The sequence below is a fragment of the Parabacteroides goldsteinii DSM 19448 = WAL 12034 genome (assembly GCF_000969835.1).
Taxonomy (GTDB): domain Bacteria; phylum Bacteroidota; class Bacteroidia; order Bacteroidales; family Tannerellaceae; genus Parabacteroides; species Parabacteroides goldsteinii.
In genome coordinates this window covers 3,137,759-3,253,101 of record NZ_KQ033912.1, presented here as the reverse complement: position 1 = coordinate 3,253,101, position 115,343 = coordinate 3,137,759, and the positions used below count along the sequence as shown (strand labels likewise).

General features: G+C 44.2%; 80 protein-coding genes and 1 tRNA gene (2 of these 81 running past the window's edge). 50 read left to right on the top strand and 31 right to left on the bottom strand.

All coding sequences use genetic code 11. The features are described 5' to 3' along the window. The 6 genes from purL to HMPREF1535_RS11870 form a co-directional block, all read right to left on the bottom strand. Positions 1-1,700: the beginning of a phosphoribosylformylglycinamidine synthase gene (purL, locus tag HMPREF1535_RS11895; RefSeq protein ID WP_046146232.1), read on the bottom strand. 1,990 nt of this gene lie to the left of the window's left edge; 1,700 of the gene's 3,690 nt are visible here — the first part of the coding sequence; its start codon is at positions 1,698-1,700; the stop codon falls past the left edge of the window. Between the two features lie 160 nt (positions 1,701-1,860). Further along, a complete protein-coding gene (locus HMPREF1535_RS11890) occupies positions 1,861-2,961 on the bottom strand; it encodes a 6-bladed beta-propeller (RefSeq protein ID WP_046146231.1) in 1,101 nt (366 codons plus the stop codon). 266 nt (positions 2,962-3,227) lie between these two features. Beyond that, positions 3,228-4,796: a S41 family peptidase gene (locus HMPREF1535_RS11885; RefSeq protein ID WP_208856839.1), complete on the bottom strand. Its 1,569-nt coding sequence runs from the start codon at positions 4,794-4,796 to the stop codon at positions 3,228-3,230. Positions 4,797-5,090: 294 nt separating this feature from the next. Further along, entirely contained in the window at positions 5,091-6,254 is a 1,164-nt protein-coding gene (locus HMPREF1535_RS11880) for a 6-bladed beta-propeller (protein WP_046146535.1), read from the bottom strand. Between the two features lie 235 nt (positions 6,255-6,489). Continuing rightward, positions 6,490-6,924, bottom strand: coding sequence for a DUF6078 family protein (locus HMPREF1535_RS11875; protein ID WP_009859770.1), 435 nt, complete (start codon positions 6,922-6,924; stop codon positions 6,490-6,492). Between the two features lie 110 nt (positions 6,925-7,034). After that, a complete protein-coding gene (locus HMPREF1535_RS11870; RefSeq protein ID WP_052716697.1) occupies positions 7,035-7,634 on the bottom strand; it encodes an RNA polymerase sigma-70 factor in 600 nt (199 codons plus the stop codon). 136 nt (positions 7,635-7,770) lie between these two features. Between HMPREF1535_RS11870 and HMPREF1535_RS11865 the strand changes: the two genes are divergently transcribed. The 16 genes from HMPREF1535_RS11865 to HMPREF1535_RS25080 all read left to right on the top strand — a co-directional run bounded on the left by HMPREF1535_RS11865 (position 7,771) and on the right by HMPREF1535_RS25080 (position 32,395). Beyond that, complete coding sequence (locus HMPREF1535_RS11865) at positions 7,771-8,772, top strand: FecR family protein (RefSeq protein WP_046146229.1); 1,002 nt, start codon at positions 7,771-7,773, stop codon at positions 8,770-8,772. Positions 8,773-8,933: 161 nt separating this feature from the next. Beyond that, positions 8,934-12,371 (top strand): TonB-dependent receptor, encoded by a 3,438-nt coding sequence (locus tag HMPREF1535_RS11860; RefSeq protein WP_046146533.1) that lies wholly within the window; start codon positions 8,934-8,936, stop codon positions 12,369-12,371. A gap of 16 nt (positions 12,372-12,387) precedes the next feature. Continuing rightward, on the top strand, positions 12,388-14,223 hold the full coding sequence (locus HMPREF1535_RS11855) for a RagB/SusD family nutrient uptake outer membrane protein (protein WP_046146532.1): 1,836 nt from the start codon (positions 12,388-12,390) through the stop codon (positions 14,221-14,223). 103 nt (positions 14,224-14,326) lie between these two features. Continuing rightward, positions 14,327-15,775, top strand: coding sequence for a beta-N-acetylhexosaminidase (locus tag HMPREF1535_RS11850; RefSeq protein WP_046146228.1), 1,449 nt, complete (start codon positions 14,327-14,329; stop codon positions 15,773-15,775). A 15-nt stretch (positions 15,776-15,790) separates the two neighbouring features. Further along, entirely contained in the window at positions 15,791-17,305 is a 1,515-nt protein-coding gene (locus tag HMPREF1535_RS11845) for an arylsulfatase (protein WP_046146227.1), read from the top strand. A 96-nt stretch (positions 17,306-17,401) separates the two neighbouring features. Beyond that, positions 17,402-17,968 carry an RNA polymerase sigma-70 factor gene (locus tag HMPREF1535_RS11840; RefSeq protein WP_046146226.1) on the top strand — a complete coding sequence of 189 codons (567 nt, stop codon included), beginning with the start codon at positions 17,402-17,404 and terminating at the stop codon, positions 17,966-17,968. A gap of 72 nt (positions 17,969-18,040) precedes the next feature. Continuing rightward, positions 18,041-19,045, top strand: coding sequence for a FecR family protein (locus HMPREF1535_RS11835; RefSeq protein ID WP_046146225.1), 1,005 nt, complete (start codon positions 18,041-18,043; stop codon positions 19,043-19,045). 117 nt (positions 19,046-19,162) lie between these two features. Continuing rightward, positions 19,163-22,567, top strand: a complete 3,405-nt coding sequence (locus tag HMPREF1535_RS11830) for a TonB-dependent receptor (protein ID WP_235438338.1) — start codon at positions 19,163-19,165, stop codon at positions 22,565-22,567. Positions 22,568-22,572: 5 nt separating this feature from the next. Further along, positions 22,573-24,192 carry a RagB/SusD family nutrient uptake outer membrane protein gene (locus HMPREF1535_RS11825; protein WP_046146223.1) on the top strand — a complete coding sequence of 540 codons (1,620 nt, stop codon included), beginning with the start codon at positions 22,573-22,575 and terminating at the stop codon, positions 24,190-24,192. 101 nt (positions 24,193-24,293) lie between these two features. Then, positions 24,294-25,799: a sulfatase-like hydrolase/transferase gene (locus HMPREF1535_RS11820; RefSeq protein WP_052716695.1), complete on the top strand. Its 1,506-nt coding sequence runs from the start codon at positions 24,294-24,296 to the stop codon at positions 25,797-25,799. A gap of 106 nt (positions 25,800-25,905) precedes the next feature. Next, positions 25,906-27,456: a sulfatase family protein gene (locus HMPREF1535_RS11815; RefSeq protein WP_009859782.1), complete on the top strand. Its 1,551-nt coding sequence runs from the start codon at positions 25,906-25,908 to the stop codon at positions 27,454-27,456. A 132-nt stretch (positions 27,457-27,588) separates the two neighbouring features. Beyond that, the gene (locus HMPREF1535_RS11810; protein ID WP_009859783.1) at positions 27,589-28,248 is read left to right on the top strand and encodes a LysE family translocator; all 660 of its coding nucleotides are present in this window, start codon (positions 27,589-27,591) and stop codon (positions 28,246-28,248) included. Between the two features lies 1 nt (position 28,249). After that, the gene (locus HMPREF1535_RS11805) at positions 28,250-28,891 is read left to right on the top strand and encodes a carbohydrate-binding family 9-like protein (protein WP_046146222.1); all 642 of its coding nucleotides are present in this window, start codon (positions 28,250-28,252) and stop codon (positions 28,889-28,891) included. A 61-nt stretch (positions 28,892-28,952) separates the two neighbouring features. Further along, on the top strand, positions 28,953-29,714 hold the full coding sequence (locus tag HMPREF1535_RS11800) for a LytR/AlgR family response regulator transcription factor (RefSeq protein WP_046146221.1): 762 nt from the start codon (positions 28,953-28,955) through the stop codon (positions 29,712-29,714). A gap of 115 nt (positions 29,715-29,829) precedes the next feature. Further along, entirely contained in the window at positions 29,830-31,257 is a 1,428-nt protein-coding gene (locus HMPREF1535_RS11795) for a TlpA family protein disulfide reductase (RefSeq protein ID WP_046146220.1), read from the top strand. Between the two features lie 313 nt (positions 31,258-31,570). Then, positions 31,571-32,395, top strand: a complete 825-nt coding sequence (locus HMPREF1535_RS25080; protein WP_208856838.1) for a sensor histidine kinase — start codon at positions 31,571-31,573, stop codon at positions 32,393-32,395. Here the strand turns inward: HMPREF1535_RS25080 and HMPREF1535_RS11785 are convergent. Together HMPREF1535_RS11785 and HMPREF1535_RS11780 are read right to left on the bottom strand one after the other, a co-directional pair. Beyond that, the gene (locus HMPREF1535_RS11785) at positions 32,367-34,010 is read right to left on the bottom strand and encodes a peroxiredoxin family protein (RefSeq protein WP_046146219.1); all 1,644 of its coding nucleotides are present in this window, start codon (positions 34,008-34,010) and stop codon (positions 32,367-32,369) included. The two genes, HMPREF1535_RS25080 and HMPREF1535_RS11785, sit on opposite strands and share 29 nt — an antisense overlap. A gap of 115 nt (positions 34,011-34,125) precedes the next feature. Next, entirely contained in the window at positions 34,126-34,530 is a 405-nt protein-coding gene (locus HMPREF1535_RS11780) for a DUF6249 domain-containing protein (RefSeq protein WP_046146218.1), read from the bottom strand. A 595-nt stretch (positions 34,531-35,125) separates the two neighbouring features. On the opposite strand from HMPREF1535_RS11780, the gene HMPREF1535_RS11775 reads away from it, so the two are divergent. Beyond that, positions 35,126-36,067, top strand: coding sequence for a hypothetical protein (locus HMPREF1535_RS11775; protein WP_046146217.1), 942 nt, complete (start codon positions 35,126-35,128; stop codon positions 36,065-36,067). Positions 36,068-36,736: 669 nt separating this feature from the next. Here the strand turns inward: HMPREF1535_RS11775 and HMPREF1535_RS11770 are convergent. After that, on the bottom strand, positions 36,737-37,612 hold the full coding sequence (locus tag HMPREF1535_RS11770) for an Rpn family recombination-promoting nuclease/putative transposase (RefSeq protein ID WP_046146216.1): 876 nt from the start codon (positions 37,610-37,612) through the stop codon (positions 36,737-36,739). A gap of 647 nt (positions 37,613-38,259) precedes the next feature. On the opposite strand from HMPREF1535_RS11770, the gene HMPREF1535_RS11765 reads away from it, so the two are divergent. Beyond that, on the top strand, positions 38,260-38,817 hold the full coding sequence (locus HMPREF1535_RS11765; RefSeq protein WP_046146215.1) for an RNA polymerase sigma factor: 558 nt from the start codon (positions 38,260-38,262) through the stop codon (positions 38,815-38,817). Between the two features lie 2 nt (positions 38,818-38,819). Then, entirely contained in the window at positions 38,820-39,185 is a 366-nt protein-coding gene (locus tag HMPREF1535_RS25395; protein WP_048317512.1) for a hypothetical protein, read from the top strand. Here the strand turns inward: HMPREF1535_RS25395 and HMPREF1535_RS11760 are convergent. The 3 genes from HMPREF1535_RS11760 to HMPREF1535_RS11750 form a co-directional block, all read right to left on the bottom strand. Next, positions 39,097-41,241 (bottom strand): tetratricopeptide repeat-containing sensor histidine kinase, encoded by a 2,145-nt coding sequence (locus tag HMPREF1535_RS11760; protein WP_087880784.1) that lies wholly within the window; start codon positions 41,239-41,241, stop codon positions 39,097-39,099. The two genes, HMPREF1535_RS25395 and HMPREF1535_RS11760, sit on opposite strands and share 89 nt — an antisense overlap. A gap of 34 nt (positions 41,242-41,275) precedes the next feature. Then, entirely contained in the window at positions 41,276-43,372 is a 2,097-nt protein-coding gene (locus tag HMPREF1535_RS26240; protein WP_235438480.1) for a tetratricopeptide repeat-containing sensor histidine kinase, read from the bottom strand. Positions 43,373-43,513: 141 nt separating this feature from the next. Continuing rightward, a complete protein-coding gene (locus HMPREF1535_RS11750) occupies positions 43,514-45,589 on the bottom strand; it encodes a tetratricopeptide repeat-containing sensor histidine kinase (protein ID WP_052716693.1) in 2,076 nt (691 codons plus the stop codon). A 277-nt stretch (positions 45,590-45,866) separates the two neighbouring features. Between HMPREF1535_RS11750 and rpsA the strand changes: the two genes are divergently transcribed. Both rpsA and HMPREF1535_RS11740 read left to right on the top strand, forming a co-directional pair. Continuing rightward, complete coding sequence (gene rpsA, locus HMPREF1535_RS11745) at positions 45,867-47,666, top strand: 30S ribosomal protein S1 (RefSeq protein WP_009859790.1); 1,800 nt, start codon at positions 45,867-45,869, stop codon at positions 47,664-47,666. 191 nt (positions 47,667-47,857) lie between these two features. Continuing rightward, complete coding sequence (locus HMPREF1535_RS11740) at positions 47,858-48,253, top strand: response regulator (RefSeq protein ID WP_009859791.1); 396 nt, start codon at positions 47,858-47,860, stop codon at positions 48,251-48,253. A gap of 75 nt (positions 48,254-48,328) precedes the next feature. Here HMPREF1535_RS11740 and HMPREF1535_RS11735 read toward each other — a convergent pair whose 3' ends face one another. Beyond that, positions 48,329-48,598, bottom strand: a complete 270-nt coding sequence (locus HMPREF1535_RS11735) for a hypothetical protein (RefSeq protein WP_009859792.1) — start codon at positions 48,596-48,598, stop codon at positions 48,329-48,331. Positions 48,599-49,032: 434 nt separating this feature from the next. On the opposite strand from HMPREF1535_RS11735, the gene HMPREF1535_RS11730 reads away from it, so the two are divergent. The 10 genes from HMPREF1535_RS11730 to HMPREF1535_RS11685 all read left to right on the top strand — a co-directional run bounded on the left by HMPREF1535_RS11730 (position 49,033) and on the right by HMPREF1535_RS11685 (position 59,996). Next, positions 49,033-49,923, top strand: coding sequence for a helix-turn-helix domain-containing protein (locus tag HMPREF1535_RS11730; RefSeq protein WP_046146213.1), 891 nt, complete (start codon positions 49,033-49,035; stop codon positions 49,921-49,923). A gap of 38 nt (positions 49,924-49,961) precedes the next feature. Next, positions 49,962-50,240, top strand: coding sequence for an HU family DNA-binding protein (locus HMPREF1535_RS11725; RefSeq protein ID WP_009859795.1), 279 nt, complete (start codon positions 49,962-49,964; stop codon positions 50,238-50,240). A 108-nt stretch (positions 50,241-50,348) separates the two neighbouring features. Continuing rightward, positions 50,349-50,918 (top strand): RNA polymerase sigma-70 factor, encoded by a 570-nt coding sequence (locus HMPREF1535_RS11720; protein WP_046146212.1) that lies wholly within the window; start codon positions 50,349-50,351, stop codon positions 50,916-50,918. A 93-nt stretch (positions 50,919-51,011) separates the two neighbouring features. Further along, positions 51,012-51,887 (top strand): FecR family protein, encoded by an 876-nt coding sequence (locus HMPREF1535_RS11715; protein ID WP_010800710.1) that lies wholly within the window; start codon positions 51,012-51,014, stop codon positions 51,885-51,887. A gap of 6 nt (positions 51,888-51,893) precedes the next feature. Then, on the top strand, positions 51,894-54,602 hold the full coding sequence (locus tag HMPREF1535_RS11710) for a TonB-dependent receptor (RefSeq protein ID WP_046146211.1): 2,709 nt from the start codon (positions 51,894-51,896) through the stop codon (positions 54,600-54,602). Between the two features lie 13 nt (positions 54,603-54,615). After that, positions 54,616-55,617: a DUF4249 domain-containing protein gene (locus tag HMPREF1535_RS11705; RefSeq protein WP_009859799.1), complete on the top strand. Its 1,002-nt coding sequence runs from the start codon at positions 54,616-54,618 to the stop codon at positions 55,615-55,617. A 152-nt stretch (positions 55,618-55,769) separates the two neighbouring features. After that, positions 55,770-56,291: a hypothetical protein gene (locus tag HMPREF1535_RS11700; RefSeq protein ID WP_009859800.1), complete on the top strand. Its 522-nt coding sequence runs from the start codon at positions 55,770-55,772 to the stop codon at positions 56,289-56,291. A 23-nt stretch (positions 56,292-56,314) separates the two neighbouring features. Beyond that, positions 56,315-56,833 carry an RNA polymerase sigma factor gene (locus tag HMPREF1535_RS11695; RefSeq protein WP_010800712.1) on the top strand — a complete coding sequence of 173 codons (519 nt, stop codon included), beginning with the start codon at positions 56,315-56,317 and terminating at the stop codon, positions 56,831-56,833. Continuing rightward, a complete protein-coding gene (locus HMPREF1535_RS11690) occupies positions 56,814-57,593 on the top strand; it encodes a FecR family protein (protein ID WP_009859802.1) in 780 nt (259 codons plus the stop codon). Before HMPREF1535_RS11695 ends, HMPREF1535_RS11690 begins: the two co-directional genes overlap by 20 nt. Next, entirely contained in the window at positions 57,594-59,996 is a 2,403-nt protein-coding gene (locus tag HMPREF1535_RS11685) for a TonB-dependent receptor plug domain-containing protein (RefSeq protein WP_082150469.1), read from the top strand. A gap of 11 nt (positions 59,997-60,007) precedes the next feature. Here the strand turns inward: HMPREF1535_RS11685 and HMPREF1535_RS11680 are convergent, their stop codons facing one another. Next, a complete protein-coding gene (locus HMPREF1535_RS11680; RefSeq protein WP_046146210.1) occupies positions 60,008-62,296 on the bottom strand; it encodes an outer membrane beta-barrel family protein in 2,289 nt (762 codons plus the stop codon). Positions 62,297-62,412: 116 nt separating this feature from the next. On the opposite strand from HMPREF1535_RS11680, the gene HMPREF1535_RS11675 reads away from it, so the two are divergent. Then, positions 62,413-63,765 (top strand): sensor histidine kinase, encoded by a 1,353-nt coding sequence (locus tag HMPREF1535_RS11675; RefSeq protein WP_046146209.1) that lies wholly within the window; start codon positions 62,413-62,415, stop codon positions 63,763-63,765. Beyond that, positions 63,762-64,460: a response regulator transcription factor gene (locus HMPREF1535_RS11670; RefSeq protein WP_046146208.1), complete on the top strand. Its 699-nt coding sequence runs from the start codon at positions 63,762-63,764 to the stop codon at positions 64,458-64,460. The genes HMPREF1535_RS11675 and HMPREF1535_RS11670 overlap by 4 nt, the downstream gene beginning before the upstream one ends. A gap of 60 nt (positions 64,461-64,520) precedes the next feature. Here the strand turns inward: HMPREF1535_RS11670 and HMPREF1535_RS11665 are convergent. The 3 genes from HMPREF1535_RS11665 to HMPREF1535_RS11655 form a co-directional block, all read right to left on the bottom strand. Next, positions 64,521-64,594 (bottom strand) — tRNA-Pro (locus HMPREF1535_RS11665). A gap of 35 nt (positions 64,595-64,629) precedes the next feature. Next, positions 64,630-65,694, bottom strand: a complete 1,065-nt coding sequence (gene aroB, locus HMPREF1535_RS11660; protein WP_010800717.1) for a 3-dehydroquinate synthase — start codon at positions 65,692-65,694, stop codon at positions 64,630-64,632. A gap of 122 nt (positions 65,695-65,816) precedes the next feature. Then, on the bottom strand, positions 65,817-66,416 hold the full coding sequence (locus HMPREF1535_RS11655) for a DUF3267 domain-containing protein (RefSeq protein ID WP_010800718.1): 600 nt from the start codon (positions 66,414-66,416) through the stop codon (positions 65,817-65,819). 151 nt (positions 66,417-66,567) lie between these two features. On the opposite strand from HMPREF1535_RS11655, the gene HMPREF1535_RS11650 reads away from it, so the two are divergent. The 3 genes from HMPREF1535_RS11650 to HMPREF1535_RS11640 all read left to right on the top strand — a co-directional run bounded on the left by HMPREF1535_RS11650 (position 66,568) and on the right by HMPREF1535_RS11640 (position 70,186). Further along, positions 66,568-67,776: a sensor histidine kinase gene (locus HMPREF1535_RS11650; protein WP_046146207.1), complete on the top strand. Its 1,209-nt coding sequence runs from the start codon at positions 66,568-66,570 to the stop codon at positions 67,774-67,776. Beyond that, positions 67,773-68,468: a response regulator transcription factor gene (locus HMPREF1535_RS11645; protein ID WP_009859810.1), complete on the top strand. Its 696-nt coding sequence runs from the start codon at positions 67,773-67,775 to the stop codon at positions 68,466-68,468. Before HMPREF1535_RS11650 ends, HMPREF1535_RS11645 begins: the two co-directional genes overlap by 4 nt. A 149-nt stretch (positions 68,469-68,617) precedes the next feature. Next, positions 68,618-70,186, top strand: coding sequence for a M81 family metallopeptidase (locus tag HMPREF1535_RS11640; protein WP_010800722.1), 1,569 nt, complete (start codon positions 68,618-68,620; stop codon positions 70,184-70,186). Positions 70,187-70,258: 72 nt separating this feature from the next. Here the strand turns inward: HMPREF1535_RS11640 and HMPREF1535_RS11635 are convergent, their stop codons facing one another. From HMPREF1535_RS11635 to alaS, 5 genes are all read right to left on the bottom strand, one after another. Beyond that, positions 70,259-73,726 carry an InlB B-repeat-containing protein gene (locus HMPREF1535_RS11635; protein ID WP_046146206.1) on the bottom strand — a complete coding sequence of 1,156 codons (3,468 nt, stop codon included), beginning with the start codon at positions 73,724-73,726 and terminating at the stop codon, positions 70,259-70,261. A 74-nt stretch (positions 73,727-73,800) separates the two neighbouring features. Beyond that, complete coding sequence (locus HMPREF1535_RS11630; RefSeq protein ID WP_046146205.1) at positions 73,801-78,996, bottom strand: hypothetical protein; 5,196 nt, start codon at positions 78,994-78,996, stop codon at positions 73,801-73,803. 158 nt (positions 78,997-79,154) lie between these two features. Beyond that, on the bottom strand, positions 79,155-79,919 hold the full coding sequence (locus HMPREF1535_RS11625) for a DNA-binding domain-containing protein (RefSeq protein WP_009859814.1): 765 nt from the start codon (positions 79,917-79,919) through the stop codon (positions 79,155-79,157). A 554-nt stretch (positions 79,920-80,473) separates the two neighbouring features. Further along, the gene (locus HMPREF1535_RS11620; RefSeq protein ID WP_046146204.1) at positions 80,474-84,100 is read right to left on the bottom strand and encodes a glycosyl hydrolase 2 galactose-binding domain-containing protein; all 3,627 of its coding nucleotides are present in this window, start codon (positions 84,098-84,100) and stop codon (positions 80,474-80,476) included. A gap of 293 nt (positions 84,101-84,393) precedes the next feature. After that, complete coding sequence (alaS, locus tag HMPREF1535_RS11615; RefSeq protein ID WP_046146203.1) at positions 84,394-87,021, bottom strand: alanine--tRNA ligase; 2,628 nt, start codon at positions 87,019-87,021, stop codon at positions 84,394-84,396. A gap of 96 nt (positions 87,022-87,117) precedes the next feature. Between alaS and HMPREF1535_RS11610 the strand changes: the two genes are divergently transcribed. The 4 genes from HMPREF1535_RS11610 (at position 87,118) to HMPREF1535_RS11595 (ending at position 89,905) form a co-directional block, all read left to right on the top strand. Next, entirely contained in the window at positions 87,118-88,101 is a 984-nt protein-coding gene (locus HMPREF1535_RS11610) for a M23 family metallopeptidase (protein ID WP_010800728.1), read from the top strand. A gap of 14 nt (positions 88,102-88,115) precedes the next feature. Then, positions 88,116-88,493: a MerR family transcriptional regulator gene (locus tag HMPREF1535_RS11605; RefSeq protein ID WP_009859819.1), complete on the top strand. Its 378-nt coding sequence runs from the start codon at positions 88,116-88,118 to the stop codon at positions 88,491-88,493. Positions 88,494-88,559: 66 nt separating this feature from the next. Then, positions 88,560-88,955, top strand: a complete 396-nt coding sequence (locus tag HMPREF1535_RS11600) for a DUF3127 domain-containing protein (RefSeq protein ID WP_009859820.1) — start codon at positions 88,560-88,562, stop codon at positions 88,953-88,955. After that, positions 88,955-89,905: a calcium/sodium antiporter gene (locus HMPREF1535_RS11595; RefSeq protein WP_010800729.1), complete on the top strand. Its 951-nt coding sequence runs from the start codon at positions 88,955-88,957 to the stop codon at positions 89,903-89,905. The genes HMPREF1535_RS11600 and HMPREF1535_RS11595 overlap by 1 nt, the downstream gene beginning before the upstream one ends. A 6-nt stretch (positions 89,906-89,911) precedes the next feature. Here the strand turns inward: HMPREF1535_RS11595 and HMPREF1535_RS11590 are convergent, their stop codons facing one another. Then, on the bottom strand, positions 89,912-90,697 hold the full coding sequence (locus tag HMPREF1535_RS11590; protein ID WP_010800730.1) for an inositol monophosphatase family protein: 786 nt from the start codon (positions 90,695-90,697) through the stop codon (positions 89,912-89,914). 92 nt (positions 90,698-90,789) lie between these two features. On the opposite strand from HMPREF1535_RS11590, the gene HMPREF1535_RS11585 reads away from it, so the two are divergent. Then, the gene (locus tag HMPREF1535_RS11585; RefSeq protein WP_244275601.1) at positions 90,790-92,415 is read left to right on the top strand and encodes a MutS-related protein; all 1,626 of its coding nucleotides are present in this window, start codon (positions 90,790-90,792) and stop codon (positions 92,413-92,415) included. On the opposite strand, the gene HMPREF1535_RS25390 is transcribed toward HMPREF1535_RS11585, so the two are convergent. Both HMPREF1535_RS25390 and HMPREF1535_RS11575 read right to left on the bottom strand, forming a co-directional pair. Next, positions 92,299-92,889, bottom strand: coding sequence for a DUF4373 domain-containing protein (locus HMPREF1535_RS25390; protein ID WP_082207520.1), 591 nt, complete (start codon positions 92,887-92,889; stop codon positions 92,299-92,301). The two genes, HMPREF1535_RS11585 and HMPREF1535_RS25390, sit on opposite strands and share 117 nt — an antisense overlap. 17 nt (positions 92,890-92,906) lie before the next feature. Next, positions 92,907-93,335, bottom strand: coding sequence for an endonuclease domain-containing protein (locus HMPREF1535_RS11575; protein WP_244275599.1), 429 nt, complete (start codon positions 93,333-93,335; stop codon positions 92,907-92,909). Positions 93,336-93,805: 470 nt separating this feature from the next. Between HMPREF1535_RS11575 and HMPREF1535_RS11570 the strand changes: the two genes are divergently transcribed. The 6 genes from HMPREF1535_RS11570 (at position 93,806) to HMPREF1535_RS11545 (ending at position 106,794) form a co-directional block, all read left to right on the top strand. Next, a complete protein-coding gene (locus HMPREF1535_RS11570; RefSeq protein ID WP_046146202.1) occupies positions 93,806-98,410 on the top strand; it encodes a translocation/assembly module TamB domain-containing protein in 4,605 nt (1,534 codons plus the stop codon). Beyond that, on the top strand, positions 98,410-100,749 hold the full coding sequence (gene tamL / locus HMPREF1535_RS11565; RefSeq protein WP_046146523.1) for a translocation and assembly module lipoprotein TamL: 2,340 nt from the start codon (positions 98,410-98,412) through the stop codon (positions 100,747-100,749). The genes HMPREF1535_RS11570 and tamL overlap by 1 nt, the downstream gene beginning before the upstream one ends. A 254-nt stretch (positions 100,750-101,003) precedes the next feature. Continuing rightward, complete coding sequence (locus tag HMPREF1535_RS11560) at positions 101,004-103,301, top strand: TonB-dependent receptor (protein WP_087880820.1); 2,298 nt, start codon at positions 101,004-101,006, stop codon at positions 103,299-103,301. Between the two features lie 46 nt (positions 103,302-103,347). Continuing rightward, a complete protein-coding gene (locus tag HMPREF1535_RS11555) occupies positions 103,348-104,760 on the top strand; it encodes a DUF4374 domain-containing protein (protein ID WP_046146200.1) in 1,413 nt (470 codons plus the stop codon). A 16-nt stretch (positions 104,761-104,776) separates the two neighbouring features. Beyond that, complete coding sequence (locus HMPREF1535_RS11550) at positions 104,777-105,607, top strand: alpha/beta hydrolase (RefSeq protein ID WP_046146199.1); 831 nt, start codon at positions 104,777-104,779, stop codon at positions 105,605-105,607. Further along, the gene (locus tag HMPREF1535_RS11545; protein ID WP_046146198.1) at positions 105,604-106,794 is read left to right on the top strand and encodes a PepSY-associated TM helix domain-containing protein; all 1,191 of its coding nucleotides are present in this window, start codon (positions 105,604-105,606) and stop codon (positions 106,792-106,794) included. Before HMPREF1535_RS11550 ends, HMPREF1535_RS11545 begins: the two co-directional genes overlap by 4 nt. A gap of 63 nt (positions 106,795-106,857) precedes the next feature. Here the strand turns inward: HMPREF1535_RS11545 and HMPREF1535_RS11540 are convergent, their stop codons facing one another. Both HMPREF1535_RS11540 and HMPREF1535_RS11535 read right to left on the bottom strand, forming a co-directional pair. Next, positions 106,858-107,622 (bottom strand): DUF6599 family protein, encoded by a 765-nt coding sequence (locus HMPREF1535_RS11540; protein WP_046146197.1) that lies wholly within the window; start codon positions 107,620-107,622, stop codon positions 106,858-106,860. Beyond that, the gene (locus tag HMPREF1535_RS11535; protein WP_046146196.1) at positions 107,619-108,773 is read right to left on the bottom strand and encodes a DUF362 domain-containing protein; all 1,155 of its coding nucleotides are present in this window, start codon (positions 108,771-108,773) and stop codon (positions 107,619-107,621) included. The genes HMPREF1535_RS11540 and HMPREF1535_RS11535 overlap by 4 nt, the downstream gene beginning before the upstream one ends. Before the next feature lie 253 nt (positions 108,774-109,026). Between HMPREF1535_RS11535 and HMPREF1535_RS11530 the strand changes: the two genes are divergently transcribed. From HMPREF1535_RS11530 to HMPREF1535_RS11520, 3 genes are all read left to right on the top strand, one after another. After that, the gene (locus HMPREF1535_RS11530) at positions 109,027-109,755 is read left to right on the top strand and encodes a nitroreductase family protein (protein ID WP_046146195.1); all 729 of its coding nucleotides are present in this window, start codon (positions 109,027-109,029) and stop codon (positions 109,753-109,755) included. Positions 109,756-109,874: 119 nt separating this feature from the next. After that, complete coding sequence (locus tag HMPREF1535_RS11525) at positions 109,875-110,225, top strand: hypothetical protein (protein WP_009859835.1); 351 nt, start codon at positions 109,875-109,877, stop codon at positions 110,223-110,225. An 82-nt stretch (positions 110,226-110,307) separates the two neighbouring features. Beyond that, positions 110,308-112,620 (top strand): TonB-dependent receptor, encoded by a 2,313-nt coding sequence (locus HMPREF1535_RS11520; RefSeq protein ID WP_046146194.1) that lies wholly within the window; start codon positions 110,308-110,310, stop codon positions 112,618-112,620. Here HMPREF1535_RS11520 and HMPREF1535_RS25805 read toward each other — a convergent pair. From HMPREF1535_RS25805 to HMPREF1535_RS11505, 4 genes are all read right to left on the bottom strand, one after another. Next, the gene (locus HMPREF1535_RS25805) at positions 112,617-112,784 is read right to left on the bottom strand and encodes a hypothetical protein (RefSeq protein ID WP_154670873.1); all 168 of its coding nucleotides are present in this window, start codon (positions 112,782-112,784) and stop codon (positions 112,617-112,619) included. The genes HMPREF1535_RS11520 and HMPREF1535_RS25805 overlap by 4 nt on opposite strands. Before the next feature lie 145 nt (positions 112,785-112,929). Continuing rightward, positions 112,930-113,316 carry a DUF2023 family protein gene (locus HMPREF1535_RS11515; protein ID WP_009859837.1) on the bottom strand — a complete coding sequence of 129 codons (387 nt, stop codon included), beginning with the start codon at positions 113,314-113,316 and terminating at the stop codon, positions 112,930-112,932. Between the two features lie 40 nt (positions 113,317-113,356). After that, positions 113,357-113,869, bottom strand: a complete 513-nt coding sequence (gene fldA, locus HMPREF1535_RS11510) for a flavodoxin FldA (RefSeq protein WP_009859838.1) — start codon at positions 113,867-113,869, stop codon at positions 113,357-113,359. A gap of 99 nt (positions 113,870-113,968) precedes the next feature. Then, positions 113,969-115,343 carry the 3' portion of a RelA/SpoT family protein gene (locus HMPREF1535_RS11505; protein WP_010800746.1) on the bottom strand. Its footprint extends 914 nt past the window's final position, so the window shows 1,375 of its 2,289 coding nt (coding positions 915-2,289); its start codon lies beyond the right edge, outside the window; it ends in the stop codon at positions 113,969-113,971.

Below are 115,343 nucleotides of genomic sequence, written 5' to 3'. Positions count from 1 at the left end.
GTTTCTTCCACCGTATGATCCTTCATGATCGTTCTGGGCGGTTTACCGAACATATATTCCAACTTGATATCGATAGGCTTCACACCGTCAGCCTGCTCGAATACAAATTTCATATCGTTAGTCGTTTCACCAACCACATACATCGGAGAACGTTCACGGTCAGCGATACGTCTTACGCGGGCCACATCTTCTTCTTTCATCAGCAAGCCCATACGTTCCTGGCTTTCGTTACCTACGATTTCTTTAGCAGAAAGCGTCGGGTCACCGACAGGCAACTGGCTCATATCGATATGTCCGCCTGTAGCTTCCACCAATTCCGACAGACAGTTCAGGTGACCGCCTGCACCATGGTCATGGATAGAAACAACCGGGTTATTATCCGATTCGGCAATGGCACGAATCACATTCGATACACGTTTCTGCATTTCCGGATTAGCACGCTGCACGGCATTCAGTTCGATACCGCTGGTGTACTGCCCCGTGTTTACAGAAGAAACAGCACCACCGCCCATACCGATACGATAGTTGTCACCACCCAGCAACACCACCTTTTCGCCGGGCTGCGGATCACCCTTTAGCGCATCACGCATATTAGCATAACCGACACCGCCTGCCAACATGATTACCTTATCGTAAGCATATTTCTTATTGTTTTCTTCATGCTCGAAAGTCAGCACCGAACCGCAGATCAGCGGCTGACCGAACTTATTTCCGAAATCGGAAGCACCGTTTGAAGCCTTGATCAGAATCTGTTCCGGCGTCTGATACAACCAGGGACGCGGATCAAGCACCTTTTCCCATTCACGGGCACCTTCCGTACGCGGATAAGCAGTCATGTAAACGGCTGTACCGGCAATAGGCAAAGAAGACTTACCTCCGCCCAGACGGTCACGGATCTCACCACCGGATCCGGTTGCTGCCCCGTTGAACGGTTCAACCGTTGTCGGGAAGTTGTGTGTTTCAGCTTTCAGCGAGATAACCGATTTGATTTCTTTTACCTCATAAAAGTCAGGTTTGTCACCGCTTGCCGGAGCAAACTGTTCGATCATCGGACCTTCATTGAAAGCCACATTATCTTTATAAGCAGAAACCAGCTTGTTCGGATTTTCTGCCGAAGTTTTCTTAATCAGATTAAAAAGAGAACTTTCTTTCTCTTCTCCGTCGATAACGAATGTACCGCCGAAGATTTTATGACGGCAGTGTTCCGAGTTTACCTGTGCAAAACCGTACACTTCGCTGTCGGTCAGCTTACGTTCCAGCTTCTGGCTTACTTCATTGAGGTAAGAAACCTCTTCGTCGCTCAAAGCCAATCCTTCTTTTTTGTTGTAAGCTGCAATATCCTCGATATAAACAATCGGATCCGGTTGTTTACTGATTGTGAAGATATCCTGGTTCAGGCCGTTGTAGATACGTTGCAACATCGGGTCGTGATCAGCTTCACCGGAAGAAACTGGGAAGTATTCTTCGATACGTGAGATACCGCTCAAGCCCATGTTCTGAGTGATTTCCACAGCATTGGTACTCCACGGGGTAATCATTTCCCGGCGCGGACCAACATACCATCCATCCAATGTTTCGGATTGGAGTGGAGCGGCTTCACTAAACAACCAAACGAGCTTTTGAACATCTTCAGGAGAGAAAGCATGTGCCGCCTCAACAGCCAGCACCGTCTTTGTTGGAGATTGAAAGAATAGAATCATATCGTCGATTTATTAAGATATTCCAATAACAGACTGCAAAGATAGTAAATATGTAGCAGATAAGAATATCCATCTTTACATTTTAGATTTAAAGTCCTTCTCATTTATTAACTCTACAACCTTTTCTAACACCTCATCTCTACCTTCCTGAATTTCTTTTTTAGTTCTCCATAAACACCACCACCGGATTGTCATCCGGTGAAATCGATTTCAGGAAATTGAGATTCGGATTGGAAGATATTCCACTTTTATCTATATAATCGCAAATATCTCCAGCATTCAAAACTCCCAGACAAGTTCCATCATCACAAATCGTAGATATCCAAACAGGCATAAAATCGTTGATATCATCAATCGGGCCATTTTCACATAAATAGTAAGAACTTTCTCCTGCTTGCTTATCATAAACACATAGTTGTCCTACTCCATTCATATGATAACGAAAAGCTATATTTACATCATTTTCATATATAAAATAAGGTGATATCGCTTCCTTATGTCTGTCATAACGTTCTTTATAAGGTACAGAACGGGATGTTATATTTAAAACATATTCAGCCTTCAACTGATTTTGACTAACTTGATAAACCGTATCTATAAACATTTCTTTAAAATAAAGATTATCTTTATATCTATACGTAAGCCCATCACCCGTATCAAGAATATACCTTTTTGTTTCTACGAAATGATGATTAGGAAACTCTTTTTTTACATTTCCGTTATGATCAAATAAAACTATTCTTTTTTTCTCCCGTCCACTTCTATTCGCAAAAAAAGCACAAAAAGTCGTTAAGTCCAATGGTACTACAAATTGAGGAGAGACACCAGTCGATAAAGGGACTTTCATTTTACCAACATATTTACCATCCAGTCCGTACTTAACCCGAATCCCTTCAACACCCTGAAAATAGAGGAGCCCATCATACGGATTATAGAAATTCTCATAAAATGAAAAGACAGCTTCCGGATCATCGCCTTTATGCCCTATTCTCCGTATAAATTTTCCATCTTTAGCACTAAACAAACAACAGCTATCGTAATCCCAGGCCAATATATAATCTTGTATCTTCTGCACATGGATATAAGAAAGTAAACAATCATCTGTCGTTTCCAGAGGAACATACCTTACTTTACGGAACAATTTACTCATTTGCGCAGTCTGTTTAGGAGTGTGTGCAGGTAAATCGATCTTGGGTATTTTTTCATTACTAAATGAACAAAGTACCACAACTGTCAACAAAAAGAGTTTCACGTATTTCATAATTAATCAAGATTTAAGCGACAGAAACGTGTTGTTTCAAAGTTTCGGGTACAATTTACTGATTAATTTTATCTTAACAAGAAATAGCGTCCAAGAAATTATAATATTTTACTTCCACAACACGCACAAAAACAGCAACACTATCTCAAACATCACATTCATAACAAATTAACTCAATCACACCTTTATAAACTCCCACAAAGGAATAAAGTCACCTTTGTGATCAATTTTCCAGATCAATTACTGTTAAGTTGGGGATGATTTCTTCATTCAATTTCATTTATTAACTCTATTGCCTTTTCTAACACCTCATCTCTACCTTCCCGAATCCCTTTTATTGTTGGCTCCATCCAAATATCAGGGACTATTCCTATACGTTGAGTTTCTCTTCCGTCAGGATAGTATACACCTTGAATCCCTACCGGAACATAAATTCCACCAGGCAAGGCCAACCTAACAACTCCTCCATCAGCTCCTGCTGTTGTACTACCTAATATGATAGAGTTTGGGGCACATCTGTATCGCATTGCCATATATTCACCATGACTTTGTGTCCCTTCATCTACCAATATGATTACAAGTCCTTTATAACTATTCTCATTCTTCTTCCCGACCACGGTTGTATAAGAATACGTAAACAATCCAGGCCAAGTAGAACTTCCATATGTAAATAAAACACTCTCTTTTGATTCATTATATAAATGATAAAACTCCAAATATTCCTTGATATTCTTTTGATTCGGATAGTCACGAAGATCAATAATCAAGCCTTTAGTATTAATTTGATCCGGAATCTTACCACTGAACAAACTTCCCGGGTAGACATAAGCAACATCCTCATCTATATATTCAAACAAAGGTTTATAACGTCTCCTATTGCCATTATTTTTTATAGACTTATAATAGTACGTTTCAACACTATCAGATAACAGTTGATTATTTCTTAAATACTCTATATGCAATTTTTCTTTATCAGTAAATAACAATTGAAGAGAAATTCCCCTCATCAAAACAGCGTTATTTGAAGCGGATATATACATCTTTTTTTCCTCTATTATATTCTGCACACATCTCCCATCAATTTTCAATATAACGTCTCCTATTTCAAGAGGTACTTTTTTGTAATATTTATCATATACTCCAGTTACAACAAAGCTATTTTCAACAAATTCAACATTAACTAAAGCTTTTCTATTTCCAATCCAATTCTGTATATCTTCATCCCATAAATTCATATGTGTATCTTCAACTTCTGTCAAAACCATTAATATCAGAAGTTTATACTCCAATAGACTTTTTACGGAAGCAAACTTATGTATATACTCAAAAAGTACATCATCCCATTTTTTATCAATCAAATATTTATATGGATAATAGTACTGAATAACATTCCAAATCCGAAATAATGCCAACAATGAATATTTATTTTTAATTTCTTTCAATTCCTTGTAATCATTCTCATTTTTAAAAAATACTTTTTTTTCATCTTCTGAAAACTCCAAATAACAATAATCTTTATACAAATCTCCTCCAACACTTAATCCGACACAATTCCTTTCTAAGTATTTCATATTCAACAACAAATCAGATACTTCGCCTAATTCTTCTTTATTTTCTATCCATGATATATCCGGGTAAGTTTTAACATTCGGCATCTGAGTATCTGATAATGATTTATTACATGAAGTAGGGATATCATATTTATTAATCCATTTACTCAATACTCGATTTCTTTCTTTTTTACTCTTAATATTTACAACACGAGGCATTATTTCAAATAATTCATTATCCCAATCATACATTCCATTGGCTATATCTGGGTGATAATATTTCATAAATCCCCATACCTTACATAACAAGTGTAAATTGCTAATTTGGATTGTATCACATTCTTCAACGGGCAAATTAGACATATCTCTCCTACCTTCATAATTACAGGAAATACAAAGAATAAAAAATATCACATATATTTTCCACATAATATAAAAATAGAATTTCGGTATAACCTTAATACAATCTAAGACCTTTTATTGTGTAAACATCATTATACCCGATGAGTTTGCTCGTCCATAATTATCGACAAGCAAACTTATCCGTAAAAAAAGACAAACCAAACAGTTATAAAGACTCTATTGTTTCTTATGTTTTATCAACATAATCACAGGATTAGCCTCTTCATCCAATGTTGCTGCAATTTCTTTCAACTGTCCTTTCAGTTCTCCTTTCTCATTAGCTTCTACAAGCTGGTAGGCTTCTATTCTACGCCATGATTCGATTTCCTGATTTACATGCCTTAAATCATTCATATAAAACTCCTTGGAAGTTGAATAGTCACCATTATAAACAGTATACTCATAAAAACTCTTATCCTGCCTGTCATACATAAAAAACGTTCGAGGGAATCCACTATCGTTACCAAAGTCCCACACATTCTTCACTGTTTCCATGAAATAATAACGATCGGAAAGCATTCTTAAAATCAAAAAGACCTCAGGATTCATAGATCGAATAGGCGGATTTCTTACGAGAAGCGGATGCAGGTTGTAATCCGGCGAAAGAGAATATACCGTATCGGTAGAAAGTTCTAAAAGAACAAAGTTGCCTTCGTGAGGAATTATATTGGAATAAGGACCGGGAGTGACAGAATAAGTCATTTCCCCATCTTGTTTCTTTTGCATTAATAACTTAGCCTCTTTAAACGGCATTGTTATTTTCCGGACAATACTCCCATCCTGTTTGGATATCAGAACAAAAGCTTTCTCCTTATTATATTCATCATAACAAATCAGATGATCTTTGTCATAATTGATTATATTCGTATAAAATCCATCCTTAGTTTGTTCTCTGTAATTCAGGCTTCTTTTAAAACTCCCGTCTAAATCGTACACCTGAATTTTCCTTATATAATGGTCGTGGACATACATTTCATTTTTGTCCTCATCCAAGGCAATGCCTAAGATATATGAATATTCTTCACCACCTTGCCCTTTATGATTTATCTTTCGTAAAGCCTTCCCGCTCCTGTCGTAAACAAAAATATTCCCGTCAGCGCTTCGATTCTTTACTAATATGTATTTCTTACCTATAGCCTGAACAAATCCCTGATTAACAAACTCATCATTCGTTTCCAATGCAATGTATTCCACATCCATAAAATCCTGAAGGATCAGTTCTTTTTTGGGATAACTAGCTGTTACATCCACGGTGATAAGATCTTCTGCCGATTGCTTACTGTCTCCACATCCTGTCATTAACAAGAAGAGAACTACTAAAAGACTGCCTATTCTTTTCATATTCATTGAGATTTTAAGTGAAACAAAATATAGAGACAATATTAGAAACGATAGTATAACTTTCAAAGTTTCGGGTACAATATATCAATAAAGTTCCATATCCGCAAGAGATGTGTCACTTTTCCGGTAACCGGTACATACTGATAAACAAGTGTTTCTCCCTAATGAAACACTTGTTCCATTACATAGAAACAACTGTTTCATTAGGGAGAAACAAAATACGGCTTATATCCTTTTACCATTCATATTGCTCTACATATTCATCGAATACGGGAGCTTCCTGAAGACCTCTTTCAAGGAACAATTGCCGGACATACTCCTGTTGCTCGGGACTAAAAAGACGCTCCTTACGCCAAAGCCGATAAAAATGCGTTCGTCCGAAATAGGTCAACATCTGTCGTTTGATAGCAATTGCATCATTATGTGGAATATACGCCAGTAAATGCGTCATTCCCAAGGCAAATTGCTGCAACTGGTCAGCCTTAAAGTAGGGACAATCTTCATTGGCAGGATTTGTATGCGCAGGATTAACAAAGGTAACGGTCTTACGTTCGATCGGTATATGCTGAGCCGCCCTGCTACGAAGGCACTTATCAGCTTGTTTGCATTGTCCGTTCATACAATGAGCAAATTTATACGGCAGTAAATTGTAATCAAAGTCTTTATTCATAATATATATCGTTTTAACAAAAATACGCTTTATTATTTAAATACAAGACAATTGCATCACAAATGTGGCATTTAACCTGAATAATAAAGCTTCCCTACGGTGGGATACAATCAGTGTTGGTTCAGCAAGAAACAAATCAGGCCGGACATCAGGCCGGTTTCTGTCAGGTGGGTACGGATATCGGATAAGGCTTTGGTTATATGCTTTTCTACCGCCTTCTCACTGATATTCAGACGAAGCGCGATTTCTTTGTTCTTTAGATTTTCTTCACGGCTCAACAGAAAAACTCTTTTACGCTGTTCGGGAAGCGTACCGACAAAAGAGGTGATCTCCTCTTCTATCTCTTTCAGTAACAGATTGTCATGCTGGTTATACGACAGTATCTCCCGGTCGATCAGTTCATCCAGCATATCGGCATGATCTACACGTCGCTGAACCGACACGGAATTAAGGTAGTTTATCGATCTGTTATAGGTAGCCCGATACAAGTAGGGTTTTATCGGTTCCTCAAAATCAATTTTATCCCGGTTGATCCAAAGAGCCATAAACACATCCTGTACAATATCTTCACCCACCGACCAGTCGTTCACATACTGGTACGAGTACGTGACCAAAGAGCGAAAATAATCCTCAAAAAGCTTCTGAAATAAAACAAATTCACCCAATCTACTACCCCTTTCGTTAAACTTATTATCACTGATGGTTATCATTACTGTATCTCCGGTTCACAAAATATTTGCGTAAAAATAATCTTTTTTTTCTCATTGAGGTAGGGTTAAACGGTTTTGTTTTGTGATAAGTATAGAAGAGTAACCGAATAATTACCGAAAGGGATACAAAATAAGGATGAACGACATCATATTAAAATATTTACAAAGAACAGCCGGCAAGGAGGAAAAAGAACGTCTTCTAGCCTGGTTACGGGAAAGCGATGCGAATAAAAAGACATTCATCGACTTACGGGATATCTGGCTGGCATCCGGAAAGACTCCGGTGCATGCGCCGGGTTACACAGAAAAAGCTTTCCGGATATTTGAAGAGAGCGTCCGCCGTAACGAACAAAACAGCCGTTCGTCTAAACGTTCTATACGCCCGTTTTTACGTATTGCCGCCTCCATTGCCATTCTCCTGATTTGTTCGATCGGAGGATATTATATAGGTAGAAACACTCCAGATATCGTTTACATAGAGAAAGAAGCTGTCATTATGAACCAGGCCATCATGGGCAAGGGAAGCAAAGGTTACGTTACACTGCCCGACGGAAGCGTCGCTTGGCTGAATACGAACAGTAAGCTGACTTATCCGGAAAAATTTTCCGACAAATACAGAAAAGTCAAACTGGAAGGAGAAGGTTATTTCGAAGTAAGGAAGAACGAACAGGCACCGTTTTTCGTCGAGACTAATCAAATGACAGTCAATGTACTGGGCACAAGCTTCGACGTAAAGGATTACTCGGATAAAATGAACAGCGAAACCACCCTGCTCACCGGAAAGGTTGAAATACAACTACCGAATAATCCGAACAGCATCCTCTTGAAACCCAACCAACGAATCATCCTGGATAAAGAGACCGGCGTTCATGAAATAAGGCAGGTCGATGCCTCCGAATATATATTATGGATCAACGAAAAACTGGTATGCAACAACGAAAAACTGTCCGTCATCTTACACAAGATTAAACTATGGTACGGCATGGAACTCGTCTGCCAACCGGGAACTCCTGTCGACCAGCGCCTGTCGCTGACGATCCGGAAAGAATCGCCCGACGAAATATTCAAGTTGCTGGAAATGATCGCACCTATTCGTTATTCGATCAAAGATGATGTAATCTATGTGAAACCTAAATAATACGAACCATAAAAAACAGAATGCCTATGAGATAAGAAACCGGAGAGTCTAAAAACAATCCAGGCAAATGCTGGTAACATTTGCCCGGTAATGCGAAACAAACTGTTCTCAAAAAGCTAGAAGATGAGAACAATAAGTTAAATTTAAAACAGTACAAATGTATGAAAAAAATTTCCACGGAAAGGAATGCTATTTCCTTTCTTAACATTAATTCATTCAGAAAAATGAAGCTAATACTATTATTTATAGGCTTTTGCTTTTTTCAGCTTTACGCAATAAACGGTTATGCACAAAATACGAAAATAAGCTTGGAATTAACCCATGTGAAACTGAGTGAAGCAATCAAAGTGATCGAAGAGAAAACTCCTTTTGTCTTTTTCCTCAACAACTCAGAGATCGACATGAACAGACAGGTCAGTCTGAATCTCAAAGAGGCCAGCATCAAAGAGGTGTTAAATCAGTTGCTTGCGCCTGGCAGTTACCGGATAGAGAATTATAAGATCGTCCTGCTGGCCGATAAAATGCCGCAGGAAGGAAAAATCACCGGTAAAGTGATCGACGAAACAGGAATGCCTGTCATCGGAGCTAACGTGATCGACAAGAAAACGAACAACGGAACGATCACAGACCTGAACGGACAATTTATCCTGGACGCTACCCAGGATGCTACCCTGACAGTATCTTTCATCGGATACATTTCGCAAGACATTCATCTGAAGGGACAAAAAGACATTACCGTCACTTTAAAAGAAGACACTCAGTTATTGGACGAAGTCGTAGTGGTCGGTTTCGGAACCCAGAAGAAAGTCAACCTGACCGGAGCCGTTGCTTCCGTCAATTTATCGGAAACATTGGGAGACCGTCCGGTCCCTAACATAGCACAGGCTTTGCAAGGGACGACACCCGGATTACAGATCGGATCGGAAACCGGTACGCCAGGTGACGCAATGAGTTATAATATCCGTGGTACGACATCTATCAATGGAGGTACGCCTCTCGTACTGGTGAACAACGTTCCGATGGATATCAATATGATCGATCCACAGGAAATCGAATCGGTCTCCATATTAAAAGATGCCGCTTCGGCAGCCATCTACGGGGCAAGAGCCGCCTTCGGTGTTATCCTGATCACCACGAAGCAGGGAAAGAAAGATTCCGCTCCGAAATTCAATTACAACAATAATATATCGTTCTCCAAGCCGCTGGAGTTACCTCAGAAAGCCAATCCGCTGGAATCAATCCTGGCCTACAAAGAAATGGGGTGGCCTAACAACACCTATGTAGATGGCACAAATATCACCCAGTGGGAAGGATATATCCGTGATTACCAGAGCAACCCGGGAAAATATCCGAACGGATATATCTTTGACGAAAACGGCAATCTATTTCTGATGAAAGAACGGAATATGTTCGACGATATGACAGATAATTTCGGATTCATGCAGAACCACAGCATGTCGGTTTCCGGCGGTAGTGAGAAGACAGTCTATCGCATCGGCGTCGGTTATACCGGAGAAGACGGTATCCTGATTACGGATAAAGACAGCTATGACCGACTCAACCTCTCTACATTTATGGGAGTAGATGTCAATTCCTGGCTGACAACCCAACTCGACTTGAAATATGGTAATTCCAAACAGAAAAAAGTAGAGGCAGGAGGACGTAATACTGTATGGGTAGCCGCCATGAATTTGCCATCTTATCAGAATAATGAAGATTATGAGGAAAACGGGACAGTCTATCCGGCTGAGTCTCCCGCCACTTATATCCGTTACGGCGATCCCCGGAGAATCAAAAGAAATGACCTAAGAGCATTGGGACGAATCATCCTGAGCCCGCTGAAAGGTCTTAAGATAACCGGAGAATACACTTACAACCGGACAACCGAACAAAATAAATTTTATAAGAACAAATATCAGTATATAGGAATGAACTTTACCGGGGTACTGAACAGCACGGAGAACTCCAGCTATGCGGTCACTTCCAAATATACGGATTATAACGCCGTCAACTTATTCGCCAATTACGATATAACGTTCGGTAAACATGATATTTCGGTGATGGGAGGATACAACCAGGAGTCGAGCCATACCGAATCCCAATATTCTTATCGTACAGATGTAGTGGTCAGTTCACTGCCTTCGTTATCCTTATCGACAGGTACTCCGATTACGAATGACGCGTTCGAGGAATTTGCCATCCGCGGATTATTCTATCGTGTGAATTACAGCTATGCCGGCAAATACCTGCTGGAAGCCAACGGACGTTACGACGGCACTTCCCGTTTCCCCAAAAACAGCCGGTTCGGTTTCTTCCCCTCTTTCTCCGCCGGCTGGCGTATTTCGGAAGAAAATTTCATGAAAGCGACAAACGAATGGCTCTCCAACCTGAAGCTCAGGGCATCCTGGGGTTCCATCGGGAACCAGGTCATATTGAAATCCGACAATACCCCCGATAACTATCCTTATATCCCGGATATGAACGTTTACCTCTCCAATTGGTTGGTGGACGGGCAAAAGGTTACGACACTGGGAGCTCCGGCCATGGTCAGCAGCAGCTTTGGATGGGAAAAAGTCTATACACTAGACTTCGGTTTCGACCTGGATCTGTTCAACAACAAGCTGAATACCACATTCGACTGGTACCGCCGTGATACCAAAGGTATGCTGGCTCCGGGAATGGAATTGCCGGGAGTAGTCGGTGCCAGTGCTGCAAAACAAAATGCCGCAGACCTGAAAACATACGGCTGGGAACTGAAGATCAACTGGCATGACCGGATAGGAGATGTAGGCTACCGGGTAGGTTTCAACCTGTATGACTCGCAATCTGAAATCACCAAATACGACAATGAAGCCGGCCTGTTCGGAAAAGACCTTTACCGGAAAGGCATGAAGCTGGGTGAAATATGGGGATACGTAACCGACCGTTTCTATACGACGGACGATTTCAATGCAGACGGAACCCTGAAACCGGGTATCCCGATGTTCAAGGGAGCAGGAACCGTATATCCGGGTGATATTCTTTACAAGAACTTCGACGATGACACCGAATTTATTTTCGAAGGCGACAACACCATTCACAATCCGGGCGACCAGCGCATCATAGGCAACAATACTCCCCGTTACCAATACGGTATCACAGCCGGAGTCAGTTACAAAGGTTTCGACCTGTCTATCTTTTTACGCGGGATAGGAAAACGCGACTACTGGCGCACCGACCAGATGGCATGGCCGAACGGAAGCTGGGGTAGTTTATTCAAGGAAACACTCGACTTCTGGACTCCAGATAATCCGGATGCCTTCTATCCGAGAGTGTATCCGCAGAATGAAACGAATACGAAATTCAACCAGAAAGTGCAAACCAAATATCTGGCAAATGCCGCTTACCTGAAAATACAGAACATTACTCTGTCTTATTCATTACCCAAGAATATCTGTCAAAAGATCTATATGGATAATATCCGGGTATTTGTCAGTGGTGAAAATCTGCATACCTGGGACCATCTGCCAGAAGGAATGGAATCGGATATGCTTTCAAAAGGAGCCTGGGAATATCCTTTCATGAAAAAATATTCACTGGGTATAAATGTTACTTTCTAAATTAAAACATACGATCATGAAGACATTCAAAATATTATTCGGACTACTCGTCATTTTCGGATTTTCCGGCTGCATGAATAACGATTTCCTGGAAAGATACCCGCTGGGCAGTCCCACTGCTGAAACCGTATTCAAATCATACGACAATTTTAAAACATATGCATGGGGTTTGTATGAAACATTCCCGGCACTCGGTTACGGAGAAACCAACACAGACAATATCTCCTATAACTCCACGCGGGGGTCAGGCGAAACCGATTGGATCAGGGGAATTGTCGTTCCCCCGTCAAAAACAGACAATACACCATGGGCACAATATTCATTCATCCGCCGGACAAACCTCATGCTCGACCATATCGAGACGTCGGATATGACTGAAACGGAAAGAAACCACTGGCGCAGTGTCGGTTACTTCTTCCGTTCCTACCGATATCTGACCTTACTTTCCGCTTACGGCGGTGTTCCCTGGATCGACCATGTACTGGCAGACGATGAAACGGATATCATTTATGGGGAAAGAGACTCCAGAGATGTCATTGCCAATCATATCCTGGAAGACCTTCAGTATGCAGAACAGAACATCAATCAGGATGGCGATGGAGCCAACACAATCAACCGCGTGGTGGTACAGACATTACTCTCCCGTTTCTGTCTGTTTGAAGGAACCTGGAGAAAATATCACGGACTACAGGATGCTGAAAAGTTCCTGCGGGAATGTAAGCGGGCTTCCGAAGAAGTATTAAAGGTATATCCGAACGTTCACAGCAACTACGACGACCTGTTCAATTCATTGTCGTTAAATGGTATGACCGGAATCATCCTTTACAAAGCGTATGCCAATGATGCCAATGTTGTACATGCTACCAGCATCGGTGGAACCACGGCTCAGTCATTCTATAATGTAACCCGCGACATGGTGGATAGCTATTTATGTTCGGACGGCAAACCGCGCTGGACAAGTCAGATATTCCTGGGCGACAAGGACATGTACGACGAATTCAGCAACAGGGACCACCGTTTATGGCTGCACGTTACTCCGCCTTATGTAGTCGACCGTTCGGAATCGACAACGGCCTGGGATAACAAATGGAAGTTTACGGACAATCCGAAAGACCGTAGTTTTATTGACAGTATCAATCTGATCGTTCCGGCCGAACGTCAGAAAACACTGCCGTTCAGACAAGGATACGATGGCGGTATCTTAGGAGAAAATCCCCACTACGATTTCTTCCTGAACGGGCAACCCTGGTACAAATCGGCATTCGGATATAATAACTGGAAATATTTCAATACTTATCTGAGCATGGGTTCTCAACGGAATGAAGAGACCGACATGCCGATATTCAGGGTAGAAGAAGTGATGCTGAATTATGCCGAAGCAATGGTTGAACTGGGAGAATTCAGCCAGTCCGTTGCTGACATGACCATCAACAAAATACGTTCACGGGCAAATGTTCCTTCGATGATTGTATCGCAGATCAATGAAAGTTTTGATCCGAAGCGGGATTTGGGTGATTCGAGATATGCAGGCGATTATGCCGTATCTCCTCTCTTATGGGAAGTACGCAGGGAAAGACGTATCGAACTGTTTTCAGAGAATTTCCGTTTCGACGATCTCAGAAGATGGAAGAAGTGCCATTATGCCATGAAGAAAAAACTCGGGCAATATGTCCGAAAATCAGACTTCCCGGCAGGTACGGCTGTGACCATCGACGGAGGTGCGGATGAAGGTTATCTGGAATTCCATCCGGATCCGAATAAATTATGGCCGGATTATTATTATCTTTACCCGATACCATTGAATCAGATGGTATTAAATCCGAATATCAAACAGAATCCGGGTTGGGAATAGTTTAATTAATCACAAACAAAGAGGATGTATCAAGAATCGAGACTTGTCCTCCATGACAAAACGAACTTTTGATGCATCTTCTTTATTTTAGCTCGTATATATCATGAAATATGTAAGTATTATTATTCTCTTGCTTTCTTCTTTTTTCCTGACAGCACAAACAGTAATCCCTGCACCGGAAACAGTCGTGCAAGGTAACGGAGAATTTCGCACAAAAAACCTACAAGCCGATATCCGCCAGACTACGAATACGGCATTACCTTCTGAAGCATACCGGCTACAGGTAACAGAAAACGGTATCGAAATAGAAGCATCCGGCGATGCGGGTTTCTTTTATGCCCGGCAGACATTAAAGCAATTGACCTCCGATCAGAACGGGACATGGATCATCCCCTGCCTGAAAATAGAAGACAGGCCTCGTGTCGGTTTCAGAAGTTTCCTGCTCGACTCCGGCCGCCAATATCAGAAAGTTTCGACCATAAAGAAATATATCGACATGGCAGCCCTGCTAAAAATGAACTATTTCCACTGGCATCTGACGGAGGGCCTCGGATGGCGCATTGAAATCAAACAATATCCGCGCCTTACCGAAGTGGGCGCTTTTGTCGGCAAAGGCCCGGAACAACAGGGTTTCTATTCACAGGAAGAGATCAAAGAGATTGTCAGATATGCCGCCGAACGTTGTATCACGGTTATCCCGGAAATCGATATGCCGGGACATGCGGAAGCCGCTCTGGTCGCTTACCCGGAACTAGGTTGTTTCGGCGACACCATACAGGTTCCCGAAAACGGCTTTACACAAAATATCTTCTGTGCCGGCAAAACACATACACTGGATTTTCTGAAGAATGTACTCGATGAAGTCTGCGAACTGTTCCCCTCCGAATATATTCATCTGGGAGGAGATGAAGCCCCCAAAGGGAACTGGGATACATGCCCCGATTGCGGGCAATGTATCAAAGAACACGGTTTGAAAGACAGCCACGATCTTCAGCTCTGGTTCTCAGCACAGATGGCCAACTATCTGAAAAATAAAGGAAGAAAAGCAATCTTTTGGGGAGATGTCGTTTATCAGGATGGTTATGCGTTACCTGATAACGTAGTGATCCACTGGTGGAACTGGCGGGGACATAAAGACACCGCATTCAAAGAAGCACTCAAAAGAAATCTTCCCGTTATCTGCGGAACCAATTATTATACCTACCTGAATTTCCCTGTCACTCCCTGGAAAGGATATGAGGCGGCGCGTACATTCGATATCAAAGATGTATATACCGACAACCCGTCTTATAGAAAAGAAGATTCGCCTCTCTTGTTAGGAATGAGTTGTGCCCTCTGGACCGATTACAGGGTAACAGAAAATATGATCGACCGGAGGCTGTTTCCCCGCATTCTGGCTATCGCCGAACAAATGTGGAGCCGGAGCGAACCGGAGAGTTTCGAACTGTTTTACCAAAAGGTAAAAGACAAAAAAGAATGGTTTGAAAAACAAGGATATATGTTCGGACCAGGATTAAAAAGCGAAGTAACCGACGATTTCAGTTGGGACTAATTAAAGTACAAAAAGATGAAAAAAACGAATTTGTTAGTAGGGCTTTTCTGTATTGCAGGTCTGTCTTCCTGCCAGAAAGAAAAGAGCAAACCTAACATTATATATATACTGATGGACGATATGGGCTATGGCGACCTGCAATGTTACGGCCAGCAAAAAATAGAAACCCCGAATATCGATCGCCTGAGAAACAACGGAATCAAACTGACCCAACATTATACCGGATCGCCCGTTTCCGCTCCGGCCCGCTGTGTACTGTTGACCGGATTACATTCCGGACACACGCAGATCAGGGCGAATGATGAAATAGCCTCACGGGGAGCGATCAACAGCCACGACTCGATGTACGTCCATCCGGAATTGGAAGGGCAATATCCGTTAAAATCCGGTACCATGACAATCGGCCGGATGATGCAGAATGCCGGATATACGACCGGTTGTTTCGGAAAATGGGGATTAGGTTATCCCGGTTCGGAAGGTGTCCCCGGCAAACAGGGTTTCGACCAGTTTTACGGATATAACTGCCAGAGGCAGGCACATAACTATTACCCTCCGTTCTTATGGAAAAACGATCAACGCGTATATCTCGATAACAAAATACGGGACCCCCATCTGACCAAACTGGATGAAGGAGCGGATCCGTACGATGAAGCCAGTTACCGGAAATTTACCCAGAATGAATATGCCAACGACCTCATCTTCGACGAAATGATTCATTTTGTCGACCAGAATAAGGAACAACCGTTCTTCCTGCTTTGGACAACGCCTCTTCCGCATGTATCCTTACAGGCTCCGGAACGCTGGGTCAACTATTATGTCGATAAATTCGGAGATGAAGAGCCCTATACCGGCAACAAAGGGTATATGCCATGCCGTTATCCGCACGCTACCTATGCAGCAATGATCAGTTATTTTGACGAACAGGTCGGAAAACTGGTCGACAAATTGAAACAGGAAGGATTGTATGAAAATACCCTGATCATTTTCACTTCCGACAACGGACCGACGTTCAACGGCGGCAGCGACTCCCCCTGGTTCAACAGCGGCGGATTATTCAAATCGGAATACGGATGGGGGAAATGTTTCGTCCACGAAGGAGGAATACGCGTACCGGCTATCGTCTCCTGGCCTGGAAAGATCAAAGCCGGAACAGAATCCGACCATATCTGTGCATTTCAGGATGTAATGCCGACACTGGCAGATATCGTTTCCATCGAATGTCCTCCAACCGACGGAATCAGTTTCCTGCCGGCACTACTCGGAGAAAAAGACAAACAGAAACAGCATGCATATCTTTACTGGGAATATCCTGACCCACAAATAGGGAATAAAGCGATCCGCATGGGGAACTGGAAAGGGATCATTACAGATATCCGCAAAGGAAATACGAGAATGGAGCTGTATGACCTGGAAAACGACATTCAGGAATTACACGATGTAGCAGACAAACACCCGGATATTGTTGAGAAATTTAATCAATTGATGTCGGAATCCAGTACACCACCGGAAAACCCGAAGTTTGCTTTCTAAACTCAAAAGATAGTAGTTTTATACTTTTTTTTCTTTTTAATGGCAAACGATCTTTATCTTTGTATCCACATAAAGAGACAATAAATCTACCTATTAATGGATTTCGCCACCGAAAAGGGATACATAGAGGCAGTCAGCAGGGGCGATGAACAGGCATTCGAGTCATTGTTCCTGCATTATTTTCCACGTATTAAAGGATTCATAAGCGGTATCCTGCAAAACGAGGAAGAAGCGGAAGATATTTCCCAGGATATATTCGTATCCATGTGGCAGAACAGGGATAGATTGAAAGAAATCGAGAATCTGAACGCCTACCTGTATCGTATTGCCAAAAATACGGTATTCCGGCATATCGAGCGTTCCCTGTTATTCAGTGACTACCAGGAACAACAAACCAACAATGCTTCATTTAGCTCCACAGACAACGACAGCATAGAAGAAGAGTTATATGCCAAAGAACTGGAATTTCTTATTTCTGTCGCCGTTGAAAAGATGCCGCCCCAACGAAAACAAATCTACCGGATGAGCCGTGTGGACGGATTATCCAATGATGAGATTGCTGCACGCATGTCTATCAGTAAACGGACTGTCGAAAATCACCTGACGCTGGCACTGGCAGACATCCGAAAAATAATCGGATTCTTTATTCTTGCATTTTTTTAAAAAAAGTTCATTTTTGACTGTGTGTACTTCCTGACTCACGTATCATATATACAAAACAGGAAATATATACGCATGTCAAAAGCATCTAAAATACTATATAATCTGGTCAACCATACATTTGATCCGGCACTCCGGACCAAAGTATGGCAATGGCTGGTTCACCCTTCCAATCAGAAAGAAAAAGAAGAGGCTCTTCTTTCCATATGGAACGAATATCCGACAGGAGCAAATGCAGAGACTTATCATTCACTGAAAACAACACAGAGAAAGATCAGAGAAAATCAATCTCCGTCCAAGCAATATAACCTTGTTCATAAATTATTGCGAATCGCTGCGATATTGATCATTCCTTTGCTATCAATAGCCGGTTCCTATCTGTATATCAAACAGAACACATATAATCCCGAATTGATACAATGTTTCGTTCCGGAAGGAGAAAATCAGGAAGTAATCCTGCCCGACGGTTCCACAGTAAACATCAACTCCGGAAGTATTCTGATCTATCCTAAAAAATTCAAAGGAGATACCCGCACACTCTATCTGACGGGAGAGGCCAACTTCACCGTAAAAAAAGATAAGGAACATCCTTTTATCGTCAGCACAAGTTATCTGAAAGTCCAGGCTCTGGGCACAAAATTCAACGTGCAAGCCTATTCCGAAAGTGATAAAATTACGACAACACTGGAAAACGGGGCTGTCAAAGTGGATAAAATAGCAGGAGGTGAAGACTCTTTCATTCTATCCCCAAACGAACAACTGGAATACAATCATAAAACAGGGGTATTCGAAAAGCGGAAAATCAATGCAGCAAACTACTCTGGCTGGACGAAGGGAGAACTCAACTTTATCAACCAACCGCTCAAAGAGATACTGGCTACAATTCAACGAAAATATGTTGTTGACTTTGTTATAAATCCGCGTCTGTTTACTTCGGATTTATACACTATAAAATTCCGGCAACATGCCGACATAAACACGATCATGAAAGTTCTTACAATGACTGTCAGCGGATTGGCTTATGAGATAGACGGCAACACAATCACCATTTATTCACTTAATAAGAAAGGAGTAAAATAAAAAGAAAAAAGGGACCGGAGAAAATTGCGACACCTTTTCCGGACCCCCGAAATCAATAATCCATTAAAAAACATAGAGATCTTAAATTTAGTAATCATTGATTTAATGTACAAAAGTATGAAATTAAACTACCATAAGAGCACACACTCGCTCTTAAAATTACGTAAATTATTAATATTTACATTATTAAGTTTATTCACGATAAACATAGCCTGGGGACAAAGCCAGCGAATATCAATAGCAGCCAAAAATAAAACATTGTTAAGCGTATTCGAAGAAATTGAAAAACAAACGGGCCTCAGTATCGCTTATAATCAGACGAAATTAAATATCAATAAAGTTATCAATCAGGATTTTAATGATAAAATCCTGTCCTCTGTTATAACAGAGTTGCTCAAAGACAGCGGATTCTCCTATCGTCTTGAAGGAAAACATATCATAATTGTTCCGGAAAAGAAACAACAACAAAAACAACAAGAAAACAAAAAAGTCAATGGTATCATAACAGATGCTACCGGACAACCCGTTATCGGGGCGAATGTTGTTGAACAAGGAACAACAAATGGTACAATCACAGACCTGGACGGTAAATTTTCTCTGGAGGTTCCTAAAGGCAGTACTTTGCAGATTTCTTATATCGGATACTTGTCCAAGGATATTCCCGTAGATGAAAAAACAAACTATGCCATACAATTAATCGAAGACTCACAAGCTCTTGACGAAGTCGTTGTCGTAGGATATGGTACAGCAAAAAAAGTAAATGTTATCGGTTCTATTGCCTCAGTCGATTCCAAACAATTGGAAAACAGAGCGACTTCATCAGTAGTATCAGCCCTGACCGGTCAGATGCCGGGAGTTACGATCACGCAACCAGGAGGACGCCCAGGAGAAAATACAGGAACAATTCGTGTACGCGGTGTAGGTTCATTCAGTAGTGATAATAACGCAGACAAAGCAAATGCACTGATATTGATCGACGGGATACCAGGCAATATGACAGATATCAATCCTAATGATATCGAGAGCATCTCCATATTAAAAGATGCATCCACTGCTGCCATCTATGGGTCCCGTGCTGCCAATGGGGTTGTTTTGGTTACAACCAAAATGGGTAAAGAGTCCAAAGTATCCGTGTCCTACAACGGTTATGTAGGATTCAACCGGGCTACAGCATTGCCTAAATATGTAGACAGTTGGGATTATGCACGTCTATTGAATCAGGCAGATGGTATTACACGTTTCACGGATGAAGAAATTCAGGCGATGCGCACAGGCAGTCAGCCGGATGTATGGGCCAACGAGAAGTTCGTCGATGATATTTTTTCAGGTAACGGACTACAGACCGGACACGATTTGTCTTTAAACGGTGGTAACGACCGGAGTCAATATTTTGCCTCTTTCGGTTATCTTAATCAGAACGGAATTGTGCCGGGTAACAATTACTCACGCTATACGGCACGTGTCAACCTGACTTCCAATTTATCAGATAAATTGAAACTGACAATCCGTTTGAGAGGTGACAATGCTAAAACGAAAGAACCGGGAACCGCCGGTGCTATTGACGGCGATTATGGAATGATGTCACTGATCAGCCAGGGGCTACGCTTCCCCGGATTCCGTCCTTCAGTATTAAGTGACGGTACATGGGGACCGGGCGTAAAAAATTTCGGAACCCCCAAAGCCTGGTTAGCATCCGAATCGTTCCAGGAAAAACCGACTTTACGTATCAATTCAAATGTGCGTCTCGATTACAAACCGATCGAAGGACTTACCCTCTCTGCTATCGGTGCCTATAATTTCACAAATGCACAAGATAAAAAATTCCGTGCCTCCCTGCCGGTTACCATTAACGGCGCTACAAAAGTATTAGGTCCTTCTTACTTAAAAGAAAAGAATACCAATACAAATTATAAATCATTCCAGGCAACAGTCGATTACTCAAAGACATTTAACAATGTACATAATATAGGTATTTTGGCCGGTTATTCATGGGAAGAAGAATCTGCACGCGACCTGGAAGGCCGTCGAGACAATCTCCCAAGTAATGAATATCCCTATCTGACAGTCGGTTCACCCGATAACCAGACAAATGCAGGCGGAGGTTACGACTGGGTCATCCAATCATTCTTCGGACGTGCACAGTACAATTATGCAGAACGCTATCTGGGTGAAGTAACCATGCGTTACGACGGTTCATCACGTTTCCCATCCAGTTCACGTTATGCTTTTTTCCCCTCCGCCGCTATCGGTTGGAGAATTTCTGAAGAGAGCTTCTTTAAAGAGAACGACAAATTAAGCTTTATCAACAATTTGAAACTGAAAGCATCTGCCGGTATCTTAGGTAATAATAACATCGGTAATTATGCTTACCAGTCAGTCTATGAATTAGGTAACGATTTTAACTACCCGTTAGGAGGAACCATTCAACAGGGAGCAGCCCTGAAAACGTATACAGATCCGCGACTGAAATGGGAAACAACCCGTACTATAGACGGAGGCTTCGAGTCCGTACTTTGGAACGGTTTACTGACAGCCAATATCTCTTACTTCTATAGATATACGTATGACATCCTGTTTAAACCCAACGCCAGTGCCTCTTCCGCTTTTGGATTACAAATGAGCGAAGTAAATACCGGAGAAGCGTCTAACCGCGGCTGGGAATTTGAAGTTGGGCACAGAAATACCATCGGTGAATTCAGTTACAGCATCAACGGAAACTTTTCCATCATCAAAAATAAAGTAGAAACACTCGGATTGGGGAATGTGGAACAAGCAAACGGAATGGTAGGTAACGGTTCTAATCTTTTCATCGGTTACCCGATCGATATGTACTACGGATATAAAACAGACGGTGTATTTTTGAATCAACAGGATATCGATGACTACTTTGCCCATACTGACCAGTCAGCAATGGGAGCCAATAAAGCCAACACCAAACCGGGAGATATCAGATACCAAGATATTTCAGGACCGGATGGCGTACCCGACGGAAAAGTAGACGCCACTTACGACCGTGTTTACCTGGGATCAAAAATTCCGAAATACACATTCGGCCTTTCTCTGAACGCAGCCTACAAAGGTTTCGACCTGAATATTTTCCTACAGGGAGTAGCAGGTGTCAACGGACTGCTAAACGGTTTTTCAGGCTGGGCTTTATGGAGCGAAGGGAATATCCAAAAGTGGCAAATGAAAGAAGCATTCGATCCGGAAAACCCGACGCGTTATCCGAAATATCCACGTATAGCAAATCTGGGAAATGCTACCGGAGTTAATACGCAACAGTCTGATTTTTGGATACGTAACGCCTCTTACCTGCGTGTAAAAAATATTCAGTTAGGATATACTTTACCAAAGTCTATTCTAAAGAATACCTTTATCCAGAATGTCCGCTTCTATGCAGCAACGGAAAACCCGTTCACATTCCACAGTTATCCGGAAGGCTGGGACCCGGAAATCAATGCCGACGACCGTTTCTATCCGGTATTAACGAACTACACATTTGGTTTGAATCTTAAATTCTAAAAAGCATGAAATCAATTATAAAGAAATCAATAATGGCCTTTGTTGCTCTTGCGACTTTAGCATCCTGTGAACTGGACCGTTATCCGCTGACAAACTTCAGCGAAGATACATTCTTCGACAAAGAAGAAAATACAAAACTTGCCCTCATCGGTTTATACCGTGGCGGTATCACCTATGGAGTGGACTACGGCGCTTCCGATTGGTGGGCATACAGCGCAAAAATATTAATAGACGGAGTCAGTGACATAGGATACGACCGCCGCGGATTCAACAATAATCTGGGAAAACTGACATCCGGGCAAATAGATGAAAGCAACGGATGGGTTAATGACCTGTATCAGAAACCTTACCGGCGCATCAGTGCCTGTGCCCGGTTTATTGAAGGAATCGACAAGCTAGGATCCGATAATCCGGAAATGGAACGGATGAAAGCAGAAGCCCGTTTCATTCGCGCGGTACAGTATTTTTATCTGGCATCCTATTATTATGATGTTCCGCTGATCAAAACAGTATTAACCCTGGAAGAAGCTAATACAGTGACCAAATCCTCTCGTGCAGAAGTTCTTCAATATGCAATAGACGAATTAACCGAAATTGCAGACATTCTTCCGCATCATAAGGACCTTCCGGCATCAGAACGCGGACGTGCAACAGCACAGGCCGCACTGGTTTATCTGGCCCGTACACACCTGATTGCCAAAAATTACAAAGAAGCAGCGGCTGCATGTAAAAAGATCATCGATTGGGGAGACAATAAATTAGATCCTGATTATCAGAAGCTATTCTACCCAGGGGCGATTAACAGTTCCGAACATATTTACGCAACACAGTTTGTAGATGACCTGGCAGGACATGGGTTACCTCAGCATGCCTATCCGATAAAAGACGGAGGATGGTGTTTGGTAAATGCTTCCAGTACGTTATTCGAGGCTTATGATTTTCTAGACGGAACGCCATTCAGTTATGATGACCCACGTTTCAATAAAAATAATTTCGGAGAAAACAGGGACCCACGTCTGGACTATACAATCTACTATGACGGAGCAACCTTCAGGGGAACCATCTACAATTGTAATCCGGAAACAACTGCCGCTGATAAAATCGGTCCGGGACAGACAACCCAGACTGGTTTCCTTCTACGCAAATATTTCGACGAAAGCTGGAATGGCGATATAACCAAATACGGAAATAATGTTCCTCTTGCCCGCTATGCAGATGTACTGATGATGTATCTGGAAGCAGAGATGGAAGCAGGCACACCGATCACACAAACTCTTTTGGATCAGACGATAAATGCAGTACGAGGACGCGTAGGCATGCCTGGCATTACAGAAACCAATCCGGATAAATTACGTAAAATCATACAAAAAGAACGTATGATCGAATTTGCTTTTGAAGGACTTCGCCTCTGGGATTTATACCGCTGGGGAATTGCCGAAGAACGTCTGAATCTGGATATTTACGGATCGCCATTCTATATTTCGAATCAGGAACTAATGAAAAAGAAAGATGGACAGCCTGATCCGTATAATCGTTGGTATGTTGACAAACGTAATTTCAAAACCGGACAAGAACGTTGGCCTATTCCACTATCTGAAAAGAATATCAATCCAAATTTAAGATAGTCGGTTTAATAACACAACAGAGATACCGGTTGCTTACAATACTTTCGGTATCTCTGTTTTTATTTCTGCTTTTGATTAAACATTACCTGAACAACGATATCATGAAACATAAAATAAATAAAGTAATCTTACCTGCATCCTTATTATCTGTTATCGTTTCCGGAGGTTTTTCCCAAACACAACAACCCAATATTGTTATCATCCATACCGACGAGCACAATTTCCGTACGCTGGGATGTTACCGGGAATGCCTGCAAAATGAGCAAGCTTTCCCCTGGGGAAAAGAAGCTGTCGTTGAAACACCCCATATCGATCGTCTGGCACATCAGGGGGTATTATTTACGCGATGTTATGCAACGTCTCCGGTCAGTTCCCCCAGCCGGGCATCTTTCATGAGCGGACTTTATCCGCAGAATAACGGGGTATGGACAAACGACATGGTACTGTCTGATGCAGCCGTAACATTCGGAGAATCACTGCGACAGAACGGTTATGCTACCGGATACATCGGTAAATTACATCTCAATGGCAAAGGACGCCCCGAATGGCATCCCAGGCGGGACTTCGGTTTTTCAGACAACCGTTATATGTATAACCGCGGTCACTGGAAAAAAATAGAGGAAACAGCCGAAGGACCGACATTCAGAACGGATGCAGATGTGAAAAGCACGGACGAACAGACATTCCCTACCGACTATTTCACCACACAGGCTATTGAGTTCATCAACCGGCATAAGGAAGGACCGTTCTGCTGCATGCTCTGTTTCCCGGACCCGCATAGCGCCAATCTGGTAAGGCCACCATATGACACCATGTATAGCCGGATCAGATTTAAAGAACCGGCAACAGCACTAACGGATACGACAGGACGCCCCGCCTGGTCACACGGAAATAACCTGAAAGCAGACCAACCCGAGGATATGGCTCAATATTTCGGAATGATTAAATGTATCGACGATAATGTAGGGCGCATCCTGGATGCGTTGAAAGGTGCCGGTATCCTGGACAATACAATCATTATCTTCACCTCCGACCACGGAGACATGTGCCGCCAGCACGGACTGATCAATAAAGGCGTTCCGCTTGATGATTCCTCACGGGTACCGTTTATCATCAGTTACCCGGCCGGTATGCGTCAAGGGATCAGGATAGAGAATGTCATGTCTGTAACCGATTTCACTCCTTCCCTGCTGAGCTTCTGTAATATACGACCTACTACACAGTATGATGGCCGTGATTTATCGCTTCTATGGAAAGGAGAGAAACTTCCGGAAAAATACAAAGACATAGTCTTTATGCGGGCAATTACTCCTAAAATAAAAAGCGATTGGGATGAATCGACTACAGCGATGCGAACGAAATGGATATCAGCAGTAACTCCGGAATATAAACTGACCTATTCCGAATATGCATCTGATGTTCCCTGGCTCACCGATCTGAAAAAAGATCCGGATGAACTAGTCAACTGCTATCGGGACCCAGCCTACAAGGAAATCGTTTCCCGGTTAGCTGCTGACTTGAAAGAATATGGGGAACAATACAACGACCCAAGGATTAAGCATCCTAAGATACAACAGGAAATTCTATCTGCAATCTTGAAAAAGTAGACAATATCCGTTAAAAATACAGCGTACAGCAAGGCGGATATAGAAAAAATGCAGACCTTTAGTTCCTAAACAAAAATATCATAAACTTATATATACTTTAAATATTATGAAATCAAACGTATTGATCGGTCTCGGACTGGGAGCTTTCTTATTCTCCCCCTCCACCTCTCATGCCCAAAAGGCGAAAGAGGCAAAGACCCCGAATGTCATTTTTATCTATGCCGACGACCTCGGTTATGGTGACCTGGAATGCTATGGAGCAACCCGCGTACAAACGCCAAATGTAAACAAACTGGCAGACAGTGGTATCCGCTTTACCAACACACATGCAACAGCAGCCACCAGTACCCCATCCCGTTATTCCCTGCTTACCGGAGAATATGCCTGGCGCAGACCCGGTACGGACATCGCTGCCGGTAATGCCGGAATGATTATCCGCCCGGAACGCTATACCATTGCCGATATGTTCAAAAATGCAGGCTATACAACAGCTGCCCTGGGTAAATGGCATCTGGGACTGGGTGACAAGACTGCCGAACAGGACTGGAACGCTCCTCTGCCTGCCGCATTAGGTGATTTAGGATTCGACTATTCCTATATCATGGCAGCGACAGCCGACCGTGTTCCCTGTGTATTCATCGAAAACGGAAAAGTGGCCAACTACGACCCGTCCGCTCCTATCGAAGTAAGTTATCAGAAACCTTTCGAAGGCGAACCTTTAGGAAAAGATCATCCGGAACTTCTATATAACCTGAAACACAGCCACGGTCATGATATGGCTATCGTAAACGGTATCGGACGTATCGGTTATATGAAAGGCGGCGGCAAGGCTTTATGGAAAGATGAAAACCTGGCAGATTCCATCACAACACATGCCCTCGATTTCATCAAAGCAAACAAGGATAAACCCTTCTTCATGTATTTCGCGACAAACGACGTACATGTTCCCCGCTTCCCGCACGACCGCTTCAGAGGCAAGAACCCGATGGGATTGAGAGGTGACGCTATCGTGCAGTTTGACTGGAGTGTCGGACAAATCCTCGACGAACTCGACAGGCTGGGACTGAGAGAAAACACCTTGATCATCCTTTCCAGCGACAACGGTCCTGTTGTGGATGACGGTTATGCAGATCAGGCAGAAGAACTGCTGGGCGATCATAAGCCGGGCGGTCCGTTACGCGGCGGTAAATACAGTGCATTTGAAGCCGGAACCCGTATCCCTGCTATTGCAAGCTGGCCGAAAGAAATAAAAAAAGGCCAAGTATCGGACGCATTAATGTCGCAGGTTGACTGGTTCGCTTCACTGGCAGCACTGACAGGTTCCGTTCTTCCCAAGGGAGCAGCCCCCGACAGTTACAATTATCTGGGTACCTTGTTAGGAACAGACAATGCCGACCGTCCCTGGGTGATCGAACAGGCATCCGACCATACGTTATCTGTCCGCACAAAAGACTGGAAATATATTGAAACCAGCAACGGACCGAAAATAGTTCCCTGGGGACCGAAGATCGAGACCGGTTATTCCAAAACTCCTCAACTGTACGATATGACACAGGTAGGCGAACAGGAAAACCTCGCTGAAAAACGTCCGGAAGTCGTTTATCAGTTACAGGAAATTCTGAAAGGTGTACGTAACAATACAGTCAAACCTAAATAATCAGATTTTATCTGTTTAGACTATAAATCAATGGTCCGAAGCGAAAGTTCCGGGCCATTTTTATGTTTTTACCTTTTTTTATCAGGGAATAGGCATTATCTTTGTGGCAATTTGGCAGAAAATAAAAGGATAATGCTGGGACTTATTAGTAAAGGAATTGTGATAGGCGTACTTGTATCAGCCCCTATGGGCCCGATAGGTATGTTGTGTATACAAAGAACATTGAACAAAGGACGTTGGCACGGTTTCGTTACCGGCCTGGGAGCAGCCTTATCGGATGTCATCTATGCGGCACTGACCTGCCTGGGAATGGGAGTTGTCGTCAACTTCGTGGAAGCCAACCAGGCACCGCTCCAACTAATGGGCAGTATCGTTCTCGGTCTTTTCGGTTACTACATATATCAATCCAATCCTGTAAAAAACTTAAAAAAGCAACGTGAAAAAAAGTTATCGTTCACACAGGATTTTATTACAGCTTTTCTTCTTACCTTTAGCAACGTATTAATCGTGCTGCTATATATAGGACTGTTTGCGCGTTTTGGATTTGTGTTGCCGGATCATTCCGTCTGGATGTTGGTGGGAGGAATAATATGCATAGGAATAGGTGCCGTCCTTTGGTGGTTCGGCATCACATATATAGTTGCGAAATTAAAAAAGTGGTTTAATGTACGGGGAATATGGTTATTGAATCGGATTGTAGGGACAGTCATCATTATATTGGCTATTGTAGGGGTATTATCGGTACTCCTCACCTCATATTTCCATTTGCCGTTGCTCCAAATCTATAATTAACATGAAGAAGCTTAAAGTACCTTATTTAGTAACGCTGGATGTGCTGGATTTATCATCAGTCGGTTTTCTGTTGGAAAACAAAGCCCAGCGAGAGTATATCGATGTCATCAATTGGGAAGAATACCCTTATAAACCAATTGTCGCTTTCGATATTGCGCGAACGGATGAAAATCTTTATATCCGTTATTTCGTAAAAGGGAATTCATTAAAGGCTGTTCACAGCTCAGACGGTTCCCCGGTTTATACAGATAGTTGTGTCGAGTTTTTCATGAAAACGGTCGATGATCACAACTACATGAATTTCGAGTTCAATTGTATCGGAACCTGTGATGCTGCCCGCCGCCAGTCGCGTGATATCAAAAGATCGCTAAATACCGATGAATACACTTCTATCCGTCGGTATTCATCCATAGAGAACAAACCTTTTTCAGAAAAGACAGGTGTATTCTCCTGGGAGTTGGTCGTATCTATCCCCTTCAGGCTCATGGGACTCGATCCGGAAAACCTGCCGGAAAAGATTCTGGGCAATTTCTACAAATGTGCGGACGATACAGAATATCCCCACTTTGTCAGCTGGAACCCGATAGACCTCCCAACCCCTGACTTCCACCGACCGGAGTTTTTCGGAGAGATTTATTTATAAAATATCAACTATTCCCGGAGAGTATATCCCGGGAATAGTTCAATTACCTAATCCTCCTGATATGCCTTTTACCACTCTATTGATTGATGACGAACCGGCCGCACATTACGCATTGAAAGAGTTGCTCAAAAATCATGCAGATACAATTCAAATTGCGGGAGAAGCCTTTTCCGGCAAAGAAGCTATTTCGTTATGTGAGAAACTAAAACCGGAACTTCTCTTTCTGGATATCAGAATGCCGGATATGAATGGCTTCGAGGTGCTGGAACAGCTATCTTCTCAACCCTACGTTATCTTTTCCACCGCTTATGATCAATATGCTATTCAGGCTTTTAATGAAAATTCGATCGACTATCTGTTAAAGCCTATAGAAGAAAAACGTTTCGAACAATGTATTCATAAACTAAAGCGATTAAACCTGAAATCGCCAGCTATCAATTATACAGAATTAAATCAGCTGTTCACCCAACTTCAAAAAAGCCAAAAGAAAGCAAGCGCCATTCCTATTCATATTCAATCTAAAATCATATTGGTCCGCTGTTCCGATATTACATTTTGTAAATCGGCAGACGGTTACGTTTCTTTGTTTACAGACGAAGGTAAAGAGTATATATCCGACCTCAACCTGAGTCAATTGGAAGAACGTCTTCCGAGCTCGTTCCTACGTGTCCAAAAGTCATATATCGTTAATAAAGAGAAGATAGAAGAGATACATAAATATTTCAATAATCGGCTCATTCTGGTTATGAGTGATAGACCCCATACCCATATAACCACCGGAACCAGCTATATAACAGTGATCCGGGAAGAGCTCGATTTATAGTTACAGTCCGATAATACAGGTTTGCCTTTCATTTTTTCAGGTTCAAAGAATTTCACTTTCAGAACATCTTCTAACCTGCTAGATTTGCCTTACTATTAATTAAATGAATGAAACAATGAAAAGACTTTATTACATTTTATTCTGTCTTCTGTTTTTCTGCCAACTAAGAGGACAACAGGCAACTCTCATCATCATTCCGGAAAAGGAAAACAAAGGAATCAACTATCAATTTTCAGATAGCGAACATCTTCCTTTTTATACATTATTTCAAACGAAACAGGCAGAACCTAATGGGGTCTTCCATATCAGTTTACCCGTACAACAACCAGTAGTCCTCAATCTTCTGACAGAAGATCGTTTATCTTTTCGTGTCTATCTGACAAAAGACAGCCACGATACAATCCGGATCCGAAATAACCAACCCTTCTTTTCCGGGACCAATACCATTTATAATCAATGCTTGCAAGAAATACAAAAAACAGAAGAGTATTGCCACAGCATTTCCTATTCCAAGCATCATGAACTTCACGCGGTCGATTCACTGAAAGAATTTACACAGATTGTCAATAACAAACAGGCCGAATTAATAACTTTCCTTAAAGGTCAAAACGTATCTTCCGATTTTATTCATAATCAGAGTCATATTATAAATTGCATGTTTACACATTTGTTTTATAAAAAGATATTGAACCTCTACAACAATCGAAAAATAACCGACGAATGGCTTAAAGAGATAAAAAAACAACTTTCGTTTGACTTCCAAGAAGGGGCAAACCTTTGCTATTCGGAATATGAACGAATGCTATATATGAACACAACCATTAATTACTTCATTATTGAAAAACATTCCCCACAGGATATAGACAGGGACAAGATCAATACATTTCTTTTGAATGAATATAAAAAGAAGAGAACAGGGAAATACCTGGAATATGCCTGGGCCAGTTTGATCTATAATGACATTTTTCAACGTGATTTCAGTGAAGACATACCTTCCCTTTACGATCAGTTCTGTTCCGAGTTTCCACAAAGCGAATTCATCGGCATATTATCTCCTGAAATAGAGAAAATCAGACAATTTCATCATATACCGGAAACTTCCAACAATATAACCATTCTTCCCACAGATACCATACTAAAAAATCTGGAAGAAGCCGTACATCCTTTCATAGGGAAAATCGTCTATATCGATTTATGGGGAACTTGGTGCGGCCCTTGCCAGAAAATGTTTGCATATAGTAAGGCATTAAAAAATGCAACTAAAAAAATGGACATTATCTATTTATATATTTCACTGGACCGTCCGGAAAATCGGGATAAATGGAAGAAAATGGTTTATTATTACAAACTGGAGGGATACCACTTACAGGCAGGAATCACATTGGCCAAGTCTCTCTATGCATCACTGGGAAATAAAGGGATGTTAGCCATTCCACAATTTATAATCATCGGGAAAGATGGAAAAATAGCGATAGAAAAAGCTGCCGCCCCCGATAATCTGGAAAAAGTCGTTGAACAATTAAAACAAGTAAGCAATGAATAACGGACATACAATGAATTATTATATAGAAGGAGTAATATTTATAATAACAATCGCTATTATCACGTATCCCTTTCTATCTTTCATTCTCAAAAAAGTCATCTCTAACAAATGGCTTAACAGACTCAGTTTTATACTGATTTCATTAGGTGGCCAGGTGATATACCTGGAAAAATACAATGACCCTATTAGCATAAAACTAGTCATTTCACTCTTTTTCTCTTACATTCTTTTTCATCTTATTGCAGACCAACTATACCGGCTCAATAAAGAATGGAGGATAATTCTTGAAACTTTACTTACCGGAGGTTTACTCATGGGTACATTAACCATTGTAGCCTTGGCCGGAAATTATCAAATCACAAAAATCATTACAGAAAGATTTCCTGACGGAAGTTATAGCTTTATTCCCGGATATTACGATGATATGTTAGAAACCTCTGTTATCTTTTCCATTTTATTAATTGCTTCCAGGTACTTCTATACTTACCTACTGGAAAAAGCGGAAGAGAAGAAACAACGTAAGATAAAAGAAACTATCCTGGAGAAAGAGCTGATCCATGCTCAACTGGAAGCTCTTCATGCTAAAATAAATCCTCATTTCTTATACAATTCTCTCAATACGATTGCCGGACTCGCTCTCGTCGATGGAGAAAAAACCAGACAAATGGCATTGGCCCTCTCTCGTTTTTTCAGATACAGCATTAATAAGGAGCAAACAAATTTAATCTGTGTTTCAGAAGAGATCGAAATGATAAACACGTATCTGGATATAGAGAAAATACGTTTCGGGAACCAACTAGATTATAAAATAGAATGCGATACAGAATGTGAAAAAGAACTTATTCCCAGAATGTTACTTCAGCCACTTGTAGAAAACAGCATCAAGCATGGTTGGAACGTAGATTTGAATTCTATTCTTATACGGATTGCCATTAAAAAAGACAACAACCGGCTCATTATCTCAGTAAAAGATTCCGGAGCCCCTTTCAAGCCAGGCTTCATTCCCGGATATGGATTACAAAGCATCTATGATAAATTAGAACTTCTTTTCCCGAACAAGCATGATCTGTCAATCATTTCCCATCCGGAAAAAGAAGTCCGCATTATGATCAAGGTAACATCTCCGTCAAAATCTTAGTCACCTCTTCTGCCGAAGGATGGATGGCAAGGATCTTTCCATCCTTATCTACCAGATAGGTGCAGCCGCCACTGTTGCCGGCTCCGTACATTTCCCAGATATTTCCTTTATCGTTCAGTTCGACTAAGTTCAACCAGGGGTATTTGTCCTGTTCGATTGCCTTTTTCATGGCATCCGTGTTATTATTTTCACGGGCAATACCAACTACGGTGAATCCTTTGTCTTTAAATGCTTCATAAATAGGGATCATGCTGGATGACAAACGGCGGCACGGTCCGCACCAGGAAGCCCATAAGTCGATTAAAGCAACTTTCCCTTTTATCTGATCCGAAAGTTTTACCATATTCCCTTCAAGGTCCGGGGCAGAAAAGTCAATGTAAGAACCTCCAACCTTTACATTCAAACTCGCAATGATACGCTCCATATCCGTGATATAAGGATGGGAGGAGAATTTTTCTTTATACTTGTTTTCAAATATATCCTGATAGACGGAAACATCTTCCTCACCCGGACTATAGCGGGCCATCATAATAGCGCGGTCAAGCATCTGTTTCAAAATACATAAGCCGTTCAATGTCGGTTCTTTTTGCATATAATCAAGTTTCCATTGCCGAATGCCCTCAAAATATTCTTTATACTTCTTATTCAGCGCAATGCCTTCTTCCGAGAACTCTTTTCCGGCTTTGTTCAAACGGTCATATTCCGGATAAAGCGTTCTCCGTTCTTCGTCCGTTTTCGCAGCAGATATACGTTTCTTTAAATCATACATTTCTTTTGAATAATAGCGTTCCTCCTGATCCAGGGCATCCCGGTCCTTTTCCAATTGGTTCACAGGATACAATTTCTCCATTTCCTCCTGCATACGGATTTCTTCTTTATTCAAAGCGGATTCCGTTTGTAAGATACTATGCGGACGGTGTTCCATCGGGTAAAGAGTGAAATGTAAAGTCCCTTTCTCGGAGATAAAATAGGTCGGACGCCAGGCACCGTTCAAGTGCTCTTCCCAGAAAACCAGTTCGTAGGTCTCGTTTTCATCCGCAGTCAACGTATAACTGAATTTACCATCCCTGACAGGAATAGAAATAAACGGGGTAGTACGCATATCTTTCCCGGCACGTATCAATGTCAGGCGGGAGCTTTCAGGGCGGTCTATTACTTCTCCTTCCAGTACACATTCAAAAGTACCGGGTTGAGCAGGCTGCTTTTTCAAATGTATGCCTTCGATATGGAAATCACCTTTTTCCGATCCTTCGATAAAACTGATGGCTTCTTCATTCTCATCTACCGGCTCAAAGAATAACGTAGCCGGAGAATTGCCGGATTCGGGCATATAAACCTCCTTATCCAGTTCAAAATCGGACGATTTCAGTAATTTGTATTTCTTTCCCGAAGTAATACCTTCCAGATAGGCACCCGAAGAAAGGCGAACCCAATAATTCGGACGGTTGTACATTTCTGCATAGAGAATCGTTGCCGTATCTGTCAGCTCCACCCGATAAACTTCCATAATTGTTGTATTTTTATTATCAATAACCGGATAATCGATAACGCGGCTTTGCTTTGTACAAGCGACACTGAGGCAAATCATCAGAAAAAGTAATAGTTTCATTTTCATAATCAGTCAAATCAAAGGATTAATAATTTATCAAAAGTAAGTAATATGCCACAATAAACAAAAAAATAAGGATGGAAGTATACCCCCACCCTTATCTAACACACAACTCCCCAGATTATTTATTTTTATCTTTCGATAACTTCAATTCAATAACAAAAGCGACAATCAGTCCGATCCCACCAAATAACAGGACAGATGCACCATATACCGTACTGATCAATTCGCGCCGTCCCCAATTATCAATATCAAAATCTGTAAGCGACACAGAGATAATAAATCCGACCAGCAACCCCAATCCGATTCCTGCCAGCAAACACCCGGTTTTCAATGAACTAAAAGAGAAATTAGTAGCCAGACGTGGTAAACCGATCTTCACATCGAAAGCGGAAGGCTCCAGTTTATCCCCAATCTTCTCAATAATAGCCAAACGTTCTTTTTTACGTACAAACAATTCAAACAAGCCGTAAATACCGGCACAAACTATTCCGACAATCAGCGGAACCATTATAAAATCCATCATAGCAGTAAATATTAAATGTTATTATTAATTCGTTTATAAGTTTGACGCAGCTTCTTAGAAAAGGTTACAGGTTTCATTATATCTTCCATAAAAAATCGCTTGAAAATGGAGAAATCACATTTTTATGTAATACGTATATAATCATCAAATAGGCTACGACAGTATGTTTGATGACATGATAAATAAAATAAGAGATGGATTATCATAGGTTGAAATATTATTAATATGTATATTTGCATTCGAAAAGGCTTTTGAATTGAAGTCTTGTGTTGCGTGTGATATTTGTGCGATCAGATGAAAAATCGGCTAAATTTTTCTCAAACTATCAATGCACAAAGAAAGCCCCCGCAACCCTTTACCAGATATACGTGTTATCTATGCTGCTATTGTAGTATGGATATGTTATTGTATACAGATAAAGGGGGGCGTGCGGCTGACTTTTATTGGTAGTTGGGTCTTAGCCGAGCCTTCATCTGATTAAAAGTTCAGTCCGCCGCCCTTTCTTTTTTTATGAAAGGACCACTCTACTCTTATAACGCCATCCAGCACCCGCATATTTTAAGGACAAATATGTTTTATTTATAACCCTACTAGTATGGCTGCACGTATTACTATTGAACAAGCCGCCCAGCTGACCGGTTTCCCGGCAGAAGAGATTCGAAAATGGGCCGATTCCAGGAAGATAAACTCTTATTCGCCTAAAGGCGGTGAACCCTTAGTCGATGTCGGAAACTTGAATCGCTTCATTTCCTGTATCGAACATCTGGGAATACAGAAACTCTATCTGCAACTGATCATCCAGGACAAAGAGGAAGAGGCCAACGAAATCATCGCCCGCTACGACGACTATCTTTTCAGCCTCCGCACTGCCACCACAATCTCTCCCTTGCTTAAAGTAATAATTGCCGAACTATCCTCCTTTATAGAAGACAAAAAGGCACGCTATATATTCGACGAAATAACGGGAGGCGCAAAAATACAGGACGTTGCCGAGCGTTGCGGAATGACGTACGACGGTATGTGTCAGCGGTATAAAACCATCGTATCCCACCTGGAATCAGACACCCGCTTTATGCTTGAATATCAGAAGACGATAACCAATCAAGAACTAGAGATAGAACGCCTGGAACTTGAAAACAGGAATTTGGAGTATGAGTTGAACCGGTTGTATAAAAAGGGCCTTAAAGCGGGTTTGCAGTTTACTATCTCCAAATCATTAATCCATGTCCCTTTGGATGCAGCCCGGCGCCTTAATAAACCACTTACAGACCTGACCCTCTCTCCCTATATCCGTAAAGTGCTCGAAGAACTACATATAGAAACAATGGAAGATCTGTTGCGCTATATGGAAACAACCGGCCTCGATTCCCTCTTGGACATTCATGGATTTGGTATACTCGGCCTGGAACAACTCAAATTCCAGTTGGAGAAACACCGGATACTGGATAAGAACGGCTATTCAGACCTCTACCAATATCTCGTAAGCGATCCGGATATGGACCGGTTCGACTCGGATGCTTATGAACACAGCCATTAAAAAGATGAAAAGCATTTTTCATAACTATCATAAACATAAAAGAACTATCATACTATCATATTTTTATATAATATACCTATAATCAATATGTTATCCTATGATAGTTCCTGTTTTCAACTGTCATTTACCTATCATGCAACTATCATAGTTTTATCCTGAACCCCAATATATGCTTCTTATTTTACTAAAGTATATGACTTATTTTCAGGGGAGTAGTTACTTATGTTGTTCGAGACCCGGGTGTCGACAATGTTGAGACCCGGGTCTGGGCACAGTCAACATCCGGGTGTAAAACAGGCTGAAAAGGGCATCTTGAGAACAAAAAGTATGTATTCCTGTGAGATTAGTCTATATGTTTTGCCAAAATATATAGTAGGAAAAGCGATATATAAGTGCAATTATATCCTATTTATAAAGCCTTTTTTAGGTCCTAAACAATGTTGCTTAGTTAAAATATAGTCCAAATGATGGTTTTATGACAGTATTATGATAGTTGAAAACGGCAACTATCATAGAGTAATATTCTGATTATTTGCACATTACACAAAAATATGATAGTATGACAGTACATTTGATGAAACATTCAAACCAGACAGAACCCTGATACAACAAATCAGCAAAGCACTCCGATGATTCGGGACTTTGCTGATTCAATATCGTGTGAATAGATTACAATCCGTTTATCTCTTCAACAGACAGGCCGGTGCACTGAGCAATTGTCTCAATATTAACTCCCTGATTTTTAAAATTGGCAGCAATTTGACGTTGTCCTTCGGCTATCCCTTCAGCTTTTCCTTCAGCTATCCCTTCAAGCTTGCCTTTTTTCAGTCCTTTCACCTCTGCTTCCTCTACCGCATATTCCAGCGTATTGCGCCAGTCACGGTAAATCTTCAGGTTCTCATCGTAAACTGCCCGTTCGTGAGGAGTCATTGCATTCAGGTTTGCTACGTCGAGCAGGCGTTTGAAAGCATCGTTTTTCTCCTTAAACGGAGACATATCAAATAAATTCATATTCTTCAATATATAAACCATATTTTCAAGAGGCGTTTTGCATTCCTCTTCTCTTAGATTGAACAGATCGAACGACAGATAAATCTGTTTCAGTTTGACCTCGCCAAAAGTTTTACCTGTCGCCTCATTGGCCAGCACCACATCGGTGCGCCAACTCTGAAATTCAGGCAGACTAAAGTTCAACAGGTAGATGCCATATACCGGAAGCAAGCTATACTTCCAGTCAGCTCCGCTCTCTCCCTGACGGGAGATCATTCGACAAATGTAATAAAATCCGCGGTTAAAGAAATAATGTTGGGGACAATTCTGCATTTCAAGCACAAATTTACTCCCGTCCGCATCTTCACAAAGGAGATCGAAAATCACCGTGCGTTGCTCTATTACTTCGGGTTGGATTTCTTTATCGAGATAGGTCAGGTCTTTCACCTGGCGTTCGCCCTCGAGCGTGGCGTTGATAAAGTCGATTGCTACTTGCTTTTCACCGAATACGGTTTTAAAAGCCTTGTCGAGCATGATGTTCACATACTTTTCCATAAGTCAATAGTTTTAGTTGTTTATCACCTGAAACAGGTAACGGGACAAATGTAAGCAATATTTTATTTAATCCAACTGGAGAAAAAGATTATTTGAGTCATATGTAGAAAATAATGAGCTATCTACAGTGTCTTTTAAACAAGGCTCGCCTTGTGCCGTAGGCTTTCTTTTGCCGTCAGTTTCAACTGACGGTTTTAAATACAGGAGGCAAAGCCTCTTCCTTTGTGGGATTTATCCCCTTTCATAATACTTGGAAAAGGGGTTGAAACCCACAGAGGAATCCGGTAAAACCGGAAAGATTATCTATCCGTCAGTTGAAACTGACGGCAAAAGAGAGCCTGCGGCATGGGGCAAAGCCCCATTAATGAGGCACAAATAGTTCAATTCTGACAAATACTGAAACAAAAATCAACAAACAAATATATGGAATTCTCTATTCGTATCACAGCCGTGATACAAAAGAAACTCAATTGTGAAACAAACGGAATCCATCTGTGAAACAAAAGGAATGCAACTGTGATATGCATTACTTTGTATCCCAATATAAACCCTCCTTTCTTTGTAATACTTTATACTGAACGTATCTTTTTCACATTTTTCAGTTGTAAGTTGTAACCAAATTGCCGAACTTGCGTCCATAAGGTAGGATGGAGTTGTATAGCGACGCATATTACATAGAAAGGATACAAGCGGGAGATACAGGATGCTTTGCCTGTCTGCTCGATAGATACAGCCGTCCGGTTCATTCGTTAATCCTTAGAATGGTACATAGCAAGGAAGATGCGGAAGAACTGGCGCAAGATGTATTTATGAAGGTCTTTCGTAAGTTGTCGTCTTTCAAGGGCGATTGTAGTTTCTCCACCTGGATTTACCGGATTGCCTATAACACGGCTATTTCGGAATTGCGCAGGAAAAGACAGGAATTTGTCGCCATTGAGGAATCGCAGATCAGCAATGTGTCGGAAGAAGAGGTCAGCGAGATGTTGGGACGTACATCGGCGACCGAACAACTCGATAAGCTGGAAGCAGCCCTCGAACTGCTTCCGCCGGATGAGAGGGCGCTGATCCTGCTCTTTTACATGAAAGAGAAAACGGTGGAGGAACTGACCGTGATAACCGGTCTCGGAACATCGAACATCAAAGTGAAATTACACCGTATACGGAAAAAGTTATTTGTATTAATTAAAGGAATGGAGGAAAATTAAATATGGACAGCAACCAAAAACAACCTGATATACTGGAAAACTTGTTCAGGCAAATGCCGGAAGAAGAGTTGCCTGCATCCTTCCGTCTGAATGTGATGCAGCAGATTGCTAAAGAAACCGTCAAGGTTAAAAAACGGAACGAGTGGTTCGGGCTGGCTGCTGTCATTGCAGCTTCGCTGGGAATGCTGGGAATGGCTGTCGCTTTCCTCTTCTACATGGATTTCCCGCAAATAATCTGGCCCAACAAAATAGAATGGCCCCAAATAGATCTTCCTATCTTCAGCTTTTATTTTTATATCGGAATACTAACGTTGATCCTCCTGTTCCTTGATTATAAACTGAGGAAGGTATTTCACAAGGATGAGTAAAGATGAAGCGGGCGCCATTCTCATAGGTGGGGTCAATGGAGAGAGCCCCGCCTAAACGGTCCGCGATCAGTGTACAGATAGATAGTCCCAGGCCCGCCCCCGACTTATAATCATCCAGCTTTTCAAAACGGCGGAACACAGCCGCCTGCTTTTCTTTCGGGATGCCGCAACCGGTATCGGTCACAGCGATATGCACCTGTTTGCCATCTTCATCGACTTTGTAGGACAGGTTGATCTCTCCCTCCTGTGTAAACTTGCCCGAGTTTGTAAGCAAATTAGTCAGGATTTGTTGCAGCCGCAATTTATCGGTATGAAGCGTAACCGGGATACTATCCGGGGTAAAGGTCAGTTCCACTCCCTCCGGGATCCTGTGGCAAACACTATCCAGAGCGCTCTGGCAACATTCGGTCAATGAGTAATCGGCGAATTTGAAGTTCAGGTCGCCAGTCTCCATACGGGACAGGTCGAGCACGTCGTTGACCAGGTTCAACAGTTGCTCGGTGTTATTATGGATAACAACAGCATACTCTTCACGCTCCTCCTGATCAGTCGAGTCGTCGACCAACAGATCGGAAAAACCGACAATTGCATTCAAGGGCGTACGTATCTCATGGCTCATATTGGCAATAAAGGTACTTTTCATACGGCTGGCTTCCTCTGCTTTCACCTTTTCAGATTTCAGACTGTTTTCAGACTCCAACAGTGAATGTTTCTCCAACAGCAGTTCGTTCTTCAGCCGGCGGGCACGCTGATAATAGCAAAACAACACATATGAGAGGTATAACAGGACGAGAAAAACGGCGGATAAGAAAATAATCAGATGTTGTTTCTCTGCCATACGTTCATTATTTAATTGCATCTCATGTTCCTGCGCTTCTTTATTCCTCAGTTCATGCAAGGCACGGAGCTGGTTAACCTGGCGAAAGAAAGTTTCCTTATTTTGCTGTAAACTTATGTCATTCAATTCGTCGTACAAAACCAGAGCTTCAGCCAACCGCCCCTGCTCTTCCAGTATGTCCGCTTTAAACTGCAGATCGCCAGGAATACGTTCCGTTTTAAATATTTCATCCATCAGTTGCAGAGCCCGGGTAGTATTCCCCGTTTTCCTGTAATAATGAGCCAGAGTTGCCAGATAAGTATTTTCGGCATAATCGCCTTCAACCACGATATTTCCGGCATATTTCCCGGCTTTCGCCAGCATCCGCCTTGCTTCTGCCAGCATATTCTCACGGATATACAAGTCTGCAAATAAAGAATAAAGTAACCAATATTCCCTCTTGACATTGACAAAGGTTTCCATCCGGCTCGTCATTGCAGCCATGGAGTCGACAGCTGCTTCATAACGTTCAAATATGCCTATGGCCCGTTCAAAAGGAATCTCCCTGGAAGCACATTCTGCCTGGTACGCTGTCATTCGCATACGGGTTTCCGTTCTCTTTGCTTCAGTGCAATCCATATTCTCCAGCATCTCGAGACCTTCCTGAAAAACATCCACCGCATCATTACAACGATTCATTCGCCTGTAGATCAACCCCAGACTCTCGGTACACCTGACCAGACCATAGAGATGTTTAATGTCACTTGCCAGACGATACTCGTTTAAAGCTTCATTCAAAGCCTGTTCATATTCGCCGCTCCAAAGCAGGTCCTGGCAGGAATAACTTTTCACATCGAACAGGGCGTTAGGATATTCGTTCCGGCTTTTACTGATCGAATCGACCTTCCTTCCCCAATACAAGATACTATCCCGTTGCCCGTATTCATTATAATAATGGCGCGACAGATTGAGCAGGGCGAAATAAACGGCGGGGATCGAATCGATCCGGCAAGCCTCTTCGTAACACCGTTCAAGCCATCCGATCTCGGCAGGTGTCTGGTTAGTCAGATCCGCCAGGCTGGTCAACAACGGTATCGTTACATGAGGGTCGACCGATGCGACCACAAGCGACTTCAGGCTATCGATCTTATGCGATATCAGCAGAGAATCAGGTTGTGCCGGCAAAGAATAGTGTGAGATTACACACAGCAGGAATGTAACCAGGAAGCATTTGTTCATATATATATTCCGGACTCTCATACTTTTAATCGGATTAATCTTTACTATTTTCTAAACCGCAAGGATGGACAAAAACAAAACAAGCCCCTTTCGACATCTCCGGATAAGAAGTATCCAGGTATAACGAACCGCCAAAACGTCCGGCGATATTCCGGCAAATGGTCAGCCCCAATCCCGTGCCTTCCTTAAAGTCATCCAGTTTTTCAAAACGTTCGAATATCTTATCAGCCATTTCCAGCGGAATGCCGCAGCCGGTATCAGCCACGATAAAACGGACTGTGTTATTCTCCCGGTCTGTTTCAAATATCAGATTTACTTCTCCCTCAAGGGTAAATTTCAGTGCATTCGAAAGCAAATGTCCTAACAATTGCAGTAAACGGAACCTGTCGGTGTTCAAAAGAAAAGATTCCACTGCAGAAACACAATTCAACTTTACGCCCGGCATAGCTTTATCTTCCAGAGACGCTGCGATCTCACGGCAAAGCGCAACAGCATCCCATTCTTTGATCGTAAAATTATAATTACCGGATTCAAGCCGGGACAGGTCGAGTACATCGTTTATCAGGCTCATCAATAACTCTGAACTACGCTTGATCGTTGCAGCAAAAGTGATCTTCTCCTCTTCCGGGAAAGAATTGTCGACCAGCAACTCGGAAAAACCGACAATAGCATTTAAAGGAGTGCGCACTTCATGGCTGATATTCGAGATAAAAACAGTTTTCAACCGGTTTGCTTCTACTGCCTTCTCTTTGATTACCCGCAGTTGCTTTTCCGATTCAACCAATGAATCTTTCTCATTCAATAATTCATTTTTTAAACGCCGGGTACGACGGTACAACCGGTATAGCAGGGAGACCAGCATCAACAACAGTCCGATCGTTGCCAGAATATGGATCAGCAGGCGCTGCCTGGAGGCGATCTGTGCATCCTGATGTTCCAATTCACGGGTTCGTTTCTCGCCATCGTTCAAATCGTTCAGGACACGAAGTTGGGCCATCTGACGGTCGAAGGCATTATTGTTAACAGCCGTATTCATTTCCAGTATCTTTTTATATACTTGGATCGCTTCTTTCAATTGTCCGCTACGGCGCAGAACCTGCATTTTCAGCGTCATCATATCCAGATTGCCGCCCAAAGCCAGCGCATTATCGATCGCAGACAGTGCCAGGCGGTTATCTCCGGTCTTTATATAATAGAGAGCTTCGGATTGATAAAAGGTGAATTTTACAAAGACGCCCAATGAGTCACTCATATAAGCCGCAGCTTTTTTCAAATAGTCATGTGCTTTCCTCATTTTTCCGTTCCGGGTATAAAGTTCGGAAAATTCGGAGTTCAGCAGGCAACGATGATAACGGACCTGAAAGAAATAGCCTTTTGTTTCATAATCCTGCTCCATCATATCGAGCAGTTTCCCATAACGCATTAACAGCTTTTCCGATTCATCAAACAGATCGAGGCGAAGCGTCGAAATCACCATATCCGAAAGATATTGCAACTCCAACACGGGCCAATCCGGATTCTTATCCAACCAGACCAAGCCTTTACGAAAAATATCTACGGCATTACTATCTTGTCCGACAACCTGATAGATCAAGGCCAGATTATAGTTGCCTCTTGCCTGTCCGTATTCCTGATGTTCCCTATTCGCCAGATTAACCTGCCGGATAGCTTCGTTCATCGCCTGCTCATAATCTTCGCCCCACAAATAATTCTGGCAGACCAGGCTTCCGGCCGTGAACAAAGCATCGGGACATTCCTTACGCCGACGGGAAATCGTATCGATCATAGAGTACCAATACAAAATGCTGTCACGCATATCCAGATTGTAATAATAACGGCCCAACTCGGCCATGGTGTTATAAACGAGCGGAAAGGAATCGAGCTGCATCGCTATATCCATAATTTCCTTGCCTAAAGAGACTTCTACTTTTTGCTGCCGGTTGATCGTAACCAACTCTTTCAAAACAGTAAGTTTCTCTTCAGGTGTCTTTGCTTTTTGCAGAACATTACGCAGACTATCTGTTCGTATCCTCCCTATCTCATTTTGGGAAAAGACTGAAACAGAGCAAAGTAAAAGAACTACAATACATACAAATTTTATACCCCTTTTAAACAGACTTTTCGTCTTCATGCATATTTTACTTACAGCGATTGGCAAACTTACGAATAAATATTTATACCGGACGGAATTATTTAATATATTTTCCATAAGTCATTATGAATTTCAATTCCTCCCGCTATTCGATACTTTCTGCTGCAAAAATTCCCTGTTTCAACAAGGATGAGTGAAGATAAATCTGGCCCCCTGGGTATAGCCCGAATCCAGTCGGATTGTACCTCCCAAAGCTCCGGCAATAGCCTGGCAGATTGAAAGTCCGATCCCCGTTCCTTGCTTATATTCGTCTATTTTCTCAAAATGTTTGAATATTAATGCTGCCTTATCGGCAGGTATTCCGCAGCCGGTATCTGTAACGATCAGGTCGACGGCATTTGCCCCCTGATCAGAATGAAAGGACAGATTTATCTCTCCCTTCTCCGTGAACTTGGCGGCATTGATCAAAAGATTTACCAATAATTGTTGCAAGCGCAAGGGGTCGGTGTTTAATAGCAGGGAAGGATCATCCGGTGTAAATGTCAAAGAAACACCCTCCACAACCCGGTGGCGGATCGTATCTATCGAATTCCGGCAACAGTCGGCAAGGTTGACCGGGCGGATGGAAAAATTCAGGTTTCCGGCTTCTATCTGCGAAAGACACAGGACATCGTTGACCAGGTTCAGCAGCAATTCGGTATTATTACTGATAATGGAAGAGAATTCTTCTTTTTCTTCCTGTGTACAAGAGGAATCGGACAGCAGGCTGGCAAAACCGACAATTGCATTCAAGGGAGTACGTACCTCATGGCTGATATTGGCGATAAAGGTTGTTTTTGCCTGGTTTGCCTCTTCAGCCTTGTCTTTGGCGACACGGAGGTTCTTCTCTGATTCAATCAACGCTTCCCTTTCTTTCAGCAAGGCATCTTTCAACCGGCGGGTACGGCGGAATGAAAAATAAAGGATGTATAATATCAGCAACAGGATAACGGAAACCGACATGGACAAGACGAGCTGGTGTTCTTTTATATCCACATTCATCCGGCTGATTTCCAACTCTTTTTCTTGCATTTCCTTGTCATTCAGATCATACAGTGTACGGAGCTGGTTGATCTGACGGGTAAAAGCCTCGTTGTTGATCTTGGAAGTCTCCGATATTACGTCTTTGTAAGCCTGGATAGCATTCTTGAAATCTCCTGCTTCGGATAAAATATCGGCTTTTAATTGCAGGCAATCGGGAGTCTTCCAGCTTTCCAGCAGTTCGTCGATATATTTATGCGCTGCCGTATAGTTGCCAACCTCCTTATTATAGCGGGCTTGTATATAAAGGTAAGCAAATACGGCAAAATCATTACTTATGGTTTCCTTTCCTACGAACCTTTCTGCGTTGTCCAGCGACTTGCGCGCATTTGCAAAATCTTTTCTTTTCAGGTAGTACTCCGCATAAAAAGAATGCATAATCCAACGATAACGATCTACAGGATAGACCGTACCGGTATTTTTATTTACTTTTTCCTGTTCGTCCAGCAGTTTCTTATATTTAACCAACAAAACCTCGGCACTATCCAGCTTATTAATACGCAAGAGTGATTCCAGTTGATAGGAAACCAGACGGATACTGAACGTTAACTTCTTACCCACTTCTTCCTGTTTATCCAATGCCGCCTGGAAAACCACGACAGCATCGCTGTCACGGCGGATCGCCTGATAAATATGCCCCAGATTCTCACCACAACGAATCTGACCGTATATATGATTCCTGCTACACGCCAGGTTATAGAGACGGATAGCCTCATTCATTGCCAGTTCATAATTTTCCATCCACAGATGGTCCAGGCAAACATAGCTGTAAGCCTCAAACAAACCATCCGAAAGCTCCTGCCGGCTTTTGCCGATAGAATCTATATATTTGGCCCAGTAAACAACACTGTCCGATTTATTGTCATCATAATAATAACGGGAAAGGTTTGCTGCGGCTGCATATACGGCCTGCACAGAATCCACTTGAATACCGAGATTCAGTAATCGATGCAGATAACCTGCCTCTTCCGGTTTTTGCCTGTAAAGGTCGGATAGTTCTTTTAATGTTTTTATAGCGACATCCGGCGACGGATTCTCAGACAAGATGGCTTTCAGGCTATCCAGGCGTATTGTGCGGTTTGTTGCAGTAGCCTTTATACATATAAATATACAAAGAATACAATATAGACAGAGAGAGCCCTGTTTTAGATGCTGGCGGAAACTACCTTTATACATAATGTAGAAGAATAAGGTGCAAAGATAATATTATTTTGACGAAACATATTAATATTCAACACATCTTATATAACACAAAAACAAAAAGGCAATCCAACGGACAAAAACAGATACAAGTGATCCCTACCCTGAAAAAGCAAGAGATATAAAGCATAATTTCCGGAGCAAAACTATTGTATATCAGAAAAAAGCATTACCTTTGCCCCGATTTTTGAGAGATGACAACATAATGTCTAACTTACTAATTAAAACAAACTTAAGTATTAACAATTAGAGAATGGAAAATTTAAAGAACATTCAGCCGGTTGAAGATTTCAACTGGGACTCCTATGAAAAGGGAGAAACTTACGGTGACGTAAGCAAGGACGACCTTGTAAAAACGTATGACGAAACCCTGAACACTGTAAAGGATAAGGAAGTCGTTATGGGAACCGTTACTGCAATGAACAAACGTGAAGTTGTAGTGAACATCGGTTTCAAATCAGACGGTGTTGTATCAATGGCGGAATTCCGTTACAATCCGGATCTGAAAATTGGTGACGAAGTAGAAGTTTACATCGAAAACCAGGAAGACAAAAAAGGACAGTTGATCCTTTCTCACAAGAAAGCTCGCGCTACACGTTCTTGGGATCGTGTTAACGAAGCTCTTGAAAAAGACGAAATTATCAAAGGTTACATCAAATGTCGTACGAAGGGCGGTATGATCGTTGACGTATTCGGTATCGAAGCATTCTTACCGGGTTCTCAGATCGACGTTAAACCGATCCGCGATTACGATGTATTTGTAGGTAAGACAATGGAATTCAAGATCGTAAAGATCAACCAGGAATTCAAGAATGTTGTTGTATCTCACAAGGCTCTTATCGAAGCAGAGCTTGAAGCACAGAAGAAAGACATTATCTCTAAACTGGAAAAAGGACAGGTTCTGGAAGGAACTGTTAAGAACATCACTTCTTACGGTGTATTCATCGACTTGGGTGGCGTAGACGGTTTGATCCATATCACAGACCTTTCCTGGGGCCGTGTTTCTCATCCGGAAGAAATCGTTCAGCTTGATCAGAAGATCAATGTTGTTATCCTTGACTTCGATGACGAAAAGAAACGTATCGCTCTCGGCTTGAAACAACTGACTCCGCATCCTTGGGATGCTTTGGATCCGGACTTGAAAGTAGGTGACAAAGTGAAAGGTAAAGTGGTTGTTATGGCTGACTACGGCGCATTCATCGAAATCGCTGCCGGCGTAGAAGGTTTGATCCACGTATCAGAAATGAGCTGGACTCAGCACCTGCGCAGTGCTCAGGACTTCATGAAGGTTGGTGACGAAATCGAAGCAGTTATCCTGACTTTGGATCGTGACGAACGTAAGATGTCTCTGGGTATCAAACAGCTGAAAGCTGACCCATGGGAAGATATCGAATCTCGCTTCCCGGTTGGTTCACGCCACACAGCTAAAGTTCGTAACTTCACTAACTTCGGTGTATTCGTAGAAATCGAAGAAGGCGTTGACGGCTTAATCCACATCTCTGACCTTTCTTGGACTAAGAAGATCAAACACCCGAGCGAATTCACTCAGATCGGTGCAGAAATCGAAGTTCAGGTACTGGAAATCGACAAGGAAAACCGTCGTTTGAGCTTAGGCCACAAACAACTGGAAGAAAATCCCTGGGATGTATTTGAAACTATCTTCACAGTAGGTTCAATCCACGAAGGTACAATCATCGAAGTACTTGACAAGGGCGCTGTCGTATCCTTGCCTTATGGTGTAGAAGGTTTCGCAACTCCGAAACACCTGGTAAAAGAAGACGGTTCTCAGGCTGCTGTAGACGAAAAACTACAGTTCAAGGTAATCGAATTCAACAAAGAAGCAAAACGTATCATCCTTTCTCACAGCCGCATCTTCGAAGATGAACAGAAGGGCGCTAAGAAAGATGCTCCTGCTGGTGACAAAAAACCGTCAGCAAGACGCAACAACAAGAACGAAGAATCTTCTGCAATGGTAACTGGTCCGGTTGAAAAGACTACACTGGGTGACATTGAAGAACTGGCTGCTTTGAAAGAAAAACTTTCAGGTAAATAATCAGTATCACTGATAACCGATATAAAGGAGTTGTTTTTTCAAAAACAACTCCTTTTTCTTTATTTCCTCCCCCTATTCACTCACTCAATAATGAAAGGCTATATATTTGTTGACTTTCATCTATTTTTACTCCTGATAAGTTTGCGTATTTTAAATTAATTACAGAACTTTGTTGAAGTTACTTGAATATTATGATCATGGACGAAAACATAACAAACAAAGGCATCACTATCCTCATCGCAGAAGATGAAGAAAGTAATTTCTTATTATTAAAAACAATTCTGAAAAAGCATTGTAACATACTTCATGCTAAAACGGGAGTAGAGTTATTGGAGATCTATAAGGAGCAACATGCAGATCTGATCCTTCTGGATATTAAAATGCCGGAAATGAACGGGATTGATGCATTAAAGGAAATCCGGAAATTTGATCAGGACATACCTATCATCATGCAATCGGCTTATGCCTTTGAGAATGACATGGAAGCTGCCCGCCAAGCCGGAAGCAACGGGTTTGTAACGAAACCTATCAACATCAAGGAGCTCAAAAGCGTTCTTTCCAGTTTCTTGCCGCAGTTGACATGGTAATTTCTTCGAAAATACAAAATAAAAAAGGAGATGCTTATTACAAGTATCTCCTTCTTATTTCAAATAAACGTTTACCTACTCATTAGCAGCTTCTGCTTTTTCGCATTCAGCTGCCTGTTCTTGTGCACCATAATAAGCACAATCTTCACCAATACCGATAAGCTGATTGATTGCATGTCTCTTATCCAGATCAGTGAAATAAGTTTCAACGACTTTATAAATATCGAAACCTCCCGTCGATCCGGCTGCCAGATTCAATGACTCTACCATTTTCTTAGCTGCATTGTGAATTTCTTTTTTGTCAATAAGATGCAACTCATTGCTGTGAATTAGATTCTTTCCCATGATGTTTGACTTTAAAGTTATACTCGCTTTTATTAATAACTACAGAATAAACAAGTTACTTCTACTTGCTGTTTCTTTACAGCTTTAAATATACAAACATCTTCTTATTTTCATACAATTTCATCCCTTTAATTTCATAGAATCTTCAAATTATTCAAAAGTACATGCTTTTTCAACGTTCCACCATCCCAAATAATGGTTTGGTCGGGTGTGATAAAATGATGGTGACGTTCAAGAGAAACAACAACATTTTTTATGAAGTAACAAATGAACAATTCACCATAAACAATGGTTCTTACAAATCATCAGGGCATTGTCTGTAAAAAAAATGTCAATAAGCGTTCCATATTTCTTCATTGTCACACCATATTTCCACTGTCTGAATATCATAAAGAACGATGTTTTAATTTTATACACAAAATAATTATAGGGTGATGTCTTTAAAGGAAAACAAATTACATGTAGGAAATAATGACACCATTGATTCTATAAAAAATGATTTAATTTTCTATGAGAATGTCAAACAAATTCCTATAACTCCGTATCCGTCATATATACAATACGGACTGGTTATGCTTTGCTCTGAAGGTAGTGCAAAGATTAAAGTTCACACACATGAACATTTGTTGATGGACAATGAACTTGTCATTCTATTACCGGGACAACTGGTTTCTATATACGAGACAAGTCAGGATTTTAAGATAAATGCATTTTCTGTTTCACAATCATTGTTTAATGATGTGTTGAGCGGTATTCATAGATTTTCGCCACATTTTTTTATCTATATGCGAACTCACTTCCATTACAAATTAATGGAAAGCGAAAGCATTAACTTTGAAAATTACTATAATCTGGTTTGTTCGAAAGCTAAATCTGCATCCAACCTATACCCCCGGGAATCTGTGATTCATGTATTACGCATTCTCTATCTGGACCTGTACAATACATACAAGATCAGTTCCCTTCCTTATATTCCAACAATGGATGTGCATAAAAAAGAACTTGCAGACAAATTCTTTTATCTGATTATGCAACATTACAAAGAGAACAGGGAGGTTGCATTCTATGCTAAAGAACTATGTATTACTCCTAAATATCTGACAACGATAATAAAAGCTGTCAGCGGAAAATCAGCGAAAGACTGGATACTGGAATATATCATACTGGAAATAAAAGCGCTACTGAGAGATTCTTCTCTTAACATCCAGGAGATTGTTGTAAAAACAAATTTCGCCAATCAGTCCTCTCTTGGGCGGTTCTTCCGTAAACACACTGGCATGTCTCCTTCCGAATACAGGAAAAGCATGATGGAAACATATTATTAATATTAAACTACATATCTAATAACTAATAAAATAAAGTCATGAACAGAAGTCAATTAATCAATGAATTAGCGACAAAAACAAATCTCAATAAACGGGATATAACAACTATTCTCGATGCTTTTACTGAAATGGTTGCAGAAAAAACAAAGGCAGGCGACCGTGTTTTCATTCCCGGTTTCGGTTCATTCAAACCACGTCTGCAAACAAGCCGTCCGGCAAGAAACCCCAGAAACGGGGATGTGATTCAACTCACACCGCGAACGATTGTACATTTCAAATGTGCTTCTCTCCTAATAGAGAAGATGAACGAAAAATAAATGAAAAAAAGGGCTTATTTCAAAATAAGTCCTTTTTTTATTACGATTTGTCATACTTATCGATTAAAAAGTATCTTTGCAGCCACAGAGTAGCATGAAAAGGAAATTATGACTGAACAAGAGATCAGAAGATATTTACGACAAATGAAGGAAGAGGACTCCCAAACTGCCTTGCAGAAATTCTATGATCTATGCTTTGATCGTTTTTTCCGTATTGCTTATTACTATCTGAAACAGGAAGAATGGGCGCAGGAAGTCGTACTCGACGTATTCATGAAAATCTGGGAAAAGCGGGAGTCATTACAAACGATAGTCAATCTGGAAGATTACTTCTTTATCACAGTAAAAAATGCCGCACTGAATTATCTGGCAAAAGAAGAAAGGCAAAAACAGATTACCGAAATAATAGCCGATAAGATAGCCAATCAGGAAAATTCACCGGAAGAAATCCTTATCAACGAAGAACTTTTTTCCCACTATGTCAAAGCACTGGACCGTCTACCGGAAAAATGCCGGGAGATATTCATCCGCATACGGGAAGAAAAACAAAGCTATGCACAGGTCGCTAAAGAATTAAAAATCAGCATCAATACAGTTGACGTACAATTACAAAAGGCTGTAACCCGACTACGGGATATGTTATCACGCTACCTGAAGCCAGACAAAAACGGATCATAATCTTAACTTATTTTCACCAAATCGACATAGTGAGTTCCAGCGTACATCTCTGTCTTTATTTATGAAAGCAATAATTAAACAGATAAAGAAAAGATGACACCTGAAAACGACAACTTTGATAAGATTCTGGAACAACTGGTCGCCTCTACACGTTCACCGAGAGGACGCTTCTCCGCTAAAAACAGTTGGAAAATACTAGAAAGGCGTATCTCTCCTGCCAGTGGAAAAATAAAATTTCTCCGTATCGCAGGAAGCGTTGCAGCCTCCATACTCATCTGCCTGGCCAGTTGGTATACATATGATTATATCCAATCGGGCACCATACAGACTATTTCTACCCTGGCTGAAATACGGGACATTACACTACCCGACCAGTCTGTTGTCACCCTGAACCGTTACTCAACACTTAGCTTTCCTTCTCGTTTCAGGGGAGCCAAAAGAGAAGTCCGGTTAACCGGAGAAGCCTATTTCGATGTAGAAAAAGATACCAGGCACCCATTCATTGTAAAAGCAGAGTCCGTAAACGTGCAGGTACTGGGAACCCAATTCAATGTGGAAGCCTATCCCGAAGACCCCGAAATAAAAACAACCCTGATCGAAGGTTCCGTTGCCGTCAGCATACCGGAAGAAAACCGGCGAATCGTTCTTTCTCCCAATGAAAGTGCTATCTATAACCGGTTACAGAAAAGTTTACAACATGAAATAAATCCAAAAAGCAGCAACGATATTGTCTGGCGAAACGGCCATTTCCTATTCGATTATCTACCATTGCAGGAAATAACCCGGCAACTTTCACATGCATTCAATGTAAAAATAGAAATTACCGATCCCGAACTCCGGAGTTACCATATACGGGCTAACTTCACCAATGGCGAAAGCCTGGAAGAAATGCTCGAATTATTAAAAGGAGCCGGCAATTTTAATTACACAATAACAAACAATACTATCATTATCAGCACTAAGCTTTAGTAAATTATGAACTATTCTATACATTACCCGCTTTTCCGCATCAGCTTCATATGTCTCTTGTGGGTTATTTTCGGGAGAACTCCTCTTGATGCCCAAAATAAAGACACATTATTAAATTTCAGTATCCGGAATGCTGCTTTAGACAAATTCGCAAAGCAGTTGGAGGATTCTACCGGCTTCTCTTTCATCTACGGAGAAAAGATACAGCTTAAAAAGCCTGTAACCCTGGATATGACTCAATCTCCTATCACGGATATTCTACACAGGGCTTTCGAAAACGAAGCAATCGCTTTTAAGATTTCTGGAAAATATATCTTATTAGATAAACGGGATACACCCGTTAACCGCAAATATACAATCAGCGGCTATGTTACAGACGGGATATCATCGGAAACACTGATCGGTACGAATATCTTTGAACAAAACAGAAGGATAGGAACTTCGACCAACCCTTTCGGATTTTATAGTATTACGCTTCCCGAAGGAGATGCAGCACTTTCATTCTCCTACCTTGGTTATGCCACTCAAATATGCCGGTTCCGGTTGGAAAAGGACACCTTGCTGAATATCCGGCTACTGACCGACAATCAGTTAGAGGAAGTTGTCGTCCTGTCAAATAAAAGAGAAACCGGAATCCATGCCACTGCGATGAGTGCCCTTGATGTCCCGATGAAACAAATCCGCAACACACCTGTTGTTTTGGGAGAAGCTGATTTACTGAAGACAATCCAGCTGTTACCCGGCGTACAGGCGGGTATGGAAGGATTCAGTGGTTTGCATGTGCGTGGCGGCGGACCGGACCAGAACCTGATCCTGCTGGATGGTATTCCGATCTACAATGCAGATCACCTGCTGGGCGTATTCTCGATCTTCACCCCGGAGGCCATGAAAAAAGTGACTCTCTTCAAAGGCTCCTTTCCTGCCCGTTATGGCGGACGATTATCGTCTATCATCGATATCCGCACCAATGACGGCGATATGCAAAATTATCATGGAACGATCAGTGTCGGCCTGCTAACCAGTAAGCTGCATTTTGAAGGACCGATCATAAAAAACAAAACTTCTTTCTGTCTGACAGGACGCCGCACCTATCTGGACCTGGTGGCAAGACCTTTTCTGCCGGAAGATAAAAAATACAACTATTACTTCTATGATATCAATGCTAAAGTAAACCATAAGTTTTCCGACAGAAGCCGACTCTTCCTCAGCTTTTATAAAGGAAAAGACCATTATGATTACAAACGGGATAAGGAATACGACGGTTATGACGATGGTCCGCGCCTGTATTTCTATAACAGCAAAATCAATATCAACTGGGGGAATACTATTGCAGCCGGACGCTGGAATTATGTATTCAACAATAAGTTGTTCAGTAACACGACTGTAGCATACAACCATTATCAGATGTCAATGGCTGACAGTTATAAAAAGGAAGCCACCGGAACCGAGAAAAAGACCAATACCGATCCCATGCATAACGAAACCTATACATATAATTCCGATTATAGGTCAGGGATACACGATGTTAGTATCCAGACAGATTTCGACTATACGCCTGCCCCGAACCATCATATCAAATTCGGCGGCTCTTATCTGAATCATACGTTCCGGCCGGAGGTCACAACCTCAAATGTGAGAGAAGCAGAAAACGGATCAGTAGCACAAGATACCATCTATAAAGATTCTTCTAACAGTAATCTGCATGGCCATGAATGCGCTTTATATGCAGAAGATGACTTCAACATAGGTACCCGGTTAAGTATTAATGCAGGTATACATCTTTCCTTGTTTTACACCCAAGGGAAAGGCTATTTCTCAGCACAACCCCGCCTGTCCGCCCGCTACCGCCTGAACAAAGACTATGCAATAAAAGGTTCATTTACTCAAATGGAACAGTACGTACATTTATTATCGTCGTCAGCCATCTCACTACCAACTGATTTATGGGTGCCTGTTACTCAAAATATCCGCCCGATGCGGTCATTTCAATATGCTGTCGGGGGATACTATACAGGGATAAAAGGATGGGAATTTTCGTTGGAAGGATATTATAAAGATATGCATAATGTTCTGGAATATCAGGATGGCGCCTCTTTCTTCGGAACCTCAGGAGGATGGCAGGAAAAAGTGGAAATGGGTCGCGGACGTTCTTTCGGACTGGAAATACTTGCACAAAAAACGCTGGGAAAAACAACCGGCTGGCTGGCCTATACAATTGCCAAAAGTGACCGCCAGTTCAAAGACGGCAGCATCAACTACGGAGAACGTTTCCCCTATAAATATGACCGTCGCCACAATATAAATTTTTGTGTAAACCATCAGTTCAATGAACGGTTCGATATTGGACTCACCTGGATATTTAACACCGGAGGGGCAGCAACATTAGCCGAACAGCGTACCGGGACAATAAACGGTAATTTGCTCGATTATATCGAACACCGCAACAATTACCGGTTACCCGTCAGTCATCGATTGAACTTGGGAGTTAACTTCCATAAAAAAGTACGCCGGGGCACACACACCTGGAATATATCTGTCTACAATGCCTATAATGCCATGACTCCCAATTTGATCTATCTGGAAGAAGAATACATCGGACAAGAACATATTGGAGAAGGAGGTGTGCCTGAAACAACCTGGAAAAGAAAAACAAGGTTGATCAAACAGACTTTATTACCCTGTATACCTTCCGTCACTTATACATTTAAATTCTAAAACAGAAAATGACATGAGAAAGAATTTATCCTATCTATTATTCATACTCTATACATCTCTTTTCTCTGCTTGTGAGAACGAGATACCCTTCCAAAGTAAAATTCAAGAGCCCCAACTACTCATGAATGCCTTTCTGGAAGCCGAAAAAGAAGAAAATCAAGTTTACTTGCATATCATTGATGGCGAGACAACAACATTAGTGAGCGATGGAGCCGTCACTATCTATGTCAACGGAGAGAAGAAAGAAGTTGCTGAAGCCGAATTGATCTCCACCAGTTATAATGACTCTACAAAATACTGCCGCGTGAAAACCCAGTTTCTCCCCGGTGATCTGGTACGCCTGGAAGCAGCTGCGGAAAACGGGCAATATCACGCCTGGGCTGAAGTAAAAATACCCCAACCGATCGAAAAAATTATACAGGTAGATACCCTTCTGACTAAAATTAAAATAGGATATTATATGGATAACTGCATCCGGTACAGAATCACATTCAACGACCGATCCGGAGAAAAGAACTATTATCAACTGCGTATCCAGGAAAACACTTACCGGACATATCCGGAAGAGGGAACAACATACGGACCGGAAATCATCTATCCGGATATTATCAGTCAGGAAGATATCGTGTTGACCGATGGTCATCTCAGTACTGCCGATGATGAAGAATTCGGCATCCTTGATATGACCGTCCAAAATGTGAACAATGTATTCACTGACAGTCGTTTCGAAAACGGATCATACACGCTTAATGTATATACACGCTACTATGATCACAAAAATATGGACGAAAAGCTGTTTGTAGAGACAGATGCCGTCATCCGGCTACTCTGTATCACCCAGACAGACTATCGGTATATGCGTGCCATGAACTGCCTTGAGTCGGGAAACTATAACGAAACCTTTATGGAACCGGTCATTATACCTCAAAACGTTGTCGGCGGATTAGGGTTTGTCGGTGCTAGCTCCGAAAAACAAATGACGATTCGTATCCTGACCCGCCCGCCATTGTGGTAAAAAACGGTCACTGGAAATTCATTTCTCAAATCCAACAATAGCAAAATAGTTAAAGGATACTAATTGACAACATATTATATAGGGTATCCTTTAACTCATACGGTTATTAATTCAAAAAGATATAGTAATTTTAATCCATTAATAATAATCGTATGAAAAGGTTTTATTTATTTTTATCAATATTGTTTCTGACTATATTTATGAGTAGTTGCTCAAATGATCCTTCGAATCCTTCTCCTGAAGAGGGATATTCTAAACTCATTATAAAAGCAGAAACAAAATCGGCAAACGAACCCACTGAGGAAATCATTTTTACAGGAGATGATATCCTATGGTTCAACGGAACAACAAAAGAAATCCGGTTTAAAGACAATTACTATCAACAAAACTCCATTTCACTTTATGCCAATATTAAATTTTATCTGGATGACAAGTATTTGTTTTCTACCTTGACCCGGGTTTCAGATGTCAACTCCCAAATTTTCAACTCACCGGTATTCTATTACAGTATAATTGAAAATAAATTTTTTATAAACGACGGATATCCTGATATTGCAGTTTTAGGTTCATTGACTGAAATACAAAAAATACGTGATGAGAATATGCAGGCCATAGCAAATGAATGGGATAAATTTATCGGGTATATGAAAAAAGTGAATAAGTACAAAGAGTAGATCAACGACAAACTGTTCGCTAAATGTTGAGTAAAAAGGAGTTTAAACTCTTATTTGATACATATTTTGATGCTGTCCGGAGTTTCATATTTTATCGTTGCGGCGATACTGATATGGCATCTGATATAGCGCAAGAGATATTTATGAAAATATGGGAGAAAAAAGAACAGTTACATAATAATAACCTGAAAGCCCTTTTATATAAAATGGCGAATGAAATGGTGATAAGTTCTTATCGGAAAGAAACAAGCCGGAATCATTTCGAGCAGGATATGATACGCAATGACGCATCAGGCTTGTCTCCCGAAGAGGAGATACTTTTCAAGGAACTTGCCACATCCTATGCCAGAGCTCTGGAACAGATGCCCGAAAAACAACGCATCGTTTTCCTGATGAGCCGGAACGATGAATTAAAATATCACGAAATTGCAGGACTCCTTGATATAAGTATTAAAACAGTTGAGAAACGAATGAATTCCGCATTGCAATTTCTAAAGAAAGTATTATTAACGGAAACTAAAAATGAAACCGGACAATATTAAAATAATCCCCCAATGGAGCAAAAGCAAGGAAGATATCTGGAATGAAGCTTTTGCCAGCCTTGAAGATACCCCATCTTCAAAAAAAAACCGGCATATCCCATTTTGGAAATATGCAGCCGTGCTCCTTGTTGCCATTATCCTGACCGGGTCTGTAATCTCTCAATCTTATACCGTGACCGAAATTGCGAAACGGGGATCGCATCTTGCTGTCACCCTTCCTGACGGCTCAAAAGTAAATCTCAATGCCGATAGCCGGCTTACCTATAAACCTTACCTATGGATTATATCGAGAAATGTTGAACTTGAAGGAGAAGCCTTTTTCGAAGTAAAACAGGGAAAACGTTTTTCTGTAAAATCAAATCAGAATAAAGTGAATGTATTAGGAACAAGTTTCAATATATTTTCACGGCCAGGGAACTATCGTGTAACCTGTCTGACCGGCAAAGTAAAAGTGACAACCCATAATGAAACGACCACCCTCGCTCCGGATATGCAACTGACCTATCATAACGGTAAACTGACCATTAAAGAAAATATCAATGCCGGTCAATCAATCGGATGGATAGAAGACAAATTTGTTTTTGAAGGAGTCCCACTGGTTGAAGTGATCAATGAAATAGAACGTCAGTATGATATTAGGGTCAAAGCAGACATTCCTCCGGGACATGTCTATACTGGTAATTTTAGCAGGGCCACAAAACCTGATATGATACTCGAAATTATAGGAAAACCTTTTGAAATCAAATTCAGCATAGAATAAGTGAAAAGGTCAATAGTCATCATTTTCATACAGTTGATAAGTACAATCGCTGCATTTTCACAGGAAATGCAGCTTACTGTTTCCAACAAACCTTTAAACACTGTTTTAGGAATGCTTGGCATGGAAATATCGTTTGATGACAAAGCGTTATCCGCTTATAATATATCCGTCTCGAAAACATTTAAAAATCCGGAAGACGCCCTTTATCATCTGCTAAACAATAAACCGTTCAAAGTCGAAAAAATAAATCATGTATATATCATCATTCCGTTAGACAGGCAAGTACCGAAAAGCAATACGGAAACAAAGCCATCCGAACCTCACAGACAATTTGTTTTCACCGGAACCGCATCCGGCAAGAAAACCGAAGATACACTAATTTTCATACTCCCCGAAACAATTATCACAGCAGATGAAGTTCGCCATAAAGTAGACTGCAACAGTTACTCCATCACTCCTGATATGCGCAGAGGAATAAACAATACGGAAGAACTATTGCATAAAATACCCGGGATCTATTTCGACAAAGCAACTAATACCCTCAAAGTAAGCGACAGTAAGAATATATTACTGTTAGTAGACGGAATACAACAATCGCAGGATCATATAAAATATATGTCACCCGACAGAATACATACCGTTGAAGTGATCAATGGAGCGTCCGGCCGTTTCATATCCGATGACTATACAGCCATTATCAATATTATCCTGAAAAAGGATTACCGGGGATATGACATCTATGCCTCTAATTTTTCAGCCGTCGGCCTTTCGGGTATAAACAACAGCAAACGGCTGATATTGAATCAACCTGTAATCAGAATGAGTTATACCTATGACAAAATCAATTTCTATGCAACCTATTCTCATAACAAGGAAAACCAAGACTTACCTGTATCCAAAAATTTAATATACAGAGATGTGGAACTTATTTCAGAAATGCCGGAAAACACACCCAATGACCTGTATGAGCATAAGAATAATACCATAACGGCTGGAGTCAGTTACCAAATCACACCGACGCAAACGGTTGGCATCCAAGGTGATTATGTATCCGGCAAGACAGAAACAAACCAGATATACACCATGGAACGTACGGATATAAGTAACAATGACCGACGCACGATCAAAAATTCAACAGAAACTGCCACATCTGATTACACATTTGTCGGCACACTGTATTATCAGGGACAGTTTAGCGAACGTTTCCGGTTATATAGCGATTTTTCATACAATTATTATTACAATGATATAAAAAACCAATACGACCAGAACGATGCATCGAACTATATAATCCAGGATACATACAACGAGTATAAAAACCATACATTATTTAATGTCGAAGGAAAATATTCGTTATCGTCCCAGATATCGATGAACTTAGGATATTCCAATGCCTGGAGAATGTATGGATCGGAAAGTAGTCACGGCAAAGGCTTTTTGGACTACCGGGAATATCGGAATAAAGTATTTGCCTACATGAAATTTAGTCCTTCAACGAAAATACAGACTAAATTCGGGGCTGCCATCGAGCATATAAGCTCATATGACAGAGATATAAAAAGTAATTATACCCGGTTTCTGCCTTACATACAGGCCAACATCAGCATCAATAAAAACATAAACATAAATGCCAGTTATTCAACTAATCAGCATTATCCTTTATTATACCAGCTCAGCCCTATGAGCCTGGTAATCGATACGTTCCTGACACAAATAGGAAACCCAGAACTGAAATCAGCCATCCGGCATACTGTTTCCGCCCGCATTTCATTAGGTAACCGGATAACAATTACCCCTGCACTCAATTATGTTCATGATGAAATCAGTGAGTTATATATCGAAAAAGGACATAAGTTATACAGGTCTTTCTGTAATATAAACACAAGAGAATATAGTTTGCAAATCACTTATGATCAGCCTTTCGGCAATTATATCCGATTCAAAAACAATGTGACATATTACCTCGGAGAAGCATTGAACGCCGAAATCAGAACAAGACCGGACGGATGGCTTGCCAACTCAGAAATAAGTTATTACCACCCTGCCAAATCGTTTGGTATTCAGGTCGGATATTACCGGAATATGAAAAAGCAAATCCTCAGCCAGGGATATCAAATGACCGATAAAGACAACTGGCTGATATCCGCAAACAAGCTATTCTGGAATAAACGGATATCTGTTGCGCTCTCCTACATTCCGCCCATTTCAGCAGGTATCAGACATAACCAGCAGAGAATGTTGGAAACATCGCTTTATCAGGAAAATACTTCGCGCCACCTGAAATCATACAACAACATGTTCCTGGTAAAAATCAGTTTGCGTTTCGACCAGGGTTACAGTAAACCCCTGGAACGAAACGCTGTCATTAAAAATGAAAGGGAAAAGAAAACGATAGAATTCTAATCAAACCTCCGTCAAAATCCAAACCTGGAAGTATCGACCGATTTATGTTCTTTAGCTTTATAGCCACCGAACTTATAAACGAACGAAACTGAAATGTTCCGGCTATCACGTCTCTGATTCATTATCAGGTGCTGGCCTTTATAATTTATTTTGGTATCCGGATTGAATGAATCGAACAGATCATTCGCTTTCAATTTCAATTCAGCTTTCTTTCCGGCAAAAGTCCATTTCAAACCGGCGTCTATCTTCCAGATGGGAGAAATATCATATATACCCTGTATAAAAGACGAAACATACATACTATTCAGTTCCAGACGAATATCCGGTTCCGAAAAGAGCTTGAAGGTATTGTTCATCATTGCGATTCCCCGGAATTTTGTCCGGTTAAAGCGAATAGCATGAAACGAATCGCAAACATCTTTGAGGATAGATCCGTCCAACGTAATCTGAGAATTCCAGAAACTGCCGACAGAGAAAGGAATTGTTGCCGTTGCGCCATAATTCTCTTCATAATCATAATTAATTGTCTGGTAAATCAATGCTAGTTTATCCGGGCTTTGGTAAGCCAATTGATTAAACAAATCTTTTATGTAGCTATAATACACATTAAACATATACTTATTCTTCAAAACATATGTCAGTTCTGCCGTATAATCGGTAGACGGCCGTAACGCCGGATTCCCCAAAAGCATTGCATACCCATTCATATAACTAACAGATTCCTGAATAGTCCAATACTCCGGATACGTCTTATCGGAAGAAAATCCCAACTGGAAGATATGGCTGTCGGAAAGGGCATAGCTTAACTGCATCGCAGGATAAACGGCCCACTTTTTATAATTCATTAATTTATAATACTCTCCGGCAACAGACAGAGATAAGGAAAGTTTGTCGTTGAAAGACTTTTCAACACCACCATAGAAATTATACGTTTCTTCTTTCAGATCTGTACAGGTATTCAGCCCCGACATATCGGAACCATCCTGCGGACGATAGATTTGCGAGCTTTTATCTTTGGCAAATGTAAAGTCGATGCCATAATTCAACTCCCAATCAGAAGGTAAAGTATGGGTCTGTCCGGCATATACATTCCAACGGTTGATTGTCTGGCTGGCATCAGCCAGAAACAATTGTTCGGAACTTTCTGTCTTATTTATATAATCCTGAGTGGACGGATAATTATAATAGGTATAATCGAGACCGACATTCAAACCCAGGGAAGAAGTATAATCCACATTTACATTATGCATTTGTTCATCACCCATTTTACTATTAGAGGATTCGGAAAAATTGCCTGAAGACTTTTCCACGGCTTTCCTGTTTGGAGTGATTGCAGAAGTATAAGCCATATTCAGATGATCATTTTCCGATAACAGATAATCCAATGCGGCACGCATATTATGGGTCAGCCCGCGACGTTCTCCTTTATTATATTGTTCTATATCATATATTATATCTCCGATCTTATGATGAGATATAATATCATTATCAATAATCCTTTTCTGATAGTCGGCAGAATAAAGAATATCAGCCGATAGTTTCTTTCCCACAAAGGAAAGATTCGCATGTCCGCTTCCATTGGCATAACGGGCCTGCATGTACTCCGTTCCCACCTCACCGCGCACAAACGGTTCTTCCGATTTCGTGTTTTTCAGGACCAGGTTAATCACTGCTCCCCTAACACGATATTTTGCCGGTGCATTATACATCACTTCTGCTTTCGCCACATTAGATACAGGCATGTTTTTCAATAAATTGACTAACTGGTCATTCGTCATGGAAGAAGGTTTTCCATTCAATATGACCGTTACATTACCAGTACCGGCCAGGCTGATACTTTCATTCTGCTCCATAACTCCCGGCAGATGCAGGATGGATTCATACGCATTGCTGACTGTCGATTTTTCAGCCAATACTGACACATCATAAACCAGCGCTCCGTTTTCAACCTTTACCTGCGGACGTTCACCTTTTATTACGACCTCGTTCAGTGCATAATCCTGTTCCTGCATCATTATGATTCCGGCATCCTCCCCTGAATATTCTTTTATTTGGGTCTGGTATAATAAATGCTGAAAAATCAAACGATACTTATCCGGATGCTGTTTCAGCATAAAGTTACCGTCCATATCCGTTATGACAGCATCAACAAATGCAGAATCGATGGTCTGCATCACTACGGTTACTGATTCGACCGGCGCCTGTGAGGCATCAACTACTTTTCCTTTAACGTCTTGCGCATCTGCCATCATTCTGATAAGCAATATACCGGCTGCTAATAAAAAACATTTACGTATCATATTCTCTCTATTTTAAATTCTTTACCTTTGATGCAGCAAAAGTAAAACAAGGCATTCCCGGACCGGGTTAATGCCGGGTTAATGTTAGGTTAACGGGAAAAAAGGAATGACGAAACATGAATAATAGACCGATTAAAATACTTACTCTGTGCGGATTACTGGCTATATTGGCTTTACAGGGTATCTGGCTGTTCACGACCTACTCGACCGTCAGGAATGAAACAATCAAGAAAAGTAATGAATTATTTAAGACCGCCGTCACGACTGAATTGCATATGAGAATGGATAACTACACGGATGAAGACGGTAATGATGTATCGATCGAGAAAAATTTTCACATGGATCTAAGTGACAATATTGACTACAGTGATTATGCAGTCAATAAAGTTTATCTGTTTATACAGGAAACAATGGATACTCTTCTTCATGTGCCTGTGGCACTGGATAAACTGGATTCTATCTACCAGGTCCAGTTGGGGCAAGCCAATATCCACACACAGACAACCTGCAACCTGGTCGACTCCACTGGTTCTGTTTTGAGCAGTTCTGTCCCTGATTTTCAAATTCCACATGATTACCAAGCATTACAAACAGATATAACATTCATCAAATCAGATAATAGTCAGGGACTTCAGGCTGTTTTAATCAATCCTTACTGGGCTGTTTTCCGTCAGATGGGACTGTTGCTGGTTGCAACAGGTCTTATCATGGTCTTTGTTGTCTACTGCATTCTTTACCAGATAAAAATCATCAGCAAACAAAATAAGATAGCCCGGATGAGAGAAGATTTCTCTTACGCCATGATACATGATATGAAAACCCCGCTCAGTTCCATCATCATGTGTGCCAACTTCCTGCATAGCGGACGACTGGACGATAAACCGGAGATAAAAGAGAAATACTTCACCATCATAGAAAACGAATCAGACCATCTGTTAATGTTGACCAATAAAGTGTTAACTCTTTCCAAACTGGAAAATCATAAACTGGAAATGGCCAAATCCACCTTTGAACTGCAACCAATGATGGCCGACTTAAAAGAGAAGTTCACCACAAAGGCGACCAAACCGGTACATATCACAATTAATCTCCAGGCAGACACGGCATACGCCGATGATGAATTTATAAAAGAAGCCATCAGCAACCTGCTGGATAACTCCATCAAATATTCCGGAGAATCTGTCAATATAGATATCAGTTCACAGGTAACAGATAAATATACGCTTATCAAAGTACGGGATAACGGTATCGGAATCTCCGAAAAGGATATGAAAACGATTTTCGACAAGTTCGAACGCGCCTCTGCATCTTTGCGTACAAAATCGGGCGGGACAACCGGGTTCGGCCTGGGACTGAATTATGTATATCAGGTGATGGAAGCCCATGAAGGAAAAGTGATAGTAAACAGCCTGGAAGGTGAATTCAGTGAATTTACCTTATATATTCCACGAAAAACAACAGCATCATGATAAAGTTACTTTTAGTAGAAGACGACCCGACTTTATCCTATATCATACAAAGCGGATTACAGGATATCATCGGAGGATACGAAGTCATAACCGCCGGCAACGGCATGGAAGGTTTGCAAGCCTGGCAACAACATCATCCGGATATTATCATTTCGGACATCGACATGCCTGTCATGAATGGATTCCAGATGGTGGAACGCATCCGTGAAACAGACGGCGATACTCCAATCGTATTCGCTTCCGCCCTGACTTCCCCCAAAGATGTGAGGGAAGGCTACAAAATAGGTGTAAACAACTACATCAAAAAACCCTTTGTTCCCGATGAACTGGATGCCCATATTCATGGATTACTAAAAATGAAGGAGGGTACAAAGACACGGAATGAAAGCAGATTTTACAAAATCGGCCGTTATACGCTGGATGCAGAACATGCTTCCCTCCGGAATGATGAGACAAACGAGAAGAAAATACTGACCGTACGGGAAGCACAAATCCTGCAACTTCTGGCAGAAAACAAAAACGAAACAATAAAACGGGAAGCAATCCTCAGCCGTTTCTGGAATACGGAAGACGATTATTTTGCATCACGTACATTAGATGTTTTTATAGCAAAACTTAGAAAACTCCTGGAAGATGACCCGCTTGTATTGATAAAAACGATAAGAGGAGTCGGATTAATGTTGGTGGATAAGTAAAGCATAAAGATAAAAAGGGAGTCAAGCATAAAACTTAACTCCCTTTCCGCTCAGTAATTGTCGGGATGACAAGATTCGAACTTGCGACCACACGCCCCCCAGACGCGTACTCTACCGGGCTGAGCTACATCCCGTTTTTCTTTACGGCTGCAAAGGTAAGATTTTTCCTTTATACGCCAAAACTTTCGCGGTAAAAATCTAATGACTCCAGTATTTTCTCTTTTGTCACTGCCTGATTTATCTGAACCTCACCGATTTTAGATAAAAGGGTAAAGTTAATTATACCACCTTCATTCTTCTTATCATGGGTCATCAGTTCATATAAAGTTTCGTAGTCTTTGCAATCAAAGATGAAAGCCGGATAATATTCTTTGATATACTGGATAACCTGGCTCAGATTGCTCGAAGGGAAACCGCATAACTTGTAGGACAGATATAACTCGCTCACGATACCGGCAGCCACCGCATGACCGTGCAATAGAGGACGGTTCTTTTTGAAAGAAAGACTTTCGTAAGCATGTCCAATCGTATGGCCGAAGTTCAAAGCCTTGCGGATACCGTGTTCTTTCGGGTCCTCTGCCACGATACGTTCCTTAACGGCAACCGATTGCGCCACCATCTTATTCAGGAATGCATAATCCATCTTCTGGTCGAGGTCGAACAACATAACTGTCGCATAGGTGTCCATCGAACTGATCAGCGCATGTTTAATCATTTCCGCATAGCCGGATAACAGGTTATCCCTATCCAGCGTACGAAGAAATTCACAATCGATAAACACGCATTCCGGCGGATAGAAAGAACCTATTTCGTTCTTTAATCCGTTGAAATTAATACCGGTCTTACCTCCCACGGCAGCATCTACCGAGGCCATCAGTGTTGTAGGGATATTGACCGTCTTCAAGCCGCGCTTGAAAGTAGCACCGGCAAAACCGCCCATATCCGTCACCATGCCACCACCCAGGTTCACCAACAGTGAGTTACGGGAAGCCCCTTCATTGGAAAGGCGCATCCAGATATTCGACAAAGCCTCCAAACCTTTATGCGTATCACCGGCATCGACAGTTATTACCGGAGCCTCTTTGATTGCCGGCACATCCTGTATCAGCGGATAACACTTTTCCTGTGTATTTGTATCGGTAAGAATAAACAGTTTATCGTAATTCAGTGTTGCAAGGAATGCTTGTAAATCTGCTTTCAAATCCTTACTTATCACTACTTTTTGTTCGGCCATATATTTTATTATTTTGCTTCTTAGGTTACAAAGGTATTATTTGTTATTCGATTATCAAAGAAGAAGGCAAGAGAGTTCTCCTGCCTTCTTTCATAAAAATAGTGTGTTTATAGGTTTAGGTCTTAATAAGAATTCTTTATAATAGTAGCGCTCAGCGACTCATCCCCATCCACTATCTTATCGTTGCCATTGAAAGAACGAAGTTTCCAGAAATAATAGCAATCAGCGCCGCTACCCACAATACAGAAGACACCAATAAAAAAGCAGACATCATTTCCTGTACAAAGACCATGTATAAAAGGAAGTAAACCAATCAGAACAAACGGAGTCAGCAACGCTATCCGGTAATATTTCAAAAGCAGCGGTTTCTTCACCAGAAATCCTAATGACTTCCAGTCCGTGTTCCAATGGAGCGCCCGGCGATCTTTTCCGGTAAACCAATACAGCAAACCATATTGAAGCAAGGTATATACTAAACAACAAAGAGCCATAATAATTGCACCTTTTACAGATAAAGCCTGTAGCCTGGCAATGTTTCCCAGTTCATATCCGGCGCCATAACTCGAGCCATCTCCCCAAATATAATTGAACAATACAACTGCGCCTACGACAAAAAAGAACAAATAGAGCAATATCGTTATATTTACCCGGGCCGCACTCACTTTCACCTCTACGCCTTCCGAATGAGCGTATCCTTCCAAATTCATTTCTTTTGTTTCCATATCGTTTGTTTTTATTTGATTTCTACATTGCAAAGATACAGAGGAACAAAGAAACGGAATGTTATCCCAACGTTATCTTTACGTTAAGATGGAAAGCGAAGGGTGCCGGAAAAATGAAATTACCTATCTTTGCCAATGAAATCAAAGTATTATGACGAAATCATTCTACATTATATCATCGGCTGTCACCTCCTTAATCGTCCTTTTCCTTATCGGGCAATGGATCGGGCGAAGTTATTCACTGACAAAAGAACAACTGGCACGACAGCTACACGAATCTTTCTGCCACGCTACCGAACAATATGAGACAGACAAAACAAAATCCCTTCCCGCCCTCTTCCGGGAAGAACTCGACAAACGCCATCTCGACAAACTGGCGTTTCGCATAGATACGGTATCCCTGGACAGCCCTGCTGCGGTACAACGGGAGAATATCCGCTATTTCACAGATTACAACCGCCTGTTCAACGAACGGCACACTTTTGTTTTCCCGGTCAGTGAGACACAAGGCGTACAGGCATACATTAAAAATCCGCGGGCAGGTTCTATCGGCAAGCTACTCTACTTTTTCTTCGGAACGACTATTGCGCTGGGAATCCTGCTGATCTGTATCCGGAAGCAAATCAAAATTATCAAACAACAGGACGAGATCGCACGAATACGGGAAGACTTCTCCTATGCGATGATCCACGATATGAAAACACCTCTCAGCTCGATCCTGATGGGTGCCCGTATCCTCCGAAGCGGAAAGCTGGACGGAAAACCGGAGAAGAAAGAGAAATACTTCGACATCCTGGAAGAAGAAGCACAACATCTGCTGGCCCTGACCAACAAAGTGCTGACCATCTCCAAGCTGGAACACGGACAATTACTGCTTGAAAAAAGCCTGATCCCTATCCGCCCGATGTTGGAGGAACTGACACAGTTATTCACTGCCAAGACGAATAAAACCGTCACTTTCCTGTTAAACATAGAAGCGGAAGACATATTTGCGGATGAAGAATATCTGAAGGAGGCGGTCAGCAACCTGATAGACAATGCGATCAAATACTCCGGGGAGGCGATCGAAATACAGATCACTTCCTGCCGGTATAACCAATTCACACAAATCAAGGTAAAAGACAACGGGATCGGTATTTCTCTTGCTGCACAAAACCATATATTCGACAAGTTCGAACGGGCTTCGATCAACCGGAGCAATGCTGCCGATGGTGTTACAGGTTTCGGCCTGGGACTGAATTATGTCATGAACGTCACCCGCTCGCACGGCGGCTATGTCAGCGTCGAAAGCCAGGAAGGAAAATACAGTGAATTTACCATCTCATTACCAGTATCCACCACAGAAGAAACAACAGTATGATCAAATTATTATTAGTAGAAGACGATGCCAACCTGAGTTATATCATTCAGGGAGGATTGGAAGATATGATAGGCGGTTATGAGGTGATCATCGCCTGCAACGGGAAAGAAGGCCTGGAGAAATACCGGCAGGTAAAACCGGATATTATCGTTGCCGACATCGAAATGCCGGTCATGGACGGCTACGAGATGGTGCGCCGTATCCGGGAGACGGACAGAGAGCTCCCGATCCTTTTCTCATCCGCCCGTGTTTCACCGAAAGACGTGGTAAAAGGGTATGAACTGGGAGTGGACAATTACGTCAAAAAGCCTTTCCTGCCGGAAGAACTGGATGCACATGTCCGCGCGTTGCTCCGCATGAAGCAAGGGAATACGGAAAAAGTTAAAAACCAGACATGGACAATAGGCGGATACACATTGGATCCGGCACAGGCGACCTTGCACCATATCTCCGGAAGCAGTCAATTACTGACACCTCGCGAGAACGGGATACTGGAACTATTATTTCGTAAACCGGGAGAAATTATCCGCCGTGAAATCATTTTAGACAAATTCTGGAATACGGAAGACGATTACTTTGCTTCCCGCAGCCTGGATGTCTTCGTCACGAAGCTCCGCAAACTATTGTCACAAGACGAAAAAGTCAGTATCAAAACGATAAAAGGGATCGGTCTGATGATCACAGCATCCTGACCTACCAGGCAAAAAGTCAGGACATTGGTAATAAATAGTCCTGACTTTGAATAATTTCTCATATATTTCCACTAAGTTTAACCCTGATTTTAATCATATATACATCCCATATATTTTTATTATGTCATACTATTAAATTTAAACGAACCATGAAGAAAGTTTTCCTATTCCTGAGTCTCTGCCTGTTGGTCGTGTCATTCACCAACGATGCCGCCGCGCAGCAACAGAAACTACGTATCGGCGTTGCCGGTATACAAATCGAGAACAGTGTATTTATGCCCAACAGGCAACCGATAGTCGGAAGGCCGCTCACTTTGCCAGATTATCTGAGTCCGGATTCCGCCATGGGGCAGGCCGCAACATGGCTTCCCTCCCTGATGGGCCGTGGCGGTGGCCGCGGACCGGTTACGAAAGAATCATACGACGCCTTTGTCAACGAAGCACTTGAAATAATAAAGGCGAACATGCCTTACGATGCTTTCTGGTTTTACAATCACGGGGCATGCAGCGTAGATGGAGTAGCCGATCCGGAAGGTGAGTTTATGGAAAAAGTCCGCAGCGTTATCGGCAACGACGTCCTTGTTACGACCACTATGGACCTTCACGGCAATGCCTCCTGGCTCGTAGCCCTTAACTCCGACCTGATTACAACTTACCGCAAAGCTCCTCACGATGATTCACGTGAATCGCATCGTCGTGGCGTAGTCAATCTGCTGGATCGACTAACCTCCGGTAAAGGACGTCCAGCTTATAAAGCATGGGTAGCCGTTCCGGTATTAGTTTCCGGAGAATGGTCGAGTACGCGTGCCGAACCAGCCAAATCGCTTTATGCCATGGTTCCTGAAGTTGAAGCAATGCCGGGCGTAATAGATGCAGGTATTTGGATCGGTTATGTCTGGGGAGACGACCGGCGCAACCAGGGGGTAGTGATGGTTTACGGTGACGACAAAGCACAGGTAGAAGCAGGCGCAAAGAAACTGGCGCAAAAATTCTGGGATGTCCGCCGCCAGTTCACATTGGAAGCTCCGGGGCATCCGCTCGAAAAATGTCTCGATCTGGCGCTGGCCAGCGACAAGAAGCCTTTCTTTATCAGCGATATGGGTGACAATCCCGGTGGTGGCGGTTCAGGCGAAGTTACATGGACATTAGCCCGGGTATTGAAACGTCCGGAACTTCAATCTCCAAACGGCAAAAGCCTGCTTTACTGTTCTATTCCAGGAAGCGAGATGGTTGAAGCCGCACGTAAGGCTGGTGTAGGCGGCCACGCAGAAGGATATGTAGGTGCAATGACGGACAACTCCTACGAACCACCTGTAAAACTATCGGGTACGGTCGTATATGTCAGTCCTGCACAGGATGAGACGCAGGCTGCCGACAATGCCCCTTACAGAAGACGCAACAATATTGCCATTATCAAGACAGGAAGCATTTATGTAGTTGTAGGAACATCTTCCCCTACACCTAACCTGGAGGGTACCGGAATTGATCCCCGTGAAATGGATATCGTCATGGTAAAACAGGGATACCTGGTCAACCAATGGTACAATATGAAAGCAGATTGGGTAATGGCACTGACGCGCGGAGGAGTGGACCAGGATTTCCAGAAACTTCCTTATAAGAATATCATCCGCCCGATGTTCCCGTTAGATCCGGATATGCCGGACCCGGAACTGAATGTCATATTTGTTCCCTCGGCAAAACATTTGTACGGAAGATAAACAACCACATACTTATTAAACCCAAAAGGGGCAAAATCGCTTTTGCCCCTTTTCTTTATCAACTTACCGACATCATCGGCTCAACAGATACACTTTCTGCGAATACTGTTTACCATCGATTATCAATGTAACAATATAAGAGCCTTCAGACAATGGGAAACGAGTGATGGAACGTACCTCCCGATTGCTGTAAATAGTACGGCCACTGAAATCACAAATATTTACTGTTCCTGCTGCATGATCCGGATCAACTACCACTGCACCATTTTCCGTATAGATCTGATACTTGGATGCTTCAATAGATTCATTAGCAACAGGGCTATGGAAAGTGACAACAATAAGCGAATCGGCCTTTACATCTGTAAAAATGTAGCTGGTTGGCGTACCAATACTCTTCAGCTCCTTCTCCGTACCGACCTGTACATCCTCGATCGTACGGTTTTTGTTCGGATGAGCAATGAAGATATGATTGCTACCTTCTGTCACGCGCACCTTAGTCGGAGTCACATAACCGATCCTTTCATTGATCACCCTGGAAGTCAATGTATATACCGGAACATTGATATTGGAGAATACGGCCTCTACCGTTGTATGTGCATAAATATTCCTCAACTGATAAGAAGTAACGGCACCTACACTATTACCATTCACACGGACGTCGACAATCTGCTGTCCGTAGCCCGGCTCTATCTTGAATGTGATGCTTTCTCCTCTGTTGGCACCAGTCGTACCAGGAGTTACGCTACCCAGGCCGGTCGTACGAACCAATATAGTATAGTCTTTATTTTGTTCGCCTAATCCGCCACCGTTACCAGGCCAATTATCAGGCCAATTGTCAGGCCAGTTATCAGGCCAGTTGTCGGGCCAATTGTCGGGCCAGTTGTCAGGCAAATTCGGGTTATCAGGCAGATCCGGATTGTCAGGATTATCGGGATTATCTGGATCTGTCGGTTCTTCGCCTGTGAAACGGAAGTTCGCATGAATATCTGTATCAACTTTCAATTCACGAACAATTACATACTTGTTGTTGACCAGGTCTTTTAATACATCTTCCGTGTTAACTGTCAGGCTTGCCAACTCAAAATAATCAGCGGGATAAGCAAAGATACGAACTTTTGTACCGGTAGGAACTTTTGTACCGGAAGGAATCACCTGGAAGTGATTATCTCCCTCTTCTTCATACACAACAACCAGCGTACCACCTAACGGTTTATTGTAAGACACCGATACGAAATCAGGTATATTCTCTTTACTTGCTGTTATTGTCAATTCCAGATCAGTCACAGAGTTAATATTAACCTCATCTTTCGGAGTAAATTTAAACTTAACCTTGTTCTCTCCTTCTTTGATAACCGTTGCAGGCTCTACCCATTCAAACGTACCGGCGATCGTACCCAAGCCTTCAACCGTAGCCGTACCACTCAACTTTAAATCCTTCAATTCCAAACCGGGATAAGCACCTGTTATCTCATCCGCTACAACTGTCGGAGTAGCTTTCGTTATTTTAAATGCCATCGGTTCAGATGTGTATGCCTGATACTTGCTATCTGCCGGACGAGATACAACTAATGTATATTCACCTACATTGATCGGTTGAACGATCTTATTATTCTTCGTATAATTGAAAATCCAATTGCTATACACCTTTGCTTGCAAGATTCTGAAGGAATTGGCATACAACTGTCCGTTGTAAACCAATTCCTTCGGGGCTTCAAACGTCGGACTTAATGATTCCAAATCGCCTTTTTCTCCGAAATGTCCCTCAACTACCAGGTCTACATCAAACGTTTCAGGCGTATAATCCTGTTTATTAATCTGCTCGTCTCCGATCAGATACTTTACAAAAGCACAACCTTCGCCAGGGAAGGCACGGAACGTAGGCTTTTGGCCTTCATAAAACTCAACCTCTGCTTTATTTGATAAGGTAGCAGTTGCCATTAACAGGTTTCCATTGTAAATGCGTACTTCATCATCATCGGCCGGATTGTACGTATTGATTACGGAAACCGTTACTGTACGCATTTTGTCCTTCAAATCACCTTCTTTTAATTCGATCGGCAAGGTGATTGGTGCTATTTCTTTGTAGTTCTCTACTTTTGTAGGAGTGAAAACCACCTCGTAAATACCACTTTCAGCAATTGTCAGTACATTGCCGTTGATGGCAGTCCCCTGACCTTCACCCCAAGCGAATGAACCTTCAACTTTTACTTCCTTACCATCAACCAAGATATAGACGTGATAATCGTCCGCATTCAGTGTCGCTGTTTTAGCATCTGCATCCAGAGTGAAACCGGTTTTGCCTTCATTCAATTTGAAGAAAACTTCCGCCTTTTCGATGGTTAAACCACCAGTCAGCGTACAATTCACTGCTGCCAAATCCATATCGGCCGGACGTGTGATGATCACGTCATATATTCCTGCATCAGTAGGTTCATTAACTGTTACACCGTCTAATGTATAAGAGATTGTTGCACCTTCCAACGCATTCTCCGGACTCGTCGTCAACGTAAACGCCTGCGGCTTGCCATTATAAACGAACGCTTGTTTCGGATTCAGAATCTTGATGTCCGGAGCATTGCCATCCGGATTCTCCGGATCAGGACCTACTGTAGGAGATTTTTTGAAAGTAACCAAGATGTTTACATTGTCGTTCAAGATAAATGACTTTTGTTCTGTAATATCGATCGGAGTACCTTCCGATTTGCGAGTGATATATAAAATAGGGTTCGTGTAACCTTCATCAGGTGTTGCTTCGATAGTAACCTGTGAATTGGCTACATATTCTCCGGTTTGTACTTCTTGATCATCGATCATGACTTTCAGCGTTCCACCAGTCACTTCAGCCCAGGTAATGTTGTACTTTTCTTCTTCCGGTTCTTCCTCCGGTTCTATCATTGTTAATGAAAGAGTGTTGTTGCCATGATTTTGGATAGAGGTGAGGGCTGTCTGATATTGCGTACCATCGCTTGTCAGGATGATCGGATAGGCAGCCTGGTCGGCTTCCAACCAGCAGCAAAGAGTTTTATCATCGACTTTTGAATGAATAACCTCCTTATCATTACGTGTAGGAGCTGTAGCATCCGTGTAAGCACCCAAGTCTATCAACACACGGTAATAAGACTTGCCACCGGAAATAATCTTCACATTATCTGCCAAGGTAACATCTGTACCGGCTACAAAATTCGCCAGGTCAGTTACGGTGAATGCGCCTTTCAGCGTTCCATTCTTGACAGTCAGTTTTCCAGTCATGTTAAAACCGGCTTTCTCTTCACCTGTCAGTGTCAGGTTGTTCAAGTTGAGAGTCGTAACATTCGCTGTTACCTCTTCTTTTTGGGTGAGGCTGATTTGCAAGTCTACCTGCTTATTTGCCGCAGCATCAAAAGCTTCTTTCAACGTTTTATAGTCCGTATTCCCGACTTTTGCCACCGGAGCACCTACTCCACCACCTTCGCCCGGGTCCACCAAATCTTGTGCCCAACCACATACCGGCATCCATAGAAACGCCAGTAAGATATATAGTATGTTCAATTTTACTTTCATATTCTTCTATATTAAGTTATTTCTCTCTCTTATTGGTTTGGGAAGCAGTTTTTCCCTGCTTCCCTGAAAATGATTTACCAAACGATTACTTTTTGGTTATTCACGACATGGATACCTACACCCACTTCAAACGAAGAATTGCCGGCAGGTATTTCGCCGCTGAACTTCACAACGCCTGCCATATCGCAAATCACTACCTGCATCGGTTGTTCGGCAGTCAGCAGGATACGTCCCTTTTCGGCACGTACCAGCAAACCTTCTTCCGGAACAGTGATCTCTTCGTTGTCTGTCGCTACGGAAGAACGCAGGCTGAAGTTGGCCACCTTGGCTGTTGTCGCTGCATCGGCCAGCAGGTAACCGCTGAACGGGGCGATCGGAGTCGTCAAATCGTCTACACGTTCGAATGTATCGCCTGCATCGTTCAACTGATAGAACGGTTTGTCGAGCGTAACATCATTCAGTGTACCATTGGCATACGCTACAAAGCCGCTGACCGGATTCGGGTTCAGCACCTTGTCGCGACGCAACATCTGGTTCGAACCGGAGACGAAGGTGATCTCTTTAGTCGCAAGACTAGCCGGTACTTTCATCACATACACTTTGTTGGCAGTCATTTCGCTATCGGTCACATCGGTTGTCGAACCGTCTGCCTGGATGCTTTGTAACCAAAAGTGGCCCGAAGTTCCCGGGTTGGATGCCGGGCTGAGGGATACGACTTTATCGTCAATCACTGTAGTCACATCAGTTGCCGTGTAAGGCAAGGCGATCATTGACCATGCGTTATCTTTAAATGTACGTATGTAGCGGATACCGTCGGTAGCGGTAATCTTTGTTCCTGTGTCGGTTACTACCTTCGCACCTTCGTGGATGGTCAGGCGGTGGATATTCTTTTTACCGCTAGAAACATTCCAAACAGCATTGCTATTCAATACGATGTTGCAATCTTCATAATCATCATTCCATGTAGCATCTGCAGTATTCAACGTTACTACCGGATACGCTTTCACCTTCGTCTGATGATTGGCCAGACCGGCGGGGATTGTGTATTCATGGTCGTTACCAAGTTCTTTATCCGTATCCCGTTCCGGAGTTTCTGTCCAAACGCATTGAGTAGTACCATTCTTATCAACAAGCAAGCGGTAGACAGTTTTGATGGCATCTGTAGATTGTTGCAGAACCACTCCACCGATCAATACACTTTCATTGACTGCAACATCACCTTTCAAAGTGATTACGCCTGTCAAGGTGCTGCTCTTTCCACCGCTAATAGTTAACTTATTATTATTTACATCGAAACCGCCTTGTGTGAAGCTCAGATTATACTTGTCCAGGTTGATCGCGTAGTTATTTGTGATCTCGAACGTGGCTTGCGACTGGATATTTGTCAAAAGTTGGATATCTCCCCCGCCATCGTTGGCAGCCTTTATCGCATCAGAGAACTTCCGATAATATGTATTACCTACTTTTGCCACATTCTCTACCTTCACCAGTGCAAGATAGTTGTCGAAATGGCTGGTGATAGCCAATTCACCACCGGGGACGGTCAGAGCTCCGTTTTTATCTATTTCGTTGCCATTCAATGGATAGACAAGTAATTCTTGCGGTATTTGAGAAGCGTAAGGCCATAGGCAAGCAACATCAAGAGTTTTATCCCCGTCTGTCACCTGATTTTCTACCTTAAAGTCTCTCTGCAAACCGTTGTAGAAGTATCGGTATGTTTTGCCATGTTCCAACCCTGTCACCAGTGTACGATATACGGTCTTGTGATCCTGGTTCGTTACATGAATGTTCGTCATGTGAACTGTCCGGCTGATATAAACATTCGGAGTTATGGAAATTTCCCCTTCGATGGATGAATGCTTATCTGTTGCTACGTCATTCGTTATCATCAGGAAGGCATTCTCATTCGTATTTGTATCAAAATTCACCTTGCTGCAAACCAGGTTATAGCCATTCAGTTTGAGTGTGACTTTTTTACCTGGCACTACGCAGTTTGCGTTCGACTCGGTGTGCGGCATAAGTAACTCGATGGTATATTGTTGCGCAGCATCAGAAGCCTCTGCATTTATCGCAGCAAATGCACGTGCCAAACTACGGAATGTACCAACCTCTGAATCCGCACTCGTCCCGTCGCCTCTGAACACCCTTACGGCAATCGGGGCCTTGTTCTCATCGTTCTCTTCGATTTTCGGATGCGCGATGGTTTTAGAACTGTTGGCGCTGAAGAAAGAGACAGAAGTTCCGTCGTAATTAGTCGGCAGCCACAAATGCACTTCACCGTTCTTATCGGAGGTCAGCGGTACGCGGACGGTTGCGCCTTCCTCGGCATCGGGATCCATATCCTTATATTCTACTGTATAAGGCGTATAGCCGTCAAGGGTACTAAAGGTGAGGCGGTACAATGGCTTATTATTTTCGTCTACAAAACGGGGACCATTAGCATCAAACTTCGCCCGTACGCTACCATCTTTATAAACAGCTTTGACATTGGATATGGTATTCATCGCAACACTGCTGTTATCTGTATCAGTAATATAAGATAGCAATGCGCCACCATTCATAGTTAATATGGAGTTATCTTTGTTCGCTCCTGTTATCGTGAAGAAACGCAGCGTATTTGCCTGTGGTGGGTTTTCATCGAGACGGTCAATCGTCAGATTAGAGTTTTCTGCAATCTCTATATCTCCTAAACTATTGATACCGGACATGATGACATTGGCGTTACCCTTGGCAACCAACTTGGTTGTGACCTTGCCATTGGCACCTTCACCATTAGTCTCCAGCAATTCATTGCGGTAGATGTCTTTCACCATCACATAGGTTCCATCTTCTACAGTAAGAGTATAGCCATTGATATAACCAGGTTTATCCGACACATACGTAGTAACTACCACCGGCAGATCTTTTTTTGTTCCGAGACCTTCATTGCCGTCCTCAGTAGAACCGGCGTATTTGTAACCGTTCGCATACAAGATTTCATCTTTGGTAACCTTGATATTACCGCTATTGAGGTTAAACAAGGGTTTGAGGGCAACGTTATCCTTATTGGTACTGTTGTTGATTTGAGCAAATACTTTCTCTCTTTGTCCTTTCACCAGATAAGTGTTGTTGTCGTTGGGTAACCAGAGACAATATTTGGTTTCATCGACTTTGGTGTTGGTTCCGACCTCCTTCGCTGCATAAACCGTTCTATCGTCAATGGTGTAATGGATAGCGGATGGCATATCTGTCATTGGGCTTTCCTGTGAAGGAGAAAGAACCTCCGTGCTTACCGTTACCCTTGTACCCACCACTTTCGGGGTAACAGGCGTACCGCCAACGTGTGGGTTACCGGGGTTGGCCATTGTCGTATAGACACGCCCCTTAAGATCTTCGTCCGTTGCAATCTTCCTACCGGCAACGCGGTAATTACCGATGATGCTTCCCTGGCCTGCTGTTATAATAAGTGTACCATTTTCTGTGGAGATCAGCGGGTATCTACCGTCCTCAGCCACCTGGCCACCGATATTCAATGTGTTGTCTCCTAAAGAAAGGATGAAAGATTGTCCTTCTTCAATCTTAGTGGCAATCGCATTTCCTCCATCCCTGGCCGTGTAGTTGCCTCTTAGTTCGATGGTTTCTCCATTCTGAACAGCTTCGAAGGCTTCTGACAATGTATCATAGGTTTTGTCACCAATATAGATAACCGGTGAAGCCAGCGAAATAGTTTGATTATGTTGAGCAGCAACAGAACCTCTAATACTGTAAGTTGTTGTTCCATCTGTTTTTTTCTTAAACTTAATATCACTTGATCCGGCTGGTAGCCACATATAGATACAACTTGCCGTAGCATCCACTCTGCTGGGATAGTTGTCGGTATTGCCTTCAATCTCTATCTTCTCAGTTTCAAGTCCCATCAATTCGGTATCCACCGTACTGATTCTACAGAAATAGACCGGAACATCTGTACCATCTTTTTTGAAGTTGATAACGTTTGGTGCAATCCGACATCTGTTGATTTCATCCAAATGTACATTTCCTTCGATGTAGACCTTGTTATCGGCATTGATTGTGAGATCTTTCAAGGTTAATATGTTTTCTCCTTCGGCTTTCAACTTAAGGCCATCCGATACGGTTTTCATTACTTTATAATTGGCCGAACCTTGTAGTGTGATATTACCAGCGGAAGCAGAAAGTTTACCTTCATGGGGATATTGAGTTACATTCAAGTCTATAGTAGTACCATTGGCTTTACTGAGCTGTCCGTAGTAGGTGCTACCAGCATTGACAGCTCCGACATTGACAGTTGCCTGAATACCATCCCCAGTGTTATCCGTACGGATCGGAAAGGGATAAGCTTTTTCGGTGCTTGTTGCCAATTCACCGTAATAGTCTTTCAAACCATCACCTACCAATAACTTAAAAGAACTTCCGTTTTGTGGAGCATAAAACGGAAGTTCTCCTATTTTAGCTTGGTAAAAAGTTCCGACGGAATTGGTAAATGTTTTTAGATCGGCATTCAAATTGCCTCCGTTTACAGTAATGCTTTGTTTGCTAGTAAGATGATTAATTGCCTTACCTCCTACAGAAGCGAAGTTGGAAATCGTCCAATTGGCTTCATCAGGAACTGTTGACTGAGCACCGTTATCTGTATAAGCAAAGTAGGCTCCATCTTTTAATGTTATTGTCGAGTTACGGTTAGAGAAGAAAGCACTTCCGCCTTTGTATAACACCCCATCATTTGCTCCTGAAGCTCTAACAATAACCGCACCTTCAATAGTAAAAGATGTCGTGTATTCATGCAAATCAATTCCAGGCTTATCACCATTTCCCAGTGCATTATAATCTGCTCCATTTAATTCCAACGAAGAATAATTTACATTATTATCTTTATTCCAATACTTAATAGTAAGTGAATTATTAGTGGATATGCCTGAGTGTCCCAGTTCTAAAGCAGGATGACTTCTTGTAGAACCTTTTAAACTATTATTCCCAGCTACATAAATCGTAACGCCTTCAGCCAATATATGAAGTTGTCCTCCTGTTACACCATTTAAGTAAACAGAACCATTAGGAGTATTAAATGTTTTATATCCAATATCTCCAGTCAAAGGATTATCAGGATCTGCCCCATCTTCTGCCATCGCCCCCACCGGCACCATCATCAGCAATGCCATCAGGAAGCTCCAAAGGGTTATCAACTTACGGGGACTTCTTTTTTTCCCCACATCTTTAATAGTTGTGCTTCCGGCAGATACGTCCGGAGCATACGATTTGTAGAAAAGTTTCATATTAATACGTGTTTATAATTAAATTCTTTGTCGATTAAGATTACCCGCCACTTTTGCCTGTGCATCGTAGGCAAGGCGCGCCTATGGTGTACAGGTAGGAGCGCCTACGATGTGCAGGCAAAGGCGCCTAAGGTTCGTAAGCACGGCGGGCAGACGATCTATTCAATTTCGGGCCGGTCACTACCACCGCTGCCGCTACCCGGCTTTTCACCCACATACACCAGGCGGCTGACAGAACGGGGTTCTTTCAGCAGACGTTTGGTGCTTCCGGAAAATTGGGTGGTAAGCGTCAGTTCGTATTCACCATCTTTCAATCCGGAGGGAACGATAAAGATCAATTCCGAAGGTTTGTTAGTACCGAACAGGTCAGTGGAGACCTGCGTGATACTGTCGTCGGCCAAACTGCGCAGGGAGATGCCCACCTTCTCGTTGTCGCCCTCCACGCGGATATACGATCCGGTGATGCGGAAGTTGCGGCCGGGGGTCATGTGGCCGTCTTTCATATCGTTACTACAATCTTTCACGCCGGTGAAATAGATTACATCGGGGCGTACGCCCAGGATTTCAACCTTTGTGTTTCTGATTTCTTCGCGTAGCACACGGTTTTGTGTGAAATCAACGTAGATATTATTTTTTTCGGGGTTCCATATACCGTCTTCAATAATTCCGGTAGCACGAGGGGTTGCATAAAACAGGCCGGTGTTTACATTGTTACCATTTGCCAGGAAACGGGCAATGATACGGTTATAAAGTGTAACCGAGTGAACCAGTGTTTCTTTACGAAGACCGGTGTCTTCGCTGATCATCTCTTTGACGATGTCGTCTTCAGTAACTGTTCCTGCTGATTTCAGCACTAAAATCTGATCGTCCGGATCTTCCGTCAAGGTATTTGGGGCTAGCCATCCTTGTAATTTGTTTTCCATACTTCTAAATTTTATATCAAAATGTAATATATTGTGGTTTTAGAGTAGCTTAATGACAGGAGGCAGAATGACTAAAAAAAACGGTCGTTTTTTTTAGTCATTGTTTACTTTTCACGAAAGATTCTGTTGGTTCTTGTATATTGATTGATAATCAATTGTTAATTTAAAATAATTGGAGTCGGTTTATGTCAGTAAAGAGGAGAGAAAAACAGACTAAAAAAAACGACCGTTTTTTTTAGTCAACACAATTCATTATCACTTGATTTCTATAACTTACCTATACTTCCACAAAAGTATATATTAATTGTAAGTAACAGGACGGGGAGTTTGTTAACAATATTAAATATTACATAACGAAGGGGAAGAGTATAATACTGAATCTCACAAAATAAAAGAGTTTTTTCAGGTAACAGAAGGTAGGGAATATAGTTAAATTTTATCAGATTTAAATGTTTGTTTATAATATCCGGTAGTAACTTTTTTCCTCTAGAGAGAGGTATTAATTACTACCGGATAAAACTGATTATCCGCAAGAATCAGCGTAAACAACTATATTACATCACATTATATCCTGACACAACCACTTTAGGCGCATTGCCTCTGGTATCTTCGTCTTTCCAGCGGAAGCTGATTTCTTTCTTTTCACCCGGAAGCAGAGCGAAGTAGTTGTCGGAATAGAACATCGGAAGGAACTGCTCACCATCCTTGTCGCCCACAACATTTACACGGATCATCAAGGCCGGTGTTGAAGTTGTATTCTCGATAACGACTGTACCGTTCCAGTTTCCATCAGTTCCCTTGTTGGTCGTGACATCGGACTTCAATGCTACTTTCGGGAGATTACGCAGATCCTGGTAGTTGTTTTCTTCCAGGCTTCTGTGATAGAAGTTTTCGGAAATAACCTTTCCGTTTTCAGCCAAGACCATCTTGATAAAGTGAACCTTCGACAGGTTATCCGGGAATTCCAGCTGGATACATTTGTTGGTCGTATCTTCATTACTGTCAATAGCGACTTCTTTCTCCCAGGCTACGGAAGCATCCATATTCAGCACCTGCGCTTTAGCTGTCAAGCCCTTACGGTTGCCACCACTGTAGTTTACGACTTCTACTTCATCGGTTACCGGGTTCCATTGGATATGCAATGGCTCGGAAGCCTTCTTGATAGCGAAATAGGCAGCTGTCGGTTCGAAGTAATAATCATAGGTCTGCCATACCATAGAAGGCCAGCAGGAATGACTCATCCACATCAGCAAACCTTTACGGTTCTGGCTGCGGGATTCAAACAAGCTGCGGTGACCGTCATAGTTCACCCACTGCGCCAGTTCGGCAAACTCTTTGGCGCTACGGGGTTCGCCGTATCCTTTCGCAATAATCTCGTTGAAAGAAGTAGCACCCTGTGCACCTTCGCGGGTATAGTCGTGCATACCCCACTGATTATCCTGTGGCCAGATACCTTCCGGAGAGAAGGTACGGAGCATACTTTCGTAGGTCAGCACATTCGGCATACCGCGTTCGCTATGGAACTTGTCGTTACCGGTCTTCAATGTGAAGTATTCCTTTGCAGGAAGCATACGATAGGGACCGTGACCGCTTACTACATCATCTGCCGAACTGGATATATAATGTATATCCGAATGATCTTCTTTGATGATCCGGCGCAACGCCTTGTCGATCTGTTCGGGAGGGAAACCTTCGTTACGACCGCAATAGATACCGATGGAAGCATGGTTACGGATGCGCTTCACATAATCTTCCGCATTGGCAATAAACATTTCGGGATAGTAAGGATCAGGACCGTCAGCCGGATTCGCCAGCCAGAAGTCTTGCCAAACCACGATACCGTGGCGGTCGCAGGCTTCATACAGTTCTTCATCACCAATCATACCCACCCAGTTACGCATGATCGTGAAGTTCATATCGGCATGGTAAGCCACCGCGATATCATATTCACGTGCACGGTAATTCAGGTTAGACTCACTGAATCCCCAGTTACCGCCCCGGCCAACAAAACGACGGCCGTTGATAAAGAGACTCAAAATCTGATTATCCTCATTGAAGGTCATCTGGCGGATACCGACTTTAAAGTCTTTGGCATCCGATACCTTATCATCTATTTTAAATGTGAAGCTGGCATCATACAAGTTAGGCTCTCCATATCCTTTAGGCCACCAGAGACGCGGATTCTGAACATTCAACTGAGCGAAATCCTTTGCATCGAAGACAACAGCTTTCTCTTCGCCCGCAGCCAGTTCCACCGGCTGTTGGAAGGTGATATCACCGATCTTGCCTTCCAGCATACCTTTTACCGCATTTGCATCATGGTTCTTCACGATCACTTCCGCCGTCAGTTTAGCAGAGGTCGTATCGGGCAACGGCAACACCGATTTAACAAGCGGATCAGCTACCGTCACTTTTCCGGTCGTTGTCAGGAAGACATCATTCCAGATACCGATATTACGGCCACGCATCGTCGGGATCCAGTCCCAGCCGATCGTTGCATGGAATGTCGGGTTATCAGCACCCAGGATACCGCCGTTGAAGTCCGTGCTCAGTGCATTCTTCTCTTTGATAGCACCGATATGCTGGTTCTTAATGATCTCCACGGCTACCACATTCTTACCCGGAACGATCAGGTCCGTTACATCGAACTTACCACGCATAAAGGCACCTTCGATGCGGCCTGCCTGTTTACCATTTACATATACATTCGCCTTCCAGTTGATACCGTCGAAATTCAGGAACACACGATCCTGTTTAAAGTCGGCCGGCACCTCAAACTCGTCACGATACCAGAAATCGGAATTGAAGAACGACTCGGATATCTGCAACTGATTATCTGCATAGTTAGGATCGGCAATGGCACCGATATTCTTGTAACTGCTCAAGACAGTTCCCGGCACCGTGGCAACAACCCAGTTTTCAGGCTGGAAGCCGGGAGTCGAAATTTCTTCTCCCGTAGCCGTTATTTCTGACGCACGCTGAAGTTTCCAGTTGCCACCGGACAAATAGATTTCGTCTTTCGATGCAGCAGGTGCAGCCACAGGCTGCGGAACCAGGCCACCTTTACCCATCACTTCCAGTTCGCTCAGGATATAACGACTGTCGTTGGCCGGCTGTTGCATCAGGATACGCACATAACGCGCATTCTTCTTACCGTTCAGCGAGATTTCATCGACCAATTCCTCCCCACCGGGAAGTTCAGCGACATCCGTCCACTGTTCAGCATTATCGGACACCTGTACTTTACCTTTTACGGCTTTGTTTATCCAGCGTAAAACGACTTTGTCGAATTCAGACTGGCTACCCAGGTCTACATACAACCATTCTTCTCCCGTAGTGGCACTCATCCAGGCACTATTGAAGAATTGGGAAGGTTTCATTTCCACCATTCCGCCTTTATTATAGAAATCAGCAGCCGTAAACACCCAGCTATGGACACCGGCCATCTTCAATAGAACACGGTAATTGGAGTAATTCGCCTCTTTATCGAATGTTATGGTTTCATTCAGTTTACGGACCGGCATGGAAATCTGTTCGGTCTGCTTGTTCGGGTCGGTTACCGGCATACGGTAACGTACAGCGTCGCCCGGCAATCCTTTGCCGCTCAGTTTGCCGACCTCGGTCCAGTTCTGTCCGTCATTGGAACCCTGGCAGATAATTTCGTAACCGTCTTTTGCCAACTGGTCGTCATAAATGAGAGTTCCTGTCAGCACCAGCTTGTCGGCTTGTTTGCTGTAATTCTTTAGTGCGAACTGGAAATAAGTATCCGCCCCTTCAAATGTATTCCGGGAATACGGACCTTCGTCGATCATCCATTCGCGTTCACGCCGGGGAGCTTCGCCCGCCGGAGTCGATAGTATTAAATACTGCGGTTGCTGGTCGGTTACAATACCGTCCGTCACTAACTGCGCCGTCAAGTTATAGTCGTGACTAGAGGAGTTGAAAGCCGAACGCAGAAGAGCTATATTGCGATAATTTGACTTATCCGGAGCCAAATCAGGAGAGAAATCCTCCTTCGGGTTACCGGGGTATTGCCCTATACCACGCGTATAGTAGTCCGAACGTTCGAACGATTCGGTTGTCGCCCCTGCACCGCTACAACCCCAAAGCAACAACGAAGTCGCTGCTGCTCCACAGAGCGTGAGGATACGGGAGACTTTTTGCTGTTTACACATTTTCATACGATGAAAGTCTATTTGATTTGTATTTTTTGCATAGGCAAATATACATTAAAAAACAGTGATTTTTTATGCAAATAGGAAAAGGTTAGATATAAAAAAGGTATATAATCGGTATTTAACAAGGGAACAACAGGCGGAGAAACAAACTTATAGCGACGAAAGTATCTCTTTCCCCTCTTGAGAGGGGATAAGGGGTGTGTTATAATTCCGCCATAAGACTTGCTTTAACACACCCCTGCCCCCTCTCAAGAGGGGAAGAGTTACTTCCGTCGCTATATATATGCGATGTTCTTTTACTTCAAATCAGCCGTTTCAAGAATCTGTTCTACGGCCTGGGCTAAACCGTCGGAGTTTTTACCGCCGGCAGTTGCAAAGTGGGCCTGTCCGCCACCGCCACCCTGAATCAGTTTGGCTGCATCTTTTACCAGTTTACCGGCATTCAGTCCTTCGGCAACAAGCGGTTCGCTCAGCATCACCATCAAAGCACATTTTGCACCGTCCTTGATACCGGCCACAAAGAATACTTTCTCATCGCTATTGCTTTCACCCTTGATCTGGAAGGCCAGGTCTTTGATGGCATCTACATTCGCCTCACCGCGGAAGACAACCACCTTCACTCCGTGGCGTTCAACAGCCTTGGCGATCAGTTCTTTCTTCAACATAGCGACCTTTTCCTTTACATAGTCGCTAACCTGTTTCTTCAGTTCGGCATTTTCTTCAATCGACTTACGGATTGTCTGTGCCAGGTTCGGTACATTATTAAATAAAGCACGCAACTCACGCATGGAATCCTGCAACATGAAGGTATAGTTTTCTGCCCCTTCGGCCGTCACGGCTTCGATACGGCGTACACCGGCTGCGATAGAACTTTCGGCAATCACACGCAGCGAACCGATCATACCGGTTGCCGGGATATGCGTACCACCGCACAGCTCGATAGAAGAACCGTATTTAACGACACGTACTTCCTCGCCATACTTCTCACCGAACAATGCCATAGCACCCAAAGCCTGGGCCTGGGCTATCGGCATATTGCGATGCTCTTCCAACGGATAGTTGGCACGAATCTTTTCGCTTACCAGCTTTTCTACCTGGCGGATTTCTTCGTCGGTCACTTTCTGGAAATGAGAGAAGTCGAAACGAAGCGCTTCGGGAGAAACATACGAACCTTTCTGTTCGACATGTGTGCCCAATACTTCGCGCAATGCCTCATGCAGCAAGTGAGTTGCCGAGTGGTTACATTCGCACTGGATACGTTTCTTTTCGTTGATCTTCGCCGTGAAAGTAACGGTTACATCTTTCGGCAAACGCGTAACGAAATGTACCGGCAGGTTATTTTCACGCTTCGTATCTACAACATCCAGCTTTTCATCGTCGGCAATCAGCCATCCGGTATCACCTACCTGTCCACCCATCTCTGCATAGAACGGAGTCTGGTCGAGAACGATCTGGAACAACTCTTTATTCTTCTGCTTGATTTTACGGTAACGCAGGATTTCGGCTTCACATTCGAACAGGTCGTAACCAACGAATTTGGATTCGCCTTCTTTCAGGACCACCCAGTCACCGGTTTCGATAGCAGCCGCATTACGGGCACGTTCTTTCTGTTTCTGCATTTCCGCATTGAACTCGTCGATATTCACTTCCATGCCGTTTTCACGCAGGATCAGTTCAGTCAGGTCCAACGGGAATCCGTATGTATCATATAATGTAAAGGCATCCACACCGCTGATAACGGTTTTTCCGGCAGCCTTTGTTTCTTCAATCTTCTTATCCAGCAGACGAATACCTGTTTCCAACGTGCGCAGGAACGATTCTTCTTCTTCCTTGATTACCTTTTCGATCAGCGTCTTCTGGGCAACCAGTTCGGGATAAGCATCGCCCATCGTCTCGATCAGGACAGGCAACAAGCTATACATAAAAGCTTCGCGGCGTCCAAGGAACGTATAACCGTAACGAACGGCACGGCGAAGGATACGGCGGATTACGTAACCGGCTTTGGCATTCGACGGCAACTGTCCGTCTGTGATAGAGAACGCGATTGTACGGATATGGTCGGCAATAACGCGCATAGCCACATCCTGTTGTCTGTTGTCTCCGTATTTTGTTCCGGTCTTTTCAGCAATCACCTGGATGATCGGCTGGAATACATCGGTATCGTAGTTGGAAGTCTTACCCTGCAATGACATACACAGGCGTTCGAATCCCATACCCGTATCGATCACCTTCGCAGGCAGCGGTTCCAACGAACCGTCGGCTTTGCGGTTGAACTGCATAAACACCAGGTTCCAGATCTCGATTACCTGCGGATGGTCTTTGTTTACCATCTCCGCACCGCTAGAAACGGCACGTTCTTCGTCAGAGCGAAGGTCTATATGAATTTCCGAACAGGGACCGCAAGGACCGGTATCACCCATTTCCCAGAAGTTATCATGTTTGTTACCATTGATAATATGATCTTTCGGCAGGAACTGTTCCCAGTAACCGGCAGCTTCGTCGTCGCGCGACAAACCTTCGGCAGGGCTTCCTTCGAATACGGTTGCATACAAACGTTTCGGGTCCAGCTTCAGGACATCCACCAGATATTCCCATGCCCATCCGATGGCCTCTTTCTTGAAATAATCACCGAACGACCAGTTTCCCAACATTTCGAACATCGTGTGGTGATAGGTATCGTGTCCTACCTCTTCCAGGTCGTTATGTTTACCGCTTACACGAAGACATTTCTGCGAGTCCGCGACACGTGAATATTTAATGGGTACATTTCCCAGGATTATATCCTTAAACTGGTTCATGCCCGCATTGGTGAACATCAATGTCGGGTCCCCCTTCACGACCATAGGAGCAGACGGTACAATCTGGTGCTGCTTGGAAGCGAAGAACTCTTTAAACGATTCACGAATTTCTTTTGCTGTCAACATAATCTATTATATAGTTCTCGTTAATATTCTGAAAAACAATTTGCAAAAGTACTGCAAATTATTATTTTTGCACGTATCCAAGCAATAAAATATTCAATGAAACTGTTTAAAACAAGAAAAACATATTACTTATATAACCCGAATACGCTCAGTTACGACCGTGTTTACCCCTCCGCCAGAGACCGTTTCTTCATTGTGCTCCGTCATTTGAGCATCGGTGCGGCAATCGGTATCGGTGTATTCTTTATTATGATGTACACGATCGATTCGCCGGTAGAGTCTTTGATGAAAAAGGAAAACAAGCTGTTGCAGACTCAGTATGAAGTACTTTCATTACGTCTCACCAATGCGCTGGAAGTGTTGGATGATATACAGCAAAGGGATGAGAACCTGTACCGCGCCATCTTCCAGGCCGAATCCATTCCCGAATCGGTGCGTAAATCAGGTTTCGGGGGAACCAACCGCTACGAACATCTGCTGAACCTGTCCAATCCGGAACTGGTTGTCTCTACCACCCAGAAGATGGACATGCTCAGCAAACAACTTTATATACAATCCAACTCGTTGGAAGAGTTGATTAAACTGGGTAAGAACCAGGAAGAACGCAGCCGCTGCATCCCTGCCATCCAGCCAATCTCCAACAAGGACCTGCGTCGCACGGCATCCGGCTACGGTGTACGTATCGACCCGATCTACCGAACTCCGCGTTTCCACTCCGGCATGGACTTCTCTGCCAAAGTAGGAACGGAAATCTATGCAACCGGCGATGGAGTCGTCACTTTTGCCGCCTGGAAACAGGGTTACGGGAACTGCCTGATGATCGATCACGGCTATGGATTCCAGACATTATACGGTCATATGAGCAAATACAGAAAACGCGTCGGACAGAAAGTGACACGCGGCGAAGTGATTGGCGAAGTAGGTAACACCGGTAAATCAACCGGCCCGCACCTGCATTATGAAGTGATAGTTCGTGGTAAACATGATAATCCGTCCAGATATTACTATATGGACCTGACACCGGAAGAATACGACCGTATGATTCAGATTGCAGAAAACCATGGCCAGGTAATGGATTAAACATCTTTAATACAATGGCATTAAATAAAGATAAAAATCTGAAGTTATATTTCTCCATCAGCGAGGTGGCGCAGATGTTCGACGTGAACGAATCGACACTGCGTTTCTGGGAGAAAGAATTCGATATTATCCGTCCGCGCAAGACGCCTAAAGGAACCCGTTTCTATAAGCAGGAAGACATCGACGCCGTCCGCCTGATCTTCCATCTGGTAAAAGAGCGGGGAATGACCCTGGCTGGTGCCCGGCAAAAACTAAAGGATAACAGGGAGACAACCATCCGGCAGGAAGAGATCGTTAATAAGCTGAAGCAGATTAAGGAAGAACTGCTCTCTATGAAAGCTGCCTTCGACGCACTCGACCCTTCCGAATTACCTCAGGAAGAGAAAATCTAAGTCAAACAATTAGCAGGTTACGCCGGAAAAGCGTACCTTCGCCGACAATTTAATAGAACAATAAACATGGAAATTACGGGAAAAATTATCGCCGTACTGCCTGCGCAGAGCGGAACCAGCAAAGCTGGAAACGAGTGGAAAAAACAGGAATACGTATTAGAGACACACGACCAATACCCTAAGAAAGTCTGCTTCCAGATCTTCGGTGCCGACCGCATCGAACAAGCAGCTATTCAACCCGGAGAAGAATTGACAGTATCATTCGATATAGACAGCCGCGAATATCAGGGACGTTGGTTCACCAACATCAGTGCCTGGAAGGTAGACCGTCCGATGGCCGGCGCTCCCCAGTCAGCACCGGGCGCCATGACACCGGAAAACTTTGCACCGGCATCTGCCCCGACAGCATCTGCCGCTCCCGACTTCGGCCCGGCTAACCCGATCGACGATCTGCCATTCTAATGGATATCGTTGCCCTGATCGGCGGACTACTCCTCATCCTGGTCGGCGCAAATGCACTGACCGATGGGGCTGCTTCGGTAGCCAAACGTTTTAACATCTCCTCCCTTGTTATCGGATTAACGATCGTAGCCTTTGGTACATCCGCCCCCGAACTGACCGTCAGCATTGTATCGGCACTGAAAGGAAGTGCGGATATGGCCATCGGGAATGTTGTCGGAAGTAATATTTTCAATACCCTTATGATTGTAGGTTGCACGGCAGCCATTGTTCCCATCGGGATGAATAAAGGGACGCTCAGCAAAGAGATTCCGTTATGTATCCTGGCATCTATCGTTTTATTTATCTGCGGAAACGACGTGTTGATAAACGGAGCGGCTGAAAATACAATCAGCAGCAGCGACGGGATGCTGCTGCTCTGCTTCTTTGCGATCTTTCTGGGTTACACATTCGCCATTGCACATAACGGGAACGGAGAGGAAGAGACGAAAATCAAGTTGATGCCCGTATGGAAATCCGGGGTATTCATTGCCGGCGGTCTTGCCGGTTTGATTTACGGAGGACAGTTCTTCGTAGACGGAGCATCAGGGATTGCGCGTGGCCTGGGTGTCAGTGAGTCTATTATCGGTCTGACGTTGGTTGCCGGAGGAACTTCCCTGCCCGAACTCGCTACCTCGGTCGTTGCCGCCTTGAAGAAAAATCCGGAGATGGCGATCGGGAATGTGATCGGTTCGAACCTGTTCAATATATTCTTTGTATTGGGTTGCAGTGCGACCATCAGTCCGCTGAACATGAAAGGTATTACCAATGCAGACCTCGGGGTTCTGATCGGTTCATGCGTATTGCTTTACCTGTTCGGGCTGTTTATCAGAAAGCGCACCATAACACGCCTTGAAGGGATTGTTATGGTCCTATGCTATATTGCCTATATGATCTATCTGATCAAAGGATAAGTTACTTTACTCCCTGACCAACTGCATAAGTGTCTCATGCATCGCTCCGTTGGTGGCAAGCACTTCATCTCCCGACTGCCAGTTGTCGCCACCGCTGAAGTCGGTCACTTTACCGCCGGCCTGCATCAGGATCAGGGCGCCTGCCGCTATATCCCAGGGACCGATCCAGGCTTCGATACGCGCTTCGAAACGTCCGGCGGCGATATAGCAGACTTCGGCAGCCGCCGCTCCCATCAGGCGCGTTCCTCCGGCGAAACCGTATAACCGGTCGACCAGGCGGAGGGCCACCGGGCGGTAAGCATCGGAGTTATAAGGAAATCCCAGGTCGATAAAGGCTTTATCCAGGTCGGATACGTCCGATACGTGTATCTCCCTGCCATCCAGATAGGCTTTACTGCCTTTCCAGGCGTAGAAGCATTCGTCGCGACAGACTTCGTAAACGACACCGATCAGCAATTCTTCTTTATTACGCAGGGCGATACTGACGCAGTAAGGGGCGACATCGTGAATATAGTTGGAAGTCCCGTCCAGCGGATCCACCAGCCAGCAATAGTTTTCGTCGGTCAGGCTGCCGCTGCCTTCTTCGGCGATGAAGCCTGCTTCGGGAAGCAAGGCGGAGAGTTGGGCGATCAGCCATTTTTCCGATTCCTTGTCGACATACGATACGTAATTGTGAGCACTTTTCTCTTCTACACGTGTACGGTCGAACTTACGCCGTTCTTCTTTCAGGAAAGTCCCGGCTTCGCGGGCTATCTGTTGTACCTGGGTACAAAGTTCTTCTAAATTAAGCATATCCTCTTTTTATCTTTTTATTGTGACAAACATACGCATTTTGGAACTAAATAATACGGGTAGTACTGAATATTAACGAAAAAGATATACTTTTGACACAAGACATAAAACAGTTACGTTCTATGAATATCCGGAAACCATGGAAACAGACTCCAAGCTACAAGGGAGAAGAGAAAGCCGAGAGTTATAATTTTTTCGATATCTCTTCCTTCTTCCGTTTCGATACGCACCGGAATGCTTTGGGCGTATTGTCCGACCAGACCTGTTCCGATCTGGGTTTCGAGGATCTTTTCATGTTTTCCGACCGCACCGCCTCACGCGTCGGGCAGCAGTATCTGTACAACCTGATGCGGATCATCCCGGACAAAGCGGGCGAGATAGAACGGCATGAAGCACTTATAAACGAGCTGTCGTCGCATCCGGATTTACAGGAAGAACTTGTCAAAGACCTGCAAATCCTGAATACCCATGAAGCATATAGTATTGCGTCGCTGATGGGTATAGGATTTCCGGCTGTTCCTGTATGGAGGAAAATCCTGTTCCGTATTTGTGGTTTCCTGCCGGCCTTGTTTCTTCTATTATTGTACTTTTATCAGGCGGGAGCGTGGCTGCTTTTGTTGATTGCAGCGATACTTGTGAACGGCGTTATTCATTACGGGAACAAACCGAACAACCTGAATTTTCTGATATCCATTCCCCAATTGATACGTTTGCTGAATATTTCGGGCAAACTATCGAAGAACCCGCTTTTCACGGAACTCGGCAAAGAGGTTCCGGAGGCGCTGTCTTCATTGGAAACACTGAGAAAGGCGAGCGGCCACCTGCGGATGGAATCGAAGATGGACAGCGACCTGGCTGTCATCCTTTGGGCGATCATGGAATGCGTCAAAATCTTCTTTCTGGCGGAACCGATCGCCTATCATAAAGTGATCACCCTGCTGAAAGATAAGAACCGGCAGATAGAGACGGTGTTTCGTTTTGTCGGGTTGGCAGACAGTCTGTCGTCGGTCGCTTTTCTGCGGAAGAGCCTGCCTTATTACTGTCTGCCGGAAAAGCCGGAAGGCGAGGTGCGGATGGAGACGGAGGAGATGTTTCATCCCCTGCTCAAGAACTGTGTTGCCAATACGATCCGGATCGAAGGCCGCTCCATCCTGTTTACCGGTTCGAATATGTCGGGAAAGACTACTTTCATCCGTACCCTGGGCGTCAATATGCTAGCGACACAGACACTTCATACAGCTTTTGCCCGGCGGATGCAGATGAAAACGCCTGTCATGATCCATGCCGCCCTGATGCTTTCCGACAGCCTTTCCGACGGCAAAAGTTTCTATCTGAAAGAAGTGGAGTCGATCCGCGATATGCTATCATGCAGCTGTAGTGAACATATCAACCTTTTCCTGCTGGACGAAATATTTAAGGGAACCAACACCACCGAGCGGATAGCGGCAGCCAAAGCGGTCCTGTCATACCTGAACACCTCGAACAACATCGTAATTGTCTCCACCCACGATGCGGAATTAGGAACATTCCTGAAAAATGAATACGACCTGTATCATTTCTGTGAAACGATAGCCAACGGCATTCTCTCGTTCGATTATAAATTAAAGGCAGGCAACCTCTACCAGCGGAACGCCATCCGCATTCTGGAAATAAATGATTATCCGGCTACATTGATAGAAGATGCTTATTCCGTTATCCGGCAGATAGAAGGCCGATAATTCTCGCAAAGCATCTTTCCATCGCTCACGCGCTTCATCCAAATTCTGCGGTTCTTCTTTCGGCTCCTCGCACGCGTGTTGTTGCTGTTGTATATTTACTTTACTTTCCTTTTCTTTTCTTTGTCGCATTTCTGTAACAGAAACCCCCGTTTCTGATACATTAACAGCATTTTCCACGATGTTAATGCAATTAAACTCTTCGGAAATGGGATTTTTGCATCGTTTTACAACTAAAATGTATCTTTCCTGAATCTTTTCTTCCGTATCTCCCAAACGATCAGCAAGGTCATACACATAATCATCCGACAATTGCAGGAAATACCCCTCTTTTTTGTAAATGTCGCACAGGATGGTGAAATAAACCAGAAAACCGAGCGACTTGTAGCGGCTTTTCAGTTTACGTACTTGTATATTTTCAAATATATCGGTATCGACCGGAAAATAATCCAGTCCTTTTTTGATAGGTCTAGCCATGATTGTTATAAACTTTTTCAATTATGATTTTGTATCGCACGGATAACCAGCCGTAACGTTTTCAGCATCAGCAGTTCTCCCGGCAGCACGCGTATCACGCACCAGCCTGAGACCGCCGCCTCATTATATTTCTCCATATCACGCAGATAGCCTTCGGGGCGGATATGGCGGCCACCGTTGAAGGCGCCGCCCTCCACCTCGACAGCTACGCGGTGGGAAGGGATGGCGAAGTCGAACCGCCAGTCCCGCCCGGGATGGAAACGGTATTCCGCCACCACCTCCTCGCCCGTATGCTTCAGGATCAACGCGCTAAGCGGCGAAAAATAGGCCATCGCCAAAATACTTATTGTAAATTTCCCCATTCCGGCGAAAGCTGTTGTTTTTTTATAGGAAAACGCCCTTCCGGGAGAAAAAATAATTTCTTTCGGAAGAAAATCAAATTTCATCCGGGAGAAATTGAAAACGGACTCGGATGGGGTGAAACAGGGAAGGGAAGATAATGTAAAATTCGAGACTGGCTTTCAGATTTATCTAAATATTTTCCACAGAAAAACAGATACGGGACAAATAATAATCTTAACTTTGTCGCAAACAAAATCGTATCGCTATGAAAAATAATGGAGAAATCATGGTTTGCCTTCTCTAAATTGAATCTGGATATAAAGGATATTATACAAAAGATCATTTAACGCAACGTGCAGAACATACTGCAAAAGAAGGAAGACGAAGGGAGCGACAGACTGAAACCTCCCGTTTCGATCCCGTCTCTATCCGTATCAGCCATTTCGAAATTGGCATATTATCACATTACCCCGTTTTTATTACGAAATTTTATTTCTATATTTGTTAAAGAATTTTCAAACAAAACAGGGTATTTAGCCGTTATGATAATAAAAAAGAAAACGCTGATAAAAAGATGAGGATTTGGATAAAACGGATAGGGATTGTGTTGTTGATACCGGTGGTATTGATACTACTTGTCTCTGTGCTTTTATATATACCGCCTGTACAGAATTTTGCAGTGAAACAGGCCGCCTACTATGCCGGAAAAGCTACCGGGATGCAGATCGGGATCGAACGGATACGCCTCTCCTTCCCGCTGAACCTGACTGTGCGGGGTGTGGAGGTCCTGACGGCTCCCACCGATACGCTTCTGACGTTGAAAAGCCTTTCCGTCAATGTGCAAGCCTTGCCTCTGCTGAAAAAAGAAGTGCTGGTAGACGCTATCAACCTGGAAGGGGTGAAAGTGAATACCGGGACTTTTATCGAAGGCATGGAGATAAAAGGCGTGCTGGGACGCTTATATGCCAAGGCCGACCGCATCAATCTCTCGAAAGAACAGGTGACGCTCAATACAATCGACCTGTCCGATACCGCTATCACCCTGCTACTGAACGATACGACAACGAAAGCCGACACCACCTCCACCCCAGTCAACTGGATATTGAAACTGGAAAAAATCAATTTCGACCGGGTGGCGTTTGCCATGCAGATGCCTGCCGACTCGTTGCGCCTGACTACCTATATAGATAAGGCGAACCTGAAAGACGGCGTCGTAGACCTGGGCACTTCACAATATGGGGCGGACCTGTTCACACTGACCGGTTCGACACTGGGATACGACGGCAACGACCAGGAGCCGGTGAAAGGTTTCGACCCATCGCATATCGCCCTGAGTAATGTCAATATCACCTTGGATTCGCTGTTCTACGGAGGGAGGGACATAAAGGCACGGATACGCGAACTCTCTGCCGACGACCGTTCCGGACTGACGATCACTTCGCTGACCGGAAGCCTTCACAGTGACAGCACGACTATTAGTGTACCGCAATTATTGCTGAAAACAGCTGCTTCAGAAGCGCGCCTGCTGGCGATGGTTCCCTGGAGTTCGTTCGACGAAAACCCCGAAGGTGATATGCGGATGTTATTAACCGCCTCTTTGGGAAAAGAAGATGTGATGACATTCGCCGGTGCACTGCCCGAAGATTTTCAGAAAGCCTATCCGCAGAAACCGGTTTCACTGACTGCCGGAGTGGAAGGGAACTTGTCATCCATGCTGCTCCGCCAGTTGAAAGCGGAGTTGCCGGGGACTTTCCGTATGGACGTTTCCGGAACGATGAAAGCGCTGACCGACAGTGTGCGCCGTTCTGGAAAACTGGACCTGAAAGCTAAAACCGGCAACCTCGATTTCCTGCTGACAATGCTTCCCCCCGCCGAACGGCACCGGTATAATATCCCGGCAGGCCTCACCTTGACCGGTGAGGCGGCTCTGAAAAACAATGAGTATCAAGCCGATCTCCTGTTGAAAGAAGACAAAGGAAAAGTCCTGCTGACAGGCTGTTTCAACCCGGCCAAAGAGGCGTATAAAGCCGACCTGAAAGTGGATAGCCTGGAACCTGTGCATTTTATGCCGCTCGACTCGCTCTATTATATGAGCGCATCCATACAGGCGGAAGGCCAAGGGTTCGATCCCTTCAAAACCTCTTCCTGGGCAAAGCTGGACGGAAAACTGACAGATATACGATACGGCAATTACAACGTATCGGACGTCACCCTGGCCGGTTCGCTGGAAAAGAACTTCGTAAAGTTCGACCTGCTGAGCAAATATCCGCTGGCAAAGATGGATATGACGCTGAATGCGACCTTGCAAAAGAAAGAGATCAAAGCCATGCTGATAGCCGATGTCGAAAACTTCGACATCTATGGCATGCACCTGATGAACGACTCACTGGCAACCTCCTTCCAGCTTTTCGCGGAAGCGGAAACCGATATGGGAAAGAACAACCTGGTCGACGTCACCCTCGGAAACTGGGAACTGACCACCACCACGGGTATTTATAAACCGAAGACACTGACCCTGCACGCCCAAAGCACCCAGGACACCACCCGTGTCTCCTTCCATGCCGGCGACCTCGGGATCGTGCTGACCGGCAACTCCGACCTGGAGACCATGACCGATAAGTTCAACAAGATTTCCGAAGGGCTGAACAAACAGCTCGAGAAAGATTCGATGATCAATATCCCCGCCTTTAAACCGTTGCTGCCGGATATGCACCTGGCGATATCGGCAGGGAAGGATAATCCGATTTATAATATATTGCAACAGGCGAACGTCTCGTTCAACAACCTGAACCTGGAGGCGTTCACCTCTCCCGAAGAAGGTTTCCGGTTGGATGCCGGCATTTACAACCTGATGCAGGACACGACACGGATAGACACAGTCAGCTTTGCGATCCGGCAGGACTCGCTCGGACTGTTGTATCAGACCGATGTCATCAAGACGAAATTCCGCCAGCAGGCTCCATTCACAGCCGGAGTCAAGGGGAAGGTCAGGAATACGTTTGCCGATGCCGAACTCCTGTACACGGACGGCCTGGGGAAAACCGGTATCCTGCTCGGACTGCGTGCCGACAAGGTGGAAGAAGGTTTCAACCTCCATCTGTTCCCGGACAATCCGATCCTGGCATTCCGCCCTTTCAAGCTGAACCCGGACAATTATATCCTTTATAAGAACGAAAAAGATATTGCCGCCGACCTCCGCCTGTCGGGCGAAGAAAACGCCTCCCTGTGGATACATTCGTTGCCCGAAAAGGATAAGATGGAGGAACTGCATCTGGAATTGAGCCAGATCAACCTCGATGTGATCTCAAAGGCTTTTGCGGAGATACCTTCGATGAAGGGTATCCTGAGCGCCGACATGCAATATGCTCCGTCGGACAGTTCGTTCCTGGTCGTTGTCGATGCAAATATCGACAATCTGATCTATGAAGGCGGACGGGTAGGCGAACTGATGTTCAGCACCGTTTATCTCCCGCTGGCCGACAATACGCACCAGGTCGACATGCACTTCTTCCGTGACCAAAACGAAGTCATGTCGGCAACCGCCCTTTACAAGATGGGGAAAAACGACCACCTGGACGGGACGCTCGACGTAACACATCTGCCGCTGGATATGGTGAACCCGTTTATCCCGGATAATATGGCGGCGCTCAGCGGCGTGCTCGAAGGGAACATGACGATAAAGGGCAGCAGCAAAGCTCCCGAAATGAACGGATATATCGAAATGGATTCGACTTCAATGTTCGTCACTGCCGTGGGTACCAGTTTCCGGGTGGACGACAAGAAAATCGTGGTGAAAGAGAATAAGATCCTGTTCGACAAATACCATATCCACGCAGCCGGAAAGAACCCGTTCGTGATAGACGGCACGATCGACTTCAATAATCCTTCGCGGATGATGGCCGACCTGAAACTAAATGCCGACAACATGCAGTTGCTCGACGTGAAGCGTAACAAGGAAAGCATGGTGTACGGCAAACTGCTCGTCAACCTGGCGTCGACGGTCAAAGGTCCGCTGGATGCCTTAATGATGCGCGGCAACCTGCAACTGTTGGGAGGAACCAATGTGACTTATGTCATGAAAGACTCGCCGCTGACGGTACAGGACCGTCTATCCGACCTGGTGACTTTCACTTCATTCGAAGACACGCTGGTGAACCGACGCCGGCAAGAAGCCCCGCTGCCTTTGGGCGGCCTGGATATGCTGCTGACCATCCGCATCGACCAGTCCGTACGGCTGAACGCCGACATTACCCCCGACCGCTCCAGCAAAGTCGAACTCGAAGGGGGTGGCGACCTTTCTTTCCAATATACCCCGCAGGGCGAGATGATCCTGAACGGACGATATACCCTTTCCGGTGGTATTGTAAAATATGCCCTGCCGGTCATCCCGCTGAAAGAATTTAATATCGAAAACGGTAGTTATGTGCAGTGGAGCGGCGATCCGATGGACCCGTACCTGAACCTGACTGCCACCGAACGTATCCGCACGAACGTGACGCTCAGCGGACAGAATCCGCGCATGGTGAATTTCGACGTGGGCATCGCCCTCAAACAGCAGTTGGAGAACCTGGGCCTGCAATTCGTCCTGACGGCTCCCGAAGACCAGGCGATGCAGACCCAACTGAGCAGCTTGGGTGAAGATGAACGCACGAAACTGGCAGTCGGCATGATCATGACCGGCATGTATCTGGGCAACTCCGGAAGCGGCAAACAGAATCTGAACATGGGTGCCGCCCTGAACAGCTTCCTCAACAGTGAGATCAGCAACATTGCCGGAAGTGCCCTGAAGACGGTCGACATCTCCTTCGGCATGGATACCTACGACGAGAACGGCGACGGCTCAGGCGGCCAGCGTACCGATTATAATTTCAGTTTCGCCAAACGTTTCTGGAACGACCGCATCCGTGTCGTGCTGGGCGGACGCATCTCGACCGGCGAAAATGCCAGCAACAGCAGCCAGACACAGGCCTTTATCGACAACGTCTCGATCGAATACCGGCTGGATGCCAGCGGAACCCGCTACGTGAAGCTGTTCCATGATAAGAACTACGAAAGTCTGCTGGAAGGTGAGATCACCGAAACAGGCGCCGGTATCGTCCTGCGCCGCAAGATGCTCCATCTACGCGAACTGTTCAATTTTAAAAAGAATCGACCCAAACCGGTAAATGAAGAAGAATGATGGAAAATAAGGACATATTATACAGACTGTTAAACGGCAGAGGGTGTGTTATCGCCTCGATATTCACTACCCTGATCCTGCTATCCTCTTCCTGTTCGACAACGAAGAACCTGCCTGAAGGCGAAGTTTTATACACCGGTATCAAGAAAATAGAAGTCACCGATGAAGATAAAACCACCGCCGGCGAAGATGCCCTCGCCGAAGTGGAAGGCGCCCTTGCCTATCCGCCCAACAATGCATTGCTGGGAAGTTCGTCCATCCGTGTGCCGTTGCCTTTCGGCCTCTGGGTCTATAATGCATTTGTCAATAAAAAGGGGAAGATTGGGAAATGGATTTTCGACAAGCTGGCTGCTAAACCGGTGTTCGTCTCCACCGTAAATCCCGAAGTCCGCATCAAGGTAGCGCAAAACCTGTTGAAGGAATATGGCTATTTCAACGGAACGACTTCTTTCCAGGTGGATACCAATCCGAAAAATGCGAAGAAAGCAAAACTCATTTACCAGGTGGCCATGAACCATCCCTACACCTATGATAGTATCCGTTATGTAAGGATGCGTCACCGGATGGATACACTGATACAAAATACGATAGGTGAACGCCTGCTTCATGACGGTGAAAACTTCAACGTGACGAACCTGGAAGCCGAACGGCAGCGTATCTCCTCCTTGCTGCGCAACAACGGTTTTTATTATTTCCGTCCCGAGTTCATCACTTACCAGGCTGATACCATCATGAATCCCGGCAAGGTGGCGCTCCGCATCATGACCAAACCCGGACTGTCGCGTGCCGCTCTTCGCCCGTGGAAGATCGGCGATATATCAGTCTGGCTGAACGGCTATAACAATGAGACACCCACCGATTCGGTACGTTACAAAGACATGACCGTCTACTACGAAGGCAAACTGCGCGTCCGCCCGTCGGTGCTCTATAACCGCCTGCGGTTCCGGTCGGGCGACCTTTATTCGCAGGAAAAACAGCAACGGACCCAGACCAGCTATTCGCGCCTGGGTATTTTCCGGTATTCCGAAATGCAATATACCCCGCGCGACACCACCCGCCGCCAGGACACGCTCGACCTGAAGATCAACACGGTCTACGACCTTCCGCTCGACGGTGAGCTGGAAGTGAACGTCACCTCCAAAAGTAACGACCAGGTGGGACCGGGAGCTATCTTCAGCGTAACGAAACGGAACGTGTTCGGTGGCGGCGAGACTTTCGGAGTACGCCTGCGCGGTTCTTACGAATGGCAGACCGGCAACCGGGTGGACGGTGCCAAATCGGCCATCAACAGCTGGGAGATGGGGTTGAGCGGAACGCTGACGTTCCCGCAATTGCTTTTCCCGGGAATGATGAAGAAAGACGGCTTGTATCCGTCAAGTACCTCTTTCCGGTTGTATGTCGACCAGCTGAACCGGGCACGTTTCTTCAAGATGCTGGCTTTCGGCGGAAGTGCTTCCTACGATTACCAGTCGTCCGCTACCAGTCACCATTCGATCACGCCGTTCAAGCTGACGTACAACCTGCTCCAGTCTACGACGCATGAGTTCGATAGCATAACAAAGGATAACAAGGCGTTAAAACTGAGTCTGGAGAACCAGTTCGTGCCGGCAATGGGTTATACTTATACCTATGATGATGCCCCGATCACTACACGCCGGAACCACACGTGGTTCCAGCTTGCCGTTTCGCAGGCAGGTAACCTCCTGGGTGCCGGCTATGCTATTGCCGGAAAGAAATTCAACGAAGAAGGGAAACATCTGCTGGGAAACAAGTTTGCCCAGTTCGTGAAAGGGACAGCCGAGATACGTTATGATTATAAGATCGGCCATAACCAGCATCTGGTCGGACGCATGATGGCAGGTGCCGTCTACAGTTACGGGAACGCCCGGGTTGCTCCCTATAGCGAACAATTTTATATCGGGGGTGCCAACAGTTTGCGTGCCTTTACGATCCGTTCGATCGGTCCGGGCCGTTACCTTCCCGAAAAGACAACTTACAGCTATCTCGACCAGACCGGCGACCTGAAGTTCGAAGCCAACCTCGAATATCGTTTCCCGATCCTGGGCGACCTGCACGGGGCTGCATTCGTTGACGCCGGTAACATCTGGCTGATCCGTGAAGACAAGCAGCGTCCCGGCGGCCAACTGAAATGGGGACGTTTCCTGAAAGACCTGGCGCTGGATGCCGGTGTCGGCCTGCGTTACGACCTGACCTTTATCGTGATCCGCCTGGATATGGGTATCCCATTACATGTTCCTTACGAAACAGACAAGAATGGTTACTTCAACGTCCCCAAATATAAACCGGGATGGCACCTGGCAATCGGGTATCCGTTCTAGGAAGTATAGTTGTTGAGGGGAAGGTCGATTATTATTCCTCCTCCCCTCCATACCTATATATAGTTATTTTACCCTTTCCCTTACGCTTCTTTTTTACCTATAATCGGTGATTGATGCGCTTTCCTTTTCAGCCGACCTTTGCAGCAGTTTAATAATGTAAAAAGATTCGGACATTGAAAGCGATATTTAACACACTAATGTTTGCACTATTCCTTGTAATTCTGCCGGTTACGGTAAAAGCACAGGGGGAGGCCATGATTTCAGGGAAGATATTATCAACGGAGAAAGAGATTGTTGATTTTGCAACAGTCTATCTGAAAGGTACCAATTACGGAGGAACGACGAATGAAGAAGGTATCTACCATCTCAAAGCTCCCGCAGGAAATTATACACTGGTTGTATCCGCCATCGGCTATAAAACAGTTGAAAAGCAAGTCAGGCTTATCGACGGCCAGCGCGTAAAACAAAATATCACCATCACTCCGCAAGTGGAAGAACTGGATGAAGTCGTAGTCGTTTCCAACGGCATCAGCCGCCTGAAACGTTCGGCCTTCAACGCCATAGCCGTAGATACCAAGGAACTGCAAAACTCCACCAAAAGCCTGAGCGATGCGCTCGCCAAAGCACCGGGCATGAAACTCCGCGAATCGGGTGGTGTAGGCTCGGACATGCAGCTGATGCTCGACGGTTTCAGCGGAAAGCACGTGAAGGTCTTTATCGACGGCGTGCCGCAGGAAGGTGTAGGCAGTTCATTCGCCCTGAACAACATACCGGTCAATTTCGCTGAACGCATCGAAGTATATAAAGGAGTAGTCCCCGTCGGTTTCGGAACGGATGCCATCGGTGGCGTTGTCAACATCGTGACGAACAAGAAACGCCGCAACTGGTTTCTCGACGCCTCCTATTCTTTCGGCTCGTTCAATACGCACAAATCATACGTCAACTTCGGACAGACACTGGATAACGGTTTCACTTACGAAATCAATGCTTTCCAGAACTATTCGGACAACGACTACTATGTAGATGCCCCGGTAAAGGATTTCGAAACGGGACGTCTCGACACGGATAAGAAAGAACGTGTGAAACGCTTCAACGACACTTACCATAACGAAGCCATCATCGGAAAGCTGGGGTTTGTCAACAGGAAATGGGCCGACCGCCTGTTGTTCGGTTTCACTTATTCCAATATGTACCAGGATATACAGACGGGTGTACGCCAGAACACGGTCTACGGCGAAAAACATCGCAAAGGCCATTCCCTAATGCCCTCGCTGGAATACAACAAACGCAACCTGTTCACCGATGGCCTCGACCTGGTATTCACCGCCAACTACAACAAGAACCTGACGACCAACGTGGACACCTCCGCCTACGAATACAACTGGGCAGGCGACAAACACCTGATGAACTCACGCGGCGAACAGTCCTACCAGCACACCCGGTCGGACAACAACAACTGGAACGGTACGGTCACCCTCAACTACCGCATCGGCAAGGCACATATGTTTACGTTCAACAACGTACTGACCGCCTTCCGCCGCTCCAACACCTCCCTGCTGACAAACGAGGAACTGACGGACGCCATCGACAAGGAGACACGCAAAAACATTGCCGGCCTCTCCTATCGCCTGATGCCGTCAGAACATTGGAACCTCTCCGTTTTCGGAAAGCATTACAACCAGTATGTAGCCGGCCCGATGGCAACAGATAACACAAGTTCAGAATATGTCCGTACCTCCCGCAGCGTCAACTCCATGGGATACGGGGCTGCCGGTACCTACTTTGTACTGCCGGGCCTGCAGGCCAAGCTGTCGTACGAAAAAGCCTACCGCCTGCCTACCATCGAGGAAATGTTCGGTAACGAAGACCTTGAGATGGGCGACATGGGCATCAAACCGGAAAACAGCGACAACCTGAACCTCAATGTCAGCTACAACAAAGCATTCAACAAACATAACGTATATGTGGAAGGCGGTTTGATTTACCGCAACACCAAAGACTATATCCAGCGTAACATCACCGACCTGAGCGGCGGCAAACAGGCGGCGAGCTACATCAACTACGGCAAGGTGCTGACCAAAGGCTATAACATCTCCGCCCGTTACAGCTTTGCTAACTGGCTGAGCCTGGGTGGAAACTATACGCAGATGAATGTCCGCGACAACCAAAAGACGGCCATCAGCAACGGTGCAAACAACATCGCCTACAAACAGCGTATGCCGAACCTGCCGTACCGTTTCGCCGACTCCGACGTGACCTTCTACTGGCGTAACCTCTGGAGGAAAGGCAACACGCTGATAGTGACTTACGACAATCAGTACCTGCACAGCTTTACCTATTATTCTTCCATCATCGGTTCGAATAAAGGCGAATATGTGGTGCCGAACCAGTTCTCACACAACCTGACTCTCTCTTACAGCCTTCAGAACGGACGTTACAACATCTCGTTCGAGTGCCGCAACTTCACGGACGAAAAGCTGTACGACAACTTCAGCCTGCAAAAGGCAGGACGGGCATTCTACGGAAAGGTCCGTGTCTATCTGGGTAATTAATCTTTCTAAAAATAAATAGTAATAAACAATATTAAAACAAGACAAGATGAAGAAGAATTTCTTTTTAACAGGCCTTTTCGCTACTGCAATGGCCGGACTGACACTGACTGCGTGTGACGACGACCCATCTACCGGCGGTGGTGATGGCGGTGATGATGACAACAACGCAGAATACGTAATCGCAGCCTCTGTAACGGCTTCCGGAAATACAACCAATGTGCTGGTCAATGCCGAATCGTTGGACGAAGGTACCGTTACGACCATCAACAACGGTATTGTGAACGACGGTGCAACCTACTGGGTATTCTTCAAGGAACAATATCTCTACGCCCTGACATACCACCAGGGAGAAGCCGGCGGAACCCGCTCGTATATCATGGATGCCAGCGGCGAACTGAAGAAACGTTCTGCCGAATTCAATGTAAAGCGTTTTACCACCTATGGTATCTACGACAAATATATCATGACCTCTTCTACCGGTGACGGTCCTACGGAATGGAACGACGAAAACGGTTACACTCCGAAAGTATTCCTGCTTTCTTACCTGGACCCGGCAGCCGAAACATTCACCACCAACGATACGCAGAACAAAGCCTATTTGTCTGAAAACTTCCTGGGCAACGGTGAATACGTAACCCTGTCCGGTATGCTGGAACATAACAACAAGATTTACACAGCCGCCGTTCCGATGGGTCTGAGCCAGTACGGTACAAAAGACCAGAACGGCAAATGGGTATTGCCGGGCAATGAAGACCTGGTGAAGAAAGAATCGGGCGGTTCCAACAGCAGTGCTTACAAGAAAGACGAATTGCAGTGGACACAATTCCCGAACGAATGCTGGGTAGCCATCTTCGACGATGCAACCATGACCAGCAAGAAACTTATCAAAACAGACAAAATCAGTTATGCCGCAGGCCGTAACAAATCCCAGTATTACCAAATGATCTGGGCAGCCGACAACGGTGACGTATATGTATTCTCGCCGAGCTTCGCAAAGACGATGACCGATGCCCGCCAAAAGACAACGCTGCCCGCCGGTGTCGTTCGTATCCCCAGCGGAAGCACTGAGTTCGACGATTACTACTGCAACCTGGAAGCCCTGACCAACGGTAACTCTTTCCTCCGTAGCTGGCATATCGCAGACGACTATTTCATGTTGCTGATGTACGACAGACCTCTCACAGAAACAGGCTATGTAGCCAACCAGTTGGCTATCTTCAAGGCCGGAGACAAGAAGCTGACATACGTAACAGGTCTTCCTTCAACCGACCAGATTTCCGGCTTCAGCAACGAACCGTATGTTGAAAAAGGCAACGCCTACGTAACCGTTACCTTCAACGAAGGCGGCGGCAACCCGGCTATCTACAAAATCGACCCGGCAACTGCCACGGCAACCAAAGGTCTGACAATCGAAGCTACACAGGTGAGCGGTGTCGGTAAACTGACGGCTGCACAGTAAACAATAACAACGAAAGATGATTCGCATGTATATCTTTCTTATACTCCTCCTGCTCCCGCTAACCATGCGGAGCCAGGAGGATATTTGTATAGGCAAGAAACAGTCTCTCCACTCTGCCGTATTAAACGAGGAACGGAACTACTGGATACACCTTCCCTCCGGCTATGAGCAGGATACAACGAAAAGATATCCGGTCATCTATCTGCTCGACGGAGACGCTTTCTTTCATTCGCTGGTAGGAATCAGCCGGACATTTACAACCGTCAGAGGCAAATACCTCCCGGAAAGCATCATCATCGGCGTGCTCAACGTCAACCGGACACGCGACCTGACGCCGACAGCCTCGGCAGCGGGACGGGACGGCCGGATTGCCCCGGATGCGACTCCCCAGGGCGGCGGAAGCGAAACATTCAGCCGCTTCCTGACCGAAGAGCTCCGCGGCGTTATCGACAGCACCTGCCGGACGAACGGAAAGAATATGCTGATAGGCCATTCCTACGCGGGACTGTTCACCCTGAACACCTTCCTCCGCCATACGGAGCTGTTCGACACCTATCTGGCCGTCGACCCGAGCCTGTGGTGGGACCAGGGCAAGCTATCGCAGGAAGCAGCCGCATGGGTTGAAGGGAAAAACTTCACGGGTAAAAGCCTGTACATCGGCGTCGCTTCGAAGAAACGGACCGACCGGGTGGACATCCACCTCAACAAAGTAAACCACCTCCTCACAGAGGTATTGCCGCAGGCGAAAAACCTGCGTTTCTTTCATAAATCATTCCCCGAAGAGAACCACGGAACAGTCGCCATTCCAGGTATATACGACGGGATAAAACAATTATTCGGAAAATGAGAAAACTCTTTGCTAAAATACATCTATGGTTATCCATACCCTTCGGTATCATCATCGCCATTGTCTGCCTGACAGGGGCAATACTGGTATTTGAAACGGAGATACAGGAACTCTGCCACCCTTCCCACTACTTCGTAAAAGAGGTGAAGGGCGAACCGCTCCTGCCGGCCGCATTGATAGAATCAGCCCGGCGGCAACTCCCCGACTCCATTAAGATAAACGGCATCCGCGTCACTCCCGACCCGAAACGTACCTACCAACTGGTGCTGCCGGGCAAAAAGGCCGCCGCCTTCATCGACCCCTACACCGCAGAAGTCACCGGCATCAATGACGGACAGGGTTTCTTCATGCAGATGATGCGCCTCCACCGCTGGCTGCTCGACTCCTATAAACGCGACGGCAGCTTTTCACTGGGGAAAGCGCTTGTGGGATACTCCACACTCGTACTGGCCATCATTCTGATAAGCGGCCTTGTCATCTGGTATCCCCGTAACAGGAAGGCCTTGAAAAACCGCCTGAAAATAAAGGCGAACGCCGGCTGGTACCGTTTCTTCTACGACCTGCATGTGGCGGGAGGCTTTTACTCCACCCTGCTTCTGCTCGTCCTGACACTCACCGGGCTGACCTGGTCGTTCGGTTGGTACCGGGATGCGTTCTATACGGCTTTCGGCGTAGAGACAACCCAGCCGCAGGCACATGCTCCGGCCCCTTCGGCCAAACAGGAACAGCCCGAAGATAAAAAGCCGGGTGAAAGAAGTCGCGGGGAGAGAGGCGGTCATCCGGAACGTTCCGGTTCTTCTGAAAGAAAAGAAAGGCAACAGAAAAGAACGGATTATACGGTATGGGCCGGCGTTCTATCGGATTTGCAGCACCGCTATCCGGCATACAACTCCATCACCATCCAGGACGGTTCAGCTTCCGTCTCCACCGCCCGATACGGCAACACCCGGGGTAGCGACCGTTACACATTCGATGCGGCAACGGGCCAAATCACCGATATCCAGTTATACAAAGACCTGCCTAAATCAGGAAAGATAAGAGGCTGGATATATTCCGTGCATGCCGGCACCTGGGGTGGCATGACGACGAAGATACTGAGTTGCCTGGTCTCCTTCCTCGGTGCAGTCTTCGCCATAACGGGTTATTATTTCTGGATTAAGAAGAAGATGCGGAAAAGGAAGAGATAACTGCACACCGTCGTCTGAAAGCCATCCGTAACGCTGAACAAGGGAGGCATGATGAAAACTTATTCAGAACCCGAAATCCCCATTTTCTTCATGCTGCTTCTCCTGTTCCTTACCGGTTAGATAAATGAAATCGTTCCCACTCCGGATAATATCGGAGGCAGGGACTTTTTCTTTTAACTTATCTATCTCGCCCTTTTCCTTGACACAAACCAGGGCACGATAGCTCTTCGAAGGTTTGTCGGCCACAAACCAGACACCTGTATAAGCAACACCTTCCAGATAATGCATCAGCGAAGTGCTGACCCCGGATATGCCGATAGGCCCCCGGAAAAATTTAACTTTGCCCGAATAAGGAGACAATCCTTCCAGTTGTTCCGGGAAGGCCGGATTATCCTTGCCATCCATCGGCAGATAATAACGAATTACCGCGTCCGCCTTACTTTTTGCCGCTGCCGAACCGGAAGGAAAAACGACCGACACATATTTATTCCCAGCCACAGCCTGCAACTGGTAAGGCGACAGACAATCGATACACCCTAAAGTATCCGCCCGCTGGCATCTGAACACATGGAGCGAATAAATACCGAACGCGTCCTCCGGCGTTGGCATATCATAAATCTCAACCGTATATTCCTGCCCTTCGTAAACGACATCGCGGGCTACCAGCTTACTGACGCCGTATTCGAGGAACTGTTCCGCTCCCCCGTTCATAAAACCATAAAGGCCGGAACCGGTAAATTCGCGCTCCCTTTTCACCTTAACCTCCTGTGCCACCAGGAAAACAGGGATAAACGTCAAAAGTACCAACCATTGTATAACGTGTTTCATGCCTGCAAATCTATTTCGACCAGTTCTATCTTTTCCTTATCGGCCACTCCCAGCTTGAACTCCTGTGCCATATCCATAAAGGCACGTGCCCCGGCTTTCTCTTCCTCCTGCACGCCTTCTTCGATACGTTTGGCAATCACCATATCATAACCGATGCGGTCGACTGCCACCGGGTCGCTTCCCGCCAGAATCGTATTGTAATGACAGATAAACTGCGGATTGGCAGCCGGCCCGCCATCGAAACAGCCAATCATACCGTCGGTAATATTCAATACCACCTTATCACGCAAAGGAGGAAAGGCACAAGCCGAAGCGCAGGTGTCGTGCCACATCGGGCCGTGAAGCCGCGCCGTATTGGTAATAGAGCCAAAAGCCAGGTTCTTCATACAGGAAGTAATCGTCGTTCCCGCATTCTTCAGCACTGGGACATTGATGATTTTCGTCACCATCTCCGTACATATCTTTGTGAAGTAAGAATATTTTCCGCCATTAATCATGAACGGCATGGTATAGGCATCATACTCGCCCTCCAAATCAACAAAGTAATAGTGCTCCTTGTCAATCCGTTCTTCCCCGTAAAACTTTCCTTCGGCATTGATATAGCTGCCATTCTCATCAGTGTATTCCGTACCGATGATGCGGATATCGGGGTAATTCTCCGGGGTAAAGCCGGACTCTTTCAGGTCTGCCTCCCGCCTGTCCCAGATAACGATGTTTTTCCGGGAGATGCCGGCCTCTTCCAACTGGTTAATAATAGATTGTGTCAGGGCGTGCGAAGTAGACAGCAGCTTCCCGGCAATCGGATTCACTTTCAGTCCGATTACATCATCGGGACCGACAAATTGCAGCCAAGCCTCTTTCAGATTTTCTTTCCCCGTCAGGTTCAACAGGCAGTTCCGGAGCATTTCATAAGCGGCTTCCTCCGACGGTTGCCCGTCGACAATACAACCGGGGTGAGTCGCTTTCACCACTTTCCCGGGATATTTGCCCGGCATGGAGTTCTCATTCCGGGGAATGGCAAGGGCATCCTTTATATTGGTTGCCGGCTTCTCTTTGACCGCCTGTGCTGAAGGAGCAGCCTTCACGATGGGAGAAAAAGCGACACTCGCCCCTCCAAGGGCTAACGAACGAAAAAAGTTTCTTCTTTTCATGGCATTACATTATTAAGTCTTCAGCCTGCTAAGGTATTGATTTTCTCCGGTGCATCTCCCCTTTTGACAGTTATTAGTACAACAAATCGCTTTCCACAGGTATTGGTAGCAAACAAGAAAGTATTTACTTTTACCGAATTCTTTATAACTCAATAATACAATTAACTCACAATTTTGTTATAATTATAGAGTTGCTTTTAAGCGACCATCTATCAGATAAGAAAGAAGTTATTTAATTAAACAGAATCAAAAAATGAATTTAGCAGAAGTCTTGCAGTTCCGCCGTTCCGTGCGGGTATATGATAAAGAAAAACCGATAGACCCGGAAAAGGTCAAACAATGTCTGGAACTGGCAACGCTGGCTCCCAACAGTTCGAATATGCAATTATGGGAATTCTATCAAATTACAGAACCCGAATTATTAGCAAAGATTTCGAAGGCTTGTCTAGGGCAGACAGCAGCCTCCACCGCTCCGGAAATAGTTATTTTCGTTACCCGTCAGGACTTATATAAGAAACGGGCAAAATTCGTTCTCGAATTCGAGAAAGGGAATATCCTGCGAAACAGTCCTGAGGAACGCCAGGAGAAGCGTATCAAAGACAGAGAATTATATTATGGGAAAGTAATGCCGTTCCTTTATGCCAGGTTCTTCGGTTTGCTGGGATTATTAAGGGTTGTACTGGCTAAAAGCATCGGCCTCTTCCGCCCTATGGTACGTGAAGTTTCCGAAAGCGACATGCGCGTCGTCGTTCATAAATCCTGTGCACTGGCTGCCCAGACATTTATGATTGCCATGGCAAATGAAGGATACGACACTTGCCCTTTAGAGGGTTTCGACAGTACACAAATCAAAAAACTATTGAAATTACCGCACGGTGCCGGGATAAATATGGTCATTCCATGTGGCATCCGAAAAGGTAACAGAGGCATCTGGGGAGAACGATGCAGAGTGCCGTTCAACGAAGTTTATCATAGGATTTAATCTATCTTTCAAACGGGGAGAGGCTCCTGTTTTCATACCTAGTAGTAGGTATTTAATACAGATTTAATACCAGACTTGCCATTTTATACCGTATAATACCTTATATTTGCAACAAGGTGATGGAGAAGTTCAGGAAATATCTGCGTATAGCGCTCCCCGCACTGTTTATTGCGTATCTGGGATGCCTGATTGCGTTTACCCACGTCCATATCGTGAACGGGGTAACGATAGTCCATTCGCACCCTTACCATAAAACGGACGACGGCCAACCGGACCATGAACATGGTTACGCGGAGTTCCAGTTACTTCACCAGCTTTCTACGATTCAAATCAGCGGAGCTGCGTTTGTTTCGATTCTGCTTGCCGCTTTTCTTACTACATTATTTATACTCAGAAACAATCCGGTCTACCCGGATTACCTACTCCCTGTACGGGGAAAGTTATCTCTTCGTGCCCCTCCTGTAATCTGATACATACGGACTTTTTTTGTTAGGATACCTGTGTTCAAACAGGTACATCCCTTGTATTACCTATTTATCAGAACAAATTAAAATGAATAAGATTATAACACTTATACTATGCCTTTGCTGTGCCGTTACGGTTGCACGGGCAACAGGAGACGACGAGAAAATGAATGCTTCGGATGCCAATGTATTCGGACATGTACTGGACAAAGAGACAGGCGAACACCTGCCTTTCATCACCGTTATGCTGAAAGGGACGACCATAGGGACCACGACGGACAATTCCGGTCATTATTTCCTGAAAAACCTGCCCGAGGGCAAGTTTACACTTGAATTCAAATATCTCGGATACAAAACCGTAACCCGCGAAGTAACCCTGGTAAAAGGGAAAACACAGGAAATAAACGTCGAGCTGGAAGAAGACCGGATTGCCCTGGACGGCGTTGTCGTCTCGGCAAACCGGAGCGAGACTTCGCGGCGCCTGGCTCCCACCCTGGTCAATGTCATCGACTCGAAGCTATTTAAAACGACCAATGCGGTAAATCTGGCGCAGGGACTGAATTTCCAACCAGGCGTACGTGTTGAGACAAACTGCCAGAATTGTGGTTTCCAACAGGTTCGTATCAATGGGCTGGACGGGCCTTACACACAAATCTTAATCGACTCGCGCCCAATCTTCAGCGCCCTTTCGGGGGTATACGGACTGGAACAGATTCCGGCGAATATGATTGACCGTGTCGAAGTGATGCGCGGCGGCGGTTCGGCCTTATTCGGCTCTTCTGCCATTGCGGGGACCATCAATATCATTACTAAAGAGCCATTGCGCAATTCCGGAGAACTGACGCATACGATTTCTTCTATCGGAGGAAGTTCGGCTTTTGATAACAACACGACTTTGAACGCTTCGCTGGTGACGGACAACAGTAAAGCCGGCATGTACATCTTCGGTCAGAACCGCCATCGTTCCGGCTACGACCATGACGGCGACGGTTATACCGAACTGCCGAAACTTAAAAACCAGACGGTCGGATTCCGTTCCTACCTGAAAACAAGCACTTACAGCAAGCTGACATTCGAATATCATCACATGAACGAATACCGCCGTGGCGGTAACCTGCTGGACCGTCCGCCCCATGAAGCGGATATTGCTGAACAACTGGAGCATTCCATCGACGGCGGGGGCCTGAAGTTCGACCTTTTCTCTTCCGATTACAAACATAGGCTCAGCGTCTTCACTTCAGCCCAGAACACCGACCGCGACAGTTATTATGGTACAGCACAAGACCCGAATGCCTACGGCAAGACTACCGACCTCACTTTTATGGCGGGAACACAGTATGCCTATAGCTTCGACAAGTTCCTGTTTATGCCGTTGGACCTGACAGCCGGACTGGAATACAATTACGACCATCTGAAAGATGAAATGATAGGCTATAACCGCTATACGAACCAGAAAGTCCATATCGAAAGCCTTTTTCTGCAAAACGAATGGAAAAACAAAATGTGGAGTTTCCTGGTCGGAGCACGTATGGATAAACATAATATGATAGATAATGTGATATTCAGTCCGCGTGCCAATGTACGTTTCAATCCGACGGAGGATATCAATATCCGTGCCAGTTACTCCAGCGGCTTCCGTGCGCCGCAGGCTTTCGACGAGGATATGCACATCTCTGCCGTAGGTGGTGAAATTGCGATGATACAACGAGCAAAAGACCTGAAAGAAGAGAAATCGCAGAGTCTCAGCACATCAGTCGACTTCTATCACCGTTTCAAGAACGGAATCCAGACAAATTTCCTGATTGAAGGATTCTACACCAGCCTGAGCGATGTCTTTGTGTTGGAGGACATCGGTAAAGACGAGCAGGGTAATATCATCAAAGAACGCCGTAACGGTTCGGGAGCCAAAGTGATGGGACTGACGCTCGAAGGAAAAAGCGTTCTCTCCTCCTGGCTGTCCTTACAGGCAGGCATCACCTTGCAGCGCAGCCGTTACAACGAACCGGAGAAATGGAGCGATAACGAGAATGTCCCGACAGAACGGAAGATGTTCCGCACTCCCAATACCTACGGTTACTTCACCTCGACGCTGACTCCGCTGAAACATTTCACGGCAGCTTTGTCGGGTACTTATACCGGAAGCATGCTGGTACAGCACCTGGCCGGCTATATCCCGATAGACAAGGCGGTCAAAACACCGGACTTCTTCGACATGAACATCAAGCTGGCATACGACTTCCACATCTACAAAGACATCAACCTGGAAGTAAACGCCGGTGTACAGAATATCTTCGAAGCCTACCAGTCCGACTTCGACCAGGGACGCAAACGCGACTCCGCCTACATCTACGGACCGGCCGCACCGAGAAGTTATTTTGCGGGGGTTAAGATTTCTTATTAGAAAGAATTGATCCTACTTTTCCCTTGATGGAAAAGTAGCCAAAAGATCAAGGCTACACCTGCTTCGCTACTCCGCATCCTCCGTTCGCTGTCGTCTGTGAACTCGCTGCGCTCAAACAGCACAGCCTCCGGACGCTCTCTACGGATGCTTCGTTTAACGCTCATCAGCTGATGCCTTTCATAGAACGCTTTGCGTTCTCCTGGGATGGCCGATACTACCTGTTAAATCCAGAAAGTCTTTGTTCTATAAGTATCGGTGTCGGCTATCCCAAGCGGGGTAACAGGGGTAAATAAACAATTTTAGGGAAAACTATCCTACCATACCAGCCAGGTCGGATGACAATGCCTGTTTCTTCTTTGTGCAGAAACGTTCGCACTGCATGCAGATATCATATCCTAATAAGGCGCCGAGAATAAAATCTTCCTCAGGAGTAAGCAAGTTCAAAGGACGGGTAACCAGCAAACGGATTGCATCAATACATTCAGGTCTGCCGAAATAAATATTCACACTCCGCTCACCGGCATCCTGCTTCACATAGCAAATCTGCTGGCTTTCCAGACGATCGGTGGCAATCTTTTCATAAGATTTATTGATCGTGCATAAAACCATGCTTCGTATCCCCTTTTTATATTCGTAGATATGATTCAAAAAAACTTTTACCTCTCCGGGAATCTTATTCTCTTTGACCGTTACCATCGCACTGACTGATATTACCTTAAAAACTAATACATGAAAATCAATTATTCCAATCTTCTTTCTTCAAAGAATCAATCCATGAGTCAAGACGGGACTCCGTCTGGTCGTCTTCATTCAGTTCGTCCAACGGAAGTCCGACAAACTGACCGTCGATAACGGCTGCCGAATCATCGTAAGAGTAACCGTCTGTTGCCACATTTCCGATAAATGTGCACCCAGTATCCTGAAGGTCCGTATAAATTGTTCCGATAGCGTCACAGAACGTATCGCTGAAAGAGGAAGAGTCGCCGCAACCGAAAATAGCCACGAACTTACCGGATAAATCCAGTTTCTTTATCTTGGCAAGGAAATCATACCAGTCATCCTGCAAATCGCCGGCGCCCCAGGTTGAACTACCCAGTATCAAAACCTCATAACCTGCCAGGTCGGAAGGAGAAGCCTTCGCCACATCGTACAGGTTAGAAGCATCCACGCCTAACTTGGCTGCTATACGTTTTGCAATATCCTCTGTTGTCCCGGTTGAAGAACCGTAAAAAATACCTATTGTCTTCATCTTATTCTATTTTTAATTGACGAAGACAAAGGTCAGATATCTCCCTTATAAAGGCAATACCTATAAATGTGTATTTTAGAGGGTTAAAATACCTACCGATTAATCAGCCACACGACCGACCGACTTTATGTTCTTTATCTTAGAAAGCGTCACACACATCTTCTGTATGTCTTCCACATCATGCACTTTCATCTTAATCTTTCCTTCAAACACACCGTCTTTCGCTTCAATAAGCAGACGCATGATATTTACATTGAAGTCATCGGAGATTGTTTTAGTGATTGTGTTCAGAACGCCAATCGAGTCGATACCTTTCACTTCGAGAGTAGCCTCAAAGGAAGCATTCTTATGGCTACTCCATTCGGTATTCAGGATACGTTCGCCGAAACTGCTCTTCAGGCGCATGGCAATCGGACAGGAGCGTTTATGAACAACCACATTGCCGTCATCGTTGATGAAGCCCAACGCATCGTCACCCGGAATAGGTTTACAGCATTCAGCAATGACATAATTACGTTCGAATGCTTCTTCACGAAGGATATAAGGTTTCGATTTATCGTATTTTGCTTTCGGTTTTTCTTCTTTCTGTACCTCTTCTTTCTCCTTATTATTCTTGACACCGACTCCTAACGCCTGCTTTACATACTTAAATAAAACGTTATCGGTCTTTTCCTTCAACAGCTTCTTTATATTTTCCGGCAAGGTGACATCGCCCTTTTCCACGGCATAAAAGAATTCCTCCCGCTTGGAAAAACCGAAATACATACATAACTTATCCAGATTAGACGTACTTGCCTCCATATCAGAGCGCTTAAAGGCTGCAATCACCTTCTCCTCACCCACTTTGGCTGCATCCTTACGAGCACGCTTCAATACGGCATCGATCTTTGAACGGGCTTTTGCCGTAGTAACAAAATTAAGCCATTCCGCTTGCGGCTCCTGTGAACGGGAAGTCAGTATCTCCACCTGGTCTCCACTGGCCAACGGGTGACTGAGAGGAACCAGGCGATGGTTTACTTTCGCACCGATACATTTATTACCGATATTGGTATGCAGTGCATAGGCAAAGTCAAGCGCGGTTGCCCCCTGGGGAAGCGTTTTTATATCCCCTTTCGGGGTAAACACGAATATTTCAGAGGTAAAGAGGTTCAGCTTGATCGTATCCAGGAAGTCGAGGGCATTCGGGTCCGGACTTTCCAGGATTTCAGTAATTGTCTGAAGCCATTTATCGAGTTCGGTATCTTCTTCTACGCTGTGTTCTTTATATTTCCAGTGTGCGGCAAATCCTTTCTCAGCAATATCGTCCATACGCCGGCTGCGAATCTGTATTTCCACCCACTGCCCATCGGGGCCCATGACTGTCAGGTGTAACGCCTGGTATCCGTTAGCCTTCGGACGGCTTACCCAGTCACGGATTCGATCCGGACGAATACGGTAAATATCTGTTATAGCGGAATAGATATCCCAGCACATA

Bases quoted from the DNA above. Each gene is read 5' to 3' on its own strand.
- HMPREF1535_RS11715 (WP_010800710.1), top strand. From the start codon at position 51,012: ATGACACCTGAAAACGACAACTTTGATAAGATTCTGGAACAACTGGTC.
- HMPREF1535_RS11550 (WP_046146199.1), top strand. From the start codon at position 104,777: ATGATTCGCATGTATATCTTTCTTATACTCCTCCTGCTCCCGCTAACC.
- HMPREF1535_RS11845 (WP_046146227.1), top strand. From the start codon at position 15,791: ATGAAAAAAACGAATTTGTTAGTAGGGCTTTTCTGTATTGCAGGTCTG.
- HMPREF1535_RS11680 (WP_046146210.1), bottom strand. From the start codon at position 62,296: ATGATACGTAAATGTTTTTTATTAGCAGCCGGTATATTGCTTATCAGA.
- HMPREF1535_RS11605 (WP_009859819.1), top strand. From the start codon at position 88,116: ATGGCATTAAATAAAGATAAAAATCTGAAGTTATATTTCTCCATCAGC.
- HMPREF1535_RS11735 (WP_009859792.1), bottom strand. From the start codon at position 48,598: ATGGGAAAGAATCTAATTCACAGCAATGAGTTGCATCTTATTGACAAA.
- HMPREF1535_RS25395 (WP_048317512.1), top strand. From the start codon at position 38,820: ATGGACAGCAACCAAAAACAACCTGATATACTGGAAAACTTGTTCAGG.
- HMPREF1535_RS11850 (WP_046146228.1), top strand. From the start codon at position 14,327: ATGAAATATGTAAGTATTATTATTCTCTTGCTTTCTTCTTTTTTCCTG.
- HMPREF1535_RS11545 (WP_046146198.1), top strand. From the start codon at position 105,604: ATGAGAAAACTCTTTGCTAAAATACATCTATGGTTATCCATACCCTTC.
- HMPREF1535_RS11835 (WP_046146225.1), top strand. From the start codon at position 18,041: ATGTCAAAAGCATCTAAAATACTATATAATCTGGTCAACCATACATTT.
- HMPREF1535_RS11810 (WP_009859783.1), top strand. From the start codon at position 27,589: ATGCTGGGACTTATTAGTAAAGGAATTGTGATAGGCGTACTTGTATCA.
- HMPREF1535_RS11560 (WP_087880820.1), top strand. From the start codon at position 101,004: ATGATTTCAGGGAAGATATTATCAACGGAGAAAGAGATTGTTGATTTT.
- HMPREF1535_RS11600 (WP_009859820.1), top strand. From the start codon at position 88,560: ATGGAAATTACGGGAAAAATTATCGCCGTACTGCCTGCGCAGAGCGGA.
- HMPREF1535_RS11670 (WP_046146208.1), top strand. From the start codon at position 63,762: ATGATAAAGTTACTTTTAGTAGAAGACGACCCGACTTTATCCTATATC.
- HMPREF1535_RS11520 (WP_046146194.1), top strand. From the start codon at position 110,308: ATGAATAAGATTATAACACTTATACTATGCCTTTGCTGTGCCGTTACG.
- fldA (WP_009859838.1), bottom strand. From the start codon at position 113,869: ATGAAGACAATAGGTATTTTTTACGGTTCTTCAACCGGGACAACAGAG.
- HMPREF1535_RS11655 (WP_010800718.1), bottom strand. From the start codon at position 66,416: ATGGAAACAAAAGAAATGAATTTGGAAGGATACGCTCATTCGGAAGGC.
- HMPREF1535_RS11595 (WP_010800729.1), top strand. From the start codon at position 88,955: ATGGATATCGTTGCCCTGATCGGCGGACTACTCCTCATCCTGGTCGGC.
- HMPREF1535_RS11800 (WP_046146221.1), top strand. From the start codon at position 28,953: ATGCCTTTTACCACTCTATTGATTGATGACGAACCGGCCGCACATTAC.
- HMPREF1535_RS11705 (WP_009859799.1), top strand. From the start codon at position 54,616: ATGAGAAAGAATTTATCCTATCTATTATTCATACTCTATACATCTCTT.
- rpsA (WP_009859790.1), top strand. From the start codon at position 45,867: ATGGAAAATTTAAAGAACATTCAGCCGGTTGAAGATTTCAACTGGGAC.
- HMPREF1535_RS11765 (WP_046146215.1), top strand. From the start codon at position 38,260: ATGGAGTTGTATAGCGACGCATATTACATAGAAAGGATACAAGCGGGA.
- HMPREF1535_RS11830 (WP_235438338.1), top strand. From the start codon at position 19,163: ATGAAATTAAACTACCATAAGAGCACACACTCGCTCTTAAAATTACGT.
- HMPREF1535_RS11645 (WP_009859810.1), top strand. From the start codon at position 67,773: ATGATCAAATTATTATTAGTAGAAGACGATGCCAACCTGAGTTATATC.
- HMPREF1535_RS11725 (WP_009859795.1), top strand. From the start codon at position 49,962: ATGAACAGAAGTCAATTAATCAATGAATTAGCGACAAAAACAAATCTC.
- HMPREF1535_RS11855 (WP_046146532.1), top strand. From the start codon at position 12,388: ATGAAGACATTCAAAATATTATTCGGACTACTCGTCATTTTCGGATTT.
- HMPREF1535_RS11650 (WP_046146207.1), top strand. From the start codon at position 66,568: ATGACGAAATCATTCTACATTATATCATCGGCTGTCACCTCCTTAATC.
- HMPREF1535_RS11515 (WP_009859837.1), bottom strand. From the start codon at position 113,316: ATGGTAACGGTCAAAGAGAATAAGATTCCCGGAGAGGTAAAAGTTTTT.
- HMPREF1535_RS26240 (WP_235438480.1), bottom strand. From the start codon at position 43,372: ATGAAGACGAAAAGTCTGTTTAAAAGGGGTATAAAATTTGTATGTATT.
- HMPREF1535_RS11775 (WP_046146217.1), top strand. From the start codon at position 35,126: ATGGCTGCACGTATTACTATTGAACAAGCCGCCCAGCTGACCGGTTTC.
- HMPREF1535_RS11730 (WP_046146213.1), top strand. From the start codon at position 49,033: ATGTCTTTAAAGGAAAACAAATTACATGTAGGAAATAATGACACCATT.
- HMPREF1535_RS11570 (WP_046146202.1), top strand. From the start codon at position 93,806: ATGAGGATTTGGATAAAACGGATAGGGATTGTGTTGTTGATACCGGTG.
- HMPREF1535_RS11890 (WP_046146231.1), bottom strand. From the start codon at position 2,961: ATGAAATACGTGAAACTCTTTTTGTTGACAGTTGTGGTACTTTGTTCA.
- HMPREF1535_RS11610 (WP_010800728.1), top strand. From the start codon at position 87,118: ATGAAACTGTTTAAAACAAGAAAAACATATTACTTATATAACCCGAAT.
- HMPREF1535_RS11540 (WP_046146197.1), bottom strand. From the start codon at position 107,622: ATGAAACACGTTATACAATGGTTGGTACTTTTGACGTTTATCCCTGTT.
- HMPREF1535_RS11555 (WP_046146200.1), top strand. From the start codon at position 103,348: ATGAAGAAGAATTTCTTTTTAACAGGCCTTTTCGCTACTGCAATGGCC.
- HMPREF1535_RS25805 (WP_154670873.1), bottom strand. From the start codon at position 112,784: ATGAGCGTTAAACGAAGCATCCGTAGAGAGCGTCCGGAGGCTGTGCTG.
- HMPREF1535_RS11885 (WP_208856839.1), bottom strand. From the start codon at position 4,796: ATGAAATATTATCACCCAGATATAGCCAATGGAATGTATGATTGGGAT.
- HMPREF1535_RS11870 (WP_052716697.1), bottom strand. From the start codon at position 7,634: ATGATAACCATCAGTGATAATAAGTTTAACGAAAGGGGTAGTAGATTG.
- HMPREF1535_RS11875 (WP_009859770.1), bottom strand. From the start codon at position 6,924: ATGAATAAAGACTTTGATTACAATTTACTGCCGTATAAATTTGCTCAT.
- HMPREF1535_RS11700 (WP_009859800.1), top strand. From the start codon at position 55,770: ATGAAAAGGTTTTATTTATTTTTATCAATATTGTTTCTGACTATATTT.
- HMPREF1535_RS11635 (WP_046146206.1), bottom strand. From the start codon at position 73,726: ATGAAAGTAAAATTGAACATACTATATATCTTACTGGCGTTTCTATGG.
- aroB (WP_010800717.1), bottom strand. From the start codon at position 65,694: ATGGCCGAACAAAAAGTAGTGATAAGTAAGGATTTGAAAGCAGATTTA.
- HMPREF1535_RS11590 (WP_010800730.1), bottom strand. From the start codon at position 90,697: ATGCTTAATTTAGAAGAACTTTGTACCCAGGTACAACAGATAGCCCGC.
- HMPREF1535_RS11620 (WP_046146204.1), bottom strand. From the start codon at position 84,100: ATGAAAATGTGTAAACAGCAAAAAGTCTCCCGTATCCTCACGCTCTGT.
- HMPREF1535_RS11530 (WP_046146195.1), top strand. From the start codon at position 109,027: ATGAATTTAGCAGAAGTCTTGCAGTTCCGCCGTTCCGTGCGGGTATAT.
- HMPREF1535_RS11575 (WP_244275599.1), bottom strand. From the start codon at position 93,335: ATGAAATTTGATTTTCTTCCGAAAGAAATTATTTTTTCTCCCGGAAGG.
- HMPREF1535_RS11815 (WP_009859782.1), top strand. From the start codon at position 25,906: ATGAAATCAAACGTATTGATCGGTCTCGGACTGGGAGCTTTCTTATTC.
- HMPREF1535_RS11840 (WP_046146226.1), top strand. From the start codon at position 17,402: ATGGATTTCGCCACCGAAAAGGGATACATAGAGGCAGTCAGCAGGGGC.
- tamL (WP_046146523.1), top strand. From the start codon at position 98,410: ATGGAAAATAAGGACATATTATACAGACTGTTAAACGGCAGAGGGTGT.
- HMPREF1535_RS11785 (WP_046146219.1), bottom strand. From the start codon at position 34,010: ATGAAAATGAAACTATTACTTTTTCTGATGATTTGCCTCAGTGTCGCT.
- HMPREF1535_RS11865 (WP_046146229.1), top strand. From the start codon at position 7,771: ATGAACGACATCATATTAAAATATTTACAAAGAACAGCCGGCAAGGAG.
- HMPREF1535_RS11750 (WP_052716693.1), bottom strand. From the start codon at position 45,589: ATGTATAAAGGTAGTTTCCGCCAGCATCTAAAACAGGGCTCTCTCTGT.
- HMPREF1535_RS25390 (WP_082207520.1), bottom strand. From the start codon at position 92,889: ATGGCTAGACCTATCAAAAAAGGACTGGATTATTTTCCGGTCGATACC.
- HMPREF1535_RS25080 (WP_208856838.1), top strand. From the start codon at position 31,571: ATGGGTACATTAACCATTGTAGCCTTGGCCGGAAATTATCAAATCACA.
- HMPREF1535_RS11805 (WP_046146222.1), top strand. From the start codon at position 28,250: ATGAAGAAGCTTAAAGTACCTTATTTAGTAACGCTGGATGTGCTGGAT.
- HMPREF1535_RS11630 (WP_046146205.1), bottom strand. From the start codon at position 78,996: ATGAAACTTTTCTACAAATCGTATGCTCCGGACGTATCTGCCGGAAGC.
- HMPREF1535_RS11825 (WP_046146223.1), top strand. From the start codon at position 22,573: ATGAAATCAATTATAAAGAAATCAATAATGGCCTTTGTTGCTCTTGCG.
- HMPREF1535_RS11710 (WP_046146211.1), top strand. From the start codon at position 51,894: ATGAACTATTCTATACATTACCCGCTTTTCCGCATCAGCTTCATATGT.
- HMPREF1535_RS11535 (WP_046146196.1), bottom strand. From the start codon at position 108,773: ATGAAAAGAAGAAACTTTTTTCGTTCGTTAGCCCTTGGAGGGGCGAGT.
- HMPREF1535_RS11525 (WP_009859835.1), top strand. From the start codon at position 109,875: ATGGAGAAGTTCAGGAAATATCTGCGTATAGCGCTCCCCGCACTGTTT.
- HMPREF1535_RS11690 (WP_009859802.1), top strand. From the start codon at position 56,814: ATGAAACCGGACAATATTAAAATAATCCCCCAATGGAGCAAAAGCAAG.
- HMPREF1535_RS11860 (WP_046146533.1), top strand. From the start codon at position 8,934: ATGAAAAAAATTTCCACGGAAAGGAATGCTATTTCCTTTCTTAACATT.
- HMPREF1535_RS11880 (WP_046146535.1), bottom strand. From the start codon at position 6,254: ATGAAAAGAATAGGCAGTCTTTTAGTAGTTCTCTTCTTGTTAATGACA.
- HMPREF1535_RS11675 (WP_046146209.1), top strand. From the start codon at position 62,413: ATGAATAATAGACCGATTAAAATACTTACTCTGTGCGGATTACTGGCT.
- HMPREF1535_RS11795 (WP_046146220.1), top strand. From the start codon at position 29,830: ATGAAAAGACTTTATTACATTTTATTCTGTCTTCTGTTTTTCTGCCAA.
- HMPREF1535_RS11740 (WP_009859791.1), top strand. From the start codon at position 47,858: ATGATCATGGACGAAAACATAACAAACAAAGGCATCACTATCCTCATC.
- HMPREF1535_RS11625 (WP_009859814.1), bottom strand. From the start codon at position 79,919: ATGGAAAACAAATTACAAGGATGGCTAGCCCCAAATACCTTGACGGAA.
- HMPREF1535_RS11780 (WP_046146218.1), bottom strand. From the start codon at position 34,530: ATGATGGATTTTATAATGGTTCCGCTGATTGTCGGAATAGTTTGTGCC.
- HMPREF1535_RS11695 (WP_010800712.1), top strand. From the start codon at position 56,315: ATGTTGAGTAAAAAGGAGTTTAAACTCTTATTTGATACATATTTTGAT.
- HMPREF1535_RS11770 (WP_046146216.1), bottom strand. From the start codon at position 37,612: ATGGAAAAGTATGTGAACATCATGCTCGACAAGGCTTTTAAAACCGTA.
- alaS (WP_046146203.1), bottom strand. From the start codon at position 87,021: ATGTTGACAGCAAAAGAAATTCGTGAATCGTTTAAAGAGTTCTTCGCT.
- HMPREF1535_RS11640 (WP_010800722.1), top strand. From the start codon at position 68,618: ATGAAGAAAGTTTTCCTATTCCTGAGTCTCTGCCTGTTGGTCGTGTCA.
- HMPREF1535_RS11720 (WP_046146212.1), top strand. From the start codon at position 50,349: ATGACTGAACAAGAGATCAGAAGATATTTACGACAAATGAAGGAAGAG.
- HMPREF1535_RS11820 (WP_052716695.1), top strand. From the start codon at position 24,294: ATGAAACATAAAATAAATAAAGTAATCTTACCTGCATCCTTATTATCT.
- HMPREF1535_RS11760 (WP_087880784.1), bottom strand. From the start codon at position 41,241: ATGAACAAATGCTTCCTGGTTACATTCCTGCTGTGTGTAATCTCACAC.